General features: G+C 68.7%; 124 protein-coding genes, 4 tRNA genes and 2 pseudogenes (2 of these 130 only partly in view). 92 read left to right on the top strand and 38 right to left on the bottom strand.

Going from position 1 to position 110,234, the window contains the following annotated elements; all coding sequences use genetic code 11:
* The 6 genes from OHA73_RS25515 to OHA73_RS25540 form a co-directional block, all read left to right on the top strand.
* Positions 1-1,108, top strand: partial view of an NADH-quinone oxidoreductase subunit 5 family protein gene (locus tag OHA73_RS25515; RefSeq protein WP_327656218.1) — the 3' portion only. The gene continues 920 nt to the left of window position 1, outside the view; the window shows 1,108 of its 2,028 coding nt (coding positions 921-2,028); its start codon lies off the left edge, out of view; the stop codon is at positions 1,106-1,108.
* Between the two features lie 6 nt (positions 1,109-1,114).
* On the top strand, positions 1,115-2,707 hold the full coding sequence (locus OHA73_RS25520) for a complex I subunit 4 family protein (RefSeq protein ID WP_327656219.1): 1,593 nt from the start codon (positions 1,115-1,117) through the stop codon (positions 2,705-2,707).
* The gene (locus OHA73_RS25525; protein ID WP_327656220.1) at positions 2,704-4,239 is read left to right on the top strand and encodes an NADH-quinone oxidoreductase subunit N; all 1,536 of its coding nucleotides are present in this window, start codon (positions 2,704-2,706) and stop codon (positions 4,237-4,239) included. The genes OHA73_RS25520 and OHA73_RS25525 overlap by 4 nt, the downstream gene beginning before the upstream one ends.
* 84 nt (positions 4,240-4,323) lie before the next feature.
* Positions 4,324-4,779 carry a large conductance mechanosensitive channel protein MscL gene (gene mscL / locus OHA73_RS25530; protein ID WP_266712962.1) on the top strand — a complete coding sequence of 152 codons (456 nt, stop codon included), beginning with the start codon at positions 4,324-4,326 and terminating at the stop codon, positions 4,777-4,779.
* A gap of 186 nt (positions 4,780-4,965) precedes the next feature.
* Complete coding sequence (htpX, locus tag OHA73_RS25535; RefSeq protein ID WP_266712964.1) at positions 4,966-5,829, top strand: zinc metalloprotease HtpX; 864 nt, start codon at positions 4,966-4,968, stop codon at positions 5,827-5,829.
* Positions 5,826-6,218 carry a YccF domain-containing protein gene (locus tag OHA73_RS25540; protein WP_266712966.1) on the top strand — a complete coding sequence of 131 codons (393 nt, stop codon included), beginning with the start codon at positions 5,826-5,828 and terminating at the stop codon, positions 6,216-6,218. Before htpX ends, OHA73_RS25540 begins: the two co-directional genes overlap by 4 nt.
* Here the strand turns inward: OHA73_RS25540 and OHA73_RS25545 are convergent.
* Positions 6,215-7,482: pseudogene (locus tag OHA73_RS25545) on the bottom strand (APC family permease). The gene OHA73_RS25540 and the pseudogene OHA73_RS25545 overlap by 4 nt on opposite strands.
* A 175-nt stretch (positions 7,483-7,657) precedes the next feature.
* On the opposite strand from OHA73_RS25545, the gene OHA73_RS25550 reads away from it, so the two are divergent.
* Entirely contained in the window at positions 7,658-7,930 is a 273-nt protein-coding gene (locus OHA73_RS25550) for a GlsB/YeaQ/YmgE family stress response membrane protein (protein WP_266712970.1), read from the top strand.
* Between the two features lie 120 nt (positions 7,931-8,050).
* Here the strand turns inward: OHA73_RS25550 and OHA73_RS25555 are convergent, their stop codons facing one another.
* Complete coding sequence (locus tag OHA73_RS25555; RefSeq protein WP_266712972.1) at positions 8,051-8,539, bottom strand: YajQ family cyclic di-GMP-binding protein; 489 nt, start codon at positions 8,537-8,539, stop codon at positions 8,051-8,053.
* Positions 8,540-8,763: 224 nt separating this feature from the next.
* On the opposite strand from OHA73_RS25555, the gene OHA73_RS25560 reads away from it, so the two are divergent.
* Positions 8,764-8,845 (top strand) — tRNA-Tyr (locus OHA73_RS25560).
* A 174-nt stretch (positions 8,846-9,019) separates the two neighbouring features.
* Here the strand turns inward: OHA73_RS25560 and OHA73_RS25565 are convergent.
* The 16 genes and pseudogenes from OHA73_RS25565 to OHA73_RS25640 form a co-directional block, all read right to left on the bottom strand.
* Entirely contained in the window at positions 9,020-10,393 is a 1,374-nt protein-coding gene (locus OHA73_RS25565; protein WP_327656221.1) for a tyrosine-type recombinase/integrase, read from the bottom strand.
* Between the two features lie 62 nt (positions 10,394-10,455).
* The gene (locus OHA73_RS25570) at positions 10,456-10,635 is read right to left on the bottom strand and encodes a helix-turn-helix transcriptional regulator (protein ID WP_327656222.1); all 180 of its coding nucleotides are present in this window, start codon (positions 10,633-10,635) and stop codon (positions 10,456-10,458) included.
* 186 nt (positions 10,636-10,821) lie between these two features.
* Positions 10,822-12,008, bottom strand: a pseudogene (locus OHA73_RS25575) (DUF3631 domain-containing protein).
* Positions 12,005-12,370, bottom strand: coding sequence for a hypothetical protein (locus OHA73_RS25580; protein ID WP_327656224.1), 366 nt, complete (start codon positions 12,368-12,370; stop codon positions 12,005-12,007). The pseudogene OHA73_RS25575 and the gene OHA73_RS25580 overlap by 4 nt, the downstream one beginning before the upstream one ends.
* Positions 12,367-13,296, bottom strand: a complete 930-nt coding sequence (locus OHA73_RS25585) for a bifunctional DNA primase/polymerase (RefSeq protein WP_327656225.1) — start codon at positions 13,294-13,296, stop codon at positions 12,367-12,369. The genes OHA73_RS25580 and OHA73_RS25585 overlap by 4 nt, the downstream gene beginning before the upstream one ends.
* An 89-nt stretch (positions 13,297-13,385) precedes the next feature.
* Entirely contained in the window at positions 13,386-13,838 is a 453-nt protein-coding gene (ssb, locus tag OHA73_RS25590; RefSeq protein ID WP_327656226.1) for a single-stranded DNA-binding protein, read from the bottom strand.
* A gap of 3 nt (positions 13,839-13,841) precedes the next feature.
* On the bottom strand, positions 13,842-14,225 hold the full coding sequence (locus OHA73_RS25595; protein WP_327656227.1) for a hypothetical protein: 384 nt from the start codon (positions 14,223-14,225) through the stop codon (positions 13,842-13,844).
* A gap of 13 nt (positions 14,226-14,238) precedes the next feature.
* Complete coding sequence (locus OHA73_RS25600) at positions 14,239-14,688, bottom strand: hypothetical protein (protein WP_327656228.1); 450 nt, start codon at positions 14,686-14,688, stop codon at positions 14,239-14,241.
* Positions 14,689-14,866: 178 nt separating this feature from the next.
* Positions 14,867-16,954: a plasmid transfer protein TraB gene (gene traB / locus OHA73_RS25605; RefSeq protein WP_327656229.1), complete on the bottom strand. Its 2,088-nt coding sequence runs from the start codon at positions 16,952-16,954 to the stop codon at positions 14,867-14,869.
* A gap of 16 nt (positions 16,955-16,970) precedes the next feature.
* Positions 16,971-17,534 (bottom strand): plasmid transfer protein TraA, encoded by a 564-nt coding sequence (traA, locus tag OHA73_RS25610; RefSeq protein ID WP_327656230.1) that lies wholly within the window; start codon positions 17,532-17,534, stop codon positions 16,971-16,973.
* Between the two features lie 17 nt (positions 17,535-17,551).
* Positions 17,552-18,064 carry a hypothetical protein gene (locus OHA73_RS25615; protein ID WP_327656231.1) on the bottom strand — a complete coding sequence of 171 codons (513 nt, stop codon included), beginning with the start codon at positions 18,062-18,064 and terminating at the stop codon, positions 17,552-17,554.
* A gap of 29 nt (positions 18,065-18,093) precedes the next feature.
* Positions 18,094-18,483, bottom strand: coding sequence for an RRQRL motif-containing zinc-binding protein (locus tag OHA73_RS25620; protein ID WP_327656232.1), 390 nt, complete (start codon positions 18,481-18,483; stop codon positions 18,094-18,096).
* Positions 18,483-19,484 carry a DUF2637 domain-containing protein gene (locus OHA73_RS25625; RefSeq protein WP_327656233.1) on the bottom strand — a complete coding sequence of 334 codons (1,002 nt, stop codon included), beginning with the start codon at positions 19,482-19,484 and terminating at the stop codon, positions 18,483-18,485. Before OHA73_RS25625 ends, OHA73_RS25620 begins: the two co-directional genes overlap by 1 nt.
* Positions 19,481-20,014, bottom strand: a complete 534-nt coding sequence (locus tag OHA73_RS25630; protein WP_327656234.1) for a hypothetical protein — start codon at positions 20,012-20,014, stop codon at positions 19,481-19,483. Before OHA73_RS25630 ends, OHA73_RS25625 begins: the two co-directional genes overlap by 4 nt.
* Complete coding sequence (locus tag OHA73_RS25635) at positions 20,011-20,277, bottom strand: DUF6284 family protein (protein WP_327656235.1); 267 nt, start codon at positions 20,275-20,277, stop codon at positions 20,011-20,013. Before OHA73_RS25635 ends, OHA73_RS25630 begins: the two co-directional genes overlap by 4 nt.
* A 186-nt stretch (positions 20,278-20,463) precedes the next feature.
* The gene (locus tag OHA73_RS25640) at positions 20,464-20,658 is read right to left on the bottom strand and encodes a hypothetical protein (RefSeq protein ID WP_327656236.1); all 195 of its coding nucleotides are present in this window, start codon (positions 20,656-20,658) and stop codon (positions 20,464-20,466) included.
* 707 nt (positions 20,659-21,365) lie between these two features.
* On the opposite strand from OHA73_RS25640, the gene OHA73_RS25645 reads away from it, so the two are divergent.
* The 6 genes from OHA73_RS25645 to OHA73_RS25670 all read left to right on the top strand — a co-directional run bounded on the left by OHA73_RS25645 (position 21,366) and on the right by OHA73_RS25670 (position 26,950).
* Positions 21,366-21,737 (top strand): GntR family transcriptional regulator, encoded by a 372-nt coding sequence (locus OHA73_RS25645; RefSeq protein ID WP_327656237.1) that lies wholly within the window; start codon positions 21,366-21,368, stop codon positions 21,735-21,737.
* Positions 21,738-21,865: 128 nt separating this feature from the next.
* Positions 21,866-23,050 carry a helix-turn-helix transcriptional regulator gene (locus OHA73_RS25650; RefSeq protein ID WP_327656238.1) on the top strand — a complete coding sequence of 395 codons (1,185 nt, stop codon included), beginning with the start codon at positions 21,866-21,868 and terminating at the stop codon, positions 23,048-23,050.
* An 18-nt stretch (positions 23,051-23,068) separates the two neighbouring features.
* A complete protein-coding gene (locus OHA73_RS25655) occupies positions 23,069-23,776 on the top strand; it encodes a creatininase family protein (protein WP_327656239.1) in 708 nt (235 codons plus the stop codon).
* A 376-nt stretch (positions 23,777-24,152) separates the two neighbouring features.
* A complete protein-coding gene (locus tag OHA73_RS25660) occupies positions 24,153-26,024 on the top strand; it encodes a RiPP maturation radical SAM C-methyltransferase (protein WP_327656240.1) in 1,872 nt (623 codons plus the stop codon).
* On the top strand, positions 26,021-26,641 hold the full coding sequence (locus tag OHA73_RS25665; RefSeq protein ID WP_327656241.1) for a DUF5825 family protein: 621 nt from the start codon (positions 26,021-26,023) through the stop codon (positions 26,639-26,641). The genes OHA73_RS25660 and OHA73_RS25665 overlap by 4 nt, the downstream gene beginning before the upstream one ends.
* A 90-nt stretch (positions 26,642-26,731) precedes the next feature.
* Positions 26,732-26,950 (top strand): hypothetical protein, encoded by a 219-nt coding sequence (locus OHA73_RS25670; RefSeq protein WP_266713014.1) that lies wholly within the window; start codon positions 26,732-26,734, stop codon positions 26,948-26,950.
* Positions 26,951-27,118: 168 nt separating this feature from the next.
* Here the strand turns inward: OHA73_RS25670 and OHA73_RS25675 are convergent, their stop codons facing one another.
* Together OHA73_RS25675 and OHA73_RS25680 are read right to left on the bottom strand one after the other, a co-directional pair.
* Positions 27,119-27,775, bottom strand: coding sequence for an SDR family oxidoreductase (locus tag OHA73_RS25675; RefSeq protein WP_327656242.1), 657 nt, complete (start codon positions 27,773-27,775; stop codon positions 27,119-27,121).
* A gap of 70 nt (positions 27,776-27,845) precedes the next feature.
* Positions 27,846-29,096: an amidohydrolase family protein gene (locus OHA73_RS25680; protein WP_327656243.1), complete on the bottom strand. Its 1,251-nt coding sequence runs from the start codon at positions 29,094-29,096 to the stop codon at positions 27,846-27,848.
* A 231-nt stretch (positions 29,097-29,327) separates the two neighbouring features.
* On the opposite strand from OHA73_RS25680, the gene OHA73_RS25685 reads away from it, so the two are divergent.
* From OHA73_RS25685 to OHA73_RS25720, 8 genes are all read left to right on the top strand, one after another.
* Positions 29,328-29,400, top strand: a tRNA-Thr gene (locus OHA73_RS25685).
* Between the two features lie 34 nt (positions 29,401-29,434).
* Positions 29,435-29,507 (top strand) — tRNA-Met (locus OHA73_RS25690).
* 94 nt (positions 29,508-29,601) lie between these two features.
* The gene (rpmG, locus tag OHA73_RS25695; RefSeq protein WP_003948671.1) at positions 29,602-29,766 is read left to right on the top strand and encodes a 50S ribosomal protein L33; all 165 of its coding nucleotides are present in this window, start codon (positions 29,602-29,604) and stop codon (positions 29,764-29,766) included.
* A 98-nt stretch (positions 29,767-29,864) separates the two neighbouring features.
* Positions 29,865-30,317, top strand: coding sequence for a MaoC family dehydratase N-terminal domain-containing protein (locus tag OHA73_RS25700; protein WP_266713020.1), 453 nt, complete (start codon positions 29,865-29,867; stop codon positions 30,315-30,317).
* A gap of 5 nt (positions 30,318-30,322) precedes the next feature.
* Positions 30,323-30,751 (top strand): MaoC family dehydratase, encoded by a 429-nt coding sequence (locus tag OHA73_RS25705; RefSeq protein WP_327656244.1) that lies wholly within the window; start codon positions 30,323-30,325, stop codon positions 30,749-30,751.
* Between the two features lie 128 nt (positions 30,752-30,879).
* Positions 30,880-31,434: a TetR/AcrR family transcriptional regulator gene (locus tag OHA73_RS25710; RefSeq protein WP_327656245.1), complete on the top strand. Its 555-nt coding sequence runs from the start codon at positions 30,880-30,882 to the stop codon at positions 31,432-31,434.
* Between the two features lie 84 nt (positions 31,435-31,518).
* Positions 31,519-32,955 (top strand): DHA2 family efflux MFS transporter permease subunit, encoded by a 1,437-nt coding sequence (locus tag OHA73_RS25715; protein ID WP_327656246.1) that lies wholly within the window; start codon positions 31,519-31,521, stop codon positions 32,953-32,955.
* 82 nt (positions 32,956-33,037) lie between these two features.
* Positions 33,038-34,093: a UDP-N-acetylmuramate dehydrogenase gene (locus OHA73_RS25720; protein WP_443063129.1), complete on the top strand. Its 1,056-nt coding sequence runs from the start codon at positions 33,038-33,040 to the stop codon at positions 34,091-34,093.
* A gap of 22 nt (positions 34,094-34,115) precedes the next feature.
* Here OHA73_RS25720 and OHA73_RS25725 read toward each other — a convergent pair whose 3' ends face one another.
* Positions 34,116-34,748, bottom strand: a complete 633-nt coding sequence (locus OHA73_RS25725; RefSeq protein ID WP_267069524.1) for an NAD(P)-dependent oxidoreductase — start codon at positions 34,746-34,748, stop codon at positions 34,116-34,118.
* A gap of 108 nt (positions 34,749-34,856) precedes the next feature.
* Here OHA73_RS25725 and OHA73_RS25730 point away from each other — a divergent pair, with 108 nt between their 5' ends.
* Positions 34,857-35,462 (top strand): TetR/AcrR family transcriptional regulator, encoded by a 606-nt coding sequence (locus OHA73_RS25730; protein ID WP_327656248.1) that lies wholly within the window; start codon positions 34,857-34,859, stop codon positions 35,460-35,462.
* Positions 35,463-35,505: 43 nt separating this feature from the next.
* Here the strand turns inward: OHA73_RS25730 and OHA73_RS25735 are convergent, their stop codons facing one another.
* Positions 35,506-36,528, bottom strand: coding sequence for an adenosine deaminase (locus OHA73_RS25735; RefSeq protein ID WP_266713034.1), 1,023 nt, complete (start codon positions 36,526-36,528; stop codon positions 35,506-35,508).
* A gap of 126 nt (positions 36,529-36,654) precedes the next feature.
* Positions 36,655-37,902 carry a pyridoxal phosphate-dependent aminotransferase gene (locus OHA73_RS25740; RefSeq protein WP_266713036.1) on the bottom strand — a complete coding sequence of 416 codons (1,248 nt, stop codon included), beginning with the start codon at positions 37,900-37,902 and terminating at the stop codon, positions 36,655-36,657.
* Between the two features lie 202 nt (positions 37,903-38,104).
* Here OHA73_RS25740 and OHA73_RS25745 point away from each other — a divergent pair.
* The 16 genes from OHA73_RS25745 (at position 38,105) to tuf (ending at position 57,475) form a co-directional block, all read left to right on the top strand.
* Positions 38,105-38,177, top strand: a tRNA-Trp gene (locus tag OHA73_RS25745).
* A 107-nt stretch (positions 38,178-38,284) separates the two neighbouring features.
* Positions 38,285-38,563 carry a preprotein translocase subunit SecE gene (secE, locus tag OHA73_RS25750; RefSeq protein WP_266713038.1) on the top strand — a complete coding sequence of 93 codons (279 nt, stop codon included), beginning with the start codon at positions 38,285-38,287 and terminating at the stop codon, positions 38,561-38,563.
* 79 nt (positions 38,564-38,642) lie between these two features.
* Positions 38,643-39,521 carry a transcription termination/antitermination protein NusG gene (nusG, locus tag OHA73_RS25755; RefSeq protein WP_327656249.1) on the top strand — a complete coding sequence of 293 codons (879 nt, stop codon included), beginning with the start codon at positions 38,643-38,645 and terminating at the stop codon, positions 39,519-39,521.
* A gap of 203 nt (positions 39,522-39,724) precedes the next feature.
* Positions 39,725-40,159 (top strand): 50S ribosomal protein L11, encoded by a 435-nt coding sequence (gene rplK, locus OHA73_RS25760; protein ID WP_040252631.1) that lies wholly within the window; start codon positions 39,725-39,727, stop codon positions 40,157-40,159.
* A gap of 77 nt (positions 40,160-40,236) precedes the next feature.
* On the top strand, positions 40,237-40,968 hold the full coding sequence (gene rplA, locus OHA73_RS25765; protein WP_266713044.1) for a 50S ribosomal protein L1: 732 nt from the start codon (positions 40,237-40,239) through the stop codon (positions 40,966-40,968).
* Between the two features lie 148 nt (positions 40,969-41,116).
* The gene (locus tag OHA73_RS25770) at positions 41,117-41,794 is read left to right on the top strand and encodes a hypothetical protein (RefSeq protein ID WP_327656250.1); all 678 of its coding nucleotides are present in this window, start codon (positions 41,117-41,119) and stop codon (positions 41,792-41,794) included.
* 74 nt (positions 41,795-41,868) lie between these two features.
* Entirely contained in the window at positions 41,869-42,807 is a 939-nt protein-coding gene (locus tag OHA73_RS25775; RefSeq protein WP_266713048.1) for a hypothetical protein, read from the top strand.
* A gap of 288 nt (positions 42,808-43,095) precedes the next feature.
* Positions 43,096-43,626 (top strand): 50S ribosomal protein L10, encoded by a 531-nt coding sequence (rplJ, locus tag OHA73_RS25780; RefSeq protein WP_266713050.1) that lies wholly within the window; start codon positions 43,096-43,098, stop codon positions 43,624-43,626.
* Between the two features lie 121 nt (positions 43,627-43,747).
* Positions 43,748-44,134 (top strand): 50S ribosomal protein L7/L12, encoded by a 387-nt coding sequence (gene rplL / locus OHA73_RS25785; RefSeq protein ID WP_266713052.1) that lies wholly within the window; start codon positions 43,748-43,750, stop codon positions 44,132-44,134.
* 584 nt (positions 44,135-44,718) lie between these two features.
* Complete coding sequence (gene rpoB, locus OHA73_RS25790) at positions 44,719-48,204, top strand: DNA-directed RNA polymerase subunit beta (protein WP_266713054.1); 3,486 nt, start codon at positions 44,719-44,721, stop codon at positions 48,202-48,204.
* A gap of 96 nt (positions 48,205-48,300) precedes the next feature.
* A complete protein-coding gene (locus tag OHA73_RS25795) occupies positions 48,301-52,200 on the top strand; it encodes a DNA-directed RNA polymerase subunit beta' (RefSeq protein ID WP_266713056.1) in 3,900 nt (1,299 codons plus the stop codon).
* Positions 52,201-52,319: 119 nt separating this feature from the next.
* On the top strand, positions 52,320-52,847 hold the full coding sequence (locus OHA73_RS25800; RefSeq protein ID WP_266713058.1) for a DUF1707 and DUF4190 domain-containing protein: 528 nt from the start codon (positions 52,320-52,322) through the stop codon (positions 52,845-52,847).
* 271 nt (positions 52,848-53,118) lie between these two features.
* Complete coding sequence (gene rpsL / locus OHA73_RS25805; protein WP_003948652.1) at positions 53,119-53,490, top strand: 30S ribosomal protein S12; 372 nt, start codon at positions 53,119-53,121, stop codon at positions 53,488-53,490.
* A 2-nt stretch (positions 53,491-53,492) separates the two neighbouring features.
* On the top strand, positions 53,493-53,963 hold the full coding sequence (rpsG, locus tag OHA73_RS25810; protein ID WP_266713060.1) for a 30S ribosomal protein S7: 471 nt from the start codon (positions 53,493-53,495) through the stop codon (positions 53,961-53,963).
* Positions 53,964-54,002: 39 nt separating this feature from the next.
* The gene (fusA, locus tag OHA73_RS25815) at positions 54,003-56,129 is read left to right on the top strand and encodes an elongation factor G (protein ID WP_266713062.1); all 2,127 of its coding nucleotides are present in this window, start codon (positions 54,003-54,005) and stop codon (positions 56,127-56,129) included.
* A 152-nt stretch (positions 56,130-56,281) separates the two neighbouring features.
* Complete coding sequence (gene tuf, locus OHA73_RS25820; protein ID WP_266713064.1) at positions 56,282-57,475, top strand: elongation factor Tu; 1,194 nt, start codon at positions 56,282-56,284, stop codon at positions 57,473-57,475.
* Between the two features lie 121 nt (positions 57,476-57,596).
* Here the strand turns inward: tuf and OHA73_RS25825 are convergent, their stop codons facing one another.
* Positions 57,597-59,588, bottom strand: coding sequence for a PIG-L family deacetylase (locus tag OHA73_RS25825; RefSeq protein WP_327656251.1), 1,992 nt, complete (start codon positions 59,586-59,588; stop codon positions 57,597-57,599).
* Between the two features lie 608 nt (positions 59,589-60,196).
* Here OHA73_RS25825 and rpsJ point away from each other — a divergent pair.
* From rpsJ to truA, 31 genes are all read left to right on the top strand, one after another.
* On the top strand, positions 60,197-60,505 hold the full coding sequence (rpsJ, locus tag OHA73_RS25830; protein ID WP_003948644.1) for a 30S ribosomal protein S10: 309 nt from the start codon (positions 60,197-60,199) through the stop codon (positions 60,503-60,505).
* A gap of 17 nt (positions 60,506-60,522) precedes the next feature.
* The gene (gene rplC / locus OHA73_RS25835) at positions 60,523-61,167 is read left to right on the top strand and encodes a 50S ribosomal protein L3 (protein WP_266713068.1); all 645 of its coding nucleotides are present in this window, start codon (positions 60,523-60,525) and stop codon (positions 61,165-61,167) included.
* 7 nt (positions 61,168-61,174) lie between these two features.
* On the top strand, positions 61,175-61,828 hold the full coding sequence (gene rplD, locus OHA73_RS25840) for a 50S ribosomal protein L4 (RefSeq protein ID WP_266713070.1): 654 nt from the start codon (positions 61,175-61,177) through the stop codon (positions 61,826-61,828).
* Positions 61,828-62,247, top strand: coding sequence for a 50S ribosomal protein L23 (gene rplW, locus OHA73_RS25845; protein WP_266713072.1), 420 nt, complete (start codon positions 61,828-61,830; stop codon positions 62,245-62,247). The genes rplD and rplW overlap by 1 nt, the downstream gene beginning before the upstream one ends.
* 38 nt (positions 62,248-62,285) lie before the next feature.
* Positions 62,286-63,122 (top strand): 50S ribosomal protein L2, encoded by an 837-nt coding sequence (rplB, locus tag OHA73_RS25850; protein WP_266713074.1) that lies wholly within the window; start codon positions 62,286-62,288, stop codon positions 63,120-63,122.
* Between the two features lie 12 nt (positions 63,123-63,134).
* Positions 63,135-63,416 carry a 30S ribosomal protein S19 gene (rpsS, locus tag OHA73_RS25855; protein WP_266713077.1) on the top strand — a complete coding sequence of 94 codons (282 nt, stop codon included), beginning with the start codon at positions 63,135-63,137 and terminating at the stop codon, positions 63,414-63,416.
* A gap of 42 nt (positions 63,417-63,458) precedes the next feature.
* A complete protein-coding gene (gene rplV / locus OHA73_RS25860) occupies positions 63,459-63,806 on the top strand; it encodes a 50S ribosomal protein L22 (protein WP_266713079.1) in 348 nt (115 codons plus the stop codon).
* Positions 63,806-64,648, top strand: a complete 843-nt coding sequence (gene rpsC, locus OHA73_RS25865) for a 30S ribosomal protein S3 (protein ID WP_266713081.1) — start codon at positions 63,806-63,808, stop codon at positions 64,646-64,648. Before rplV ends, rpsC begins: the two co-directional genes overlap by 1 nt.
* A 5-nt stretch (positions 64,649-64,653) precedes the next feature.
* Complete coding sequence (gene rplP / locus OHA73_RS25870) at positions 64,654-65,073, top strand: 50S ribosomal protein L16 (RefSeq protein WP_018528356.1); 420 nt, start codon at positions 64,654-64,656, stop codon at positions 65,071-65,073.
* Entirely contained in the window at positions 65,073-65,297 is a 225-nt protein-coding gene (gene rpmC / locus OHA73_RS25875; RefSeq protein WP_010036720.1) for a 50S ribosomal protein L29, read from the top strand. Before rplP ends, rpmC begins: the two co-directional genes overlap by 1 nt.
* A complete protein-coding gene (gene rpsQ / locus OHA73_RS25880; RefSeq protein WP_266713085.1) occupies positions 65,297-65,581 on the top strand; it encodes a 30S ribosomal protein S17 in 285 nt (94 codons plus the stop codon). Before rpmC ends, rpsQ begins: the two co-directional genes overlap by 1 nt.
* Positions 65,582-65,686: 105 nt before the next feature.
* Positions 65,687-66,055 (top strand): 50S ribosomal protein L14, encoded by a 369-nt coding sequence (gene rplN / locus OHA73_RS25885; protein ID WP_003974257.1) that lies wholly within the window; start codon positions 65,687-65,689, stop codon positions 66,053-66,055.
* A 2-nt stretch (positions 66,056-66,057) separates the two neighbouring features.
* Positions 66,058-66,381, top strand: a complete 324-nt coding sequence (gene rplX, locus OHA73_RS25890) for a 50S ribosomal protein L24 (RefSeq protein ID WP_266713087.1) — start codon at positions 66,058-66,060, stop codon at positions 66,379-66,381.
* Positions 66,381-66,938, top strand: a complete 558-nt coding sequence (rplE, locus tag OHA73_RS25895; protein WP_266713089.1) for a 50S ribosomal protein L5 — start codon at positions 66,381-66,383, stop codon at positions 66,936-66,938. The genes rplX and rplE overlap by 1 nt, the downstream gene beginning before the upstream one ends.
* Positions 66,939-66,943: 5 nt before the next feature.
* Positions 66,944-67,129, top strand: coding sequence for a type Z 30S ribosomal protein S14 (locus OHA73_RS25900; protein ID WP_003948630.1), 186 nt, complete (start codon positions 66,944-66,946; stop codon positions 67,127-67,129).
* A gap of 209 nt (positions 67,130-67,338) precedes the next feature.
* Positions 67,339-67,737 carry a 30S ribosomal protein S8 gene (gene rpsH / locus OHA73_RS25905; RefSeq protein ID WP_266713091.1) on the top strand — a complete coding sequence of 133 codons (399 nt, stop codon included), beginning with the start codon at positions 67,339-67,341 and terminating at the stop codon, positions 67,735-67,737.
* 24 nt (positions 67,738-67,761) lie between these two features.
* Positions 67,762-68,301, top strand: a complete 540-nt coding sequence (gene rplF, locus OHA73_RS25910; protein WP_266713093.1) for a 50S ribosomal protein L6 — start codon at positions 67,762-67,764, stop codon at positions 68,299-68,301.
* Between the two features lie 3 nt (positions 68,302-68,304).
* A complete protein-coding gene (gene rplR / locus OHA73_RS25915) occupies positions 68,305-68,688 on the top strand; it encodes a 50S ribosomal protein L18 (RefSeq protein WP_266713095.1) in 384 nt (127 codons plus the stop codon).
* Between the two features lie 67 nt (positions 68,689-68,755).
* Positions 68,756-69,361 carry a 30S ribosomal protein S5 gene (gene rpsE, locus OHA73_RS25920; RefSeq protein ID WP_266713097.1) on the top strand — a complete coding sequence of 202 codons (606 nt, stop codon included), beginning with the start codon at positions 68,756-68,758 and terminating at the stop codon, positions 69,359-69,361.
* A complete protein-coding gene (gene rpmD / locus OHA73_RS25925; RefSeq protein ID WP_030567278.1) occupies positions 69,361-69,543 on the top strand; it encodes a 50S ribosomal protein L30 in 183 nt (60 codons plus the stop codon). Before rpsE ends, rpmD begins: the two co-directional genes overlap by 1 nt.
* A 2-nt stretch (positions 69,544-69,545) precedes the next feature.
* Positions 69,546-70,001 carry a 50S ribosomal protein L15 gene (rplO, locus tag OHA73_RS25930; RefSeq protein WP_266713101.1) on the top strand — a complete coding sequence of 152 codons (456 nt, stop codon included), beginning with the start codon at positions 69,546-69,548 and terminating at the stop codon, positions 69,999-70,001.
* 242 nt (positions 70,002-70,243) lie between these two features.
* On the top strand, positions 70,244-71,557 hold the full coding sequence (gene secY / locus OHA73_RS25935; RefSeq protein ID WP_266713103.1) for a preprotein translocase subunit SecY: 1,314 nt from the start codon (positions 70,244-70,246) through the stop codon (positions 71,555-71,557).
* On the top strand, positions 71,557-72,204 hold the full coding sequence (locus tag OHA73_RS25940; protein WP_266713105.1) for an adenylate kinase: 648 nt from the start codon (positions 71,557-71,559) through the stop codon (positions 72,202-72,204). The genes secY and OHA73_RS25940 overlap by 1 nt, the downstream gene beginning before the upstream one ends.
* Positions 72,205-72,323: 119 nt before the next feature.
* Entirely contained in the window at positions 72,324-73,160 is an 837-nt protein-coding gene (gene map / locus OHA73_RS25945; protein WP_327656252.1) for a type I methionyl aminopeptidase, read from the top strand.
* A 329-nt stretch (positions 73,161-73,489) separates the two neighbouring features.
* Positions 73,490-73,711: a translation initiation factor IF-1 gene (gene infA / locus OHA73_RS25950; RefSeq protein WP_003948620.1), complete on the top strand. Its 222-nt coding sequence runs from the start codon at positions 73,490-73,492 to the stop codon at positions 73,709-73,711.
* A gap of 58 nt (positions 73,712-73,769) precedes the next feature.
* Complete coding sequence (rpmJ, locus tag OHA73_RS25955; RefSeq protein ID WP_003974245.1) at positions 73,770-73,883, top strand: 50S ribosomal protein L36; 114 nt, start codon at positions 73,770-73,772, stop codon at positions 73,881-73,883.
* Positions 73,884-74,092: 209 nt separating this feature from the next.
* Positions 74,093-74,473: a 30S ribosomal protein S13 gene (gene rpsM, locus OHA73_RS25960; protein WP_266713109.1), complete on the top strand. Its 381-nt coding sequence runs from the start codon at positions 74,093-74,095 to the stop codon at positions 74,471-74,473.
* Positions 74,474-74,541: 68 nt separating this feature from the next.
* Positions 74,542-74,946 (top strand): 30S ribosomal protein S11, encoded by a 405-nt coding sequence (gene rpsK, locus OHA73_RS25965; RefSeq protein ID WP_003948617.1) that lies wholly within the window; start codon positions 74,542-74,544, stop codon positions 74,944-74,946.
* A gap of 160 nt (positions 74,947-75,106) precedes the next feature.
* Entirely contained in the window at positions 75,107-76,129 is a 1,023-nt protein-coding gene (locus OHA73_RS25970; protein ID WP_003966937.1) for a DNA-directed RNA polymerase subunit alpha, read from the top strand.
* 165 nt (positions 76,130-76,294) lie between these two features.
* Positions 76,295-76,780 carry a 50S ribosomal protein L17 gene (rplQ, locus tag OHA73_RS25975; protein WP_266713111.1) on the top strand — a complete coding sequence of 162 codons (486 nt, stop codon included), beginning with the start codon at positions 76,295-76,297 and terminating at the stop codon, positions 76,778-76,780.
* A 79-nt stretch (positions 76,781-76,859) separates the two neighbouring features.
* Complete coding sequence (gene truA, locus OHA73_RS25980) at positions 76,860-77,714, top strand: tRNA pseudouridine(38-40) synthase TruA (protein ID WP_327656253.1); 855 nt, start codon at positions 76,860-76,862, stop codon at positions 77,712-77,714.
* Between the two features lie 24 nt (positions 77,715-77,738).
* On the opposite strand, the gene OHA73_RS25985 is transcribed toward truA, so the two are convergent.
* Entirely contained in the window at positions 77,739-78,587 is an 849-nt protein-coding gene (locus OHA73_RS25985; RefSeq protein ID WP_323187245.1) for a hypothetical protein, read from the bottom strand.
* A 350-nt stretch (positions 78,588-78,937) separates the two neighbouring features.
* Here OHA73_RS25985 and rplM point away from each other — a divergent pair, with 350 nt between their 5' ends.
* The 3 genes from rplM to glmM all read left to right on the top strand — a co-directional run bounded on the left by rplM (position 78,938) and on the right by glmM (position 81,399).
* Positions 78,938-79,381 carry a 50S ribosomal protein L13 gene (rplM, locus tag OHA73_RS25990; protein WP_266713117.1) on the top strand — a complete coding sequence of 148 codons (444 nt, stop codon included), beginning with the start codon at positions 78,938-78,940 and terminating at the stop codon, positions 79,379-79,381.
* Between the two features lie 44 nt (positions 79,382-79,425).
* A complete protein-coding gene (gene rpsI, locus OHA73_RS25995) occupies positions 79,426-79,941 on the top strand; it encodes a 30S ribosomal protein S9 (RefSeq protein WP_266713119.1) in 516 nt (171 codons plus the stop codon).
* A 99-nt stretch (positions 79,942-80,040) separates the two neighbouring features.
* Complete coding sequence (glmM, locus tag OHA73_RS26000; protein ID WP_266713121.1) at positions 80,041-81,399, top strand: phosphoglucosamine mutase; 1,359 nt, start codon at positions 80,041-80,043, stop codon at positions 81,397-81,399.
* Positions 81,400-81,412: 13 nt separating this feature from the next.
* Here the strand turns inward: glmM and OHA73_RS26005 are convergent, their stop codons facing one another.
* On the bottom strand, positions 81,413-82,363 hold the full coding sequence (locus tag OHA73_RS26005) for a DUF389 domain-containing protein (protein WP_267069515.1): 951 nt from the start codon (positions 82,361-82,363) through the stop codon (positions 81,413-81,415).
* A 31-nt stretch (positions 82,364-82,394) separates the two neighbouring features.
* Complete coding sequence (coaA, locus tag OHA73_RS26010; RefSeq protein ID WP_443063130.1) at positions 82,395-83,408, bottom strand: type I pantothenate kinase; 1,014 nt, start codon at positions 83,406-83,408, stop codon at positions 82,395-82,397.
* A 173-nt stretch (positions 83,409-83,581) separates the two neighbouring features.
* On the opposite strand from coaA, the gene OHA73_RS26015 reads away from it, so the two are divergent.
* Entirely contained in the window at positions 83,582-83,845 is a 264-nt protein-coding gene (locus OHA73_RS26015) for a hypothetical protein (RefSeq protein ID WP_327656254.1), read from the top strand.
* A gap of 60 nt (positions 83,846-83,905) precedes the next feature.
* Positions 83,906-84,277, top strand: a complete 372-nt coding sequence (locus tag OHA73_RS26020) for a holo-ACP synthase (protein WP_327656255.1) — start codon at positions 83,906-83,908, stop codon at positions 84,275-84,277.
* A 35-nt stretch (positions 84,278-84,312) separates the two neighbouring features.
* Here the strand turns inward: OHA73_RS26020 and infA (OHA73_RS26025) are convergent, their stop codons facing one another.
* The 3 genes from infA (OHA73_RS26025) to OHA73_RS26035 form a co-directional block, all read right to left on the bottom strand.
* Positions 84,313-84,558, bottom strand: a complete 246-nt coding sequence (gene infA, locus OHA73_RS26025) for a translation initiation factor IF-1 (protein WP_266713131.1) — start codon at positions 84,556-84,558, stop codon at positions 84,313-84,315.
* Positions 84,555-85,349: a GNAT family N-acetyltransferase gene (locus OHA73_RS26030; protein ID WP_267069513.1), complete on the bottom strand. Its 795-nt coding sequence runs from the start codon at positions 85,347-85,349 to the stop codon at positions 84,555-84,557. The genes infA (OHA73_RS26025) and OHA73_RS26030 overlap by 4 nt, the downstream gene beginning before the upstream one ends.
* 167 nt (positions 85,350-85,516) lie before the next feature.
* Positions 85,517-86,962 carry an NAD(P)H-hydrate dehydratase gene (locus OHA73_RS26035; protein ID WP_327656256.1) on the bottom strand — a complete coding sequence of 482 codons (1,446 nt, stop codon included), beginning with the start codon at positions 86,960-86,962 and terminating at the stop codon, positions 85,517-85,519.
* A 101-nt stretch (positions 86,963-87,063) separates the two neighbouring features.
* Between OHA73_RS26035 and alr the strand changes: the two genes are divergently transcribed.
* The 3 genes from alr to tsaE all read left to right on the top strand — a co-directional run bounded on the left by alr (position 87,064) and on the right by tsaE (position 90,139).
* Entirely contained in the window at positions 87,064-88,272 is a 1,209-nt protein-coding gene (alr, locus tag OHA73_RS26040) for an alanine racemase (RefSeq protein ID WP_327656257.1), read from the top strand.
* Positions 88,273-88,392: 120 nt separating this feature from the next.
* On the top strand, positions 88,393-89,637 hold the full coding sequence (locus tag OHA73_RS26045; RefSeq protein ID WP_327656258.1) for an alpha/beta fold hydrolase: 1,245 nt from the start codon (positions 88,393-88,395) through the stop codon (positions 89,635-89,637).
* A complete protein-coding gene (tsaE, locus tag OHA73_RS26050) occupies positions 89,600-90,139 on the top strand; it encodes a tRNA (adenosine(37)-N6)-threonylcarbamoyltransferase complex ATPase subunit type 1 TsaE (RefSeq protein WP_266713141.1) in 540 nt (179 codons plus the stop codon). Before OHA73_RS26045 ends, tsaE begins: the two co-directional genes overlap by 38 nt.
* Before the next feature lie 349 nt (positions 90,140-90,488).
* Here the strand turns inward: tsaE and OHA73_RS26055 are convergent, their stop codons facing one another.
* Positions 90,489-91,043: a hypothetical protein gene (locus OHA73_RS26055; RefSeq protein WP_266713143.1), complete on the bottom strand. Its 555-nt coding sequence runs from the start codon at positions 91,041-91,043 to the stop codon at positions 90,489-90,491.
* 116 nt (positions 91,044-91,159) lie between these two features.
* On the opposite strand from OHA73_RS26055, the gene tsaB reads away from it, so the two are divergent.
* From tsaB to OHA73_RS26075, 4 genes are read left to right on the top strand one after another with little or no spacing between them, the layout of a single operon-like run.
* A complete protein-coding gene (tsaB, locus tag OHA73_RS26060) occupies positions 91,160-91,825 on the top strand; it encodes a tRNA (adenosine(37)-N6)-threonylcarbamoyltransferase complex dimerization subunit type 1 TsaB (RefSeq protein ID WP_266713145.1) in 666 nt (221 codons plus the stop codon).
* 26 nt (positions 91,826-91,851) lie between these two features.
* Entirely contained in the window at positions 91,852-92,343 is a 492-nt protein-coding gene (rimI, locus tag OHA73_RS26065; RefSeq protein WP_266718789.1) for a ribosomal protein S18-alanine N-acetyltransferase, read from the top strand.
* Positions 92,336-93,430 (top strand): tRNA (adenosine(37)-N6)-threonylcarbamoyltransferase complex transferase subunit TsaD, encoded by a 1,095-nt coding sequence (tsaD, locus tag OHA73_RS26070; RefSeq protein WP_266713147.1) that lies wholly within the window; start codon positions 92,336-92,338, stop codon positions 93,428-93,430. The genes rimI and tsaD overlap by 8 nt, the downstream gene beginning before the upstream one ends.
* Positions 93,427-93,675 carry a hypothetical protein gene (locus tag OHA73_RS26075; protein WP_327656259.1) on the top strand — a complete coding sequence of 83 codons (249 nt, stop codon included), beginning with the start codon at positions 93,427-93,429 and terminating at the stop codon, positions 93,673-93,675. The genes tsaD and OHA73_RS26075 overlap by 4 nt, the downstream gene beginning before the upstream one ends.
* A gap of 19 nt (positions 93,676-93,694) precedes the next feature.
* Here the strand turns inward: OHA73_RS26075 and OHA73_RS26080 are convergent, their stop codons facing one another.
* Positions 93,695-94,285, bottom strand: coding sequence for a class I SAM-dependent methyltransferase (locus OHA73_RS26080; protein ID WP_327656260.1), 591 nt, complete (start codon positions 94,283-94,285; stop codon positions 93,695-93,697).
* Positions 94,286-94,798: 513 nt separating this feature from the next.
* Positions 94,799-95,986: a THUMP-like domain-containing protein gene (locus tag OHA73_RS26085; protein WP_327658525.1), complete on the bottom strand. Its 1,188-nt coding sequence runs from the start codon at positions 95,984-95,986 to the stop codon at positions 94,799-94,801.
* Positions 95,987-96,068: 82 nt separating this feature from the next.
* On the opposite strand from OHA73_RS26085, the gene OHA73_RS26090 reads away from it, so the two are divergent.
* The 4 genes from OHA73_RS26090 to groL all read left to right on the top strand — a co-directional run bounded on the left by OHA73_RS26090 (position 96,069) and on the right by groL (position 99,919).
* Positions 96,069-97,037, top strand: coding sequence for a polysaccharide deacetylase family protein (locus tag OHA73_RS26090; RefSeq protein ID WP_267069508.1), 969 nt, complete (start codon positions 96,069-96,071; stop codon positions 97,035-97,037).
* Positions 97,034-97,663: a polysaccharide deacetylase family protein gene (locus tag OHA73_RS26095; protein WP_327656261.1), complete on the top strand. Its 630-nt coding sequence runs from the start codon at positions 97,034-97,036 to the stop codon at positions 97,661-97,663. Before OHA73_RS26090 ends, OHA73_RS26095 begins: the two co-directional genes overlap by 4 nt.
* Before the next feature lie 203 nt (positions 97,664-97,866).
* Positions 97,867-98,175, top strand: a complete 309-nt coding sequence (groES, locus tag OHA73_RS26100; protein ID WP_018528412.1) for a co-chaperone GroES — start codon at positions 97,867-97,869, stop codon at positions 98,173-98,175.
* A gap of 118 nt (positions 98,176-98,293) precedes the next feature.
* Positions 98,294-99,919 carry a chaperonin GroEL gene (gene groL, locus OHA73_RS26105; RefSeq protein ID WP_267069506.1) on the top strand — a complete coding sequence of 542 codons (1,626 nt, stop codon included), beginning with the start codon at positions 98,294-98,296 and terminating at the stop codon, positions 99,917-99,919.
* 84 nt (positions 99,920-100,003) lie between these two features.
* On the opposite strand, the gene OHA73_RS26110 is transcribed toward groL, so the two are convergent.
* Positions 100,004-100,777, bottom strand: a complete 774-nt coding sequence (locus OHA73_RS26110) for an SDR family NAD(P)-dependent oxidoreductase (RefSeq protein WP_267069505.1) — start codon at positions 100,775-100,777, stop codon at positions 100,004-100,006.
* A 76-nt stretch (positions 100,778-100,853) separates the two neighbouring features.
* On the bottom strand, positions 100,854-101,522 hold the full coding sequence (locus OHA73_RS26115; protein WP_267069504.1) for an MOSC domain-containing protein: 669 nt from the start codon (positions 101,520-101,522) through the stop codon (positions 100,854-100,856).
* A gap of 81 nt (positions 101,523-101,603) precedes the next feature.
* Here OHA73_RS26115 and OHA73_RS26120 point away from each other — a divergent pair, with 81 nt between their 5' ends.
* Positions 101,604-102,500, top strand: coding sequence for a LysR family transcriptional regulator (locus OHA73_RS26120; RefSeq protein WP_267069503.1), 897 nt, complete (start codon positions 101,604-101,606; stop codon positions 102,498-102,500).
* Between the two features lie 90 nt (positions 102,501-102,590).
* Here OHA73_RS26120 and OHA73_RS26125 read toward each other — a convergent pair whose 3' ends face one another.
* A complete protein-coding gene (locus OHA73_RS26125) occupies positions 102,591-102,932 on the bottom strand; it encodes a WhiB family transcriptional regulator (protein WP_266713167.1) in 342 nt (113 codons plus the stop codon).
* A gap of 392 nt (positions 102,933-103,324) precedes the next feature.
* On the opposite strand from OHA73_RS26125, the gene OHA73_RS26130 reads away from it, so the two are divergent.
* The 4 genes from OHA73_RS26130 (at position 103,325) to OHA73_RS26145 (ending at position 107,684) form a co-directional block, all read left to right on the top strand.
* Positions 103,325-103,936 (top strand): response regulator transcription factor, encoded by a 612-nt coding sequence (locus OHA73_RS26130; RefSeq protein WP_003948568.1) that lies wholly within the window; start codon positions 103,325-103,327, stop codon positions 103,934-103,936.
* Between the two features lie 275 nt (positions 103,937-104,211).
* Positions 104,212-104,799 (top strand): sigma-70 family RNA polymerase sigma factor, encoded by a 588-nt coding sequence (locus OHA73_RS26135; protein WP_266713169.1) that lies wholly within the window; start codon positions 104,212-104,214, stop codon positions 104,797-104,799.
* A gap of 128 nt (positions 104,800-104,927) precedes the next feature.
* Positions 104,928-106,439, top strand: a complete 1,512-nt coding sequence (gene guaB / locus OHA73_RS26140; RefSeq protein ID WP_266713171.1) for an IMP dehydrogenase — start codon at positions 104,928-104,930, stop codon at positions 106,437-106,439.
* A 120-nt stretch (positions 106,440-106,559) separates the two neighbouring features.
* Positions 106,560-107,684: a GuaB3 family IMP dehydrogenase-related protein gene (locus tag OHA73_RS26145; protein WP_266713173.1), complete on the top strand. Its 1,125-nt coding sequence runs from the start codon at positions 106,560-106,562 to the stop codon at positions 107,682-107,684.
* Positions 107,685-107,757: 73 nt separating this feature from the next.
* Here OHA73_RS26145 and OHA73_RS26150 read toward each other — a convergent pair whose 3' ends face one another.
* A complete protein-coding gene (locus tag OHA73_RS26150) occupies positions 107,758-108,360 on the bottom strand; it encodes a hypothetical protein (protein WP_266713175.1) in 603 nt (200 codons plus the stop codon).
* 61 nt (positions 108,361-108,421) lie between these two features.
* Positions 108,422-109,675: a nucleotide sugar dehydrogenase gene (locus OHA73_RS26155; protein WP_266713177.1), complete on the bottom strand. Its 1,254-nt coding sequence runs from the start codon at positions 109,673-109,675 to the stop codon at positions 108,422-108,424.
* 510 nt (positions 109,676-110,185) lie between these two features.
* Between OHA73_RS26155 and OHA73_RS26160 the strand changes: the two genes are divergently transcribed.
* On the top strand, positions 110,186-110,234 hold the 5' portion of the coding sequence (locus tag OHA73_RS26160) for a glycerol-3-phosphate dehydrogenase/oxidase (protein ID WP_266713179.1). It continues 1,658 nt past the right edge of the window; the window shows 49 of its 1,707 coding nt (coding positions 1-49); it begins with the start codon at positions 110,186-110,188; the stop codon falls past the right edge of the window.

Genomic DNA, 110,234 nt, shown 5'->3' on the forward strand with positions numbered 1-110,234 from the left:
GCGGGTCCTCGCGTACTCGACCGTCGGCCAACTCGGCTACATGACCGGCGCCCTCGCCGTCGGCAGCCGCGACGCCGCCGTCTTCCACCTCCTCGCGCACGGCGCCTTCAAGGCGCTGCTGTTCCTCGGGGCGGGCGTGATCATCCACGCCGCCGGCACCAACTCGCTGGCCGCGATGTCCCGCATGAAGGGCCTGCGCGACCGCGTGCCGGACGCCTTCTGGACGGTGACCGTGGGGCTGCTCGCGCTCGCCGCGATCCCGCCGTTCAGCGGCTTCTTCTCCAAGGAGGCCGTCCTCGGCGCCGCCGAGCACACCGCCACCGGCCATGAGAACGGAGCCCTGACCGCGCCGACCGCGTCCGGCTGGATCGTCCTCGTGGCAGGCCTGCTCACGGCCCTGCTCACCGCCGCCTACGCGACCCGGTTCTGGCTCCTCGCGTTCAAGGGCAGCGGAACCGAGGCCCCCGACCACGGCAAGCAGCCGGTCACGATGAACGTCGTCCTGTGGGTCCTGGCGATCCCCTCCCTCGGCTTCGGACTGCTCGCGGGCGTGCTGCCCGACTGGTTCGACGGCACCTCCCTCGCCCCGACGCTGACCACCTCCGTCCTCGGCACCGGCTTCGCGCTCGTCGGCGGACTGGTCACCTACGCGGCCTGGCGCCACACCACCGCGATGGCGGCCCGCCGCACCCCGATCGGCGCCGTCGCGGTCGACACCGAGTCCGGCGATGCGGGCCTGGTCGAGGCCGAGGCCATCGCGACACACACCCCCGCGTACGGGGACATCGCCGCCGCCCCAGACCCGGCCGACCCCGGCCGTCTGCTGCTCGGCCCGCTGCACCGCCACGCGGCCGTCGGCTTCCACCTCGACGCCGTCTACGCGGCGCTCTTCGTCCGCCCGGTGCAGGCCGGCGCCGCACTGGTCCGCTTCCTCGACCGCGCCGTCGTCGACACCTACGTACGTGGGGCGTCCGAAGCGCCGAAGGCGCTGGGCTGGGCCGTGCGCAGGGCCCAGACCGGAAACGTGCAGACCTACCTCAGCGCACTGCTCGCAGGCACCGTCGTTCTGGTGGTCGCCGTCGTCCTCGTCGCCACCGCCGGAGCGTGAGCAGCCGTGATCGATATCAGCGAATCCGTGATGCAGTTCCTTCTCGCATTGATCGTCGTCGGCCCGCTCATCGGTGCCGTCCTCGCCCTTCTCCCGGCCCCGCCCGGACTGAAGGGGAACTCCCCTGACCAGGCCGTGCTCCGCCACGGCGTGACCGTGAGCGGCGTGATCCTCATCGCCGCGATCGTCCTCGCGCTCGGCTTCGACCACGACCAGCCGTCGAAGATGCAGGCCACGACCGACATCAGCTGGATCCCCGCGCTCGACGTGCGTATCCACCTCGGCATCGACGGCATCTCGCTCCCCCTCCTCGTGCTCACGGCGCTGCTGACGTTCCTGTGCGCGCTGTACTCCTACTTCCACATGCCGGCCGGGCCGTCCCCCAAGGCGTTCGTCGCCCTGATCCTCGTCCTGGAATCGGGAACGCTCGCGACCTTCGCCGTCCTGGACCTCCTTCTCTTCTTCCTCGCGTTCGAGATGGTCCTCATCCCGATGTACTTCCTCATCGCCCGCTGGGGCGGTGCGCAACGGACGCAAGCCGCCTGGAAGTTCATCCTCTTCACACTGCTCGGCTCAGTCGTGATGCTGCTCGGACTCCTCCTTATCGGCGTTAAGTCGGGCACGTTCGACATGATGGCACTCGCCACTGACAACGGCCGGGGGCTGACCGCATCCGTGCAGGTCATCGCCGTTCTGGCGATCGGGATCGGGCTCGCGGTGAAGACCCCGATGTGGCCGCTGCACAGCTGGCTGCCCGACGCCCACACCGCCGCCCCGACCGTCGGATCGGTCCTCCTCGCCGGGGTCCTGCTGAAGATGGGTACGTACGGGTTCGTCCGGATCCTGCTCCCCATCGCGCCCGACGGGATGCGGACCTTCGCGCCGTACCTCGCCGCGCTCGCCGTCGTCGGGATCATCTACGGGTCCCTGGCCTGCCTGAACCTGGCCAAGCAGGGCGCGAAGGGCGACCTCAAGCGCCTCATCGCGTACTCCTCCGTCGGCCATATGGGCTTCGTGCTGCTCGGCATCTCGACGATGAGCGCGACCGGCGTGAACGGCGCGCTGTTCGCCAACATCGCCCACGGCCTCATCACCGGCCTGCTCTTCTTCCTCGTCGGCGCGCTCAAGGGCCGGACCGGCACCAGCGACCTCGACGCTCTCGCCGAGCAGGGCGGCATGGCCCTGTACGGCAAGGCGCCGCGCCTCGGCGGCCTCCTCGCGTTCGCTGCCGTCGCCTCGCTCGGGCTGCCGGGGCTCGCCGGTTTCTGGGGCGAAATGCTCGCGCTGTTCGGCGCGTTCAAGCCCGCCGACGACCTCAGTCGCCCGGCGTTCCTCGTCTTCATGGCGATCGCGGCCTTCGGCACGCTGCTCACCGCCGCGTACATGCTGATCGTGGTCCGCCGCGTCTGCATGGGCCCCCGCCCGAAGGAAACCCCGGCGGCTCCGGAGGCACCCGTGCTCGCCGATGTGCGCGGCTACGAGTTCGCCACCTGGACCCCGCTCGTCGCCCTCACCGTCCTCGCGGGCCTGTGGCCCGCCGCCCTGCTCGGCCTCACGAACCCGGCCGTGCAGAAGCTCCTCGCAGGAGGCCTCCAGTGATCGCCGTCGCCGCGCCCTCCGTGGCGTCCCTCGTCCAGTCCGTCGACTGGGTCGCCATCGCGCCGCCCACGATCGCGGCGGTCGTGGCCCTCGTCGTGCTGGTCGCCGACCTGTTCGTGGCGGAGCGCCGCAAGCCGGTCCTGGGCTGGATCTCCGTCGCGGGCCTTGTGGCCGCGGCGCTCGCGCTGCTGCCGCTGATCGGGGACGAGCGCTCCACGTTCTGCCTCAAGGGCGCCTCGTACGACGCCTGCAGCTATACGGCGGACCGCTTCACGCTCGTCATCCAGTTCCTGGTCCTGGCCGGCGCCCTGCTCACCGCGCTGCTCTCGATCAGCTCCCTGAAGGACGCGAAGAACGCGAAGAAGCCTCTCCCCGAAGGGGAGTTCTGGTTCCTCCTGCTGTCCTCCGCCGCGGGTGCGGCCCTGCTGCCCGCGTCCCGTGACCTGGCCACGCTCGTCGTCGCCCTGGAAGTCGCCTCGCTCCCCGCCTTCGCCCTCGTGGGCCTCAAGCAGGGCGACAAGCGCTCCTCTGACGCGGCCCTGAAGTTCTTCCTCTCCTCGGTCACCGCGACCGCCGTCACCCTGCTCGGCGTGAGCTTCGTGTACGCGTCCACGGGCACCCTGCACCTCACGCGGGTCGCCACCGAACTCACCCACGTGGACGGCCAGTTCCACACCCTCGCCCAGACCGGCGTCGCGCTCACCCTGGTGGGCTTCGCCTTCAAGACGGCCGCCGTGCCGTTCCACTTCTGGGTACCCGACACCTACGTAGGCGCGCCGCTGCCGATCGCCGCCTACTTGTCGGTCATCGGCAAGGCCGTCGGCTTCTCCGGCCTCATCCTCGTCACGGTCGTCGCGTTCCCCTCGTACGCCGACGTGTGGGGGCCGGCCCTCGCCGCGCTCGCCGCACTGACCATGACCGTCGGAAACGTGGCCGCCATCCGTCAGCAGGCCACGCGCGCGTACAGCGCCGTCCGCCTGCTCGCCTGGTCCTCCGTCGGCCAGGCCGGCTACCTCCTGGTGCCGATCGCCGCGGCCGCGTACTCCGACGACCCGCAGAAGTCGATCGGCTCCACCCTCGCGTACGCCCTCATGTACGCCGCGGTGAACCTGGGCGCCTTCGCGGTGGCCGCTCTGGTCGCCCGTACGAAGCCGCTGAACCGCATCAGCGACTACCGGGGCCTGTATGCCTCGAACCCGCTCGCCGCGCTCGTCCTGGGCTTCTTCCTGCTGTGTCTCGCGGGGCTACCGCCGGGCATCATCGGCCTCTTCGCGAAGGTCACGGTCTTCTCGGCGGCCGTCGACGCGGGGATGGGCTGGCTCGCCGTCGTCATGGCCGTGAACGTCGTGATCGCGCTCTTCTACTACCTCCAGTGGACCGCGACCCTCTTCCGCGCTCCTGAAGGCGAACCCGCCGTCCACCGCGCATCCAGGCCGCTCACTGCGGCGATCGCCGTCACAGCCGTCATCGGAGTGGCTCTCTCCGGCGCACCCCAATTGGTCCTGCGTTTTGCCTCGACGGGCCTCTTCTAGGCACCCTCGTACGGCATCACACGTACGGGCCGGTTACGGGCCCCACACCAATGACTACAGCCACACATCAAGGAGACAGGCGTCGTGCTGAGCGGGTTCAAGGACTTCATCCTTCGCGGAAACATCATCACGATGGCCATCGGCCTCGCGGTCGGAACCGCGTTCACGGCTGTGGTCACCGCACTCAGCACGGCGTTCATCGCGCCGCTCATCGGTGTCGCCACGAAGTCGACCGGCGACTTCAGTGAGGCGCACTTCACGGTCGAGGGCACGGACTTCCCGTACGGCAAGTTCGTCAGCGCGATCATCGCCTTCCTGATCACCGCCGCGGTGCTCTACTTCCTGATCGTCGTCCCGATGATGAAGCTCCAGGCGCGCCTGGACCGCGGCAAGCCCGTCGACATCAAGGCGGCCCTGCGCGACTGCCCGCGCTGCTACACCCAGATCCCCGGCGTCGCCACCCGCTGCGCGCACTGCACGAGCGAGATCGAGGCGGACCCGCAGGCCCTGGAACTGGCGGGGCTGCCGCAGCAGCGCTGACCCGGTCGGCCTACACGCCCGCACGGGCCCGTCCCGGGCGGACAAGGGAACTCGTCCTCCTCGTCTGGCGTTGACCAGTCAGGGAGGGTCCACTGGACGTGGAAACGCACACAGGCTCCAGACCCAGTGGAAGCAGCAGACAAGCAAGCAGTGGGTTCCCCTGCCGCACCATCAGGAGGACGTACCGTGCACCGCCGGCACAACGGGTTGAAGACCGCCGTACTCCTCGGAGGCCTGTCCGCCCTCATCCTCGTCATCGGCAGCTTCTTCGGCCGTACGGGGCTCATCGTCGGGCTCGTCATCGCCCTGGGGACGAACGCATACGCGTACTGGAACAGCGACAAGCTGGCCCTGCGCGCGATGCGGGCCCGCCCGGTGAGCGAATTCGAGGCGCCCGCGCTGTACCGGATGGTGCGCGAGCTCTCCACGCAGGCGCGTCAGCCCATGCCGCGCCTGTACATCTCTCCTACGGAGGCGCCGAACGCGTTCGCGACGGGCCGCAATCCGCGCAACGCCGCAGTGTGCTGCACCGAGGGAATCCTGCGCCTCCTGGACGAGCGGGAGCTGCGCGGTGTCATCGGGCACGAGCTGAGCCACGTCTACAACCGCGACATCCTGATCTCCTCGGTCGCCGGAGCCCTCGCCTCCGTGATCATGTTCCTGGTCAACTTCGCGTGGCTGATCCCGGTCGGCCGCTCGAACGACGACGACGGACCCGGCATCTTCGGAATGCTCCTGATCATGATCCTGGGGCCGCTCGCGGCGTCCCTGATCCAGCTCGCCATCAGCCGCTCCCGCGAGTACGAGGCCGATGCCTCGGGCGCCCAGCTGACCGGTGACCCGCTGGCCCTGGCGAGCGCCCTGCGCAAGCTCGAGGCGGGCACGAAGCAGCTGCCCCTGCCGCCCGAGCCGCGTATCGAGACGGCGAGCCACATGATGATCGCCAACCCCTTCCGCCCCGGGCAGGGAATGTCGAAGATGTTCTCCACGCACCCGCCGATGGCGGACCGTATTTCCCGGCTCGAGCAGATGGCAGGTCGCCAACAGTGAAGACAATCCTCAACGTCATATGGCTGATCCTGAGCGGCTTCTGGCTGTTCCTCGGCTACGTTCTGGCCGGCCTCCTGCTGTGCATCACGATCATCGGGATCCCGTTCGGGATCGCCTCCTTCAGGATCGGCGTCTACGCCCTGTGGCCCTTCGGGCGCACGACGGTCGAGCGCCGGGACGCGGGCGCGCCCTCCTGCGTCGGCAACGTGCTGTGGCTGATCCTCGCGGGCTGGTGGCTGGCCCTGGCGCACATCGTCACGGGCGTCGCCCTGTGCGTGACGATCATCGGCATCCCGTTCGGCATCGCCAACTTCAAGATGATTCCGCTCTCGCTGCTGCCGCTCGGCCGCGAAATCGTGCCCACGGACCAGCCGTTCGCGGCGCGCTAGGCCGAGCCGCTTGTGGTGCCGTGCGCACCACGCGCGCGTAGCCGGACCACGTAGGCGAGCACCCCCAGGGCGATGACACCCGCCCCCGCCGCAACGGACGACACGGGCAGCGAGCACGCCAGTGCCAGGCACCCCGCGGCCCCGAGCGCCGGCAGTGCCCGCGCGCGTACCGCGGAACTCAGCGTCCACGCCGAGGCATTGGCGATCGCGTAGTACACCAGCACACCGAACGACGAGAACCCGATCGCCCCGCGCACGTCGCCGAAGGCCGCCACGACGGCCACCACGGCCCCGACCGCGAGCTCGGCCCGCCGCGGCACCTGGAAGCGCGGGTGCACGGCCGCCAGGGCGCCCGGCAGGTGCCGGTCCCGCGCCATCGCGAGCGTCGTCCGGGACACCCCCAGGATCAGCGCCAGCAGCGACCCGAGCGCCGCCACCGCCGCCCCCGCCCGCACCACCGGCACGAGACCGTCGCCGCCGGCCGCCCGTACGGCGTCGGCCAGCGGGGCCGAGGCCCGCGCGAGCCCGTCCACGCCGAGCACGGCGACGGTGGCGGCGCCCACGGCGGCGTACACGACCAGGGTGATCCCGAGCGCCATGGGGATCGCCCGCGGAATGGTCCGCGCCGGATCCCGCACCTCCTCGCCGAGCGTCGCCACGCGCGCGTACCCGGCGAACGCGAAGAACAGCAGCCCGGCGCCGCTCAGCACGCCGCTCACGCCCTCGGAGAGCCCGGGAGCGAGCCGCCCGGCTTCGGCGCTCCCCGACCCCGCACACGCCACCACGACGGCCGCCAGGACGCCGAGCACGACCGCGACGACGATCCGCGTCAGCCAGGCCGACTTCTGCACCCCGAAGCAGTTCACGGCGGTCAGCGCCACGACCGCCGCGACCGCCACCGCGTGTGCCTGCCCCGGCCACACGTACGTCCCCACGGTCAGCGCCACGCCGCGCACGAGGCCGACTTGCCGACGACGAACGCCCAGCCCGCCAGATACCCCCAGAAGGGACCGAGCCGCTCCCGCCCGTACACATACGTGCCTCCGGACACGGGATACACAGCCGCGAGCCGCGCCGACGACATCGCATTGCAGTAGGCCACCACGGCCGCCACCGCGAGCGCGTACAGCACCCCTGTACCGGCCACCCGCGCCGCGGGCCCGAGCGCCGCGAAGACGCCCGCCCCGATCATCGACCCGAGGCCGACGAGCACGGCGTCCCGCACACCCAGCGCCCTGCGAAGGGGAGTTCCCGGCTGTGTCATGTGCCGCACACTAAAGGGCTCGTGCAACCACATCATGCCTACCTGTCGTCCTTCTGGGCAGCAGGGAGCCAGGGCGACGACGCACTCGGCGACCCGTCAAGAACGACGCAACAAGGCGCTGCAGCAAGGCAGAAGGCAGTACGCGCCACAGCACTACTGAAGGGCAGAACGCGGCATGGGCATCATCGGCTGGATCATCCTTGGACTGCTGGCCGGTGCCATCGCCAAGTTCCTGTTGCCCGGCCGGGACCCGGGCGGCTTGATCGGTACGACCCTCATCGGCGTCGCGGGTTCCTTCATCGGCGGCTGGATATCGTCCCGTTGGCTCGACCGCCCCGTATCCACGGACTTCTACGACGGCGCGACCTGGATCGCCGCGATCGGTGGCGCGCTCGTCCTCCTGATCGCCTACCGCATCTTCTTCGGCGACTCGCGCAGTCGCCGCTGAGCTGCAGCCGGCAGCAAGGAGGGGCGGCACCCGTCGGGTGCCGCCCCTTCGCTTACGTAGGCGCTTACGGGCGCTACGTAGGCCACTGCGAGCCGCGAAGCATCCCTGTAGGCAGTAGTCCTACCGGTAGTTCACGAACTGCAGCGCGAAGTCGAAGTCCTTGCCCTTGAGCAACTGCTGGACGGTCTGCAGGTCGTCACGGCTCTTCGAGCTGACGCGCAGCTCTTCGCCCTGCACCTGCGCCTTGACGCCCTTCGGGCCTTCGTCGCGGATCGTCTTCGCGACCTTCTTGGCGTTCTCCTGGGAGATGCCCTCCTCGATGGAGGCGAAGATCTTGTATTCCTTGCCGGAGAGCTGCGGCTCGCCCGCGTCCAGCGACTTCAGCGAGATCCCGCGCTTGACCAGCTTGGTCTGGAAGATGTCGAGGATGGCATTGACCCGCTCCTCGCCGTTCGCCTCCATCAGGATCTTCTCGCCGGACCAGGAGATGGAGGCGCCCACGTTCTTGAAGTCGTAGCGCTGCGAGATCTCCTTGGCGGCCTGGTTGAGGGCGTTGTCGACCTCCTGCCGCTCGACCTTCGAGACGATGTCGAAACTGGAGTCGGCCATGTCCTGTGGCTCCTTGTATCGGGGGTGGATCGGGTACTGGTCGGGTTACGACCGGGTTCTGCTCTGGTTGCGCGCCGGGGAAGTCGCGCCAAGAGCAGCCTAGCCACCGTGCCGCGCCCGGCCGCCGATCAATCGGGTGGCGAAGCACCCCCGTGCATCAGGTATTGTTTACGTCGTTGCCAGCGAGCACCGCCGCAAAGCGGGGCCCGGGGCAGCAAACCCAAGGCGGTGTGCCCGAGCGGCCAAAGGGAGCAGACTGTAAATCTGCCGGCTCAGCCTTCCCAGGTTCGAATCCTGGCGCCGCCACACTTGGGAAAGACCCCTCCGAACTGCGGAAACGTAGTCCGGAGGGGTCTTCTTTTTGCTCGAACAGTGACCTTCGGTGAGTGGTCGAAATGCGTGACTTGTCTCACCCTGTCTCGGGTGTATCCCAGGTCTGATCAGCGTGTGTCCCCCAGGTGTCCCCCGGGGGGATGGCGCCTATCCGTCCCACTCCCGCAGGCCCGCCTCGATCTGGAGGTTGGCCCGGTCCGCAGCGCGAGCGAGAACCTTCGCGTAGACCCTGAGCAGCACTGCCACCGAGTGGCCGGCGCGACGGGCCACCTCCATCGGGTCCACTCCGCTGTAGAGCCAGAAGGAGACTCCCGCGGCGCGCAGGTCGTACGGGCGCCGCGCGAGAGGTGACGTTGCCTCCTCCGAGGTCAGTACTTCCGTGCGAGTCGCTGCCCAGACCTCGCCATAGCCTGTGTCTTGAATCACACCGCCCCGGTTCGTGCGGAACAGGCGCCCGTCGGGCGCGGCGCCGTACCGCTCGATGTGCCACCGCAGCATCGCCACGAAGTGCGGCGGGATGGGCACCACACGGGTTTCCTTCACGGCTCTCGCCTTCAGGTGACGGACCTGGTGGGCGTCTCCGGTGTCCGTCCAGTCGCGCCCTGCGTGGACGATTCCGCCGCGCAGCGTCAGAGTGCCCCACCCGCGCTTCGGGAGGTGGCATTGATTGCGCTTCAGGGCCACGGCTTCGGCCGGCCGCATGGCGGCGTAGTAGAGACAGCCGAAGAACGCTTCCAAGTGGGCCCCGCGGTCTCCCTGCGCTCGAACCCCTGCGAGCAAGTTCCGTACCTGCTTCGGGTTCGCCACGCTCTCCGGGTCCACCTCCTCTACGGATTTCGGCGGGGTCCACTTCACCGTGGCGAGCGGATTCACGGGGATGCTGAAGTACCGACGCTCGACAGCGAGCCCGAGCACGTCGCTAAGGCAGGCTCGTTTGCGGCGGGCCGTACGAGCGGCGGCGGACTTGCCGTCCATCAGCGTGGAGAGGGCATCGAGCGCCAGACGGAGCGTGCCGGGGTCCTCCAGCGCGGAGACGGGCAGAGAGTTCTTCTCGATCCACCGCAGCGCCGCCGCGATGTCCTCGGGAGGTTCCTGGTCCCACCGGCCTTTGTTGTAAGCCCAGCCATAGAGAGCGGCGCGGAGGGTTTTCGGGTGCGGTTGGCCGGCCGTGTTCTTCACCAGGGCGGGCGTGATCGTGGCGAGCGAATCGGCGTCGTTACGCCGCGATTTGGCGGGGAGCCCCTTCCATCGGCGCTCTACGTAGGCCCGACTGTGCTCGTACCAAGTCACCGAACCGCTCTTCGCGCGCAGCTCAGAGGCGGGGAACCCTGACTCCTCGTCGAACTGTTCCCCCTTCCTGAGCGCGGTCATCAACTCGGAACGTCGCCCGTCGGCCTGAGCCTTCAACTGGTAGCTCTTGGAGTGCTTTTGCGCACCCACGAGCCACCGGACGCGAAAGGGCTTGGGGCGGTCGGGTCGGATTTCGATGGAGTAGATCCGTACGTCGAACGTGAGGGACATGATTCTCCGGGCAAGGAAGAGCCCGCCCCGTAAGAACGAGGCGGGCCGGGGGAGTAAGTGGGTCAGGCGGCGCACTTGTCCCACCACGCGTCCAGGTCGGCGCGGGTAACGCGGACTTGACCGTTGGGGAGTTTGCGGATGCGGGGCGCTTGGCCGCGAGCGCGCATGCGGTAGAAGGCGGCGCGGCTCATCTGGATCTCTGTAAGGACTTCAGCGAGCGTGAGCTTTTCGGCGCGGGCCACGATTGACTCCTTTAGCCGCGGTGGTCACAGCGGGGCTCTTGGCCCCGTCCTCAGAAGTCCGCTACATCCGCTACGCCGCTACATCGCAGGTCAGCGGGGGCGTTTGTGTAGCGGACCTGTGGGATGTAGCGGCTACGGCGCTACGCGAGGGTGTCGGAACGTAGCCGCTACATCGGATGGATGCCGCTACAGGAAATGTGTCTTTGACCTGGGGTGTAGCGGACGTAGCGGCAGTAGCGGACCTACGGGGTAGGCGGCGGGCAGTAACGGGCCCACGCGTCTTCGAGGTCTTCGCTGTAGTAGCCCTTGAGGACCCCGCCGGCCGTACGGATGTTCCGCGACGCGATGGGGGTTCCCTCGGCAGTGACGTACTGCGCGAGCATCTTGGACAGGCGCCGGTTGTCGAGGGGCTTGCCGTCGAGGTCGGCCCACGGGGCGTCGTCGAGGGCGTTGAGCCGGTCGAGTACGGCGATGGTGGGCAGGCGGTCGACGCCGACCATCACGTGGTCGCGCAGGTCGGTCAGCAGCCGGATTCCGGTGCTGGCCTTGTCGTTGGCCTGCGAGGCTTTGACCAGTTCGATGCAGGCTTCGCGGGCGCGCTTGGGCCACTCGCCCCCGGCTGCGTCGGCGACGGCGAGCAGCGGTTCCCATACGTCCGCGGGTCGGTCGGTGACGCCTTCGGGCATCTCCGGCCAGGCCTCCATGACGCGTTCGGAGACCTGTGCTGCCCATGCGGCGAGTTGGTCGCGGAGGGCGAAGCCTTCCTTCTCGTGGATGCGGGTGCGGTAGGGCTCGATCTTCTCGTTGCGGGCCCTGCGTCGCATGCGGATGTTGACGGATCGATCGCGGATGGTGGGGGGCAGGTAACCCAGTCCAGCCACGGCTACGGCGGTGTAGGAGTGGAAGGCCTGCACGGTCTGGTTCGCGCCGTCGCCCACGCAGCGGAACATCGGCCGGTTGCGTCGGTGACCTGCGTTGATGAACCCGCGGAGCTGCTCGTTCTCTCCGGCCTTGGGGCCGAAGATGGTGTCGATCTCGTCGAACAGGATCGTGGGCCGATGTCCTTCGACCCCCGACACCGCCCGGAACAGGGCGGCGGCGGACGCGTCGACCGCGGCCATCGGGTTCGGTACGAGGGTTTCCACGATCTCCAGTGCACGGGACTTCCCCGAGCCCGGTTCCGGGGAGAGGAAGGCGATGCGCGGGGTGGACTCGAAGCAGTCGACCAGGTGGGCGTGTGCGTCCCACAACGCCACGGCGACGTAGGCGGATTCGGTGGGGAAGACGTTGAAGCGCCGGTGGAAGGCCTCCACGTCGTTGAGTAGCGTCGCGCCGTCGATGGTGGGCTCTGCGGGGGTCTGGTCGGTCGTCATGCGGCGGCCCGTCCTTCCTGGGGGTTGCGCAACGGGCAGGCGGCGCGGTGGGCGGTGTGGTCGTCGATGAGCGCGAGCACGTCGGCGTGGCCGCGGGCGCTCAGATCGCGTCCACATGTGCACGTCGACCGGGCGGTCGGGGTGCGTCGGTAGGGCGTGCGGACGATCAGCCACGCGATCGGCCGCGGGCCGGGTACCTGGCTGGCTTCCTGCTCGGTGAGGGCGGTGAAGGGAAGAGCTGAAAGGACGCCTTCGGCGTCGTCCTTCGGCCGCAAAGCCGACCGGGTGACCTGCGAGGTGTCGGCGAGGTGGGGTTCGGTCGGTGTGGTCTGGGGGCTCTTAGTAGAGGCGGGATGGGTCATGCGCCCGTCCTCCGCTGCGGGTTGTGGGCGATCGACCAGTCCAGACCCCGTGCGATCACGTCGTCGTAGTAGCGCTGCGACTGTGTCGCGTTGCCGGCCACCGCCCTACTAAGAGCCTCCTCGACCTCCTCCCGTCCGAGGTCGCCTGATGCGACCAGCCGCCCCAACGCCCGGGCGGCCCGGAGTAGGACGGCGTTGCGCTGTCCGTCCCCCGCGGTGGCCACGTTGTGCACCTCGCCGCGCATCGCCGCCGCGGTATACCCGCTGCGGCTTTCCACGGAGTGCGCCATGGTCTGGTCGCTCTGTTGGCGTGGCCGTTCAGTGAGCGCGCTGCACAGCCATTCCGGCAGTACCGCCGGGGTGCGGTCGTCGGTGACGGTGTAGGCGCCCTGGGGGGTGGTGCTGCCGGGGGCGGCGACGTAGCCGCCCCAGCCGCGGGTGTCGATGTGGTGCCCCAGGCGGCCCGCACTCGAGTGCAGCCGGGCCCCGTCGGGCTGGGTGAAGTACAGGTGCCGGCCGCCGCTGGGGGTCCGCACCTGGTAGGTAGCCGGAAGAGTCTCGCCGGCGCGCTCGCAGAGCGCCAACAGGCTTTGGACGCCGTCAGGCGTTCCTTCTTGCTCTTCCGGTTTCAACACGTCGAGGTCGACGACCAGGAGCCCAGAGGGGCCGGTCGCGATCCCGATGTTGTACGGATGCCCGGTCCACGCGGCCACGATCAAGTCGCGGTCGAGGGTGGCGCGTTGTTCGGGCTTGAGGTGACCGTTCGAGCAGCGGCCGGTGCCGGGGCAGAGCCGTTCGGCGTGCCCGGCGGGCCGCTTCTCTCCGGGGCGAAGGGGGAACACGTGCCAGTCGTGGGCGACGGGTTCCAGGGCCGCGGAGAGTAAAGCGAGGTTGCAGCCTCGCGGTTCGGAGGCAGGTTGCGTCATGCTGGATGTCCTCCAGTTCTCTGATGGGTACTGGCTGACAAGGGCGGCCCCGCGGCTTTGGCGAGACGGTGGGGCCGCCCTTGGCGCAGCTAGAACGGGGGCTCGTCGCCGGTCGACTTACCGGCGGGGGCGTCGGTGTTCCACGCGCCGTTGTCGGCGGGCGCGGACTGTGCGGGCCGCTTGGCGTTGATAGTGACGGTGGTGAAGCGGACGCTCGCGCCGATCTCGTCGACCTCCATGACGAGCATCGAGCGGTTCTCTCCCTGGTCGGTCTTCCAGTCGTGCTGGCGGATCCGCCCGTGGGCGACGACACGGGCGCCCTTGGTCAGCGAGTCCGCGGCGTGCTCGGCGAGCTGGCGCCAAGCGGCGCAGCGGAAGAACGTCGCGTTGCCGTCCTTCCACTGGCCCGACTCGCGGTCGAAGGTGCGCGGGGTGGCGGCGACGGTGAACTTCGCGAGGGCGGCGCCGCTTTCGGTGAATTTCAGCTCGGGGTCGGCGGTCAGGTTGCCGATGACGGTGATCGGGGTCTCTCCGAACGACATGGGCTACTCGCTTTCGGCGTCGGTGAGCGGGCCGGTGTGGCTGAGCGGGTTGGTCGCGGACCAGGCGCGGCTAAGTGCGTCGGCGAGCGCGTACGCGTGGTCCTCGGCCTCCTGCAGCGCAGAGGCCGCGGCGGCGACGTGCTCGGCGGGCGTGCCGTAGTCGGCGGCGATGTGGCCGGCCTGGAGGTGCGTGTTCAGGGCGTGGGCGATCTGCTCGAAGGACTGCGGCAGCCGGTCGGCCAGCGCCTTGAACGCGCCCAGCACGCTGTAGGCGGTGGGCGCGGAGACGAGTCCGGGGTTCTGGCGGGTGGGGAAGGTGCGGTGGTTGAAGCTGCGGACCGATTCCGCAGCGTCCCGCGCGAGCTGCACAGGGTCGGTGGTGGTCATGTGGCCTCCTTGTTCAGCCGTGGAAGTGGTTGCGCTTGAACGTGGCTTTGCGGATGTTGACGACCGTGCCGCCGCCACCGCCGCGGGATGGGCCGAAGACCATGGCGGCGATGGAGCCGCCGAAGATGACCGCGGCCAGGATCATCAGTTGGTGGACGAGGGCGGCGAGCGCGGCGATGAAGGTGGCGGCGAGTGCGAGCCCGCCGCACACGCCGGCGAACCCGACGCCGGTGAGCGCGATGTTCACCGCGGTACGCGAGATCGGCCGCGCCGCCGGCGCCGCGGGTATGGGCGCCGGGGCGGGGGCGATGCTGTAGCCGGTGACGACGCGCCCGTCGGGCAGCACGACCGACTGCACCGCGGACGACTGCTGTACGGCCGGCGCGGGGGCCGGGTGCGTGGGCGCGAGGAGGATCGGGCGGTGGACTTCCAGGGCGGCGGTGGGCCGCTCGGGGTGGGTCATACGGGCTCCCGTGGACGGGCCGCGCACCCGCGCGTACGTGGGCGCGGGTGCGCGGCGTCAGGTGTTACGGGCAGGCGTTACGCAGCGTCAGGCCGCCACTGTTAGGGGGCGTAACGCTGCGCGTGCCTAGGGGTTTGGGTGTTAGGGGCCCGTAACGCGTTACGGGCCGTTAGGGGTGTTAGGCCGCGGCGAGGGTGGGCTCGGGGTGGGGGACGATGCGCCACCGGCCGGTGGTGTTCGTCATCTCCAACCGGCCCTCCATGGCGGCGTCCTTGAGGCGCAGGGACACCCACGAGCGGGAGAGGTGGTTGCGGTCGCACCAGTCGGTGAAGTCGACCGGACCCACGATCATCTGTCCCTGTGCCTCGAACTCCGCGAGCGCGGCGGCGAACAGGCGGCGGGCCTCCTCCGGGGACGGCTTGCGCCCGGTCTCGGCACCGAACATCGGCTCGTCGTCGCCCGGTTCGGCGTCGGGCAGCTCCTGCTCGGGGTCGATGTCGGCGTCCTCGGGGTCGACGAGCAGCTCGTAGAGGTTGTCGTCCATGTCGTCCTCCTCCACCTCGTACGGCGCCGCGTGACGGCCCTGCCCGCCCGCGCGGGCCCCGGTCTCGTCGTCGGCGCCGGGGCGGCCGGTGTAGTGCGCGCCGGCCACCGCGGTAGCGGCCTTGGCCGTGTGCGCATCGGCGTTCGCCCCGTTGGCCTGCGCCCACGCGGCGAGCTGCTCCATGACCGGCACGGCCCGCACGGTGAACTGCTGCGTGCGGCCCGGCGAGGGGTAACGGCCCTCGTCGATGCCGGGTGAGACGACGTAGCAGTAGCCGGGGCGGCGGTTGCCCCAGGCGCCGGGGTGGGCGCCCTGGTCGATGACCGCATCCGGCAGCGAGAATCCCTCGTCGCGCGGGTCACAGCCCAGCGCGACGACCGAGGGCAGCGAGGCCCGCGTGCTCGTCGACATCTGGTCGTAGGAGGGACGCTGCAGCGAGACGACGAGGGAGATGCCCGCGGAGCGGGCCTCCTGCGCGATCCCGGTGAACGCGTCATCCCCGAGCGCGCGCAGGGTGTTGGCGGCCTCCTCCATCCATGTGACGAGGAACGGCATGCCGGGGCAGCCGCACGCCCGACCATCGTCGCGGCAGGTGTGGGCGGGGTCGTTCTGGACGTCGGCGGCGGCCTGTGACCACTGTCGATAGCCGTGCTGGCCCAGCCACTTGGTGCGCATCGGGATCGCGGTTTCGACGGCCTTGACCATGATTTCGGTGCCGGTGCCGCCCTCGACAGACCAGTCGAGGGCGGGCCGCAGCGCGCCGAAGTCCTGGAACATCTTCGGGTCCGACATCCACACGACGACGTCCCGCCGCGAGACGATCTCGGTCAGCAGGTTCAGCGCAGCATCGCCCTTGCCGGAACCGGACTGCCCGGCCACGAGCACGTGCGTGCTGTTGCGGCCCGCCTCCGGGTCGCCCGGCAGCCACACCATGAGCGGGGCGCCGTCGTCGTAGCGGCCGATGACCAGTGGATCGGCGATCGAGCCGCCCAACGATGACGGCCCGACCCACTGGACGGTCTCGGCGAGCATGTCCTCGGGGACGATGACCAGTTCCCCGCGGCGCGCGGAGTCCGGGCTGGGGACGTAGCGGGTCGCGCTGGTGGGCAGGTCGAGCGCGGAGGCGAGGCGACCGAGCGCCTTGGTGACGTCCTCGTTGGTCTGCTCACCAGGGGACAGGGCGAGCGGGGCGGAGACCCGGTTGGCCTCCACCTTCGCCGCCCCGATCTTTGCCCTGGCGAGACCGATTTTCTCCAGCAGGCCGGCGTCCGAGCCCTCGCCGTTGTTGTCGGGGTTGTGCCGCATGAACTGGCGCACGTTCCATGACACGGCGACCGCCGGGCCGCCCATCAGATACAGGTCGTCCAGCGGCCCGGCGGACGGGCCGGCGAGGCAGGCGGCGGTCAGCCATCCGGCGCCGAGCGCGGTGGTGATGGCGGAGTGGATGCGGCGCTGTTTGCTGGTTGTCTTCCCGATCAGGTAGGCGCCGCCGGTGATGGCCACCGATGTGAGGGTGAGGCCGGTGGCGGCGGGCACGCTGTCGGCCCACTTGAGGTGACCGAGCAGGCCGGCCAGACCGATCCCGCCCATGCCGAGCCAGGGCGGAAGGTGGGGCTTGGCCCGGTGGAGTAGGTACTTGCCGACCCCGCCGGTGTCGGAGCCGCCTTGCAGGCGGGCGTCCAGCAGCTCGGCGAGCTGCTGCTGCGCATCGCGCTCAACCATGGTGTCTTGCCTCCCTTTACTGCTGGGCCCAGTCCATGCGCGGCCCCTGCGGGCGGCGGGCACGGTGGCGCACGCGGTTGATCTCTTCCTCGTACTGCTGCTGGAACAGGGCGTAGGTGGCGGCGGCGTTCTTCGCCGCGTCCCGGGCCGCGTCCGCGGACTTCCTGAGCTTGCGCGAGACCCGGGCGGCGCGAATGCGCGAGCCGCCCATCCGGCCCTCAGGGTCGGGCACGGTGGAGAGCACGCCCTTGAGGATTTCGGCGCCCATGGCGACCTCGATGGACAGCGACACGCACACCGCCCGCAGGTGGTTGCAGTAGTTGCGCACCTGCGCCGGGGAGGTGAACTCCGGAGAGGGCAGCAGCGCTTGCGAGTGCGGGCGGTTGCCGCCGGCGCGGCCTCCGGCGGTGCCGTTGTTGGTGGTCTTGCTGACGTTGATGTTGATGGGCGGGGCGAACGAGCCGCCCATCGCGCCGACGAAGCCGCCCGCGGCGGCCCCGGCGTTGGCGAACTTGTTGGACTTGGCGGACCCGTTGGCGGCGGCCGGACGACGCGGCGACGTGCGCGGAGGGGTGCTCATGACGATTGCTCCTCAGGTCAGCGGTTGTGGCGGACGATCAGCCACGTGGTCTGCGCGGCGGCCGTGATGAGCAGCCACAGCAGCGGCAGCGGACCTGCCAACGGCCCGAACGCGGCGGCGAGCGACGCCCACGCGACCGCGGTGGTGCCGAGCAGGGCGAGCCCGATCCGCCAGCCGAGCACTGCGCGGGCGGAGGCGGGGCGGCGGCGCTGCATGACGAGCAGCCACACCAGCGGGGCCGCCGCGGCGGGGGCGAGCAGCAGCCCGGACCACCAGGCCAGCGCGTGCAGGAGCGCGGTGAACGGGAACGCGGCCAGCGCGAGCACGGACGGGGCGAGCGCGCGGCGGTGGTCCCACAGCGCCAGGAAGAGCCACTCGGTCAACCGGCGGGTGAGCGAGGGGTGTTCGGGCACGACCACGACGAACGGCTGAGCGCGCCGGCCGGAACGGCGTTGGCGCGGCATCTTGATGACGGTGGCCCCGGCGGGCACCTTCGCGGCGCGCGCACGGGAGGAGGTACGGGAAGTCACAGCGAAACTCCCAGCTCAGGTAGGGGATTTCAGGCGACGCGCTGTTCTTGGGGAGAGTCGTGGCACAGCAGGCACATGCCGAGCGAGGTCGGCAGGCAGTAGCTGTAGGTCACGGAGCAGATGGGGCAGGTGCGGCGGGCGAGCATCGCCAGCGCGAGCGCGCCCCACTTCCGGGAGGTCATCGGCCGTACCGGTAGTGCCTGGTCCTCGCGGTAGAGGTAGGCGACCATCGCGCCGGACTTGCGGCCGCGGTGGCGCATCATCAACTGCGCGCAGACCTCCTGGCCGCCCGGCCGCAGCCCCTTGGCGCGGAGCTGTCGGCGGGTGGCCAGACCGGGCGGCGCGTACTTCCACGGGTAGGTCGGTATCCCGTACCGGGCGCCCGTGGGGTCGTAGCACTTGCTGTAGGCGGTGGGCATCAGCCGCTCGCAATCGCCAGCTGGCCGGCGTCGGGGCCGCGGTGTTCGCCGTAGCGGTGGGAAACCCACCCCACCGACCAGCCGCACAGCTCCGCGGCCTGCCGCACGGACAGCCCGCTTTCGCACGCGGCGGCCACGATCCGGCGCGCCTCGTCCTCGGGCAGCTTGCCCGCGGCCGGGCCGCGATCGAGCAGTGCGGAGCGTTCACGGGCCGCCTGCTCGTCGCGTTCACGGCGTTCACGCTCGGCCGCCGCACGGCGCTCGCGCTGCTCCGCTTCGGCCCGCTCGCGGGCCTGGCGTTCACGCGTCAGCCGCTCGTGTTCACGCTGTTCACGCTCGCGTTCACGGCGTTCACGAACCTCTCGCTCGGCAGCCTCGGCCCGCTCGCGGGCTTCGCGCTCCTCGCGCCGCTGACGCTCCTCCCGCTCGGCCTGTTCACGCACCAAGCTCGCTTCGTGCTCACGCTGTTCACGCGCCAGAGCGGCGGCGTGCTCGCGCTCCTCGCGGGCCTCGGCACGGGCTCGCTCGGCACGCTCGCGGGCCGCCTCCTCGCGCTCTTCCCGCTCGGCTTTCCGCTGAGCGTCCAGTGCGGCTACGGCTTTGGCGATGGCGCGACGGTAGGCCAGTCCGGTCTCCGCCGTGACGATGAGCAGCAGCGGGGAAACGGAGTGGACAGCCATGCCGACCAGGTCGTTCTTCAGCGCGGAGTCGGCGGTGTTGAGCGCCAGCGTCATCAGCCCGGTCATCCAGCGCAGCACGACGGGCCAGCGTCCGCCGTGCCCTCCGAGGCGGGCCAGCACGTCATCGAGCTTGACCACGATGACGACCGCGGCGTCGACGACGAGCGGCAGAATCGGCGCGGTCCACGCCCACTCGGGGGCGGTGTGCTTGGCCATCAGCGGCGTGACCGTGAGCACGGAGTAGAGCATCGCCCCGGACACGATCAGCCACGTTCCGACGGACAGTGCTTTCTCTGCTGAACGGAGATGAACAGCGTTCATGCCGCCTCCCCGAGTGACCGCGGAACGGGTACGAACTCACCGCGGAACGCGTTCGATCCGGCGTCGTACGTGAACGGCGACAGCCGCCACTCGGACTCGGAGGGAAGCTGTTCACCAGCACGCACCCACACCCGGTTCGCGGGCACGCCGTGGGTGGCGGTGTCGGCGAAGGCGTCCTGCTGCGAGCTGTAGATCATCCAGGGTTCGCCGTAGTGCCGCAGCAGGTACAGGTAGCGGCCCGGTTCGCGCGCCTCGGCAAGTTCCTCGCCAAGGCGGCGCAGCTCGATGCGCTGCAACAGCAGCTCTTCCTGCGCGGCGCTCAGTTCGGCCACGGCGCCGGCGAACATCTCGCCGACCGCTTCCTTACTCTCTTCGGCGCGCTCCGCGCGGCCGTTAGCGGCGGCCAGCACCTCCATGTGCCGGGTGGCCGCCGTGTTCGCGGCCTCCGTCGCCTGCCGGGCCCGCTCGAACGCGGCGTGAGTGTCGGCTTCGAGCCGGGCGAGCCGCTTGGCGGTGACGATGCGGATCATGCGGCATCGCCCTCTCGCACCGCGGCGCGGCGGTTGGCGACCTCGGCACGCGCGTTCAGCACCTTGCGGCGGGCCCTCCGCAGCCGGCGCTCGTCGAACGCGGTCACTGGCTGGTCAAGGAGGGCGATCTGTACGTCGAGCAGCTCAACCTCCGCGGAGATGAGCGGCGCCTCGTGCTCGATGGCGTCCAGCTCCGCATCCGACGGCTCAATGTCCGTCAGGGCGGCGGTAACGAGGCTGTGAGCAGGAACGATGAGCTTCATGGGTCGTGGTCTCCCTAGCAGGTAGCAACGGCCCGAACAGAGCCCCCGGAGCGGCTACTCCGGGGGCTCACGCCGTTGAAGGGGGGATTGGGCCGCGCACAGGCGGCGAGCCACCGAAAGGGCGGCGGTGCCCCGGGCCGGATTCGATCCGGCGCCCTCACGGCAGACAGCCGGGGCGATGTGCGGTCAACGCAGCGTCGGGTCCTGCTCCATCAAGGAGCGGGCGAGCACGAGCCCGGAATGGGTGAGCTTGCCGCCGCTGACCAGATCGGCCGCGTACAGGCTCATCAGGGCGTCGCCGTTCTTCGACGTCGCGGTGTGGCCCTCGTTCCGAGCGGCGCGAACGAGGATGCGCTGTTGCAGGTACGGCATCTGGCACATGCGAACTCCCTCGGGTTGAAACTCCGGCTCCCTTCCACCCCGTCCGTACGGCCGGCGCACAGCGTGCGGGCCGGACGGACGGGGCAGGCAACCGGCCGCGGCAGCAACGGCCGCGAGACCAGATGGGATGGACCGAGGTTCAGTCAGGCGCCGCCGATCGGTCCAAGGCGGCGGCGCCGGGGTATGTCGTCGGTTCACACCGACCCCCTCACGAACGAAGGGACACGGCTTTCACCGGCACGTCGTTGCCACGGCGTGCCGGCCCCGAGCCGGGAAGGTCGGGTGCGTCATCGTCACTGCTCTGACGCGAGCAGGGCGGCGCGTGCCAGGTGGCGCACAAGGCCTGACCTCCAGTGATGAAGGAAAGCCCTCGGGCGTTTCTCCAGAGCTGACACGCATGACAGGACAGGTTCGCCTGCCACGAAGTGGCCGCCGGGCGGCCATCACCCGGGCCGTTGCGGGGACAAGGCTCAAGGCCTCATTTTCATGTCCTCTGTTGAGTTCTCAAACTGCGATCGCTTCCTTCGAGGCAGTCCGCCTAATACGGACCTCTCAGGGCGTTTGTGCAGGTCAAACGAGTCGTGCACGCCAATCGAGAGCCTTCTCGGGCCCTGCTGACACGTAACAGCATGTACTAGTACGTGACATCGCGCAAGGGTCCTGCGCCATGAACGTGCTAGGTCGTGCTAGTGGGTACGCTCGATGTCGTGACGATCGCTGAGGACGACCCCAGACAGCCGTACGAGCAAGCAGCCGAGACCCTGCGGAACGAGATCCAGCAGGGCGTCATCAAGGTCGGCAAGAAGGTCGGCACCGTGCGCGGCTTGGCCGACCGCTTCAACATCTCGCCGACCACCGTTCAAAAGGCGCTCGATGTCCTGCGAGACGAAGGGCTCGTGATGACGACTGGGCGCGGTTCCTACGTTCGGGACCCCAACCAGGCGCCGGTCGACGCGGATGCCGCGATGACCGATGTCCTTCAGGAGCTCGAACATGTCACCTCCCAGCTCTCGGATCTTCGTGGCCGGGTAGAGAGGCTTGAAGCCGATCGTTCCGGTCGCGCTGACAGGAACCAGTAGGCCCGATTTCGCGCCTGTTGACAGTGGACAGGGGTTAACACCCGGTCGCTGTTATCTGTTAACTCCCCACGTCAGGTGCGTGATTGGGCAATCATGGTGCTAAGGCATCGCCTGACAGTGGGGAAGCGATGAAGACCAAGTTGCAGGCCGCTCGCAAGGCGCGTGGGTGGTCGCAGACCGAGTTAATGGACGCCCTGTATGAGGCCGCAGAGCGGCTTGGCACCGAGTTGCCGTCGCAGTCCAGCCTGAAGACACAGATCTCGATGTTCGAGAACGGTCGGCGCGATCCGGGGCCCGAGTATCAGGCGCTGTTCTCTGAGGTCTACCGGGAGACCCGGGCGGCGCTCGGGTTTGCCCTGGAGACTGCGCCGTCCCAACTCGATTCCTTGCCGGTATCCCCGATGCCCCATGCTCCCGCGCCCACTGCGTCTCCGGCGGTCCTGGACTACCTGAGATCGACATTCGTCCAGCACGCACAAGGGGAACCGCTCGTCGGCCCCCGATTCCTCATTGCGCCAGTACAAGCGCAGGTGCCGCTCATCGAGCAGCTTTGCTCGGACACCTTCGGGGCGCTGCGCAGCGATGTCCTGCGCGTGGGCGCCCGATACTCCGAGTTCCTGGGGTGGCTCTACCAGGACACAGGAGACTCGCGGTCGGCGATGCTGTGGACGAACCGCGCCCTCGACTACGCCCGCGAGCTGAACGACCCCACGCTGACTTCCTATATCTCCCAGAGGCGCAGCAATATCGCGAGCGAGGCGGGAAGCCCTGGGTACGCCGTGGGACTCGCCACGGCCGCACTCGCGGAGGCGACCAAGCTGCCGAACCAGGTTCGAGCGGTGGCGCTCCGGGCTCAGGCCAACTCGTTCGCCCTGCTCGGCAACTCAGACGAAAGCGCGCGCTCTCTTGATGCGGCGCGCGAACTGGCGGCTCAGCCGCCGGACGACAGCGACGGCTTGGCCGGATACGTCTCGCCCTCGTACATCGACATGGAGGCGGCCAACTGCGCGATTGCGCTCAACGAGCCAGAGGAGGCGGTCAAGACGCTCGAAGAGAGCTTGACGCGGTGGCCCACGCAGCAACAGCGAGACCGCGGTCTGTGCCTCGCTCGGTTGGCCACGGCGTACGCACAGCTTGGCGATCTCGAAGGGGCAGTGAACACGGGGGCCGAGGCGGCGGGCATCGCTGAGGCCACGGGTTCGGCTCGAATCCTCGACCAGCTCACTCGGCTACAGGCGCACCTCACGAAGTTCAGCAAGCTGGTAGAGGTTGCCGAACTCAACCGAACTTTGGGCACTATGAGGGGGAGCTGACAGGACCGAAGGAGAGTTGTGAACCTGCTTCCCACGATCACCACTACGGACGTCCAGGAACAGGCACCCCGAGTAGCGGTGCTCCCGATCGGCTCGTACGAGCAGCATGGGGCCTACCTCCCGCTCGTCACGGACACGGCCATCGCGTGCATCATCGTCCGCGAGCTGGCCGACGCGTACCCCGTACTCGCTCTCCCGCCCATCTCCATCGCGTGCAGCCACGAGCACGGCACGTGGGCCGGAACGGTGAGCATCAGCGCGCGTACGCTCCACTCGGTGGTTACGGACATCGCGGCGTCGCTCGAAGCGTCCGGCATCCGCAAACTCGTTCTCGTCAACGGCCACGGCGGGAACTACGTGCTCTCCAACATCGTCCAGGAAGCCAACCTGACTGAGGCGCGCATGACGCTCTTCCCGCAGGGGCGCGAGTGGAACAGGTCCCGCGATCGCGCCGGCCTCGTGTCCGACGCTCACGGCGACATGCACGCGGGGGAGATCGAGACGTCCATCCTGCTCCACTCGGAGCCGAGTCTCGTACGCGAGGGATACGAGACCGCGGACCATGACGGAGGCGAGCGCCCGTTCCTCCTCACTCACGGCATGAAGGCGTACACCGAAACCGGCGTCATCGGTTTCCCGTCGTACGCGACAGCTGAGAAGGGGAAGGCCGTTTTGACGAGCCTCGTGGAGGACTTTGCCGAGCATCTTCGAGCTCTGGGGGAGTAGCCCTCAGAGAGGCCGATTCCCCCAGGTGTCCCCCAAGGGAGCGCCAATAGGCTGTATCCCCAGGTCAGGTGAGTCGGAATCGGTCCGCTGTAAATCTGCCGGCTCAGCCTTCCCAGGTTCGAATCCTGGCGCCGCCACACTTTGGGGGAAGCCCCCTCTGAACTGCGTAAATGCAGTTCAGAGGGGGCTTCGTCGTGTTTGGGGGTGATCTTGCGGGTGGAATCGAAATGCGGTGATCTGCGTCACATTGCCCAGATCTGTGGGGATCTACGCAGCCCGCCCGAACGCCCTTGTGTGACGGATGGGACGCCCATAGGGTGAGCCGGCTTGTGGCGGCAAGAAGAGGCGGGGCGGTATGCGCGTTGGGCTGGTGACCATGCCCTGGCACGCGATCGACCTGCCCTCCCTCCAGGTGGGCCTGCTGCACCAGCTGCTGCGCGAGGTTCGCCCGGACGACGAGGTGTGCGAGTTCCACGGCTCGCTGCGCTGGGCGGAGCTGCTTCTCGAGTGTTCGGGTGGCCGTCTGGGCCCCAGCGACTACGAGGCGATCGGCAGCGACTCGATCTTCCACGGGATCGGCGACTGGGTGTTCTCCGGAGTCCTCTACGACGACGAGGACTGGGGCGCCGCACAGCTGCGGTCGTACGCGCGCGAGCGCGGTGTGCCCGCCGACATCCTGGACACGGCCTTCGAGATGCGCCGCCATGCCGCCGCGTACATCGAGCGCTGCGCGACCGAGGTGCTGGCGCACGAGCCCGATGTCGTCGGTTTCACGAGCACGTTCATGCAGAACGTGGCGTCCCTCGCCCTCGCCAAGGAGCTCAAGCGCTGTCACCCGAAGCTGACCGTCGTCTTCGGAGGCAGTAACTGCGAAGGCCCCATGGGCCACGCCCTGCACCGCAACCACCCCTACGTGGACCATGTCGTGCGCGGCGAAGGGGAGTACGCCTTCCCGGCCCTTCTCGCCCACCTGGACGCGGGCACGCCCCCCGACGACGTTCCGGGCCTCTGCTGGTGGGACGGCGGCGTCTCACGGACCAACACGGAACCCCAACGCACCGTGGCTCCGGCCCACATACTGTCGCCCGATTACGACCAGTGGCAGGCGGAGATCGAGGCATCGCCGGTCCTCGAACACGTGTATCCCAAGCTGGTCGTCGAGGGCGCCCGCGGCTGCTGGTGGGGCGAGAAGCATCACTGCACCTTCTGCGGCCTCAACGGCAGCACCATGGCGTTTCGCGCCAAGCCCGGCGAGCGGCTGTGGAGCGAGATCGAACGCCTCGTGCGCCGCCACCGCATCCTCGACATCGTCACCGTCGACAACATCATCGACATGGCGTACTTCAAGGACTTCCTGCCGCTCGCCGCCGACAGCGGCTGGGACCTGCGGATCCACTACGAAGTGAAGTCCAACCTCAACCGGGAGCAGATCGCCCAACTCGGCGCCGCCGGCGTGGTGCTGATCCAGCCCGGCATCGAAAGCCTCAGCAACCGCGTCCTCGACCTGATGGACAAGGGCGTCGCCGGCGCCCGCAACATCCGCACGCTGCGCGAGTTCGACAACCACGAGATCACCTGCACCTGGAACTACCTCTACGGGTTCCCCGGCGAGACCGTGCGGGACTACGCGCGCGTGCTCGACCAGATGCCCGCCCTTGTGCACCTCCAGCCGCCGAGCGGCGCCTTCCGTATCCAACTGGAACGCTTCAGCCCGCACTTCACCGACCCCACCCTGGGCTTCGGCAAGCGGCGCCCCGCCGACATGTACCAGCACGTGTACGAGCTCCCGGAGTCCGAACTCGCCGACCTGGTCTACCTGTTCGACACCGAGGACGCAGGCATCGGTGGCGACACGGAGGGCCGACTGCTGCGGGCCGTGGCGCAATGGCGCGCGCAGCACGCCACGTCGACCCTCGTCATGGAGCAGGCGGGCGAGGACGAGAACACGCTCCTCGTACGGGACCGCCGCGAGGGCTGGCCGCGCCGCACCTACTGGTTCAACGGCTGGGAGGCGGCCGCTCTGCGCATCCTGGAGGAGGGCGCCGGCGAACCCGCCCTGCAGCGCAGACTCGCCGCCGCAGGCCACGACGTACCGGCCGAAGAGCTGGGGGAGTGGGTCGCACAGGCCGTTACGTTCGGCCTCCTCTTCCGCGACACCGGAACCTACGTCTCCCTGCCCACCCGCGCCGCGCCGATCCGCATCGGGAACGAACCCTCCGGCCCCACCGTCCGGGCGGCCTCCGGATGACCGTGCTCCCCGCCCTCGCCCCGCACCGCGTCATCGGCAACCGCGTCCGCGTGACCGAGCCGCTGCTCCTGCACGGTGACGGCCGCGCCGCCACACGGGCGGTTCAGTTCCTGCGCGAGTGCCAGGCCGCGGGGCTGAGTACCCACTGGGAGACGGCCGCCGTCCCGCGTCATACGTATGACGGAAACGAGGCTCCTGAGGGCGCGGCAGGTGTTACGTATGACGGACCTGCCGCCGTAAACCGTGTTACGTACAACCTCCGCACCCTGCACCACCTCCCACCCCCGGCCCAACAGCCCGACGAACCAAGCGAGTTGACGGCTTGGCGCGCCGAGCACACCTACGGGATGCTCTACCACCGTCGCGGCCCGGGATTCGTCACGGTCATGGACCGCCGGGAGCGCCCCGCCCCGGCGCGGTTCACGCTCGACCACCCCGACCTGCTCGCCGCCTTCGACGCGCTGAGCGACGCCACACGGCTCGACACGCTCGCCCCCGCACACCATGAGGCGGCCCTCCACCTGGCGGAGGAGGAGCTGGCGCTGATCGTGGACGGGTGGGCGGTGGCGCTGCCGCCCCGCATGCGCCGCTGGCCCGTGCCGTGCATGGGGATCTGACGCCGCGTCGCCGTACAAGAAACCCCCTCAGGACCCTTCCTGAGGGGGTTTCAGCGTGTGCCCGCGACGATCACAAAGCAGACTGAACCCATGCCGACCACATCCCGCCGCCGACACTGCCCCGAATGCCGCCGCGAGATCGCGGTCGTGGCAGGCCGCTTCGCCCGCCACGACCCTCCCGGCACCCGCGCCGCGGGAGAGCTGGTCTCCTGCCCCGGTTCACGCCGCCCCGCCCAGCTCGGCGCCGTCCAGGACGCGCTCGACGGGTACGTGGTCCCGCACGTGCCGGGCCAGATGCCGCTGTTCTGAAGTCCGTTGCTCTGAGGCATACGACACCGCTGCTCTGAGGTATACGGCGCCGCCGTCCGAGGCATACGGTGCCGCTGTCCCGAGACGTACGGCGCCGCTTCCCCGAGGCGCACACGCACACGCCACGCACCCGAGCCGCCCTCCCGCGTACGCCACGGCTCAGACGACTCAGTTGCCCGCGACCGACTTCACCGCCACCGTGACCGGCGTGGAACCGGAGATCAGCTCCAGCGTGAGCCCCGCCGTGGCGGGCGTGTCCACAAGATCCGCGAGGACGGCCGCCACATCGTCGCGCGGCACCGGCCCGCGCCCGGTCGAGGCCTCCAGACGGACGAGCCCCGTTCCCGCGTCGTTCGTCAGCTGCCCCGGCCGCAGGATCGTCCAGTCGAGCCCGGTTCGGCGCCGTACGTCGTCGTCGGCCGCTCCCTTGGCCCGCAGGTAGACGTCGAAGACGTCGTCGCCCTGGTGCGCGGCGTCCGCCGCCATCGCCGACACCACGATGTAGCGGCGCACCTTGGCCCGCTCCGCGGCATCCGCGAACAGCACGGCGGCGTCCCGGTCCACGGTGTCCTTCCGGCCGGCGTCGCTGCCCGGACCCGCGCCCGCCGCGAAGACGGCCGCGTCCGCACCCTGCAGATGCGCCGCGACCTCCTCCACGGACACCGACTCCAGGTCGCACAGAACGGGTTCCGCACCGGCGGACCGCAGGGCGTCACCCTGCTCCGACCTGCGGATGATTCCGGCTACTTCGTCTCCGCGCGCGGAGAGCAGCCGCTCGAGCCGCAGTGCGATCTGACCATGACCCCCAGCGATGACAATGCGCATGTCTCCGACGGTACGCCCGAGGCGGAAGGTTCACCGTGCAACCATGCGCGCCCCGGCCCCGTACGGGTGTTCAAGCGGGGCCCCCGCCGCCGTACTTGGCCGCCCGGCCCTGCCGCGGCAGATCGAGGGCGACCGCGGCGGCCGAGTCGCAGTACTCCCGCACCGCGCTGGTCCGCGCCACGACGCGTCCCCGGTGCACGACGATCCGGCTGTACGCGAGGGAGAGCACGCCCGCGAGCCGGTCGCCCCGCACCGCGAGCAGCTCCGCGGGAAACCCCGCCTCCACGCGCACCTCCGGCAGGCCGAGCGCCGCCCTGGCCGTCGAACTCACCGCTTCGTAGGCGTCCTCCGGGCGCATCCCGTAGCGCGATGCCAACAAGTAGGCGGCCTCCAGAGGGTCGCCGCGACCCACAGGGTTCGACACGTCGCGCAGCGCCCCGCTCCCCGCCGCGATCGGAACCCCGGCCGCCCGCAGCAGCCGCACCGGCGCGACGGCCCGCTCGTCCACCCCCGCGCACCCTCCCTGCGGCAGGCACGTCACCGTCACCCCGGCCGCCGCGAGCCGGTCCACGGCGGGCCGTGCCGCTTCCTCCGGCAGCCGGGAGAGCCCGCCCAGCGGTCCGACGGTGACGCCGGCACGAAGCCCGCCGACCGCCGCCGCGAGCCGCCCTAGCCGCGCCGGATCGGCCCCGTCCGTGTGCAGGTCGACCGGGCACCCGTGTTCGGCGGCGACTTCAAGAACCGCCTCTACGTAGCCCGTTGGATCGGGGTCCAGGTCGGGGCAACCGCCTACTACGGAGGCGCCCATTTTGACGGCGTCCCGCAACATGGCGAGCCCGTCGGCCCCGGCGAGCCCGGTCAGCAGCCGGGGCATCGCCACCGTTCGCAGATCCGCGAGCCCCACCAGCGAACGCCGCGCCTGGAGCACCGCCTCCATCGAACCGAGCCCCTCCATGTCGCCGATCCGCACATGGGAGCGCAGGGCGGTGGCCCCGTGGCCGAGCTGCAGCAGGGCGCTCTCGGTGGCCCGGCGCTGGACGTCCTCGGGGTCGTACGGGACAGGGCCCTCACAGTCGGCCGAGAGGGCCGTGTCCGCGTGCGCGTGCGGCTCGACGGGGGCAGGGAGCAGCAGGCAGCCGGTGAGGTCCAGGCGCGAGCCGTGCGCGGTGAGGCTGCCGGCCGTGCCGACCGCCTCGATGCGCCCGTTGCCGAGCCGCACGTCCACGGTCCTGCCGTCGGGGAGCCGGGCGCCGCTCAGGAGCAGTCCGGAGCCCTCGGGCACGTCGGGTGACGGTGGCTGCTGTGAGGAACTGTGGGGCATCGCGCTCCCGAGGGCTCGGCGAGGACGCGTATCGCGCCTCACAAGATCACGAAGGGTGGGTCGACCCTAGGACCGTGACAGGGGCGTTTCGAGGACCGCCGAAATAGTCGTACTGGTGGGGTCCGAGGGGCTCAAGTGCCCCTCGTGAGAAGGCGGCATCGTTCCCGGCGGGCGGGGGCGCGAAACGGATTTGGGCGATCGGCGCGCAACCGTGTAATGTCTTCATCGCTCGCCCCAATAGCTCAGTCGGTAGAGCGTCTCCATGGTAAGGAGAAGGTCTGCGGTTCGATTCCGCATTGGGGCTCTGGTGCAGACGTCGTTCGCGTCGCTTGCATCACAGCGGTGTAGCTCAGTCGGTAGAGCAAGCGGCTCATAATCGCTGTGTCACCGGTTCAAGTCCGGTCACCGCTACTGACAGTAGCCGATTCTGGGGTCGGTCCTTCGATCGGCTACTCTTTTATGCGTTAAACCTTTGTCCCATCCGTTCGTCAAGGAGTGCACTCACGTGGCTGCCACCGACGTCCGCCCGAAGATCACGCTGGCCTGCGTGGAGTGCAAGGAGCGGAACTACATCACCAAGAAGAACCGGCGTAACAACCCGGACCGTCTTGAGATGAAGAAGCACTGCCCGCGTTGCAACGCGCACACCGCGCACCGCGAAACGCGATAAATCAGGCTCGTACACGAGGCCGTCCCCACTTCGGGGGCGGCCTCGTGTCGTTTCGTAGATCAGGCAGATCAAGAACACATCCAGGAGGTACCGAGCCCATGGCGCTCGACCAGTCCTTCGTGGGGCGGACCTATCCGCCCACCACCTCGTACGAGGTCGGCCGGGAGAAGATCCGTGAGTTCGCGGAGGCGGTGGGGGACACGAACCCCGCGTACGTCGACCGTGCCGCCGCCGAGGAGCTCGGTCACCCCGATGTGATCGCGCCGCCGACCTTTGTGTTCGCGATCACTTTCAAGGCCGCGGGCGAGGTCATCCACGACCCGGAGCTGGGGCTCGACTACAGCCGCGTCGTGCACGGTGACCAGAAGTTCGCCTACACGCGCCCGGTGCGGGCCGGCGACACGCTGACCGTGACCTCCACCATCGAGGGCATCAAGTCCCTTGCGGGCAACGACATCATCGACGTCCGCGGTGAGGTGCACGACGAGGCCGGTGAGCACGTCGTGACCGCCTGGACCAAGCTCGTCTCGCGCGCCGCTGAGGAGGCCTGATCGCCATGGCGACGAACATCAAGTACGCCGATGTCGAGGTCGGCACCGAGCTGCCCGCGCAGTCCTTCCCCGTGACGCGCGCCACGCTCGTGCAGTACGCGGGCGCCTCCGGTGACTTCAACCCGATCCACTGGAACGAGAAGTTCGCGGTCGAGGTCGGCCTGCCGGACGTGATCGCGCACGGCATGTTCACCATGGCCGCGGCGGTCCGTGTCGTCACCGACTGGGCCGGCGACCCGGCCGCCGTCGTCGAGTACGGCGTCCGCTTCACCAAGCCGGTCGTCGTGCCGAACGACGACAAGGGCGCCGAGATAGAGGTCAGCGCCAAGGTCGCGGCCAAGCTCGACGACAACCGCGTACGGGTCGACCTGACCGCCATGAGCGCGGGGCAGAAGGTGCTCGGGATGTCGCGGGCGGTCGTTCAGCTGGTCTGACCGCTCGGACTGATCGCCATCTACGTAGCTGTGCGTAAGGGGCACCCTCTTTGAGGGTGCCCCTTACGTGTGTCCCTGCTCACATGCGGGGGTTGACTTAGATAGTGATTGGCCACTAACTTTCTCGCATGGTCAGGATGAGTGCGGAGGAGCGGCGCGAGAGCGTCATCCGTGCGGCGATGGTCGAATTCGCCCGCGGCGGCTACAAGGGCACGTCCACCGAGGCGATCGCCAAGCGTGTGGGTGTGTCGCAGCCGTATCTCTTCCGGCTCTTCCCGGGCAAGGAAGCCATCTTCCTTGCCGCGTCCCGGCGTTGCTGTGAAGGCGTCACCGGGGTGTTCCGGAGGGCGGTCGAGGGGGTGGAGGCGGCCGAGGTCGAGGAGGCCTTGGGCGCGGCCTATCTGTCGCTCATCGCGGACGACCCGGACATGCTGCTCATGCAGATGCAGATGTACGTCGCCGTGGCCGCGGCGGAAGCGTCCGGTGACCCGGAGTTCGGTGAAGAGCTGCGCGGTCTGTGGATGGAGATGTACGACACTGTTCTGCTGGCGATGGGGGCGGATGTCGAAGAGGCGAGCCAGTTCCTCGCGGTGGGGATGCTGATCAACGTCCTGGTGTCGATGGGGTTCCCGCCCGAGCACCGGGTCTGGACCGGCTGTTTCGCGTCACCGAAGTCCAAGTAGCACGGCATGTGTCACAGGGGTGCGCACTTTTGTACCCACGAAAGTTAGTCATCAATAACTAACCAAAGGTCACTGGGGGAAGCAATGTCAGGCACCACAGCACCAGCGCAGCGCGGGGGAGCCGTCTGGGCCCTCGTCATCACCAGCATCGCCGGATTCATGGCGGCCCTCGACAACCTCGTCGTCACCACGGCCCTGCCGTCCATCCGGCAGGATCTCGGCGGCGCGCTCGACGACCTGGAGTGGACGGTCAGCGCGTACACGCTCACCTTCGCCGTCCTGCTGATGTTCGGCGCGGCGCTCGGCGACCGGTTCGGGCGCAGGCGGCTCTTCCTGGTCGGGATCACGATCTTCACCGGCGCTTCCGCGGCCGCGGCCATGTCCACCGGCATCGACGCGCTGATCGTCGCCCGCGCCGTGCAGGGTGTTGGTGCCGCGATCATGATGCCGCTCACCCTGACCCTGCTCACCGCGGCGGTCCCGGCGGCCAAGCGCGGCCTCGCATACGGGATTTGGGGCGCGGTCAACGGGCTCGCGGTCGCCTCGGGGCCGCTCATCGGCGGCAGCCTCACCGAGCACATCTCCTGGCACTGGATCTTCTGGCTGAACGTTCCGCTGGGCCTCGCCCTGCTGCCGCTCGCCCGGCTGCGCCTGAAGGAGTCGTACGGCCCCGGCGCACGGCTCGACATCGTGGGCACCCTGCTCGCCAGCGGCGGTCTGTTCGGCATCGTGTACGGCCTGGTGCGCTCGCCCGTCGTCGGGTGGACCGATCCCCTCGTGCTGACCGGCCTGTTCGCGGGGACGGCGCTGCTCGCCGGGTTTGTGCGCCACGGAATCCGCAACGAGAACTCCATGCTGCCCATGCGGCTCTTCCGCTCCCGGGCCTTCTCCGGGATAAACGCCGCGAGCCTGCTGATGTTCCTCGGGATGTTCGGCTCGATCTTCCTGCTCAGCCAGTTCCTCCAGGGTGTGCTCGGCTACTCGCCGACCGAGGCGGGCCTCAGGATGCTGCCCTGGACCGGCATGCCGATGCTCGTCGCACCGATCGCCGGCATCCTCTCGGACCGCATCGGCGGCCGGCCCGTCGTCGCGGCGGGGCTGTTCCTCCAGGCCGTCGGACTCGGCTGGTTCGCCGCCGTGGTCTCCGCCGACGTCTCGTACGCCGCCCAGCTGCCGGCCCTGATCGTCAGCGGCGTCGGCATGGCCCTCTACTTCGCTCCGGCCGCCAACCTGGTCATGTCCAGCGTCCTTCCGCAGGAGCAGGGCATCGCATCCGGCGCCAACAACGCGCTGCGCGAGGTCGGCGGTGCGCTTGGCATCGCGGTCATGGCGTCGGTCTTCTCGGCTCAGGGCGGCTACGACTCCGCACAGCACTTCGTGAACGGGATCGAGCCCGCGCTGTGGGTGGGCGCAGCGCTCGTGGCCCTGGCCGGTGTCGCCGCCCTGTTCATCCCGCGTGAGGGGCGCGCCAAGCCCGGCGCACCGGATTCCGAGCCTGCTCCGGCCCTGGAGAACGCCTGATCGTTCCGGGCTTCCAGTGAGCCCGGCCACGGCAATGGCGGCCCCGTCCGAGCGGCGGGGCCGTTCTCGTACCCTTGAGCGCGTGCAGGAACTCCAGGACGCCCCTCTCGCCCCCCTGACCACCTTCCGGCTCGGCGGGCCCGCCACCCGGCTGCTCACCGCGACCACCGACACCGAGGTGGTCGACGCGGTGCGCGAGGCCGACGCCGCCGGTACGCCGCTGCTGATCATCGGCGGCGGCAGCAACCTCGTCATCGGCGACAAGGGCTTCGCGGGCACGGCCCTGCGCATCGCCACCAAGGGCTTCGAACTCGACGGTACGAAGCTGGAACTGGCGGCCGGTGAGACCTGGACCGACGCCGTCGAGCGCACCGTCGAGGCCGGGCTCGCGGGCGTCGAGTGCCTCGCAGGGATCCCCGGCTCCGCGGGCGCGACGCCGATCCAGAACGTGGGTGCGTACGGCCAGGAGGTCTCCTCCACGATCACCGAGGTGATCGCCTACGACCGCACGACCGGCGAGACCGTCACGATCCCGAACGCCGAGTGCGCCTTCTCGTACCGGCACAGCCGCTTCAAGGCCGAACCCGACCGCTACGTAGTGCTGCGTGTGCGGTTCGAGCTGGAGGATGCGGGCGGCCTCAGCGCGCCCCTGAAGTACCCGGAGACCGCGCGCTCCCTCGGCGTCGAGGCGGGCGAGCGCGTGTCCGCCGCCCTCGCGCGCGAGACGGTCCTGAAGCTGCGCGGCGGCAAGGGCATGGTGCTCGACCCGGAGGACCACGACACATGGTCGGCGGGCTCGTTCTTTACCAACCCGATCCTTACGGATGCGGAGTTCGCGGCCTTCCACGCGCGCGTGGTCGAGCGTCTGGGGACGGACGCGAAGGCCCCCGCGTTCCCCGCGGGGGAGGGCCTCACCAAGACCTCCGCGGCCTGGCTCATCGACAAGGCGGGCTTCACCAAGGGCTACGGGACCGGCCCCGCCCGCATTTCCACCAAGCACACGCTCGCCCTGACGAACCGCGGCGAGGCCACCACGGAGGACCTGCTCGCGCTCGCCCGTGAGGTCGTCGCCGGGGTCAGGGACGTCTTCGGCGTGACGCTGGTCAACGAGCCGGTGACGGTCGGCGTCAGCCTCTGAGCCGCCCCCGGCCCCGGGCCGCCTAGTAGGCGACCCCGACGCCCTGCTTCACCGTCGCCGGGTCGTCCACCATCGCCAGCATCGCGTGCGCCACGTCCGCGCGGCCGGCGAAGCGACCCGCGCGCGGGAAGCCGCCGACGACCGTGCGGTACGAACCGGTGAGCGGCTTGTCCTGGAGGCGGGGCGGCCGCACCGAGGTCCAGTCCGTGGCGCTGCGCGCCAACTCGGCCTCCATGGCGGTCAGATCGACATAGACGCCCTTGAGGATCGCGCCGACCATTTTCAGCATCACGCGGTCGATCAGCGGCGAGCCCGCCGGCTCGGGACCCACCGGACCCGCGCTGACCACCAGCAGCCTGCGCACGCCCTCCGCCTCCATCGCCTTCAGGACCGACCGCGTGAGCTCGGTGGCGATGCCCGCGTCCGCGCGCCTGCGGGCGCCCAGGCCGGACAGCACGGCGTCCCGGCCCGCGACCGCCGGGCGCAGCGACTCGGGGTCCTTCAGGTCGCCGCGGACCACCTCCAGGCGCTCGCCGGTCACGGTGAGCCTCGCGGGGTCGCGGACCACCGCCGTGACCTCGTGCCCGGCCGCCAGGGCCTGCCTGACGATCTCCTGTCCGATCCCGCCCGTCGCACCGAAAACCGTGAGCTTCATGGCGTACCTCCAGGTGTGCGTCGCTTGGTGGGTGAGTATTCACTCACCTCGATTCACCTTTAGAGTGAGTGAGTACTCACCCCCGCGTCAAGGTTGGTTGGAGCCCACATGGACCAGAAGCCGGCCCGTGTCCGCATCGTCGAGGCGGCCCACGAGCTCATGCTGAGCATCGGGCTCGCCCGCACGACCACCAAGGAGATCGCCAAGGCGGCGGACTGCTCCGAAGCGGCGCTCTACAAGTACTTCGCGAACAAGGAGGAGCTCTTCGTGACGGTGCTCAACGAGCGCCTCCCGAAGCTGGGTTCTCTTCTCGGTCGACTCCTCACGGAAGGCGCGGGAGACCCCGACCGCACGGTCGAGCAGAACCTCACCGAGATCGCCCGTGAAGCGGCGCTCTTCTACGAGCAGACGTTCCCGATGGCCGCGTCCCTGTATGCGGAGCCCAAGCTCAAGCGCCGCCACGAAGAGGTGATGCGGGAACTGGGCACCGGGCCGCACAAGCCGATCCAGGGTCTTGACGCCTACTTGCGGGCCGAACAGAAGTCCGGACGCATCGGCGCCGAAGCCGACACGTATGCGGCCGCCTCACTCCTCCTGGGTGCGTGCTCCCAGCGCGCCTTCGCCTACGAGATGTCCCCGGACGGCAGACCGCCCCAGCCGGTGGACGAGTTCGCGGCCCACATCGCGCGCACCCTACTGAACGGGATCGCCTGAGCGGGATCGCTTGAGCCGGCGGTCGGCCGGTCGGACGGTCCGCTCAGGCCGCGAGCCACTCGTCCACGCCGCTCAGAAGCTTCTCCCTGATGTCCTCGGGGGCCGCCGAGCCGCGCACCGACTGCCGGGCGAGTTCGGCCAGTTCGGCGTCGGAGAAGCCGTGGTGGCGACGCGCGATGTCGTACTGGGCGGCGAGCCGCGAGCCGAACAGGAGCGGGTCGTCGGCGCCCAGCGCCATCGGCACCCCGGCGTCGTACAGCGTGCGCAGCGGCACGTCCTCGGGCTTCTCGTAGACGCCGAGGGCGACGTTCGAGGCCGGGCACACCTCGCAGGTCACGCCCCCGTCCGCGAGGCGCTTCAGCAGTCGCGGATCCTCGGCTGCCCGCACGCCGTGGCCGACCCGCGTGGCATCCAGGTCGTCGAGGCAGTCGCGCACGGACGAGGGGCCGGTCAGCTCGCCCCCGTGCGGCGCCGAAAGCAGCCCGCCCTCGCGCGCGATGGCGAAGGCCCGGTCGAAGTCCCGCGCCATGCCCCGCCGTTCGTCGTTGGAGAGCCCGAAACCGACGATGCCCCGGTCCGCGTACCGCACCGCGAGCCGCGCCAGCGTACGGGCGTCCAGCGGGTGCTTCATACGGTTCGCGGCGACGAGGACGCGCATCCCGAGCCCGGTCTCCCGCGCGGCGCTGTCCACGGCGTCGAGGATGATCTCCAGAGCCGGGATCAGGCCGCCGAGACGCGGCGCGTACGAGGTCGGATCGACCTGGATCTCCAGCCACCCGGACCCGTCCGCGATGTCCTCCTCCGCGGCCTCCCGCACCAGACGCTGAATGTCCTCGGGAGCCCGCAGACAGGAACGCGCCGCATCGTAGAGCCGCTGAAAGCGGAACCAGCCCCGCTCGTCCGTCGCCCGCAGCTTCGGTGGCTCGGCCCCGGTCAGCGCGTCCGGGAGCCGCACTCCGTATTTGTCGGCGAGTTCCAACAGGGTCGTGGGCCGCATCGACCCGGTGAAGTGCAGATGCAGGTGGGCCTTCGGCAACTGACGTACATCACGTCCTACACGCTCCATCCCAAGATCCTGCCGTACGCACCTGTCGTACCGGTAGCGCCTTTCCACCTTCGGGGACCCGTCCGAACGAACAAGCGGGCCGCCTCCGGAGGGAGACGGCCCGCTTGCACACACTTACGTAGAAGCTCAGTCGCGCGCCTCGGCGAGCAGCTTCTGGATGCGCGAGACGCCCTCGACGAGGTCCTCGTCACCGAGCGCGTACGACAGCCGCAGGTAACCCGGCGTGCCGAAGGCCTCGCCCGGAACCACCGCGACCTCGGCCTCCTCCAGGATGAGCGCGGCCAGCTCGACGCTGTCCTGCGGGCGCTTGCCGCGGATCTCCTTGCCGAGCAGACCCTTCACCGACGGGTACGCGTAGAAGGCACCCTCGGGCTCCGGGCAGACGATGCCGTCGATCTCGTTGAGCATCCGCACGATCGTCTTACGACGCCGGTCGAAGGCCTCGCGCATCTTCTCCACGGCCGTCAGGTCGCCGGACACGGCGGCGAGCGCGGCCGCCTGCGCCACGTTGGAGACGTTCGAAGTGGCGTGCGACTGCAGGTTCGTCGCGGCCTTCACCACGTCCTTCGGGCCGATGATCCACCCGACGCGCCAGCCGGTCATCGCGTACGTCTTCGCGACACCGTTGACCACGATGCACTTGTCGCGCAGCTCCGGAAGGAGCGCCGGCAGCGACGTGAACTTCGCGTCTCCGTAGACGAGGTGCTCGTAGATCTCGTCCGTCATCACCCACAGGCCGTGCTCCACGGCCCAGCGGCCGATGGCCTCCGCGTCGGCCTCGCTGTACACGGCGCCCGTCGGGTTCGACGGCGACACGAACAGCACGACCTTCGTGCGCTCGGTGCGCGCGGCCTCCAGCTGCTCCACGGAGACGCGGTAGCCGGTCGTCTCGTCGGCGACGACCTCCACCGGCACACCGCCCGCGAGGCGGATCGACTCCGGGTACGTGGTCCAGTACGGGGCCGGGACGATGACCTCGTCGCCCGGGTCGAGGATCGCGGCGAACGCCTCGTAGATGGCCTGCTTGCCGCCGTTCGTCACCAGGATCTGCGAGGCGTCGACCTCGTAGCCGGAGTCGCGCAGCGTCTTCGCGGCGATCGCGGCCTTCAGCTCGGGCAGACCGCCGGCCGGGGTGTAGCGGTGGAACTTCGGGTTCTTGCAGGCCTCGATGGCCGCCTCGACCACGTAGTCCGGCGTCGGGAAGTCGGGTTCACCGGCGCCGAAGCCGATCACCGGGCGCCCGGCGGCCTTGAGGGCCTTGGCCTTGGCGTCGACGGCGAGGGTCGCGGACTCGGAGATCGAACCGACCCGGGCCGACACCCGACGCTCGGTGGGAGAGGAACCTGCGGACGGAGAAGGAGTTGCAGCGCTCATGACCCCATCGTTCCAGACCGGAAACCCGCCCGGCACACGGGTTTCGAAGAGCATGGGATCCACTCTTGATCCACTTGCGGATGTTGCTCGTTCGACGGGGGGCTCCGGAACACGTACACTCACTGCTCGTTGGCCTTCAACGGCCGCGCCTTCCGACTGCACTCCGTGCGTCAGGGCGGATGCGGTACGTTGGGGGAGACAAAGGGTCGTAGCTCAATTGGTAGAGCACTGGTCTCCAAAACCAGCGGTTGGGGGTTCAAGTCCCTCCGGCCCTGCTACACACTCCTTCGCCAGGATGTGTGCGCATGTACGTACTGCATTGCACCGCCGTGCGGCTCCACCGGGCGCGGCACGGCCACGACCCGGAATCAGGTGAGGACGAGTGACGGACGCCGTGGGCTCCATCGACAAGCCTGATGCTGAGGCACTGGAGTCCAAGAAGGCCCGTAAGGGCGGCAAGCGCGGAAAGAAGGGCCCCTTCGGCCGTCTCGCGCTCTTCTACCGCCAGATCGTCGCGGAACTCCGCAAGGTCGTCTGGCCGACTCGCAATCAGCTCTCGACGTACACCACAGTGGTGATTGTGTTCGTCGTCATCATGATCGGTCTTGTCACCGTGATTGACTATGGCTTCAACCACCTTGTCAAGTACGTATTCGGCTGAGCCGAAAAGCGGAGGGCGCCGAAGTCCGGCGCCCCTTTCGCGCGTTCCACCCCTATGTATCCAGGAAGAAGCAGCCACAGTGTCTGACCCGAACCTGAACGAGGCGATCGAGCCGGTCGAGTCCGCTGAGGACGAGCTCGACATCGTCGAGGCGGCGGACGCCGAGGACCCGGACCAGGCAGAGGCTGCCGACATCGCTGCCGGCGAGCCCGCCGAGGAAGCCGCGGTCGAGACCGTGGTGGACGCCGACGCCGAGGCCGCCGAGGAAGCCCAGGCGGAGGACGTCCCGGCCGAGGCCGAGGAAGCCGTCGAGGCCGAGGAAGCCGTCGAGGAGGAGCCGGTCGACCCGATCACCGCGCTCCGCGAGGAACTGCGGTTCCTGCCCGGCGACTGGTACGTGATCCACACCTACGCGGGCTACGAGAAGCGCGTGAAGGCGAACCTGGAGCAGCGCGCCGTCTCGCTCAACGTCGAGGAGTTCATCTACCAGGCCGAGGTCCCCGAGGAAGAGATCGTCCAGATCAAGAACGGCGAGCGCAAGAACGTCCGGCAGAACAAGCTGCCCGGTTACGTTCTCGTCCGCATGGATCTGACGAACGAGTCCTGGGGCGTCGTCCGTAACACGCCCGGCGTCACCGGCTTCGTGGGCAACGCCTACGACCCGTACCCGCTGACCCTGGACGAGATCGTCAAGATGCTGGCCCCGGAGGCCGAGGAGAAGGCCGCCCGCGAGGCCGCCGAGTCCGAGGGCAAGCCGGCGCCGCAGCGCAAGGTCGAGGTCCAGGTCCTGGACTTCGAGGTCGGCGACTCGGTCACCGTCACCGACGGCCCGTTCGCGACGCTGCAGGCGACGATCAACGAGATCAACGCCGACTCGAAGAAGGTCAAGGGCCTCGTCGAGATCTTCGGTCGCGAGACCCCGGTCGAGCTGAGCTTCGACCAGATCCAGAAGAACTAGCCCTTCCGGCGCCTTCTGGGCACACGCTTCCGAACAGGTCAGACGGGCTGAAAAGCCTGTCTGACCTGCTCGGTTTTTAGCCGCGCATGGATACCCGTTATCGTTGTGCGGTATGCCTCCATCCGGATGATCTGGACGATCATCGATCAGCCTTGATCAGGATGGTGGCTGAACACTCTCACTAAGACCCGGAGAGAGAGCACATGCCTCCCAAGAAGAAGAAGGTCACGGGGCTTATCAAGCTCCAGATCCAGGCCGGCGCCGCCAACCCGGCCCCGCCTGTCGGCCCCGCGCTGGGCCAGCACGGCGTGAACATCATGGAGTTCTGCAAGGCCTACAACGCCGCGACCGAGTCGCAGCGCGGTTGGGTCATCCCGGTGGAGATCACGGTCTACGAAGACCGTTCCTTCACCTTCATCACCAAGACCCCGCCGGCCGCGAAGATGATCCTCAAGGCCGCTGGTGTCGAGAAGGGCTCTGGCGAGCCGCACAAGACCAAGGTCGCCAAGATCACCGAGGCGCAGGTCCGCGAGATCGCCACCACCAAGATGCCCGACCTCAACGCCAATGACCTGGACGCCGCGTCCAAGATCATCGCCGGCACCGCCCGCTCCATGGGCGTCACGGTCGAGGGCTGACCTCCACCTCGTAGATCCATCCGTGGCAGGGCCTGCTCGGCCCGCACCACGACTCCTCTAGAACTCAGGAGAAGCAAGTGAGCAAGCGCAGCAAGTCTCTCCGCGCTGCGGACGCCAAGATCGACGGGGCCAAGCTCTACGCCCCGCTCGAGGCCGTCCGTCTCGCCAAGGAGACCTCCACGTCGAAGTTCGACGGCACCGTCGAGATCGCCTTCCGCCTGGGCGTTGACCCGCGCAAGGCCGACCAGATGGTCCGTGGCACCGTGAACCTCCCGCACGGCACCGGTAAGACCGCCCGGGTCCTGGTCTTCGCGACCGGTGACCGTGCTGCGGCCGCGGAAGCCGCTGGCGCCGACATCGTCGGCTCCGACGAGCTCATCGCCGAGATCGCCAAGGGCGACCGCCTGAACGAGTTCGACGCCGTTGTCGCCACCCCGGACCTCATGGGCAAGGTCGGCCGCCTCGGCCGCGTGCTCGGTCCGCGTGGCCTCATGCCGAACCCGAAGACCGGCACCGTGACGCCGGACGTGGTCAAGGCCGTGAACGAGATCAAGGGCGGCAAGATCGAGTTCCGCGTCGACAAGCACGCGAACCTGCACTTCATCATCGGCAAGGTGTCCTTCGACGACGCCAAGCTGGTGGAGAACTACGGCGCGGCCCTGGAGGAGATCCTCCGCCTGAAGCCGTCCGCCGCCAAGGGTCGCTACATCAAGCGGGCCGCCATCAGCACCACGGTGGGCCCCGGCATTCAGCTCGACTCCAACCGCACCCGCAACCTCCTCGTCGAGGAGGACCCGGCCGCGGTCTGAGCCCCTTAAGGCTCACTGAAGTCGGCTACGGGCCCCGCACCTTTCGAGGTGCGGGGCCCGTTCCGCTTTTCCGGTCCGTACGGTGCCGTGGCTGCGCTAGCTTCGCGGTGACCGACTGGGGGAGTGGATGCTGCGGTACGCGCGCGTGGTGACTCTGGCAGCCGTGGGCATCCTGCTCACCGCCTGCGGCGGGACACAGGAGCACGGGGCCGGCGAGGCGCGCGAAGCACGCGAGGCGCTGCGCACGGCCCGGCAGCAGGTCGTCGCGGTGGGCTCGGCGCGCGTCGACGCGACGATGACCACCGGCAAGCGGCTGACCTCGCGCAGCACGGGCGCGCTCGGCTGGTCGGACGGCGTCGAGGGCACCGTGACCGTACGGGGCACGGGCGGCGAACTGGCGACCTCCACGCGCGCGTTGGGTGGCGACCCGTCCCAGACGCGCTTCCTTCCGGACGCCCAGTACACGCGCATGAGCGACCGGTTCGCCGAGCTCCAGGGCGGCCGGCACTGGATCCGCCGCCCCTACGACACCCGCAGCGACCTCACCCCGGCCGACCCCCTCAAGGACCTCATCGGGGCCGAGGACGTCCACAGGGTGGGCCGGGAGGCCGTGCGCGGCACACGGACCACCCACTACCGGGGGACCTCCGGCCGCCGGCACATCGACGTATGGCTCGATGCCCGGCATCTCCTGGTGCGGCGCACCCAGCACGTGGGCGACTTCACGGTGACCGTCCACTACCGCGAATACGGCGCCCCGGCAGCGGCCGAACGCCCGGCAGCACGGGACACCGTCGACTTCGCGGACGTCACCGGCGCCGGATGAAGCTGTGGGCGGGCTGTCCGAGGCGTCCGCTATCGTGCGGACAGATCGAGACGCACCAAGGGGTGGGATTCAAGATGACTGTTTCCGTACGACGTGTGGTCGGCGCTGCCGCTGCCACCGCGCTGCTGTGTTCGGCCGTCGCCGCTTGTAGTGGCGGGGACGACAAGGGCGGCGACAAGGCCTCCGGGACGGGGTCCCAGTCGGTCGCGCAGGCCGTCAAGGCCGCGTACACGAAGACCTCCGCGGCCAAGTCCGCCAAGGTCGAGATGACCATGAAGATGCCGACGGCTGCCCAGGGCGGCGGCGACATGAAGATGTCCGGCACCATGGGCTGGGACCCGACCGTCATGGATATGACGATGTCCGGCGCCGCGCTCTCGGGGGGCGGCGCGGACGCGCCCAAGAACATCCGCATGCTCATGCAGGACAACGTGATGTACATGGACATGGGCGCCAATGCCGCCAAGTCCATGGACGGCAAGCGCTGGATGAAGATGGACCTCGCCGCCATGGCGAAGAAGTCCGGCGACGAGAAGCTGGCGAGCCAGATGACCGGCAGCCTGGACAACATGAACCAGGACCCGGCCCAGCAGATCGCCGTCCTGCTGGACTCGCCCAACCTGAAGCACCTCGGTTCGGCCACGGTGGACGGCGCCGAGACGCAGCACTACAAGGGCAAGCTGACGGTCGACGAGATGATGGCGAAGAACGACTCGCTGAAGGTCCTCGGCAAGTCGGAGCGCGACCAGCTGCTCAAGAACGTCAAGAAGGCCGGTATCAAGACCTACGACACCGAGCTGTGGATCAACAAGGACGACCTGCCGGTCCGGCTCGACGTCACGATGGACAGCTCGCAGGGCGCCATCCAGGTGTCGGAGAAGTTCTCCGACTACGGCGCCGCGGTGAAGGCCGACGTGCCGCCCGCGAGCCAGACCTTCGACATGATGAAGATGCTCAAGGAGCTCGGCGGGGCCTCCGGCGGCGCCGGCAGCAGCGCCGGTTCTGCCTCTTAGGGGGTCGACCGCGGCGTCTGAGCGGATTTGCTCGACACGCTCTCTTTCACGTAACCTTCCACAGAAGCCAAAGACCGCTGGTCGTTGCCGTGCGCTCGCAAGAGGGTTCGGTGGCCGAAGGATCCGCTGAAACTGCGGACGACCCGCGCAGGTGACCGTGGAAGTGCTCCTGGAACCCCTTCGGGGAATCCGGTCGAGCTCACGCCCCGTGCGCCTGCGCCGGGGCGTTTCGTTTTCCCCAGCCTCCTTGCGAGCGGTCCTCATCACCCGGAAGGAGGCCGACGCTCTATGCCGACGCCCGACAAGGCTGCCGCGGTAGCCGAGCTCACGGACAAGTTCCGCAGCTCGAACGCCGCTGTGCTGACCGAGTACCGGGGTCTCACCGTGGCCCAGCTCAAGCAGCTGCGCCGTTCGCTCGGTGAGAACTCCGAGTACGCCGTGGTGAAGAACACGCTGACCAAGATCGCGGCCAACGAGGCCGGGATCAACACGCTGGACGACCTGTTCAACGGTCCGACGGCGGTTGCCTTCGTCACCGGTGACCCGGTGGAGTCGGCCAAGGGTCTTCGTGACTTCGCCAAGGAGAACCCGAATCTCGTCATCAAGGGCGGTGTCCTTGACGGCAAGGCGCTGTCCGCCGACGAGATCAAGAAGCTTGCGGACCTCGAGTCCCGCGAGGTTCTGCTGTCCAAGCTGGCCGGTGCCTTCAAGGCGAAGCAGTCGCAGGCTGCCTCCGTCTTCAACGCGCTGCCGACGAAGCTCGTCCGCACCGTGGACGCGCTCCGTGCCAAGCAGGACGAGCAGGGCGGTGCCGAGTAACTCGGCTCGCTTTTTGATCCTCGCCGCCTGACCGGGCGGCAGGGATCGCAGCGGGCCCGAACGTACGCCCGCCTCACCCAGTACATCCGGCACCTGCCGATTTAGTGGAAGGACCGCCATCATGGCGAAGCTCACCCAGGACGAGCTGCTTGCGCAGTTCGAGGAGATGACCCTCATCGAGCTCTCCGAGTTCGTGAAGGCCTTCGAGGACAAGTTCGACGTCGAGGCTGCCGCTGCCGCCCCCGTCGTCGTCGCCGGTGCCGCTGGTGGCGCCGCCGCCGAGGCCGTCGAGGAGCAGGACGAGTTCGACGTCATCCTCACCGGCGCCGGTGACAAGAAGATCCAGGTCATCAAGGTCGTGCGCGAGCTGACCTCCCTGGGCCTCAAGGAGGCCAAGGACCTCGTCGACGGCACCCCGAAGCCGGTCCTCGAGAAGGTCGCCAAGGACGCTGCCGCGAAGGCCAAGGAGCAGCTCGAGGCTGCCGGCGCGGCCGTCGAGGTCAAGTAAGACCTCTTCGAGTCTGTCGACTCTTCTCCGGTGAAATTGCTCCCTCGGGAGCTGTAACGCCGAGGTACCGAAGGGCGATCACCCAACTGGGTGGTCGCCCTTCGGCGTTGTCCGGATCGCAGGCCGAGGGTGCCTTGCGCTGTCGGACGTGCAGAGTATGGTGATCTTCGTTGTGCCTGGCGCCACCCCTGTTCGGCCAAGAGGGGGCCTTGACGAACAGCACGCAGCGCGCAATTCTCAGGACGCGTCGTCACAACGATCCGGATCCGAGGCATGGATCGACGGCGAAGAGGGCAGTAAGGATGTGCGCTCAGCGCACAGGGAACGCCGCAGACGGTGAACGGATGAGAACAACGAGGGTCTCAAAAAACCCGCACTGGACATCAGTGGGCCTTCTGGCTACACTGTCCCTTTGCGCTGCCTGTTAGCTGCTCCCTGCCCGTCACCAGGGGCATGCCCTCGCCTCAGCACTGTGGATTGAATCGGCTCTGACCTGGCCATATGCCAGATCAGGGGCTCTGTCCCGTGTATGGCTTGGGACCGGTACGCGCGTAGTGAGTCCGAGCCCTCGGAAGGACCCCCTCTTGGCCGCCTCGCGCAACGCCTCGATCGCGAATACGAACAACGGCGCCAGCACCGCCCCGCTGCGCATCTCCTTTGCAAAGATCAGGGAGCCCCTCGAGGTCCCGAACCTGCTCGCGCTGCAAACCGAGAGCTTTGACTGGCTGCTCGGAAACACCGCTTGGCAGAGTCGGGTCGAGGCGGCTCTCGAGTCGGGTCAGGACGTCCCCAGGAAGTCCGGTCTGGAGGAGATCTTCGAGGAGATCTCCCCGATCGAGGACTTCTCCGGGTCGATGTCCCTGACGTTCCGCGACCACCGCTTCGAACCGCCGAAGAACTCGATCGACGAGTGCAAGGAGCGCGACTTCACGTACGCGGCTCCGCTCTTCGTCACCGCCGAGTTCACCAACAACGAGACCGGCGAGATCAAGTCCCAGACGGTCTTCATGGGCGACTTCCCGCTCATGACCAACAAGGGCACCTTCGTCATCAACGGCACCGAGCGTGTCGTTGTCTCCCAGCTGGTCCGCTCGCCGGGTGTCTACTTCGACTCCTCCATCGACAAGACGTCCGACAAGGACATCTTCTCCGCCAAGATCATCCCGTCCCGGGGTGCCTGGCTGGAGATGGAGATCGACAAGCGCGACATGGTCGGTGTGCGCATCGACCGCAAGCGCAAGCAGTCCGTCACCGTTCTCCTGAAGGCTCTCGGTTGGACGACCGAGCAGATCCTCGAGGAGTTCGGCCAGTACGAGTCCATGCGCGCCACCCTGGAGAAGGACCACACCCAGGGCCAGGACGACGCGCTGCTCGACATCTACCGCAAGCTGCGTCCGGGCGAGCCGCCCACGCGTGAAGCCGCGCAGACGCTGCTCGAGAACCTCTACTTCAACTCGAAGCGCTACGACCTCGCGAAGGTCGGCCGCTACAAGGTGAACAAGAAGCTCGGTGCCGAGGAGCCGCTGGACGCCGGCGTGCTCACGACCGACGACATCATCGCCTCCATCAAGTACCTCGTGAAGCTTCACGCGGGCGAGACGGAGACGGTGGGCGAGTCGGGCCGGGAGATCGTCGTCGAGACCGACGACATCGACCACTTCGGCAACCGTCGTATCCGTAACGTCGGCGAGCTCATCCAGAACCAGGTCCGTACGGGTCTCGCCCGTATGGAGCGCGTCGTGCGTGAGCGCATGACGACCCAGGACGTCGAGGCGATCACGCCGCAGACCCTGATCAACATTCGCCCGGTCGTGGCGTCGATCAAGGAGTTCTTCGGTACCTCGCAGCTGTCCCAGTTCATGGACCAGAACAACCCGCTGTCGGGGCTGACGCACAAGCGTCGTCTGAACGCCCTCGGCCCGGGTGGTCTGTCCCGTGAGCGGGCGGGCTTCGAGGTCCGAGACGTGCACCCCTCGCACTACGGCCGCATGTGCCCGATTGAGACCCCTGAAGGTCCCAACATCGGTCTCATCGGCTCGCTCGCCTCGTACGGCCGGATCAACCCGTTCGGCTTCATCGAGACGCCGTACCGCAAGGTCATCGAGGGCGTCGTCACCGACGACGTCGACTACCTGACGGCCGACGAGGAGGACCGCTTCGTCATCGCGCAGGCCAACGCGCCGCTGACGGAGGAGCTGACCTTCGCCGAGGCCCGCGTCCTGGTCCGCCGTCGTGGCGGAGAGGTCGACTACGTGCCCGGCACGGACGTCGACTACATGGACGTCTCGCCGCGCCAGATGGTGTCGGTCGCGACCGCGATGATCCCGTTCCTCGAGCACGACGACGCCAACCGTGCCCTCATGGGCGCGAACATGATGCGTCAGGCCGTGCCGCTGATTAAGTCCGAGGCGCCGCTCGTCGGCACCGGCATGGAGTACCGCTGCGCCACCGACGCCGGCGACGTGCTCAAGGCCGACAAGGACGGTGTGGTCCAGGAGGTCTCCGCGGACTACATCACCACCGCCAACGACGACGGCACGTACAGCACGTACCGCCTGCACAAGTTCTCCCGCTCGAACCAGGGCACTTCTGTCAACCAGAAGGTCGTCGTGGACGAGGGCGCGCGGATCATCACCGGCCAGGTCCTGGCCGACGGTCCCGCGACCGAAGAGGGCGAGATGGCCCTCGGTAAGAACCTGCTCGTGGCGTTCATGCCGTGGGAGGGTCACAACTACGAGGACGCGATCATCCTGTCGCAGCGCCTCGTGCAGGACGACGTCCTCTCCTCGATCCACATCGAGGAGCACGAGGTCGACGCCCGTGACACCAAGCTCGGCCCGGAGGAGATCACCCGGGACATCCCGAACGTCTCCGAGGAGGTCCTCGCCGACCTCGACGAGCGCGGCATCATCCGTATCGGTGCCGAGGTCGTCGCCGGCGACATCCTCGTCGGCAAGGTCACGCCCAAGGGTGAGACCGAGCTGACGCCGGAGGAGCGCCTGCTCCGCGCGATCTTCGGTGAGAAGGCGCGCGAGGTGCGCGACACCTCGCTGAAGGTGCCGCACGGTGAGATCGGCAAGGTCATCGGCGTCCGCGTCTTCGACCGCGAAGAGGGCGACGAGCTGCCGCCGGGCGTGAACCAGCTGGTTCGTGTCTACGTGGCCCAGAAGCGCAAGATCACCGATGGTGACAAGCTCGCCGGCCGTCACGGCAACAAGGGCGTCATCTCGAAGATCAACCCGATCGAGGACATGCCGTTCCTGGAGGACGGCACCCCGGTCGACATCATCCTCAACCCGCTGGGTGTGCCGTCCCGAATGAACCCGGGACAGGTCCTGGAGATCCACCTCGGCTGGCTCGCCAGCCAGGGCTGGGACGTCTCCGGCCTGAGCGACCAGTGGGCCCAGAGCCTGCAGTCGATCGGCGCCGACCAGGTCGAGCCGCGTACGAACGTCGCGACCCCGGTCTTCGACGGTGCGCGTGAGGACGAGCTCGCGGGCCTGCTCGAGAACGCCCGGCCGAACCGCGACGGCGACCGCATGGTCCTCCCGTCCGGTAAGGCGCACCTGTTCGACGGCCGCTCCGGCGAGCCGTTCCCGGAGCCGATCTCGGTCGGCTACATGTACATCCTCAAGCTGCACCACCTGGTCGACGACAAGCTGCACGCCCGTTCGACCGGTCCGTACTCGATGATCACCCAGCAGCCGCTGGGTGGTAAGGCTCAGTTCGGTGGCCAGCGCTTCGGTGAGATGGAGGTGTGGGCGCTTGAGGCTTATGGCGCCGCTTACGCCCTCCAGGAGCTGCTGACGATCAAGTCCGACGACGTCACCGGCCGCGTGAAGGTCTACGAGGCCATCGTCAAGGGCGAGAACATCCCCGAGCCCGGCATTCCCGAGTCCTTCAAGGTGCTCATCAAGGAAATGCAGTCCCTGTGCCTCAACGTGGAGGTGCTGTCCTCGGACGGCATGTCCATCGAGATGCGCGACACCGACGAGGACGTCTTCCGCGCAGCGGAGGAGCTCGGCATCGACCTGTCCCGGCGCGAGCCGAGCAGCGTCGAAGAGGTCTGACGGGAGTCCGGTAGGGGCCCGGAAACGGGCCCCCGCCGACCCCTCGACCCCCGTTTCAGACCACAGACTTACAACCCTGAGAGGGATTGACGCATAGTGCTCGACGTCAACTTCTTCGATGAGCTCCGGATCGGTCTGGCCACCGCTGACGACATTCGTCAGTGGAGCCATGGCGAGGTCAAGAAGCCCGAGACCATCAACTACCGCACGCTCAAGCCGGAAAAGGACGGGCTCTTCTGCGAGAAGATCTTCGGTCCGACCCGGGACTGGGAGTGCTACTGCGGCAAGTACAAGCGCGTCCGCTTCAAGGGCATCATCTGCGAGCGCTGCGGCGTGGAGGTCACGCGCGCCAAGGTGCGTCGTGAGCGGATGGGCCACATCGAGTTGGCCGCCCCGGTCACTCACATCTGGTACTTCAAGGGCGTCCCGTCGCGCCTCGGCTACCTGCTCGACCTCGCCCCGAAGGACCTCGAGAAGGTCATCTACTTCGCGGCGTACATGATCACGTTCGTCGACGAGGAGCGTCGTACCCGCGACCTGCCCTCCCTCGAGGCGCACGTCCAGGTCGAGCGTCAGCAGGTCGAGAACCGTCGCGACTCCGACCTGGAGGCCCGCGCCAAGAAGCTCGAGACCGACCTGGCCGAGCTCGAGGCCGAGGGTGCCAAGGCCGATGTGCGCCGCAAGGTGCGCGAGGGTGCCGAGCGCGAGATGAAGCAGCTGCGCGACCGTGCGCAGCGCGAGATCGACCGTCTGGACGAGGTCTGGTCGCGCTTCAAGAACCTCAAGGTCCAGGACCTCGAGGGCGACGAGCTCCTCTACCGCGAGCTGCGTGACCGCTTCGGCACGTACTTCGACGGCTCGATGGGTGCCGCGGCGCTGCAGAAGCGCCTCGAGACCTTCGACCTCGAGGAGGAGGCCGAGCGTCTCCGCGAGATCATCCGTACCGGCAAGGGCCAGAAGAAGACCCGTGCGCTCAAGCGCCTCAAGGTCGTCTCCGCGTTCCTGCAGACCAGCAACAGCCCCAAGGGCATGGTGCTCGACTGCGTGCCGGTCATCCCGCCGGACCTGCGTCCGATGGTGCAGCTGGACGGTGGCCGCTTCGCGACCTCCGACCTGAACGACCTGTACCGCCGCGTCATCAACCGCAACAACCGCCTGAAGCGCCTTCTCGACCTCGGTGCGCCCGAGATCATCGTGAACAACGAGAAGCGCATGCTCCAGGAGGCCGTGGACGCCCTCTTCGACAACGGTCGTCGTGGTCGCCCGGTGACCGGTCCCGGTAACCGCCCGCTGAAGTCCCTGAGCGACATGCTCAAGGGCAAGCAGGGTCGTTTCCGTCAGAACCTTCTCGGTAAGCGTGTGGACTACTCCGCGCGTTCCGTGATCGTCGTCGGTCCGCAGCTGAAGCTGCACCAGTGTGGTCTCCCGAAGGCCATGGCGCTGGAGCTCTTCAAGCCGTTCGTGATGAAGCGTCTGGTCGACCTGAACCACGCGCAGAACATCAAGAGCGCCAAGCGCATGGTGGAGCGCGGCCGCACGGTCGTGTACGACGTCCTCGAAGAGGTCATCGCCGAGCACCCGGTTCTGCTGAACCGTGCTCCCACCCTGCACCGCCTCGGCATCCAGGCCTTCGAGCCGCAGCTGGTCGAGGGCAAGGCCATTCAGATCCACCCGCTCGTCTGCACCGCGTTCAACGCGGACTTCGACGGTGACCAGATGGCCGTGCACCTGCCGCTCTCCGCGGAGGCGCAGGCCGAGGCCCGCATCCTGATGCTGTCCTCGAACAACATCCTCAAGCCCGCCGACGGCCGTCCGGTGACGATGCCGACCCAGGACATGGTCCTCGGTCTGTTCTTCCTCACCACCGACGGTGAGCTCCGTGACGTCAAGGGCGAGGGCCGCGCGTTCGGCTCCACGGCCGAGGCGACCATGGCGTTCGACGCCGGCGAGCTGGCGCTCCAGTCGGCCGTCGACATCCGCTTCCCGGTGGGCACCATGCCGCCGCGCGGCTGGACCCCGCCGCCCGTCGAGGAGGGTGAGCCCGAGTACCAGCCGGGTGACAGCTTCCGGCTGCGGACGACCCTGGGCCGCGCGCTCTTCAACGAGCTGCTGCCCGAGGACTACCCGTTCGTCGACTACTCGGTGGGCAAGAAGCAGCTCGGCGAGATCGTCAACGACCTCGCGGAGCGCTACCCCAAGGTCATCGTGGCGGCGACGCTCGACAACCTGAAGGCGGCCGGCTTCTACTGGGGCACCCGCTCCGGCGTCACCGTGGCCATCTCCGACGTCGTCGTTCCCGAGGCGAAGAAGGAAATCGTCGCGGGCTACGAGGCGCAGGACGAGAAGGTCCAGAAGCAGTACGAGCGCGGTCTCATCACGAAGGAAGAGCGCACTCAGGAGCTCATCGCGATCTGGACCAAGGCGACCAATGAGGTCTCCGAGGCGATGAACGCGAACTTCCCGAAGACCAACCCCATCTTCATGATGGTTGACTCGGGTGCCCGAGGAAACATGATGCAGATGCGTCAGATCGCGGGTATGCGTGGTCTGGTGTCGAACGCCAAGAACGAGACGATCCCGCGTCCGATCAAGGCCTCCTTCCGTGAGGGCCTGTCGGTGCTGGAGTACTTCATCTCGACTCACGGTGCTCGTAAGGGTCTTGCGGACACGGCTCTGCGTACCGCCGACTCCGGTTACCTCACCCGTCGTCTGGTCGACGTCTCGCAGGACGTCATCATTCGCGAGGAGGACTGCGGCACCGACCGTGGCCTCAAGCTCCAGATCGCGGAGCGTGGCGCCGACGGCGTGCTGCGCAAGACCGAAGACGTCGAGACCAGCGTGTATGCCCGCATGCTCGCCGAGGACATCGTCGTCGACGGCAAGGTCATCGCGCCGGCCAACGTCGACCTGGGTGACGTGCTCATCGACGCCCTCGTCGCCCACGGCGTCGAGATCGTCAAGACCCGCTCGGTGCTCACCTGTGAGTCCGCGGTCGGCACCTGTGCCTTCTGCTACGGCCGCTCGCTGGCCACCGGCAAGCTGGTCGACATCGGTGAGGCGGTCGGCATCATCGCCGCCCAGTCCATCGGTGAGCCCGGTACCCAGCTGACGATGCGTACCTTCCACACCGGTGGTGTGGCGGGTGACGACATCACCCAGGGTCTGCCCCGTGTCGTCGAGCTCTTCGAGGCTCGTACGCCGAAGGGTGTCGCCCCGATCTCCGAGTCCGCGGGCCGTGTCCGCATTGAGGAGACCGAGAAGACCAAGAAGCTCGTCGTCACCCCCGACGACGGCAGCGACGAGATCCCGTTCCCGATCTCGAAGCGTGCCCGTCTGCTGGTGGGCGAGGGCGACCACGTCGAGGTCGGCCAGAAGCTGACCGTGGGTGCCACCAACCCGCACGACGTGCTGCGCATTCTGGGTCAGCGTGCGGTCCAGGTGCACCTGGTCGGCGAGGTCCAGAAGGTCTACAACTCGCAGGGTGTGTCGATCCACGACAAGCACATCGAGATCATCATCCGGCAGATGCTGCGCCGCGTGACGATCATCGAGTCCGGCGACGCCGAGCTGCTGCCCGGCGAGCTGGTCGAGCGCTCGAAGTTCGAGGGCGAGAACCGTCGTGTGGTCACCGAGGGCGGTCACCCCGCCTCCGGCCGTCCGCAGCTGATGGGTATCACCAAGGCCTCGCTGGCGACGGAATCCTGGCTGTCGGCCGCCTCCTTCCAGGAGACGACCCGAGTCCTGACGGATGCGGCGATCAACGCCAAGTCCGACAGCCTCATCGGCCTCAAGGAGAACGTCATCATCGGTAAGCTCATCCCGGCCGGTACGGGTCTGTCCCGCTACCGCAACATCCGGGTGGAGCCCACCGAGGAGGCCAAGGCCGCGATGTACTCGGCCGTCGGCTACGACGACATCGACTACTCGCCGTTCGGCACCGGCTCCGGCCAGGCCGTTCCGCTGGAGGACTACGACTACGGTCCGTACAACCAGTAGGCGAGCAGCTGCTTGAAACCGCAGGGCGGTCACCCCGGGTAGAACCGGGGTGGCCGCCCTGCGGCGTATTGACGCATGATGGACACCACAACATGTCCGGGTCCCGGGGGAGTGGTCTCGTGTCGAATCCGTCGTGGCAGCCGGTCCCGTGGCCGGGCCATCAGGGTCATCAGCCGTCGATGCTGGCCGCGCATGCGGACCGGGAGCGCGCCGTCGATGTGCTTCGCGCGGGGTTCGCGGAAGGACGGCTGCAGCAGAGCGAGTACGAGCGGCGGATCGAGCGGGCCTATCAGGCGCGCACCGTGGGGGAGCTGACCATGCTCGTCGCCGATCTGCCGCAGGGTCCTGCGCCCCAGCAGCAGATGCAGATGCAGCAGCCGATGATGGGCGTGCCCAGGACGTTCCTGCCGGCGCCCCCGCCGACCAACGGGAAGGCGATCGGGGCGCTGGTGTGCGGTGTGGGCACGTTCTTCAGTGCCGGGGCCTCGGCGATCCCCGCGGTGATCCTGGGCCACATGGCGCGCAAGGAGATCCGGGAGCGGGGCGAATCCGGCGACGGGATGGCGGTCGGCGGGCTGGTGCTCGGGTGGCTTTCCGTGGCGTTCTGGGCCCTGATCATCGTCGCGATCGTCGTCTCCGCGGCCTAGTCGCCACGAGCGGGGCGCCCGGCGTGTCCTGGCTCCGGGGTATTTGTTTTGACCACAGCGTATGAGATAGGTACGCTCAGACCTTGTGCCTGGGGTGTGCCTGGGCTCGTGTGCGTGTCATCTGCCGCACGGCGAGTCCGATCATGGCCACCGCAATCTGCCGCCTTCCCGCCTTCGGTGGGGGTCTGCAGTATTCGACACACCCGACCGCGTGGGTCGGGAAACGTTCCAGGTTAGCTTTACTACTCGGCACACAGAAACCGGAGAAGTAGTGCCTACGATCCAGCAGCTGGTCCGGAAGGGCCGGCAGGACAAGGTCGAGAAGAACAAGACGCCCGCGCTCGAGGGTTCGCCCCAGCGTCGTGGCGTCTGCACGCGTGTGTTCACGACCACCCCGAAGAAGCCGAACTCGGCCCTCCGTAAGGTCGCGCGTGTGCGTCTGACCAGCGGCATCGAGGTCACGGCCTACATTCCGGGTGAGGGACACAACCTGCAGGAGCACTCCATCGTGCTCGTGCGCGGCGGCCGTGTGAAGGACCTGCCCGGTGTTCGTTACAAGATCATCCGCGGTTCGCTTGACACCCAGGGTGTCAAGAACCGCAAGCAGGCCCGCAGCCGCTACGGCGCCAAGAAGGAGAAGTAAGAATGCCTCGTAAGGGCCCCGCCCCGAAGCGCCCGGTCATCATCGACCCGGTCTACGGTTCTCCTCTGGTGACCTCCCTCATCAACAAGGTGCTGCTGAACGGCAAGCGCTCCACCGCCGAGCGCATTGTGTACGGCGCCATGGAGGGCCTGCGTGAGAAGACCAGCAACGACCCGGTCATCACGCTGAAGCGCGCGCTTGAGAACATCAAGCCGACCCTCGAGGTCAAGTCCCGCCGTGTCGGTGGCGCGACCTACCAGGTGCCGATTGAGGTCAAGCCCGGCCGCGCCAACACCCTCGCGCTCCGCTGGCTCGTCGGCTACTCGCGCGCCCGTCGCGAGAAGACGATGACCGAGCGTCTGACGAACGAGCTGCTCGACGCCTCCAACGGCCTCGGTGCTGCCGTCAAGAAGCGCGAGGACACGCACAAGATGGCCGAGTCCAACAAGGCCTTCGCGCACTACCGCTGGTAGTCGCAACCCACATCGAGACCGAGAGAAGACTGAAGCCTTATGGCTACCACTTCACTTGACCTGGCCAAGGTCCGAAACATCGGCATCATGGCCCACATCGACGCGGGCAAGACGACCACCACTGAGCGGATCCTGTTCTACACCGGCGTCTCGTACAAGATCGGTGAGGTCCACGACGGCGCCGCCACGATGGACTGGATGGAGCAGGAGCAGGAGCGTGGCATCACGATCACGTCTGCTGCCACCACTTGCCACTGGCCGCTCGAGGACAACGACTACACGATCAACATCATCGACACCCCCGGGCACGTCGACTTCACCGTTGAGGTGGAGCGCTCCCTGCGTGTGCTCGATGGTGCCGTGACGGTGTTCGACGGTGTCGCCGGCGTTGAGCCGCAGTCCGAGACGGTGTGGCGTCAGGCCGACCGTTACGGCGTGCCGCGCATCTGCTTCGTCAACAAGCTGGACCGTACCGGCGCCGAGTTCCACCGCTGCGTGGACATGATCTCGGACCGCCTGGGCGCCCAGCCGCTCGTCATGCAGCTCCCCATCGGGGCCGAGGCCGACTTCCAGGGTGTCGTCGACCTCGTCACGATGAAGGCGTACGTCTGGTCGGCCGAGGCCGCCAAGGGCGAGGCCTACGACACCGTCGAGATCCCCGACACGCACAAGGAGGCTGCGGACGAGTACCGCGGCAAGCTCCTTGAGGCCGTCGCGGAGAACGACGAAGAGATCATGGAGCTGTACCTGGAGGGCCAGGAGCCCTCTGTGGAGCAGATGTACGCCGCGATCCGTCGTATCACCATCGCGTCCGGCAAGTCCGACGGCACCACGGTCACCCCGGTGTTCTGCGGTACCGCGTTCAAGAACAAGGGCGTTCAGCCCCTGCTCGACGCGGTCGTGCGCTACCTGCCGACTCCCCTTGACGTCGACTCCATCGAGGGTCACGACGTGAAGGACCCGGAGAAGGTCATCGCGCGCAAGCCGTCCGAGGACGAGCCGCTGTCGGCGCTCGCGTTCAAGATCGCGAGCGACCCGCACCTGGGCAAGCTCACCTTCATCCGGGTTTACTCGGGTCGCCTGGAGGCCGGCACTGCGGTGCTGAACTCCGTCAAGGGCAAGAAGGAGCGCATCGGCAAGATCTACCGCATGCACGCGAACAAGCGTGAGGAGATCGCGTCGGTGGGCGCCGGTGACATCGTCGCCGTCATGGGCCTGAAGCAGACCACCACCGGTGAGACGCTGTCCGACGACAAGAACCCGGTCATCCTGGAGTCCATGGACTTCCCGGCGCCGGTCATTCAGGTCGCCATCGAGCCCAAGTCCAAGGGTGACCAGGAGAAGCTGGGTGTTGCCATCCAGCGTCTCGCGGAGGAGGACCCCTCCTTCCAGGTGCACTCGGACGAGGAGACCGGCCAGACCATCATCGGTGGTATGGGCGAGCTCCACCTCGACGTGCTGGTCGACCGCATGCGTCGCGAGTTCCGCGTCGAGGCGAACGTCGGCAAGCCGCAGGTCGCGTACCGCGAGACCATCCGCAAGACGGTGGACAAGGTCGACTTCACGCACAAGAAGCAGACTGGTGGTACCGGCCAGTTCGCGAAGGTGCAGATCTCGATCGAGCCGATCGAGGGTGGCGACGCGAGCTACGAGTTCGTGAACAAGGTCACCGGTGGTCGTATCCCGAAGGAGTACATCCCTTCGGTCGACGCCGGCTGCCAGGAGGCCATGCAGTTCGGCATCCTCGCCGGTTACGAGATGACCGGTGTTCGCATCACGCTGCTCGACGGTGCCTTCCACGAGGTCGACTCCTCCGAGCTCGCCTTCAAGATCGCCGGTTCGCAGGCGTTCAAGGAGGCCGCGCGCAAGGCCGGTCCCGTGCTTCTCGAGCCGATGATGGCCGTCGAGGTCATCACGCCCGAGGACTACATGGGCGAGGTCATCGGCGACGTCAACTCCCGCCGTGGCCAGATCCAGGCCATGGAGGAGCGGATGGGCGCCCGGGTCGTCAAGGGCCTGGTCCCGCTCTCGGAGATGTTCGGCTACGTCGGAGACCTCCGCAGCAAGACGTCGGGTCGCGCGAGCTACTCGATGCAGTTCGACTCCTACGCCGAGGTTCCGCGGAACGTCGCCGAGGAGATCATCGCGAAGGCCAAGGGCGAGTAACTCACCCGAGTTCACGCTTTAGGCTTGACTCCGGAGCTCTTGGGGCATTTCCCGGCAACAGCCGCGAAATGCCCCGGGAACCCGGCTTTCCAGCAAAGATCACCTGGCGCCGATGAAGCAAGGCGTACAGAACCACTCCGCAGGAGGATTCAGTGGCGAAGGCAAAGTTCGAGCGGACTAAGCCGCACGTCAACATCGGCACCATCGGTCACATTGACCACGGTAAGACGACCCTCACGGCCGCCATTACCAAGGTGCTGCACGACGCGTACCCGGACCTGAACGAGGCCTCGGCCTTCGACCAGATCGACAAGGCTCCTGAGGAGCGCCAGCGCGGTATCACGATCTCGATCGCGCACGTCGAGTACCAGACCGAGGCGCGTCACTACGCCCACGTCGACTGCCCCGGTCACGCGGACTACATCAAGAACATGATCACGGGTGCCGCGCAGATGGACGGCGCCATCCTCGTGGTCGCCGCCACCGACGGCCCGATGCCGCAGACCAAGGAGCACGTGCTCCTGGCCCGCCAGGTCGGCGTTCCGTACATCGTTGTCGCCCTGAACAAGGCCGACATGGTGGACGACGAGGAGATCCTGGAGCTCGTCGAGCTCGAGGTCCGTGAGCTGCTCTCCGAGTACGAGTTCCCGGGCGACGACCTTCCGGTCATCAAGGTCTCGGCGCTCAAGGCGCTCGAGGGTGACAAGGAGTGGGGCGAGTCCGTCCTCAACCTGATGAAGGCCGTCGACGAGGCCATCCCGGCCCCCGAGCGTGACGTCGACAAGCCGTTCCTGATGCCGATCGAGGACGTCTTCACGATCACCGGTCGTGGCACGGTCGTCACCGGTCGTATCGAGCGTGGTGTCCTCAAGGTCAACGAGACCGTCGACATCATCGGCATCAAGACCGAGAAGACCACCACCACGGTCACCGGCATCGAGATGTTCCGCAAGCTGCTCGACGAGGGCCAGGCCGGTGAGAACGTCGGTCTCCTCCTCCGTGGCATCAAGCGCGAGGACGTCGAGCGCGGCCAGGTCATCATCAAGCCCGGTTCGGTCACGCCGCACACCGAGTTCGAGGCCCAGGCCTACATCCTGTCCAAGGACGAGGGTGGCCGCCACACGCCGTTCTTCAACAACTACCGTCCGCAGTTCTACTTCCGTACGACGGACGTGACGGGCGTTGTGACCCTCCCCGAGGGCACCGAGATGGTCATGCCGGGCGACAACACCGAGATGTCCGTCTCGCTGATCCAGCCCGTGGCCATGGAAGAGGGCCTGAAGTTCGCCATCCGTGAGGGTGGCCGGACCGTGGGCGCCGGCCAGGTCACCAAGATCAACAAGTAAGTCTCACTTACCTGTTGGGCTTGATGCCTGGTAGCTCCTAGAGCACCTGAGAGGGCCCGTACGACTTCGGTCGTACGGGCCCTTTCTGCTGTCCTCCTGCGTTGCTGTGTTCCTACGTGGGTCAGGCCCGCGCCTGCGTCGGCCGCCACAGCCACGGCCGGGCGTCGGGGGAGAGGCCCGCGGCGGCCGGGCCGCGGGCGGTCAGGGCCAGGGCCGGTCCTTCCAGGGTGGCCGGCGCCGTGCTCGGGCGGATGGTGCGGCCTGCGTGGTGCAGTCGGACGTTCCCGTCGGTGTCACGGCCGAGGAGATACGCGCCCGCTGCCGCCACCGGCCCGTAGCCGGGGAAGTCGACGTGCGGGCCGCCGCTGGACAGCAACTCGGCGGACGCCGGAGGCCGGTAGTAGAGGCGGTCGCCGGACGCGGCGACGGCGTCGGCGGGCGCGGGCAGGCCGGACAGCGGCGCGGGGCCCCGCGGCGTCCAGTGGTGGACGGTGTCACGGCCCGCGGCGTAGACGTGCACCTCGCCGTCGTCGCCGACGACCGCCGTGAGCCCGTCCTGGACCGGCCCACCGCCGAGCTCGCGCCACGGGGACCAGCCCCCGGACCTGTCGCGCACCCGCGTGCTGATGCCCTGCCCCGCATTGCGTACGAAGACGTGGACGCGGCCGTCCGGAGCGGTGGCCGCCACCGGGACGCCGATGCGGCGGGCGCGGTCGGGCTCGCTCTCCGGGTTGCCTAGGCCCATCCACGCCTGTCGTTCCAGGGCCACGATCTCGCGCACGTCGGCGCCGTCCTGGACGGACGCGAGGCGCAGGCCGACGACGAGGTGGCGCCCGTCGGGGAGCGCGACGGCCGTGAGGGACGGGGTGAGCGGGCCACCGCCGAGGTCGGCAGGGGCGCCGAACTCACCGTCCTTCTCGGTGTAGCGGACGGCGCGCAGCCCCAGCACGCCGTACGCGGTGAGCCGTCCGTCGGCGTTCGGGACGAGGGCGAGCCGGGGCCCCGGATAGCGGTAGTGGGTGGCGCGGACCCAGCCCTTGCGGTTGGTGAGGGGGCGGTCGCCGCCGACGTTGTAGTCGCCGCAGCCGGAGGGGTTGCCGCAGCTCCAGTCGGGGGCGGCGCCGTACGGGACGAGCTGGGCGGCCTTCTCCTCAAGCACCTGCGGCGGCAGATTCTTCGGCCAGTGGTTGTTGTAGTAGCCGCGGAAGGCGGTCGCGGCGAACGCGGGCGGCCCGCCCTTGGCGCGCTGTGTCCAGCGGATCAGTGCGGCCCAGCTGAAACAGGCGACGGCCGTGTGGTCGGCGTGGTCGGAGTAGCCCGGCTGCTCGCTGTCGCGTATTCGTGTGAGCCGGTCGCTGTGCTGGATGTCGGGGTCCGGGTCGAGGGTGTGCACGAGGGTCGGGCGGTACCGCTCGAAGAGCGCGACGAGCACGTCGACCAGGGATGCGCGGTCGTACGTCTGGACGGCGCCCAGCGGGGACCCGACGGGGACGAGGGTGCGCAGCAGGAGGCCCGGTTCGCGCCAGAGCGCGGGGACGCCCATATGGCCCTCCGGGGTGTGCATGCCGAGGTTCAGATGTACCAACTCGACGCTGTGGCCCCGGTGTTGGAGCGAGTCGACCTCGACCTGGAAGCCGCCGGGCAGCTGGACGGCGCTCGTGGTCCAGCGGGTGAAGGCGGGCAGGCCGAGCTGGGTCGCGTACGTCTGGCGCAGGCCTTGGTGGCGGGCGGAGGAGTACGCCGCCTTGTCGGGGGCCGGGTCGCGGTCGGCCGGTGTCTTGTTGCGGCCGTCGGCCTCGCCCGCGGTGACGTACACGCAGACGACAGGGGTGCCCGCATCCAGGGCGTGCCGGGTGTCCGGGTTCATGAAGTACAGGTCGTCGTCGGGGTGGGCGAGGACCTGGAGCAGCAGGGCGCGCTCGGCCTGTGCGGCGGCGCGGCCGGTGGCGGGGGAGGGGATCGTGGCGCGGGGCGGTGGCACGGTGGAGGTGCGGGAGCAGGCGGTGAGGGTGCCCGCGGCAGCGAGCGCGGCGACGCCCAGGAGGGTGCTCCGGCGGGCGGGGCCGCGCCCAACGGGTATGCAGGGGTGGGGTGTTGCAGGTCTTTCCCGCACGGTGGCGCTCACTCCGTTCGCTGCCGAGGCAGCGTTCGGGGGTGGTGCGCTCGCCTCTGTTCAGGTGGTTCACCTCAACAGAGGGGGAATGGGATGCTCGGGTTCCGCTGAAGATCCGCCACAGACAAACACGCGAATCTCTGTCGACACCGGCCAAGCGGGTTCCGGTGCGCGCGGGACACGGCCACCCCTGGTTTGACCTTCGTCACTGAAGGGGTACTCTCTTCGGCTCGATTGGCCCCGGACGTGCCCTGTATGGCAGACTGTCGGGGTTGCTCGGTTGAGTGCCGATGCTGCGCGCCTCCCGCCGGGAGGACCGGAAGCGAGTCCCACAGTACTCGTCGGCTGTATCTATCCCTCGGGGTAGCAATCGGCCGGACGTACGGGAATCTTTCGGGAAGCGTCAGCGAGGTTCCTCGGCCAGGCGCTCGGTGGGTTTCTTCCCCCGTGTACATGCGGTTCAGGCCGCAGACCCCTTAGCAGGGACATCCATGCGGATATTTCTGTGAGCGGGACTGCGACACGCCCGACCGCGTGGGGCGGAGGAAGTGTGAAACAGGGCCCCTCGAGTTCCAGAGCGTTATGAGAGACAGGACTACTAAGTAGCCATGGCGGGACAGAAGATCCGCATCCGGCTCAAGGCCTACGACCACGAGGTCATCGACTCCTCGGCGAAGAAGATCGTCGAGACGGTGACCCGCACTGGTGCGTCGGTCGCAGGCCCGGTGCCGCTGCCTACCGAGAAGAACGTGTACTGCGTCATCAAGTCGCCGCACAAGTACAAGGATTCTCGCGAGCACTTCGAGATGCGCACGCACAAGCGCCTCATCGACATCCTCGACCCGACTCCGAAGACCGTTGACTCCCTGATGCGACTCGACCTTCCGGCCGGCGTCGACATCGAGATCAAGCTCTGAGGGCCGGTGATCTGAAGATGACTAAGCAGATCAAGGGCATCCTGGGCGAGAAGCTCGGCATGACGCAGGTGTGGGACGAGAACAACCGTGTTGTTCCGGTCACCGTCGTCAAGGCCGGTCCGAACGTGATCACCCAGGTTCGCACCAACGACGTAGACGGTTACGACTCCGTCCAGCTCGCCTTCGGCGAGATCGACCCGCGCAAGGTGAACAAGCCCCTCAAGGGCCACTTCGCCAAGGCCGATGTCACCCCCCGTCGCCACCTCGTCGAGATTCGTACGCCGGACGCGTCCGAGTACGCCCTCGGCCAGGAGATCACCGCTGAGGTGTTCGACGGCGGCGTGAAGGTCGACGTGACCGGCCAGAGCAAGGGCAAGGGCTTCGCCGGTGGCATGAAGCGGCACAACTTCAAGGGCGGCAAGGCCTCCCACGGTGCCCACCGCATCCACCGCAAGCCGGGCTCCATTGGCGGTTGCGCCACCCCCGGCCGTGTGTTCAAGGGCACCCGCATGGCGGGCCGCATGGGCAACGAGCGGGTCACCACCCAGAACCTGACCGTCCACGCCGTTGACGCGGAGAAGGGTCTGCTGCTCATCAAGGGCGCGGTTCCTGGTCCGAACGGCGGCCTCGTCCTGGTCCGTACTGCGACCAAGGGGGCCTGAGGTAACGATGAGCACTGTTGACATCCTTTCGCCGGCAGGCGACAAGACCGGGACGGTGGAGCTCCCCGCGGAGATCTTCGACGTCGAGAAGATCAGCGTTCCGCTGCTTCACCAGGTTGTCGTCGCCCAGCTGGCCGCTGCCCGCCAGGGCACGCACAAGACCAAGCGCCGCGGCGAAGTCCGTGGTGGTGGCAAGAAGCCGTACCGCCAGAAGGGCACCGGCCGCGCCCGTCAGGGTTCGACCCGTGCGCCGCAGTTCGCCGGCGGTGGCGTCGTCCACGGCCCGCAGCCGCGTGACTACTCGCAGCGGACCCCGAAGAAGATGAAGGCCGCGGCCCTGCGCCACGCCCTCACCGACCGGGCCCGCAACGCTCGCATCCACGTCGTCACCGGCGTGGTCGAGGGTGCGGTTTCCACCAAGGCCGCGAAGTCGCTGCTCGGGAAGGTCAGCGAGCGCAAGAACGTGCTCCTGGTCATCGACCGCGCCGACGAGGCCTCGCTGCTCTCCGCTCGCAACCTGCCCCAGGTCCACATCCTGGAGCCGGGCCAGCTGAACACGTACGACGTTCTCGTCTCGGACGACGTGGTCTTCACCCAGGCCGCTTTCGAGTCCTTCGTGTCTGGCCCCAAGGCCGCTGACACCGAAGGGAGCGAAGCCTGATGGCTACGCGTCACCCGAGCATTGCCTCGAAGGCCGCCAAGGCCGCCAAGGCAGCGCGCGTCGCGAAGGCGAAGCGCATTGCCACCGAGGGCAAGATCGCCGTTGAGCCCACTCCGCTGAGCAAGTCCTTCTCGGACCCGCGCGACGTCCTCGTCAAGCCGGTCGTCTCCGAGAAGTCGTACGCGCTTCTCGACGAGGGCAAGTACACGTTCGTCGTGGCCCCGGGCGCCAACAAGACCCAGATCAAGCAGGCCGTCGAGGCGGTCTTCTCGGTCAAGGTCACCGGCGTCAACACGATCAACCGTCAGGGCAAGCGGAAGCGTACGCGCACCGGGTTCGGCAAGCGTGCCGACACCAAGCGCGCCATCGTGACCCTCGCTGAGGGCGACCGTATCGACATCTTCGGCCAGGCCTCCTAACGGAGACCCTGGTCCGAATATCGGACGAGGACTGAGAAATGGGAATCCGCAAGTACAAGCCGACGACGCCGGGCCGCCGTGGCTCCTCCGTCGCCGACTTCGTCGAGGTAACGCGGTCCACGCCGGAGAAGTCGCTGGTCCGCCCGCTGCACAGCAAGGGCGGCCGTAACAACGCCGGTCGGATCACCGTTCGCCACCAGGGTGGTGGACACAAGCGCGCCTTCCGAGTGATCGACTTCCGTCGTCACGACAAGGACGGCGTGCCGGCGAAGGTCGCTCACATCGAGTACGACCCGAACCGCACTGCGCGCATCGCGCTTCTGCACTACGCGGACGGCGAGAAGCGCTACATCCTGGCCCCGCGCGGTCTCGCGCAGGGCGCCAAGGTGGAGAACGGCCCCGCTGCCGACATCAAGCCCGGTAACAACCTGGCGCTCCGCAACATCCCGGTCGGTACCACGATCCACGCGATCGAGCTCCGTCCCGGTGGTGGCGCCAAGTTCGCCCGCTCCGCGGGTGCCTCCGTGCAGCTGCTCGCGAAGGAGGGCTCGATGGCCCACCTTCGTATGCCCTCCGGCGAGATCCGCCTGGTCGACGTGCGCTGCCGCGCCACCGTCGGCGAGGTCGGCAACGCCGAGCAGAGCAACATCAACTGGGGCAAGGCCGGCCGCATGCGCTGGAAGGGCGTCCGCCCGACCGTGCGTGGTGTCGTCATGAACCCGGTTGACCACCCGCACGGTGGTGGTGAAGGCAAGACCTCCGGTGGTCGCCACCCGGTCTCGCCGTGGGGCCAGAAGGAGGGTCGTACTCGTGATCGCAACAAGGCGAGCAACAAGTACATCGTCCGCCGCCGCAAGTCGAACAAGAAGCGCTAGGAGCGGGTTTAGATGCCGCGCAGTCTCAAGAAGGGACCCTTCGTCGACGGCCACCTCGTGAAGAAGGTGGACGTACAGAACGAAGCCGGTTCCAAGAACGTCATCAAGACCTGGTCCCGCCGCTCGATGATCATTCCCAGCATGCTGGGTCACACGATCGCGGTGCACAACGGCAAGACCCACATCCCGGTGTTCGTCACCGAGTCGATGGTCGGCCACAAGCTCGGCGAGTTCTCGCCGACGCGCACCTTCCGGGGTCACGTCAAGGACGACCGGAAGTCGAAGCGCCGCTAAGGCGGGGTGGAATCGACTATGACTAACACCGAAGGGACAACCATGGAAGCCAGGGCCCAGGCGCGGTACATCCGCGTCACGCCCATGAAGGCCCGCCGCGTGGTGGACCTCATCCGTGGCATGGACGCCACGGAGGCTCAGGCGGTCCTGCGATTCGCCCCGCAGGCCGCGAGCCAGCCGGTGGGCAAGGTGCTCGACAGCGCCATCGCCAACGCCGCGCACAACTACGACCACCCTGACGCCTCTTCGCTGGTCATCAGCGAGGCGTATGTGGACGAGGGCCCGACCCTGAAGCGGTTCCGTCCGCGTGCTCAGGGCCGTGCCTACCGGATCCGTAAGCGGACCAGCCACATCACCGTGGTCGTCAGCAGCAAGGAAGGAACCCGGTAATGGGCCAGAAGGTAAACCCGCACGGGTTCCGGCTCGGTGTCACGACCGACTTCAAGTCGCGTTGGTACGCCGACAAGCTGTACAAGGACTACGTCAAGGAAGACGTCGCCATCCGTCGGATGATGACGTCCGGCATGGAGCGCGCCGGCATCTCGAAGGTTGAGATCGAGCGCACCCGTGACCGCGTGCGGGTGGACATCCACACCGCTCGTCCCGGCATCGTCATCGGCCGCCGTGGCGCCGAGGCCGACCGCATCCGCGGTGACCTCGAGAAGCTCACGGGCAAGCAGGTCCAGCTGAACATCCTCGAGGTCAAGAGCCCCGAGACCGATGCTCAGCTGGTTGCCCAGGCCGTTGCCGAGCAGCTGTCCTCCCGCGTCTCCTTCCGTCGCGCCATGCGTAAGAGCATGCAGGGCACGATGAAGGCCGGCGCCAAGGGCATCAAGATCCAGTGTGGCGGTCGTCTCGGCGGTGCCGAGATGTCCCGTTCGGAGTTCTACCGCGAGGGCCGCGTGCCCCTGCACACGCTCCGCGCCAACGTGGACTACGGCTTCTTCGAGGCCAAGACGACCTTCGGCCGCATCGGCGTGAAGGTCTGGATCTACAAGGGCGACGTCAAGAACATCGCCGAGGTTCGCGCCGAGAACGCCGCGGCCCGCGCCGGTAACCGTCCGGCCCGTGGCGGTAACGACCGCCCGGCCCGTGGTGGTGGCCGTGGTGGCGAGCGTGGCGGTCGCGGTCGTAAGCCGCAGCAGCAGTCCGCGCCGGCAGCCGAGGCCCCCAAGGCCGACGCTCCCGCCGCTGCCGCTCCGGCTGCTGAGAGCACCGGAACGGAGGCCTGACCGAAATGCTGATCCCCCGTAGGGTCAAGCACCGCAAGCAGCACCACCCGAAGCGCAGCGGTATGTCCAAGGGTGGCACGCAGGTTGCGTTCGGTGAGTACGGCATTCAGGCCCTCACCCCGGCGTACGTGACGAACCGTCAGATCGAGGCCGCTCGTATCGCCATGACGCGTCACATCAAGCGTGGCGGCAAGGTCTGGATCAACATTTACCCGGACCGCCCCCTCACCAAGAAGCCTGCCGAGACCCGCATGGGTTCCGGTAAGGGTTCCCCGGAGTGGTGGGTCGCCAACGTCAAGCCCGGACGCGTGATGTTCGAGCTGTCGTACCCCAACGAGAAGACCGCGCGCGAGGCGCTGACTCGTGCGGCTCACAAGCTGCCGATGAAGTGCAAGATCGTCAAGCGCGAGGCAGGTGAAGCGTGATGTCGGCCGGAACCAAGGCGTCTGAGCTGCGCGAGCTGGGCAACGAGGAGCTCCTCAACAAGCTCCGCGAAGCCAAGGAAGAGCTGTTCAACCTCCGCTTCCAGGCGGCGACGGGTCAGCTCGAGAACCACGGCCGGCTCAAGGCCGTCCGTAAGGACATCGCGCGGATCTACACCCTCATGCGCGAGCGCGAGCTGGGCATCGAGACGGTGGAGAGCGCCTGATGAGCGAGAAGACTGTGACTGAAGAGACCGCCGCCCGCGGCTTCCGCAAGACCCGTGAGGGCCTTGTTGTCAGCGACAAGATGGACAAGACCGTCGTCGTCGCTGTCGAGGACCGCGTCAAGCACGCCCTGTACGGCAAGGTCATCCGCCGTACGAACAAGCTCAAGGCGCACGACGAGCAGAACGCTGCCGGCGTCGGCGACCGCGTCCTCCTGATGGAGACGCGTCCGCTGTCGGCGAGCAAGCGCTGGCGCATCGTCGAGATCCTCGAGAAGGCCAAGTAATTCTCTGAGGGGTATCCCTCAGGGTTCGTTCCGCCAGGCTCGGTGCAGAAGCGCTAGTCACTAGCGCTTCTGCACCGGGAACCGGCAGACAAACAGGAGATAGACGTGATCCAGCAGGAGTCGCGACTGCGCGTCGCCGACAACACGGGTGCGAAGGAAATTCTCACCATCCGTGTTCTCGGTGGCTCGGGTCGCCGCTACGCGGGCATCGGTGACGTCATCGTCGCCACCGTCAAGGACGCGATCCCCGGTGGCAACGTGAAGAAGGGTGACGTCGTCAAGGCGGTCATCGTTCGCACCGTCAAGGAGCGTCGCCGTCCGGATGGCTCGTACATCCGTTTCGACGAGAACGCCGCCGTCATTCTGAAGAACGACGGCGACCCCCGCGGCACCCGTATCTTCGGCCCGGTCGGCCGTGAGCTGCGCGAGAAGAAGTTCATGAAGATCATCTCGCTCGCGCCGGAGGTGCTGTAAGCATGAAGATCAAGAAGGGCGACCTGGTCCAGGTCATCACCGGTAAGGACCGCGGCAAGCAGGGCAAGGTCATTGCGGCCTTCCCCCGCGAGGACCGTGTCCTGGTCGAGGGTGTCAACCGGGTCAAGAAGCACACGAAGGCCGGCCCGACCGCCAGCGGTTCGCAGGCCGGCGGCATCGTCACGACCGAGGCGCCCGTCCACGTCTCCAACGTCCAGCTGGTCGTTGAGAAGGACGGCAACAAGGTTGTCACGCGTGTCGGTTTCCGCTTCGACGAAGACGGCAACAAGATCCGCGTTGCCAAGCGGACGGGTGAGGACATCTGATGACGACCACCACCAGCCCGCGTCTGAAGACGAAGTACCGCGAGGAGATCACGGCGAAGCTGCAGGAGGAGTTCTCGTACGAGAACGTCATGCAGATTCCCGGTCTCGTGAAGGTCGTCGTGAACATGGGTGTCGGCGACGCCGCCCGTGACTCGAAGCTCATGGACGGTGCCGTCCGTGACCTGACGACGATCACCGGCCAGAAGCCGGCCATCACCAAGGCTCGCAAGTCCATCGCGCAGTTCAAGCTGCGCGAGGGTCAGCCGATCGGTGCCCACGTCACGCTCCGTGGCGACCGCATGTGGGAGTTCCTGGACCGCACCCTGTCGCTCGCGCTGCCGCGCATCCGCGACTTCCGTGGTCTGTCCCCCAAGCAGTTCGACGGCCGTGGCAACTACACCTTCGGTCTCACGGAGCAGGTCATGTTCCACGAGATCGACCAGGACAAGATCGACCGCGTCCGGGGTATGGACATCACCGTGGTCACCACGGCGACCAACGACGACGAGGGCCGTGCCCTTCTGCGTCACCTCGGCTTCCCGTTCAAGGAGGCGTAAGCGAGATGGCGAAGAAGGCTCTTATTGCCAAGGCTGCTCGTAAGCCGAAGTTCGGTGTTCGTGGCTACACCCGCTGCCAGCGCTGCGGCCGCCCGCACTCCGTGTACCGCAAGTTCGGCCTCTGCCGCGTGTGCCTTCGTGAGATGGCTCACCGTGGCGAGCTGCCGGGCGTGACCAAGAGCTCCTGGTAGTCCCCTAGTTGGGACTGCCCGGATCTCTCGGTAAGTAGAGGGTCGGCAGAGGCCCCAGCTCTCATGGCTTAGGCTAGGAGAGTTGGGCGTCTGCCGCCCTGACCGACTTACTACGCCGTAGGTCCCCGCGCCGCACCCGTCCCGCCCCTGTGTGGGGAGAGGGATGGCGCATACAGGAAACCCCGGCGAGAGAGGCCGAAGGCCAATTCATGACCATGACTGATCCGATCGCAGACATGCTTACGCGTCTGCGGAACGCGAACTCGGCATACCACGACTCCGTGGCCATGCCGCACAGCAAGATCAAGTCGCACATCGCGGAGATTCTCCAGCAGGAGGGTTTCATCACCGGCTGGAAGGTCGAGGACGCCGAGGTCGGCAAGTCCCTCGTCCTGGAGCTGAAGTTCGGCCCGAACCGTGAGCGTTCGATCGCCGGCATCAAGCGCATCTCCAAGCCGGGTCTGCGTGTTTACGCGAAGTCCACCAACCTGCCGAAGGTTCTCGGTGGCCTGGGCGTGGCGATCATCTCCACGTCCCACGGTCTCCTGACCGGCCAGCAGGCAGGCAAGAAGGGCGTGGGTGGGGAAGTCCTCGCCTACGTCTGGTAGCGGAAGGAATCGGAGGAAACAGCTATGTCGCGTATTGGCAAGCTCCCCATCACGGTTCCCGCCGGCGTGGACGTCACCATCGACGGCCAGACGGTTGCGGTCAAGGGCCCCAAGGGTTCCCTGAGCCACACCGTTGCTGCGCCGATCGAGATCGCCAAGGGTGAGGACGGCGTTCTGGCCGTCACCCGCCCGAACGACGAGCGTCAGAACAAGGCCCTGCACGGCCTGTCCCGCACGCTGGTGGCGAACATGATCACCGGCGTGACCACGGGTTACGTGAAGAAGCTCGAAATCAGCGGTGTCGGTTACCGCGTCCTGGCGAAGGGCTCCAACCTGGAGTTCTCGCTCGGCTACAGCCACCCGATCCTGATCGAGGCGCCCGAGGGCATCTCCTTCAAGGTCGAATCGGCGACCAAGTTCTCGGTCGAGGGCATCGACAAGCAGAAGGTCGGCGAGGTTGCGGCCAACATCCGCAAGCTGCGCAAGCCCGACCCGTACAAGGCCAAGGGCGTCAAGTACGAAGGCGAAGTCATCCGCCGCAAGGTCGGAAAGGCGGGTAAGTAAGCCATGGCATACGGTCAGAAGATCGCTAAGGGCGACGCTTACAAGCGTGCGGCCATCAAGCGCCGCCACATTCGTATCCGTAAGAACATGTCGGGTACGGCCGAGCGTCCGCGCCTGGTCGTGACGCGCTCGAACCGGAACATCGTGGCGCAGGTCATCGACGACGTTAAGGGTCACACCCTCGCGTCGGCGTCGACCCTTGACACGTCGATCCGCGGCGGCGAGGGCGACAAGTCCACGCAGGCCAAGTCGGTCGGCGCCCTGGTCGCCGAGCGCGCCAAGGCTGCCGGTGTCGAGGCTGTCGTGTTCGACCGTGGTGGTAACCAGTACGCCGGGCGCATCGCTGCCCTGGCGGACGCCGCCCGCGAAGCCGGACTCAAGTTCTGAGTCTTGCCCGTTCGCGCAGCGCCTTTTGATGCTGCGTAGCTAGCGGAAACAGAGAGAGGTAATTCCAATGGCTGGACCCCAGCGCCGCGGTGGCGGTGCCGGTGGCGGCGAGCGGCGGGACCGGAAGGGTCGCGACGGTGGCAACGCCGCCGAGAAGACCGCGTACGTTGAGCGCGTTGTCGCGATCAACCGCGTCGCCAAGGTTGTGAAGGGTGGTCGTCGCTTCAGCTTCACTGCGCTCGTCGTAGTGGGCGACGGTGACGGCACCGTGGGTGTCGGTTACGGCAAGGCCAAGGAGGTGCCGGCCGCCATCGCCAAGGGTGTTGAGGAGGCCAAGAAGCACTTCTTCAAGGTCCCCCGTATCCAGGGCACCATCCCGCACCCGATCACGGGTGAGAAGGCTGCGGGCGTCGTCCTGCTCAAGCCGGCTTCCCCCGGTACCGGTGTTATCGCCGGTGGCCCGGTGCGTGCCGTGCTCGAGTGCGCGGGCGTGCACGACATCCTGTCGAAGTCGCTCGGTTCGTCGAACGCGATCAACATCGTGCACGCCACGGTGGAGGCCCTGCGTGGTCTGCAGCGTCCCGAGGAGATCGCGGCCCGCCGTGGTCTGCCCCTCGAGGACGTCGCTCCCGCGGCCCTGCTGCGTGCGCGTGCCGGGGCCGGTGCTGCGTAATGGCACAGCTCAAGATCACGCAGACGAAGTCGTACATCGGCAGCAAGCAGAACCACCGTGACACCCTGCGTTCCCTTGGTCTCAAGGGGATCAACACGCAGGTCGTCAAGGAGGATCGTCCCGAGTTCCGCGGCATGGTGCAGACCGTCCGCCACCTCGTGACGGTCGAGGAGGTCGACTGATCATGGGTGAGCAGAACCCGCTCAAGATCCACAACCTCCGTCCGGCCCCCGGCGCCAAGACCGCCAAGACCCGTGTCGGTCGTGGTGAGGCGTCGAAGGGTAAGACGGCCGGTCGTGGTACCAAGGGAACCAAGGCCCGTTACCAGGTTCCGGAGCGCTTCGAGGGTGGCCAGATGCCCCTCCACATGCGTCTCCCGAAGCTCAAGGGCTTCAAGAACCCCTTCAAGGTCGAGTTCCAGGTCGTGAACCTGGACAAGCTCGCCTCGCTGTACCCCGAGGGTGGCGAAGTCACCGTCGAGGGTCTGGTGGAGAAGGGTGCTGTCCGTAAGAACAGCCTCGTCAAGGTCCTTGGCCAGGGCGAGATCACCGTGGCGCTGCAGGTGACGGTCGACTCCGTCTCCGGCTCCGCCAAGGAGAAGATCACCGCCGCAGGCGGTACGGTCACCGAGCTCGTCTGAACAAATCAGGCGTCTTGATGACGTGAACGTCCCTACCGGGGATGCCCCACATTTGGGGCATCCCCGGTTGGTCGTTCCAAGGGGGGCAGTTACGCCGGTAAGGTGGCGTCCGTTGTTAAGTTCCGGGCTTAGTGTGCCCCCGGCACCTATCCCGGTCCTTGGCCGTTAGACCGTTTACGTATTTGTCGAATCCTCAAGACCGTCACCTCTGACGCACGCGCGCGGGGGTCGCAGGAGGCACCGTGCTCACCGCGTTCGCCCGGGCGTTCAAGACGCCCGACCTGCGCAAGAAACTGCTCTTCACGCTGGGCATCGTCGTGATCTACCGGCTCGGCGCACACGTGCCGATTCCAGGCGTGGATTACCAGAACGTCCAGACGTGTATGGACGTCGCCAACTCCAGCTCCGGCCTGTTCGGTCTGGTCAACATGTTCAGCGGTGGCGCGCTGTTGCAGATCACGGTCTTCGCGCTCGGCATCATGCCGTACATCACCGCGAGCATCATTCTGCAGCTGCTCACCGTGGTGATCCCGCGTCTGGAAGCCCTCAAGAAGGAGGGCCAGGCCGGCACGGCGAAGATCACTCAGTACACGCGCTACCTGACCGTGGCGCTCGCCATCCTTCAGGGCACGGGTCTCGTCGCCACCGCCCGCACCGGCGCGCTCTTCCAGGGCTGCCCCGTCGCCAGCGAGATCGTCCCCGACCAGTCCATCTTCATCACCATCACGATGGTCATCACGATGACCGCCGGTACCTGCGTGATGATGTGGCTCGGCGAGATGATCACGGACAAGGGCATCGGCAACGGAATGTCGATCCTGATGTTCATCTCGATCGCCGCCACCTTCCCGTCCGCCCTGTGGGCCATCAAGAAGCAGGGTTCGCTGGCCGACGGCTGGATCGAGTTCGGCACGGTCATCCTCGTCGGCCTGGTCATGGTCGCCCTGGTGGTCTTCGTCGAGCAGGCTCAGCGACGTATCCCGGTGCAGTACGCGAAGCGCATGATCGGCCGCCGTTCCTACGGCGGTACGTCCACGTACATCCCGCTCAAGGTGAATCAGGCGGGTGTGATCCCTGTCATCTTCGCCTCCTCGCTGCTCTACATTCCGGCGCTGGTCGCCCAGTTCGCCGGTGGAGATTCGCAGTGGAAGGTGTGGATCGATGACCACCTGACCAAGGGAAATCACCCGATTTACATCGTCACGTACTTCCTCCTGATCGTTTTCTTCGCGTTCTTCTACGTGGCGATCTCGTTCAACCCCGAGGAAGTCGCCGACAACATGAAGAAGTATGGTGGCTTCATCCCGGGCATCCGGGCTGGCCGACCGACCGCTGAGTACCTTTCGTACGTGCTCAACCGGATCACCTGGCCGGGTTCGCTGTACTTGGGCCTGATCGCTCTCGTGCCGACGATGGCGTTGGTTGGTTTCGGGGCAAACCAGAACTTCCCGTTCGGTGGCACGAGCATCCTGATCATCGTGGGTGTCGGCCTGGAGACGGTGAAGCAGATCGAGAGCCAGCTCCAGCAGCGCAATTACGAAGGGTTCCTCCGCTGATGCGTATCGTCCTCGTCGGGCCGCCCGGTGCTGGCAAGGGAACGCAGGCCGCGTTCCTGGCCAAGAACCTGTCGATTCCGCACATCTCCACGGGCGACCTCTTCCGTGCCAACATCAGCCAGGGCACGGAGCTGGGCAAGAAGGCCAAGTCCTACATGGACGCCGGCCAGCTGGTCCCGGACGAGGTCACCATCGGGATGGCGAAGGACCGCATGGAGCAGGCGGACGCCGTGAACGGCTTCCTGCTCGATGGTTTCCCGCGCAACGTCTCGCAGGCCGAGGCGCTCGACGTCGCCCTCAAGGCCGACGACGTCACGCTGGACGCGGTTCTCGACCTGGAGGTCCCCGAGGACGAGGTGGTCAAGCGCATCGCCGGCCGCCGCATCTGCCGTAACGACTCGGCACACGTCTTCCACGTCACGTACAAGCAGCCCGAGGCCGAGGGTGTCTGTGACACCTGCGGCGGTGAGCTGTACCAGCGTGACGACGACAAGGAAGAGACCGTGCGCAAGCGGCTCGAGGTCTACCACACGCAGACCGAGCCGATCATCGACTACTACCGGGAGCAGGGGCTCGTCGTGACGATCTCCGCTCTGGGCAAGGTCGAGGAAGTCACGGCGCGGGCCATGGAGGCCCTGAAGCGCTGAGCGCTTCCGTAGAACGTGCCTGAGGCCGCGGTTCCCCGTCGGGGGGATCGCGGCCTTAGTGTTGGTGGGGACTGGACGTACGTAACCCTCGTACCGGATGACGGAGAGCGCAGGCCCCCATGGTGCAGATCAAGACCCCCGACCAGATTCGCAAGATGCGGGAGGCGGGGCTTGTCGTCGCGGCGATCCACGCGGCGACCAAGGAGGCGGCCGTCCCGGGCGCGACCACCAAGGATCTGGACGAGGTCGCCCGCAAGGTGCTCGCCGAGCACGGGGCGAAGCCGAACTTCCTCGGGTACGGGGGGTTCCCCGCGACCATCTGCACCTCGAAGAACGAGGTCGTGGTGCACGGCATCCCGAGCGACGAGGTCGTCCTGGAGGACGGCGACATCATCTCGATCGACGCGGGCGCCATCGTGGACGGCTGGCACGGCGACGCGGCGTACACGGCCTTCGTGGGGTCCGGTCACGCTCCGGAGCTGATCGAGCTGTCCCGGGTCACCGAGGAGTCGATGTGGGCCGGGCTCGCGGCGATGAAGGCCGGTAACCGACTCGTCGACATCTCCCGTGCCATCGAGACGTACATCCGTCGGCAGCCGAAGCCGGGTGGCGGGAAGTACGGGATCGTCGAGGACTACGGCGGGCACGGGATCGGGACCGAGATGCACATGGACCCGCACCTGTTGAACTACGTCGAGCGGCGGCGGGGGAAGGGGCCGAAGCTGGTGCCCGGGTTCTGCCTCGCCATTGAGCCGATGGTTTCGCTCGGGACGCCGAAGACGGAGACGTTGTCGGACGACTGGACCGTCATTACGACGGACGGCACGTGGTCGTCGCACTGGGAGCACTCGGTCGCGCTTACGGAGGACGGGCCGTTGGTGCTTACGTCGCCTGACGGGGGCAAGGCGAAGCTCGCCGAGCTGGGTGTTACTGCGGCGCCTGACCCGCTGGGCTGATACCGCGGGGCGGCGACGGGGCTGGGCTGGACGTGCGCTCGCCCCGCGCCGGGGTGCCGCCTTGCCCACCCTGCCGCCCTTGGCGGCAGATTGCCCAAGGCGGCCGGGGTCGGCGGCGGATTGCGCGAGGCGGCCGGGGGCGGCGGCTGATTGCCCGAGGCGGTCAAGGTGGGCGTGGTGGGGGCTTAATGATCTCCTTGGTAGGGCAGAATCACGAGATTCGTCTTTCCGGGGGTACTGACGTAGACTGACTCGTCGGCTCTCGTGTATGCGCATGTCTCCATGCGGACACGGAAGTCGATCAAGGTAGTCGATTCGAAGGGCGAAGCGTGGCCAAGAAGCAAGGTGCCATCGAGATCGAGGGCACTGTCGTCGAGTCTCTGCCGAACGCCATGTTCAAGGTCGAGCTCCAGAACGGCCACCAGGTCCTGGCACACATCAGCGGCAAGATGCGCATGCACTACATCCGTATCCTCCCTGACGACCGGGTCGTGGTGGAGCTGTCTCCGTACGACCTCACGCGTGGCCGGATCGTCTACCGGTACAAGTAGATCTTGCCCTAGTCCCGCCTCGGCGGGCCGCCGGCAACTGACCCGGAGAACCTCACCCATGAAGGTCAAGCCGAGCGTCAAGAAGATCTGCGACAAGTGCAGGGTGATCCGCCGTCACGGTCGGGTCATGGTGATCTGCGACAACCCGCGCCACAAGCAGCGCCAGGGCTGACGCAGACCCGTTCAACTGCAGTTCGTTCGCAGAGTTCGCGCGACGCAGCACATTGAGTACATATGCAGAGCCCGCCGACGACGGTTCCGTCGTGGCGACACCTTCGGTCGGAGGCCGGGGACCCAGTTCGTACCGACTCTTGGAACAAAGAGGACGGCGGCTGGGAGTGGTTCTGCTGCAGACCTCCGAAGAATCAACAGGAGCCATGAATGGCACGCGTTGAAGGTGTTGACCTCCCGCGCGAGAAGCGCATTGAGGTCGCCCTCACCTACGTGTTCGGCATCGGCCGCACGCGCGCCCAGCAGACGCTGGACGCGATCGGTGTCGACCGCAACGTTCGCGTTCGCGACATCAGCGAGGAAGACCTCGTCAAGATCCGCGAGTACGTGGACCAGAACTTCCAGACCGAGGGTGACCTCCGTCGCGAGATTCAGGCCGACATCCGTCGCAAGGTCGAGATCGGCTGCTACCAGGGTCTGCGCCACCGTCGCGGCCTGCCGGTCCACGGCCAGCGCACCAGCACGAACGCTCGTACCCGCAAGGGCCCGCGTCGCGCCATCGCCGGCAAGAAGAAGCCGGGCAAGAAGTAGTCCTCAGCGGACAACGCTTCATCAGCGGTCTTCGCTGTAGGACCGACCACCTCCCGTAGGAGAACGACATGCCCCCCAAGGGACGTCAGGGCGCTGCCAAGAAGGTGCGCCGCAAGGAAAAGAAGAACGTCGCTCACGGCCACGCGCACATCAAGAGCACGTTCAACAACACGATCGTGTCCATCACGGACCCGACCGGCAACGTGATCTCGTGGGCCTCCGCCGGCCACGTCGGCTTCAAGGGCTCTCGCAAGTCCACGCCGTTCGCCGCGCAGATGGCCGCCGAGTCGGCTGCCCGCCGCGCGCAGGAGCACGGCATGCGCAAGGTCGACGTCTTCGTCAAGGGCCCGGGTTCCGGTCGTGAGACCGCCATCCGCTCCCTGCAGGCGACCGGCCTCGAGGTCGGCTCGATCCAGGACGTCACGCCGACGCCGCACAACGGCTGCCGTCCCCCCAAGCGTCGCCGCGTCTGATTCCGGTCAGTAGCGCAGGCCGTTTGGTCTGAGTTTTTCGGGCGGTACGGCCTTTGTACTGGGCCGTACCGCCCGTACTCTTGACAGGTACGACATCAGGCTCCGCCTGGTGGTCTCAGGGCATCAAATAGTGGGTGCCCCTGACTGAAGGATTCACTTCATGCTGATTGCTCAGCGTCCCTCGTTGACCGAAGAGGTCGTCGACGAATTCCGCTCCCGGTTCGTGATCGAGCCGCTGGAGCCGGGCTTCGGCTACACCCTCGGCAACTCTCTCCGCCGCACGCTCCTCTCGTCGATCCCCGGCGCTGCTGTCACCAGCATCCGTATCGACGGTGTCCTGCACGAGTTCACCACCGTGCCGGGCGTCAAGGAGGACGTCACCGACCTCATCCTGAACATCAAGCAGCTGGTCGTCTCCTCGGAGCACGACGAGCCGGTCGTGATGTACCTGCGCAAGCAGGGCCCGGGTCTGGTCACCGCCGCCGACATCGCGCCCCCGGCCGGTGTCGAGGTGCACAACCCCGACCTCGTCCTCGCCACGCTCAACGGCAAGGGCAAGCTGGAGATGGAGCTGACCGTCGAGCGCGGTCGCGGCTACGTCTCCGCCGTGCAGAACAAGCAGGTCGGTCAGGAGATCGGGCGCATCCCGGTCGACTCGATCTACTCGCCGGTTCTCAAGGTCACGTACAAGGTCGAGGCCACGCGTGTCGAGCAGCGGACCGACTTCGACAAGCTGATCGTCGACGTCGAGACGAAGCAGGCCATGCGTCCGCGTGACGCCATGGCGTCGGCCGGTAAGACCCTGGTCGAGCTGTTCGGTCTCGCCCGCGAGCTGAACATCGACGCCGAGGGCATCGACATGGGCCCGTCCCCCACGGACGCTGCTCTTGCCGCTGATCTCGCCCTGCCGATCGAGGAGCTCGAGCTCACCGTTCGGTCGTACAACTGCCTCAAGCGCGAGGGCATCCACTCCGTGGGTGAGCTCGTCGCCCGCTCCGAGGCCGACCTGCTCGACATTCGCAACTTCGGTGCGAAGTCGATCGACGAGGTCAAGGCGAAGCTGGCCGGCATGGGCCTGGCCCTCAAGGACAGCCCGCCCGGATTCGACCCGACCGCTGCCGCCGACGCCTTTGGCGCCGACGACGACGCGGACGCGGGTTTCGTGGAGACCGAGCAGTACTGAGCCGCTCCGCTTGGAGGTCGGTTCAATCGCTGCGGAGCCGTGGTTGCGGTTGCGCAGTTCCCCGCGCCCCTTTACAGGGGCTCGGGGTCTCCGACGGGCAACCCCGCCCGCTCGGACACTGACTCCGGTACCTGATACGGCCGGGGCAGACACCTAGGAGAAATCATGCCGAAGCCCGCCAAGGGTGCCCGTCTGGGCGGCAGCGCCGCGCACGAGAAGCTGCTCCTCGCGAACCTCGCGAAGAGCCTCTTCGAGCACGGCAAGATCACGACGACCGACGCCAAGGCGCGTCGTCTGCGTCCGTACGCGGAGCGTCTGGTCACCAAGGCGAAGAAGGGCGACCTTCACAACCGCCGTCAGGTGCTCCAGGTCATCTCGGACAAGGGCGTCGTCCACACGCTCTTCACCGAGATCGCCCCGCGCTACGAGAACCGTCCGGGTGGTTACACCCGTATCACCAAGATCGGTAACCGCCGTGGCGACAACGCGCCCATGGCTGTCATCGAGCTGGTCGAGGCCCTGACGGTCCAGCAGCAGGCCACCGGTGAGGCCGAGGCCGCCACCAAGCGTGCCGCGAAGGACGCCGAGGCCACCGAGGCGCAGACCGAGGCTCCGGCCGAGGCCGCCGCCGAGGAGTCCAAGGACGCCTGAGGCTGACGCCTTGTGTGTGAGCGGGTCCGCCCTTCCGGGGGCGGGCCCGCTTTCCGTTTCTCCTTAAGGATTGTTTGTTGTGAGTGATGAGGTGGCCGACGGCTTCGTGCGGCTGCGGCTCGATGTGAGCTACGACGGCAAGGACTTCTCCGGGTGGGCCAAGCAGGCCTCCGGGCGGCGGACCGTGCAGGGGGAGATCGAGGACGCGCTCCGTACGGTGACGCGGTCCGCGGAGTCGTACGACCTGACGGTCGCCGGGCGGACCGACGCGGGGGTGCACGCGCGGGGTCAGGTCGCGCACGTGGACCTGCCGGCGCAGGTGTGGGACGAGCACCGGGAGAAGCTGCTGAAGCGGCTCGCGGGGCGGCTGCCGAAGGATGTGCGGGTGTGGTCGGTGGCGGAGGCGCCGAGCGGCTTCAACGCGCGTTTCTCGGCGATCTGGCGGCGGTACGCGTACCGGGTGACGGATCATCCGGGCGGCGTCGATCCGCTGCTGCGGGGCCATGTGCTGTGGCACGACTGGCCGTTGGACGTCGACGCGATGAACGAGGCCGCCGAGCGGCTGCTCGGCGAGCACGACTTCGCCGCCTACTGCAAGCGGCGTGAGGGCGCGACCACCATTCGTACGCTGCAGGGGCTCAGTCTCGTGCGCGGGGACGACGGGATCGTCACCGCGACCGTGCGGGCCGACGCCTTCTGCCACAACATGGTGCGGTCCCTGATCGGGGCGCTGCTGTTCGTGGGCGACGGGCACCGGCCGGCCGACTGGCCCGGCAAGGTGCTCGCCGCGGGCGTGCGGGACTCCGCCGTGCACGTGGTGCGGCCGCACGGGCTGACGCTGGAGGAAGTCGGTTACCCCGCCGACGAGTTGCTCGCCGCGCGCAACAAGGAGGCGCGCAACAAGCGGACGCTCCCGGGCGCCGGATGTTGCTGAGGACGGCGCCCGGGGCGGTGGCGGTCAGCCCGACGTCGCCGCCGCGGAGGCCTGGATCTCGCCGCGCCGCTTGATCTGCTGGAAGGTGAATTCCTGGAGGTCGTCGCCGAGGGAGAACACCACGGTGTCCTTCTTGGTGGCGTCCTGGCCGTTGGTGAGGCCGCCGTTGGTGAAGTACGTGTAGCGGCCCACCGAGTTGGCGGTCTGGCGGCACACCGTGGTGCGGCAGAACGAGGGCACCCCGGAGCCCGGCAGCGAGGTCACCGCGCCGTCGAAGTCGTACTGCTCCTTGGCCTTCGTCGCCTCCGCCTTCGTCTTGAAGACGGCGACACCGATGGTGACCGCGGAGTTGCCCTTGTAGTACGTGGCGCGGATCAGCTGGTTGCAGTTGTTGCTCTTCAGGACCCCGGACAGGCCCTTCTGCGCGACGGACGAGCAGTCGGTGGTGCGGGCCGTGGCGCCCTTCGTGTAGACGCGGTCACCGAAGGTGAGCTTCTTGCCGGGGAAGAGCGTGTCCGCGCTGATCGGGGCCCTGTCCTTCGCGGCGCTGTTGATGAAGTCGTTCGGGTCGAGCGGGGGCGGCGGCGTCGTCGCGTCGAAGGACGGCCCTCCCGATTTGCCCTCGCTGGGGATGTCCGCCGTGCTCGGCAGCTGGTCGGCCGGTTTGTTGGCGTTCTCGTTGCTCTTGTTGGTCGAGACGATGCCCCACGCGACCGCTGAACCGACGGCGAGCGTGGCCACGATCGCACCGCCGATCACCATCCAGCGCTTCTTGCGTGCGCGTGCCTCTGATGCCTCCGCGAGGGACGCCCAGTCCGGGGTCGACCCGCCGTCATTGGGCCCCCACGGGGATCCCCCTTGCCCGAAACTCATGGGGCGCATCTTAGAGGTACGGCCCGGTGTGGCACGGGCCTCGTCCCGTGGTGGAGGTGTGAGGGCTTCCGGCGCGTTAGCGTCGAGGGGACACGACAGAGCGGAATCCCCGGCCTCCGGGGCTCCCGATGCCCGCGTTTTGACCCATCCGGGGCAGCGCAGGTAGTCTCGGTCGTTGTTATACGTATCGGCCTGGTCGTTATCAGGCGAGAGGCCCTTACGTAGGTTCCCTGGAGCAGTTACCAGTGGTCGGCATACGGGCGCTGAACCCGGCACTGTCGTCCCCAGCTGCACGATCGCTTCAGTGATGCCATGTTCAGCACCCATCTACTGAAGAAGAAGGCTGCGAAGTGCGTACGTACAGCCCCAAGCCCGGCGATGTGACTCGCCAGTGGCACGTCATTGACGCGCAGGACATCGTCCTGGGCCGTCTGGCCACCACTGCCGCGACCCTCCTCCGTGGCAAGCACAAGCCGACCTACGCCCCCCACATGGACATGGGCGACTTCGTCGTCATCGTCAATGCGGACAAGGTGCACCTGTCCGGCAACAAGAAGACCCAGAAGATGGCGTACCGCCACTCCGGTTACCCGGGTGGTCTGCGTTCCGTGCGCTACGACGAGCTTCTCGCGAAGAACCCCGAGAAGGCCGTCGAGAAGGCCATCAAGGGCATGATCCCGAAGAACACGCTCGGCCGTCAGATGCTCTCGAAGCTGAAGATCTACTCGGGCGACCAGCACCCCCACGCTGCCCAGCAGCCGGTGCCGTTCGAGATCACTCAGGTCGCGCAGTAGTTCCGGCCACACCCCCTAAGACAGAAAAGAATCTGAGGAGAATCGTGGCCGAGACCACTGCCGAGACGCCGGTCGAAGAGATCGCCGACGTCGAGAGCTACACCACCGAGTCCGACGCGCCCGTCGAGGGCGAGTACACCTCGGAGTCCAACCCCGCCCGCTTCGGTGACCCGCAGCCGGCCGCCGGCCTGGGCCGCCGCAAGAACGCCATCGCGCGCGTTCGCATCGTGCCCGGCACCGGCAAGTGGAAGGTCAACGGGCGCACGCTCGAGGACTACTTCCCGAACAAGGTCCACCAGCAGGAAGTCAACGAGCCCTTCAAGGTGCTCGAGCTCGACGGCCGCTACGACGTCATCGCCCGCATCTCGGGTGGCGGCGTCTCCGGTCAGGCCGGTGCCCTGCGCCTCGGCGTGGCCCGCGCGCTGAACGAGGCCGACGCGGACAACAACCGCGGCGCCCTCAAGAAGGCCGGCTACCTCCGCCGCGACGACCGTGCGGTCGAGCGCAAGAAGGCCGGTCTCAAGAAGGCCCGCAAGGCCCCGCAGTACAGCAAGCGCTAAATTCCGCTGCCTGCTTGTTTTTCCGTTCGCCCCGGCGGCACGTATCGTGCCGCCGGGGCGTTCGGCTTATGACGATGTGAAGGTTCGGAGGACATCAAGGTGGGACGACTCTTCGGCACGGACGGCGTGCGCGGTGTCGCCAATGCGGATCTGACGGCGGAGCTCGCGCTCGGTCTGTCGGTCGCGGCGGCACATGTTCTGGGCGAGGTCGGCAGCTTCGAAGGCCATCGTCCGGTGGCCGTGGTCGGCCGTGATCCGCGCGCCTCGGGCGAGTTCCTGGAGGCCGCGGTCGTCGCGGGCCTGGCCAGCGCCGGAGTCGACGTGCTGCGCGTGGGCGTGCTGCCCACGCCCGCGGTCGCATACCTCACGGGCGCGCTCGGCGCCGACCTCGGCGTGATGCTCTCCGCGAGCCACAACGCCATGCCGGACAACGGCATCAAGTTCCTCGCCCGCGGCGGCCACAAGCTGGACGACGCCCTTGAGGACCGCATCGAGACGATCTACGAGGAGCACCGCACCGGCGCCCCGTGGGGCCGTCCGACGGGCTCCGGCGTCGGCCGCGTGAAGTCGTACGGCGAGGGGCTCGACCAGTACATCGCGCACCTCGCGGGCGTGCTGCCGAACCGCCTCGAAGGGCTCAAGATCGTCCTCGACGAGGCGCACGGCGCGGCCTCGCGGGTCTCCCCGGAGGCCTTCATCCGCGTCGGTGCCGAGGTCGTCACGATCGGCGCCGAGCCCGACGGGCTCAACATCAACGACGGGTGCGGTTCGACCCACCTGGACCTGCTGAAGGCCGCCGTCGTCGAGCACGGGGCCGACTTCGGTATCGCGCACGACGGGGACGCCGACCGCTGCCTGGCCGTGGACCACACCGGGTCCGAGGTCGACGGCGACCAGATCATGGCGGTGCTCGCGCTCGACATGAAGGAGCGCGGCGTACTGCGCGACGACACGCTGGTCGCGACCGTCATGTCGAACCTGGGCCTGAAGCTGGCGATGGAGCGCGAGGGCATCGACCTCGTGCAGACCGCCGTCGGCGACCGGTACGTCCTGGAGAACATGAAGGAGAACGGGTTCGCGCTCGGCGGCGAGCAGTCCGGGCACGTCATCGTTCTCGACCACGCGACGACCGGTGACGGCACGCTGACGGGCCTGCTGCTCGCGGCGCGCGTCGCGCAGACCGGACGGACGCTGAAGGACCTGGCGAGCGTCATGGAGCGGCTGCCGCAGGTGCTCATCAACGTGCCGGACGTGGACAAGTCCCGCGTCACCACGTCCGCGGAGCTGCAGACGGCCGTCGCGGACGCGGAGCGTGAACTCGGCGCGACCGGGCGGGTGTTGCTGCGCTCTTCGGGTACGGAGCCGCTGGTGCGGGTGATGGTCGAGGCCGCGGACATCGCGCAGGCCCGGTCCGTCGCGGAGCGCCTGGCCGACGTCGTGAAGTCGGCGCTCGGCTAGGGCCCCTGGCTCTTCAGCTCTTCGCGAGCTTCTTGGCGGTACGTTCGCGCTGCTTGGCCCAGAAGTACTTCTGGGCGAGGAGCGTGAGCGTACCGGCCAGGACGATCCCCAGCAGGTTCAGCAGAAGTTGCTGGGTCGAGCCCCACATCTGGCCCATGTCGTCGTAGCTCAGCGCCACCGCGGCGTTCGCCGCCGCCGGGACCGTGGTCACCGAGATGGCGACGCCCACGAGGGCGCCGGACTTCGCCGAGGTGAGCGACAGGGTGCCGGCCGCGCCCGCGAGCACGGCCACGACGAACGAGAACGCGTCGGGGTCCCAGATGAACCTGGTGTTGGGGCGGTCGCCCTCCAGCTTGCCCTCGCTGAACAGGTGCATCGCGTCCATGAAGTAGCTGAAGCCCACCGTCACCGCCATCGCCACCGCGAAGCCGACGAGCAGGGCGACCAGGGAACGCCACGCGAGGCGCGGCGACTTCCGCACCAGGGCCGTGCAGAATCCGGCGAGCGGACCGAACTCCGGGCCGACCGCCATGGCGCCCACGATCAGGATCGCGTTGTCGAGCACGACACCGCACGCCGCGATCATCGTCGCGATGACCAGGAACGCCACGTACGTGACCGTGAGCGTGGACTCCTCGTGCGTGGCGTCGGACAGCTGCTCCCACAGGACCGCGTCCGCGCCCTCGCCCGGAGCGTCCTTCTCGGCCCTGTCGGCGCGCAGGGACAGCGACAGGTCGATGTTCTCGACGGAGATCGAGCCCGACCTGTCGATGCCCAACTTCCGCAGCCCGCCGATGAGTTCGTCACCGGCCTCGCGCGCGACGTCGCACATGACGACATCGCCCGACGGATTGCGGGCGGCGTCCGGGAGGACCACGACGTGCGTGGTCCCGGTCGTCTTCTCGATCAGACGCACCACGTCGTCCGTGGTGTCGGACGGCGTGATGAGGCGCAGATGCAGCATGGGGTCTTTTTAGCAGTTGCCGTTCCGCGCGCTACAGCTTGCGCAGACGCAGCCGTTGGACCTTGTGGTCGGGGCCCTTGCGGATGACGAGTCCGGCGCGGCCGCGGGTGGGGGCCACGTTCTCCAGAAGGTTGACCTTGTTGACGGTGCGCCAGGTGTTGCGCGCGTAGTCCAGGGCCTCCTCCTCGGAGACCTGGGTGTACTTCCTGAAGTACGAGGACGGGTCCTGGAAGGCCGTCGCGCGCAGCTTGCGGAAGCGGTTGAGGTACCAGGCCTCGATGTCCTCGGCGCGCGCGTCGACGTACACGCTGAAGTCGAAGTAGTCGGCGAGACCGACGCGGGTGCGGCCGTCCTTGCCGGGCAGGGCGGGCTGCAGCACGTTGATGCCCTCGACGATGAGGATGTCGGGGCGGCGCACGACGAGCTTTTCGCCGGGCACGATGTCGTAGATCAGGTGCGAGTAGACCGGGGCGGTCACCTCGTCCTTGCCGGCCTTGATGTCGGCGACGAAGCGGGTCAGGGCGCGCCGGTCGTACGACTCGGGGAAGCCCTTGCGCGACATCAGGCCGCGGGCCTCCAGCTCCTTGGTGGGGAGCAGGAAGCCGTCGGTGGTGACGCGCTCGACGCGCGGGTGCTCGGGCCAGCGGGAGAGCAGGGCCTGGAGGAGGCGGGCGACGGTCGACTTGCCGACCGCGACGGATCCTGCGACTCCTATGACGAAGGGCGTGCCGGACTGGGCGGCCTTCTTGTTCGTCTCGCCGAGGAACGTGTTGAGCGCCCCGCGCAGGCCGTCGGTCGCGCCCACGTACAGATTCAGCAGACGGGAGAGCGGCAGATAGATGTCGCGGACCTCGTCCAGGTCGATCACGTCACCAAGGCCGCGCAGCCGTTCCAGCTCTTCCGCTGTCAGCGGCAGTGGCGTCTTGTCGCGCAGTGCGCTCCATTCGGTGCGGGTGAGGTCGACGTAGGGAGTCACCTCCGGCTTCTGCCGGTGGGCGCTCCGGGAGGTCGCTTGTCGCTTGGACTCGGAGACCGGAGAGATCACAGTCCATTGTTACGGCAGTGTGGCGCGCGGCGGCAGGTGGGGTGTGTCACGCCGGGGGATCGGGGAACCCCGTTCGTCACAGGTTCGCCACAGGTATGGACCGTACGTGGGGGTGGCGATACATTCCGTGCACCCGTGGGACGCAAGGCTGCCCGCGGGTCGGGAGGGGAACCATGATGGCAGCGCTTCGTGTGCCGAATTTCGTCCGCCGCAGGACGGTGGATGCCTCCGCGATGGATGCCTCCGCGACGGACGACTGGGCGAGTCACGTCTGCAGCGAACTCGCGCTGGAACTGCCCGACGAGGACATCGCCGAGGACCTGGACGACTGCCTCGACTTCTACCGCTTCGGCAGCAAGCCGCGCTGCGAGGAGATCGAGTATCTGGCGCTCGTGCGGGACGCGCAGGACCGGATCGACAGGGGATGGACGGCCTGAGGCCGGATCCACGGGGGAGTGCGGCCCGGCCTCGGGCCCGGCGACCGTAAGGTCTGCTGCATGAGCATCATCGGGGTCGGTATCGACGTGGCCGAGATCGAGCGGTTCGCGGCGTCGCTGGAGCGCACGCCGAGCATGGCCGAACGCCTCTTCCTGGACGACGAGCTGCTGCTGCCCAACGGGGAGCGGCGCGGGATCGCCTCGCTCGCCGCCCGGTTCGCCGCGAAGGAGGCCGTCGCCAAGGCGCTCGGCGCGCCGGCCGGGCTGCGCTGGACCGACGCGGAGGTGTGGGTCGAGGAGAGCGGGCAGCCCCGGCTCCGGGTGACCGGGACGGTGGCCGCGCGGGCGGCGGAGCTGGGTGTGCGGGGGTTTCATGTGTCGCTGAGCCATGACGCGGGGGTCGCGTCGGCGGTGGTGGTGGCCGAGGGGTAGGGACGGCGCCGCCCCTACCCCTCGGCCCACAGGCTCTACGCCCGGTGGCGGAAGACGATGCGGCCGCGTGTCAGGTCGTACGGAGTGATCTCCACCTGGACCCGGTCCGCCAGCAGGATCTTGATGTAGTTCTTGCGGATCTTGCCGCTGACGTGCGCGAGCACCCGGTGCCCGTTGTCGAGCTCCACGGTGAACATCGCGCTGCGCAGGCACTCCACGACGGTGCCCTCGGCGTGCACGCCGCCTCCGGTGTTCTTCGCGGTTCCCCTTGTCCCGGTCATCGGACCAGCTCCAGTGCGCGGTTCACGCGCCGCGCGCCGATGTCGTCGAAGAGGGCCGCCGCCGCTTCGTTCGACTCGTCGACCTCGGCGGACGCCGTCTGCACGCCGGAGCGGTGCAGGGTGTTCAGTACGTCGGCCAGGAGGGCCCGCGCGATGCCGCGGCGCCGCGCGTCGGTGCGGACCGCGAGCAGCCCGATGCGGGGGCGCCGGGTGGCCGTCGCCAGGCGCAGGAGGCCCAGGTAGGCGCCGTCCGGGGCCTCGGTCACGGTGTACTGCGTCGGGTCGACGACGGTGACGCCCGGTGGCAGCGGCCGCACCTCGGCCGGCATGGTGCGCCAGCCGACCGTGGCCTCGATCTCGTCCCGGATCGTGCGGTCGAGGGCGCGCAGCCGCGTCCCGTCCGCCGCGCCGGCCGGGACGACGGTGACGTCCGCGGGCGGGCGCACCGCGCCGAGGCCCGTGACGGCGGGGTCGGTGGGTACCGCGTACTCCCACTCGCGGCGTCCGACCGTGAAGCCGAACTCCCGCCATTTCGACGCCAGTTCGGTGTCGTTCTCGTCGACGACGGTGTGCAGCGGGCCCGGCAGGCCCGCCAGCAGGGTCTCGGTCAGGGCCGCGAACGCGGTGTCGTGCCAGGCGTCGACGCTGATGAAGAGGCGGCCGTCGGGCCGGTGCGCGGCGTGGCCGCGGCCGATCACCTCGTCGTTCTCCAGGGCATGCCACTGGTGGTCCGCGACGCGGATGACGGTGAGCTGGGGTGGGGCTGTGGGGCGGGTGCTTTTTGTGTTCATCGGTGTCTCCTCGGGAAGCCCTCGATCTCGGGGCGCTCCCGGCGACACCTGCTGTCAGCCGCCGGACCGTGACGAGCTGAGGGAGCACCCATGGGTGACTGCGTTCACGGGTCTCACCTCCCAGCTATGACTGCACGGTCGTCGGCGACAGTAGCAAGGGGCGGGCGTCAGGCGAAGCGGTTTTCCACCACGTCCTGCCAGGCGCTCCGCAGCGCCCCCGCCACGTCCTGCGCCGAGATCGGCGCCCCGTCCGCCGCGTGCCGGGCCGCGAGCCCGTGCAGATGGGCGCCGACCGACGCCGCGTCCAAGGGGGCGAGGCCCGCCGCGAGCAGGGAGCCGGTCAGGCCGGAGAGGACGTCGCCGCTGCCGGCCGTGGCGAGCCACGGGGTGCCGGTGGGGTTCACACGGGTCGGGCGGGTCTCGTCCGGCGGCGACACCAGAGTCGTCGAGCCCTTCAGGAGGACCGTGGCGTCGTACCGGGCCGCCAACTCCCGTACGGATTCCAGGCGTTCGGCCTCCACCGCGTCGCGCGTCACGCCGAGGAGCGCGGCCGCCTCCCCGGCGTGCGGGGTCAGCACGGTGGGCGCCGTGCGGGCGCGGACCGTCGCCGGGTCCGCGAGGCGCAGCCCGTCCGCGTCGATCAGGACCGGGACGTCCGAGGCCAGGACGTCGTGCAGGCCCGACGCGTCGTCGCCGAGGCCGGGGCCGAGCACCCAGGCCTGGACCCGGCCCGCCTTCGCCGGCGGTCCGGCCGAGACGAGCGTCTCCGGGAAGCGGGCGAGCACCGCGTCCGCGGCCGGACCCACGTAACGGACGGCGCCTGCCCCGCCGTGCAGCGCGCCCGCCACCGCGAGGACCGCCGCGCCGGGGTAGCGGGCCGAGCCCGCGACGATGCCGACGACGCCGCGCCGGTACTTGTCGCTCTCGCCGGTCGGCCGGGGGAGCAGCGCCGCCACGTCCGCGTACTGGAGCGCCTCCAACCCCGTTTCGGCAGGGGCGAGTTCGAGGCCGATGTCGACGAGGCGGAGCGCGCCCGCGTACCCGCGGGCCGGGTCGATGAGGAGACCGGGCTTGTACGTTCCGAAGGTGACGGTCGCGTCCGCCCGCACCGCTTCGCCGCGCACCTCGCCGGTGTCGGCGTCCACGCCGCTCGGCAGGTCGACGGCCACGACGGTTCCCCGTGCCGCGTCGGCCAGTTCGGCCGCGCGGGGGCGCAGGCCGCCCTTGCCGCCGATGCCCACGATGCCGTCGACGACGAGGTCGGCGCGGCCCACGCGTTCCGTGGCGTTCTCGTCCTGCGCGTCGAGGACCGTGCCGCCCGCCGCACGCAGCGCCGCGAGGCCTCCGGCGTGGGCCCGGTCGGGGTTCAGCAGCAGCGCCGTGACGCCCGCGCCCCGGCGGGCGAGGCGGGCGCCCGCGTACAGGGCGTCGCCGCCGTTGTCCCCCGAGCCGACGAGGAGGGTGACGCGGGAGCCGTACACCTTGCCGAGCAGATCGGCGCAGGCGGTCGCGAGACCGGCCGCCGCGCGCTGCATCAGCGCGCCCTCGGGCAGCCGCGCCATGAGGGCGCGCTCGGCGGACCTGACCGTCTCTACGTCGTGAGCGAGTCGCATGCCATCGAGTGTCTCGCAGGGTTGTTGCCCCGGCCGAAGTGTTTTGTGCCGGATTGGCCAACGGATCTCGTGTCACACCCCTCTGAGACACTGACCTCACCATGAACGAGAACGTGACTGCCCCGCTCCGCGCCCGCGCCGAGATCGACCTGGCCGCGCTCAAGGCCAATGTGCGAGCCCTGCGGGCCCATGCGCCCGGGGCCGCGTTCATGGCGGTTGTGAAGGCGGACGGGTACGGGCACGGCATGATCCCGGTCGCGCGGGCCGCCAAGGACGCGGGGGCCGAGTGGCTGGGGGCCGCCACCGCCGAGGAGGCGCTGGAGCTGCGCGCGGCGGGTCTCACCGGGCGCATCATGTGCTGGCTGTGGGTGCCCGGCGGGCCCTGGCAGGCGGGCATCGAGGCCGATCTCGACATGTCGGTGAGCGGCATGTGGGCGCTGCGGGAGGTCGTCGACGCCGCGCGTGCGACGGGCCGGGTCGCCCGTATCCAGCTCAAGGCCGACACGGGCCTCGGGCGGAACGGATGCCTGCCCGCCGACTGGCCCGAGCTCGTACGGGAGGCGGTGAAGGCGCAGCGGGACGGGTTCGTGAACGTCACCGGGCTCTGGTCGCACTTCGCGTGCGCCGACGAGCCCGGGCATCCGTCCATCGCCGCCCAGCTGACCGCCTTCCGGGAGATGGTCGCCCACGCGGAGGGCGAGGGCGTCACCCCGGAGGTCCGGCACATCGCCAACTCGCCGGGGACGCTGACCCTTCCCGAGACGCACTTCGACCTCGTGCGCCCCGGCATCGCGATGTACGGGATCTCGCCGAGCCCCGAGGTCGGCACGCCCGGCGACTTCGGTCTGCGCCCCGTGATGACGCTGAAGGCGAATCTCGCGCTCGTGAAGCACGCGCCGGGTGGACTCGGCGTCAGTTACGGGCATCACTACGTCACACCGGGCGAGACGACGCTCGGCCTCGTCCCGTTGGGCTACGCGGACGGCATCCCGCGACACGCGTCCGGCACGGCCCCGGTCCTGATCGACGGCAAGCGGCGCACGATCGCGGGCCGGGTGGCCATGGACCAGTTCGTCGTCGACCTGGGCGGCGACGAGCCGGCCGCGGGGGACGAAGCGGTGCTCTTCGGACCCGGTGACGGCGGCGAGCCGACCGCGGAGGACTGGGCGGTCGCGTCGGGCACGATCGCGTACGAGATCGTCACGCGCATCGGATCCCGCGTACCGCGCGTCTACGTAGACGGAGAGGGCGGCACCGTGCACGAAGCGGGCGGCACCGTAGACGAAGAGAGCGGCGCCACGCGCGCGTGACCGGCGTCACGGCTTGAAGGTCCACCGACACAGCCGTCCGAGCCGCCACCATGTGAAGCAACAACGGAACGGGTAACCCGACACCGGACGACAGGCAGGACGCGGAGCAGGGAGCGGCACGTGAGCGAGAGCAGCGCACCGGCCACGGCGGCCGTCGTCGAAGCGGCGGAAAGGGCCGCATCGGGGAACTGGCGGCGGGCCGGCCTCGCGGGCGCCGCCATAGGCGTGGTCGCGGCCGGGGCGGCCGCGGGCGTCGCCGTCGAGCGGCTGACCGTGGGGCGCGGGATGCGCAGGAAGGCGCGGCTCGCCCTCGACGCGTCGGGGCCCTACGGAGCACTGCGCGGCGTGCCGGGGAAGGCGTACGCGGAGGACGGCACGGAGCTGTACTACGAGGTCGACGAGGCGGACCCGGAGGCCGGTGGCACGACGCCGCGCAGACGCCGCCTGTTCGGCCGCAAGACCCCGGCGCCCGTCACCGTCGTCTTCAGCCACGGCTACTGCCTGGGCCAGGACTCCTGGCACTTCCAGCGCGCGGCGCTGCGCGGCGTCGTCCGCTGCGTGTACTGGGACCAGCGCAGTCATGGGCGTTCGGGGCGGGGCGCCGAGCAGGTCGAGGACGGGGTGCCCGTCTCCATCGACCGGCTCGGCAGCGATCTGCAGGCCGTCATCGACGCGGCCGCGCCCGAGGGGCCGCTCGTCCTCGTCGGCCACTCCATGGGCGGCATGACCGTGATGGCGCTCGCCGACCGGTGTCCCGAGCTGATCCGCAACCGGGTCGTGGGCGTCGCCCTCGTCGGTACGTCGTCGGGGAAGCTCGGCGAGGTGAACTACGGGCTTCCGGTGGCCGGGGTGAACGCGGTGCGGCGGGTGCTGCCCGGCGTACTGAAGGTGCTCGGGCAGCGGGCCGACCTCGTGGAGAAGGGGCGTCGGGCGACGGCCGACCTGTTCGCCGGGATCATCAAGCGGTACTCGTTCGCCTCGCGGGACGTCGACCCGGCGGTCGCCCGGTTCGCCGAGCGGATGATCGAGGGGACGCCGATCGACGTGGTCGCCGAGTTCTACCCGGCGTTCGAGGAGCACGACAAGGCGGACGCCCTGGCGCACTTCGCGGACCTGCCCGTGCTCGTCCTCGCGGGGGAGCGCGACCTGGTCACGCCGAGCGACCACAGCGAGGCGATCGCGGCGCTGCTGCCGGAAGCCGAGTACGTGCTCGTGCCGGACGCCGGGCACCTCGTGATGCTGGAACACCCCGAGGTCGTGACGGACCGGCTCGCGGACCTTTTGGTGCGTGCGGGAGCAGTGCCGACAGCCGCTACCGTGGGGATTTATGGAGACACCGGCAACACCGCACAGCCCGGCGGCTGAGCCCGCCACCACCCCCGTCAGCACGGTCACCGTGACCGTCAACTCCCCGGACGAGATGCGGGAGTTGGGGCTCGCCCTGGCCAAACAGCTGCGCCCCGGCGACCTCGTGATGCTCACCGGCGAGCTCGGCGCGGGCAAGACGACGCTGACCCGCGGGCTCGGCGCGGGCATGGGCGTACGCGGCGCGGTGACCTCGCCGACCTTCGTGATCGCCCGGGTGCACCCGCCGCTCGGCGAGGGCCCGGCCCTGGTGCACGTGGACGCGTACCGGCTCGGGGGCGGCCTCGACGAGATGGAGGACCTCGACCTCGACGTGTCCCTGCCGGACTCCGTGGTGGTCGTGGAGTGGGGCGACGGCAAGGTCGAGGAGCTGTCCGACGACCGGCTGCACGTGATCATCGACCGGGCCACCGGTGACACCACGGACGAGGTCCGGGTCGTGACGTTCAACGGGATCGGGGAGCGGTGGACCGAGGCGGACCTGGGGTCGCTCGCGGGCTGAGCCCGTATCCGCACCTGTCCCGTATCTGTCCCGCACTCGTCCCGTACGTATCCCGACAACGCGTCGGCAAATTCTTGCGCGGCGCGGCTTCGGCGTGTTCACATGGAGACCGGTGTTGGTTAGGTCTACCTAACTACGTCCCCTCGACCGTCGCCGGGAGGCATCCATGTCGACTTCGGAACGTGAAGGCGTGCGCGCAGTGTCGATGCGGGATCTTTTGGCGTCGTGTGCGGCGGCGCGGGCCGTGTCGGTTCCGCCGGCTCCGCACGGACGCCCGGTCCAGCCACGCAGCGAGCCGCAGCGCAGCGAGTGGCGCCCGTCAGCGCACCCGTGAGGGACGCGGCAACCGTTACTTGACGACGACGACCTTGGCGCCGATCGTCGCGAACTGCCACATGGCGTCGGCGTCCTCGCGGGACTCGCGGATGCCGCCGGTCTGCTTGCCGGGGTCGGGGGCGGCCGTCGAACCGTTGACGGCGGCGCTGAAGCCGATCGCCACGCCGTTCGTGGTGGCGAAGCGGACCACGTGCTCGATCGGGACGCCGTCGGTGCCGGTGACGGAGCCGGAGCGGGAGGTCACCGAGTACGAGCCGGGCGCCGGGTCCACCGTGCCGGGCGTCACCCGGAACGTCGACTTCGTCTTGTTGCCCGCGCCGACCAGCCACACCCGGTCCCCGCCGAGCGCGTACACGACACGCTCGCCCGAGCCGGAGCCCGCGGGCAGCGCCTTCGGGTCCGTCTTCTTCTTGGGTGTCTTCGACGCCGAGGCGGAGGGCGAGGAGCCCTCCTTCTTCTCGGCGAGGTCGGTGGGCGCGCTCGCCGACGCCTGGTAGGCGAGGAAGCCGACCACGACGAGTGACCCCGCCGTGAGCGCGGTCACGAATCCGGTGCTGCTCCGTGCCACCAGGTGCCTGCCTCTCAAGTACGAACCTCAGGGTGACGGTAGCAGTCGAGGCCCGGAGGCCCGGTCTTGCGGGAAGTCCGGACGTGTCCGCCTTCCGGTGGTCGTAGGCTGTTCGCGTGCTGTTGCTCGCTCTGGATACCGCCACCCCCGCCGTCACCGTCGCTCTGCACGACGGGACCTCCGTCGTAGCCGAGTCGAGTCAGGTGGATGCTCGCAGACACGGGGAACTGCTGCTGCCCGCCGTCGACCGGATGTTCACCGAGGCCGGCCTGCGGCTCGACGCCGTCACCGGCATCGTCGTGGGCGTGGGCCCCGGCCCGTACACCGGCCTGCGTGTCGGCCTGATGACCGCCGACACGTTCGGGCTCGCGCTCGGCGTGCCCGTGCACGGCGTCTGCACGCTGGACGGGCTCGCTTACGAGGCCGGGGATGCCCTGGACGGGGCGGGCCCCTTCGTCGTCGCCACCGACGCGCGGCGCAAGGAGGTGTACTGGGCGCGCTACGACGATGCGCGGACCCGCGTCACCGAGGCCGCCGTCGACCGGCCCGCCGACATCGCCTCCCTCGTGGAGGGCCTGCCCGCCGTCGGCGCCGGCGCGCGGCTGTACCCGGACACCTTCCCGGACGCGCGCGGGCCCGAGAACGTGTCGGCCGCCGCGCTCGCCGCCCTCGCCGCCGAGAGGCTGGCCGCGGGCGAGGAGCTCCTCGAACCGCGCCCCCTCTACCTGCGCCGCCCCGACGCGCAGGTCCCCAAGAACTACAAGGTGGTCACCCCCAAGTGACAGCCGTGGACGTATCGCTGCGCGAGATGCGCTGGTGGGACATCGATCCCGTGCTCGCCCTGGAGAAGGACCTCTTCCCGGACGACGCCTGGTCGCGCGGCATGTTCTGGTCCGAGCTCGCGCACGCCCGCGGCGTCGGTTCCACGCGGCGCTACGTGGTCGCGTACGAGGGCGAGAAGCTGGTCGGGTACGGGGGCGTCGCCGCCTCCGGGGACCTTGCCGACATCCAGACCATCGCCGCCGCCCGCGACCACTGGGGCACCGGGCTCGGCGCCCGGCTGCTCACCGAACTGCTGCGGCACGCCACCGCCTTCGAGGTCGACCAGGTGATGCTCGAGGTGCGCGTCGACAACACGCGGGCGCAGAAGCTGTACGAGCGCTTCGGCTTCGAGCCGATCGGCTTCCGGCGCGGCTACTACCAGCCCGGCAACATCGACGCCCTCGTGATGCGCCTGACCACGACCACCGCGAACGACACCGCGAACGACACTGTGAACGAAGAGAAGACCCATGGCTGACGAACCGCTCGTCCTCGGCATCGAGACCTCCTGCGACGAGACCGGCGTCGGCATCGTCCGCGGCACCACCCTGCTCGCCGACGCCGTCGCCTCCAGCGTCGACGAACACGCCCGCTTCGGCGGCGTCGTCCCCGAGGTCGCCTCTCGTGCGCACCTGGAGGCGATGGTCCCCACGATCCAGCGCGCCCTGAAGGACGCGGGCGTCACGGCGAAGGACCTCGACGGCATCTCCGTCACCGCGGGTCCTGGCCTCGCGGGCGCCCTGCTGGTCGGGGTGTCGGCCGCCAAGGCGTACGCGTACGCGCTCGACAAGCCGCTCTACGGCGTCAACCACCTCGCCTCGCACATCTGCGTCGACCAGCTGGAGCACGGCACGCTGCCCGAGCCGACGATGGCGCTCCTTGTGTCGGGCGGGCACTCGTCGCTGCTCCTGTCCACCGACATCACGTCCGATGTGCGGCCGCTCGGTGCGACCATCGACGACGCCGCCGGTGAGGCCTTCGACAAGATCGCGCGGGTGCTGAACCTCGGCTTCCCGGGCGGGCCCGTCATCGACCGGTACGCGAAGGAGGGCGACCCGAACGCGATCGCCTTCCCGCGCGGGCTCACCGGGCCGCGCGACCCCGCGTACGACTTCTCCTTCTCCGGCCTGAAGACCGCGGTGGCCCGCTGGATCGAGGCCAAGCGGGCGGCGGGGGAGGACGTGCCGGTGCGCGACGTGTCGGCGTCCTTCCAGGAGGCCGTCGTGGACGTGCTGACGCGGAAGGCCGTGAAGGCCTGCAAGGACCAGGGCGTCGACCACCTCATGATCGGCGGTGGCGTCGCCGCCAACTCGCGGCTCCGTGTCCTCGCCGAGGAGCGCTGCGAGCGGGCCGGGATCCGGCTGCGTGTGCCGCGGCCCAAGCTGTGCACGGACAACGGCGCGATGGTCGCGGCGCTCGGCGCGGAAATGGTGGCCCGCAACCGGATGCCGTCCTCGTGGGACCTGTCCGCGGACTCCTCGCTCCCGGTGACGGAGCCGCACGTCCCCGGCCACCACCATCACGACCACGTGCACGAGGTCAGCAAGGAGAACCTCTACTCATGACCGTCGCGTTGATGTGGGAGGCCCGCGCCGTCGAGGGGCGTGGCGAGAAGCTGCTGAGCTGGGCGAAGGAGCAGGTCCTCGAACCGGCCCCGGAGCGCCGCGAGACGTTCCGGGGGCCGCGGGACCGGGTGCTCGTCATTACGTGGTGGGATGCGGCGTACGACGCGGACCTTCCGGAACTTCCGGAACCGGACGGTGAGTTGGTGACCCGCACGGTCCACCGCTGGCGTTTCGAGGCCGCGTAGGGCCGTAAACCCCAGGGCTCTAGTGGTCCGCTGTGTACGTCAACAGGTAGCGCCAGAAGAGCAGTTGGCGCACCTCGCTGCCGGGGAGCAGGCGTGCCGCCTCCTGGCGGATCTCCGGAAGCTGCATCTCCGGCTGCTGCACAGGGGGTTGCGGCGGGGGAGTGCGGACGCCCCGGGCGCGTTCGCCCGCGTACACGGCGAGGCGTGCCACCGCGTTCGTCGGGGACGCGACCACGTCCCACGGCGTCATGCCGTCGTAGCAGCCCAGTACGAGCAGCCGGCCGCCGGGCGCGAGGGCCTTGCGGAAGCGGGTCAGCGTCTCGAACGGCATGTGGTGCAGGCTCGCCAGGCAGCTGATCACGTCGTAGTGGGCGGGCGGGAGTTCGGCCTGCGCGGCGTCGGCGACGCGGTAGCGCGGCCCGCCACCGGTCGCCTCCGCCACGGCCAGCGTCGCCGGATCCGGGTCGAGCGCGTCGACCCGGTACCCGTGCGCCACGAGCCGCCGCGCGAAGCGGCCGGTGCCGCAGCCGACGTCGAGTGCGGTTCGCCCCTGCGGGGGCAACTGGCGCAGCAGCAGCGGGTGGTAGTGGTCATTGTGATCGAACGGCACGTCGGGCCTCCGGCGGTTCGGGACGACGGGGTCGGGCCCCGCGCCATGATGACGCGGCACCGGTGTTCTGGGGCGGTGCCGTGGCCGGCGCCTTCCGCATGTGCAGCCTGCACCGGGGTGCCGCCTTGCCCACCCTGCCGCCCAAGGCGGCAGATTGCCCAAGGCGGTTGGCGTCGACCGCCAAGGGTGGGGAGCCGCGGCTGGGGGTGGATCGCCAAAGCGGGGGCGGTACCCCGTCGGGCCGAGCCCCCGGAGGGGGCGGGTGAGTGGGAGATGGGCGGGAGCCGGGCGATTGCCTGCGGGTGGGCGGGTCTACTCAAGCCCCTGCGGCGGGTGGGCAATTCAAGCCCCTGCGGCGATTGAGCAGCGGGGTCCGGGGCGGAGCCCCGTGGCCGTAACGCCGGTTCGGCACAATCAGCCCCGCCGGCGATTGAGGCGCGGGGTCCGGGGCGGAGCCCCGAGGCCGTAACGCCGGGTCGGCGAAAACAGCCCCGCGGGCGGAGCCCCGACGCCTCAACCCACCGGCGCGCCGACAAGCATCGTGGGCGCACCCGCAACCCGGGTCAAAAACACCGTCACCGCCCGCCTCCCGAAGGGCTTCGGCATTGCCTTCCGCCGCAACTCCTCCGGCTCGACCGCCGACCCCCGCTTCTTCACCGTCAGCACGCCGACCTCCCGCTCCCGCAGCAACGCCTTCAACTTCTTCACGTTGAAAGGGAGTTGGTCGGTGATCTCGTACGCGGCGGCGTAGGGCGTGGCGTGCAGCTCGTCCGCCGTCACGTACGCGATCGTCTCGTCGACGAGCCCGCCGCCGACCTCCTCGGCCACCTCGGCGACCAGGTGCGCCCGGATGACGGCGCCATCGGGCTCGTACAAGTACCGCCCGACGGGCCGTACTTCGGGGTCGGGAAGCCCCCTGCCCACCAGCGCCCGCGGCCCCGGAAGCAGCGTCGCCCGCATCCGCCCGGGAGCGGTCCCGAACCACAGCACCGCCTCCTTCACGTCACCCCCGTCCGAGATCCACTCGGCGTCGGCCTCCGCGGGGATCGCCTCGTGCGGGATGCCGGGGGCGATCTTCAGCGCGGCGTGCGGCGCCTTGAGCGCGGCGGACACGGCCCAGGACAGCGGCGGGGAGTAGGCCTCGGGGTCGAAGATCCGGCCCCGACCACCCCGGCGCGCGGGGTCCACGAACACGGCGTCGTACGCGGCCGTGTCCACCTCGGTGACGTCCGCCTCGCGCACCTCGATGAGCCCCGCGAGGCCGAGCGCCTCGGCGTTCGCCCGCGCCACCTCGCACGTCAGCGGGTCCCGGTCGACGGCAAGCACCCGGATCCCCGCGCGGGCGAGCGCGATCGCGTCGCCGCCGATGCCGCAGCACAGGTCGGCCACGGAGCGCACGCCGAGCGCCTCGAAGGCGCCGGCCCGGTACGCCGCCACGCTCGTCCGCGTCGCCTGCTCGACCCCGTTCGGCGTGAAGAACATCCGGGCCGCGTCCTCGGCCCCGAACTTCGCCACCGCCCGCTGCCGCAGCCGCGCCTGGGCGAGCGCGGCCGAGACGAGTTCGGCGGGGTGCTCGCGGCGCAGTTTCGTGGCGAGGGCGAGCTCCTGGGCCGGATCGTGATCGCGGAGTTCGTCGAGCAGGGCCAGGCCCTCGGGGGCCAGGAGGGCGGAGAAGGCGGCGGGGTCGTTCACCCGGCCCATTGTGGGCCAGGCGGGCGACGGTGCGCGCCAGGCGGAGGTGTCGGCTCCGGAACGGGCCCGTGAGCTGTAAGGATCCGGCGCCATGCAACTAGTACGACAAAATGAGAAACACGCCTCAAAGGGGACTCGGAAGAGACCCGGTAAGAGACCCGGCGCGACGACCGGCGTCCGCCTCCTCGCCGGCCTGCTCGCCGCGTCCGCCCTCGCCACCGGGTGCGCGGCCGGCACCCCGGAGCGGACCCCCGTGAAACCGGCCCCCGGCCAACAGGGCCTCCAGGCCGCTCCCGCCCGGGCCCTCGACTCGTACGCGACGAAGCTGCGCGCCCAGCGGGCCGCGCTCGTCGCGGCGACCAAGCGCTGGGGCCTCGCCGACGTGCCGCTCACCGCCCCGCGCCCACCGGCGAAGAAGCCGGTCATCGAGGCGCGGACGGGCTTCGAGGTCGACGGCCAGAAGAAGCTCGGCCTGCCGCCGGTGTTCACGACGATCCCGACCAAGGACAAGGTCGTCTTCCTCACCATCGACGACGGCGCCGAGAAGGACCCGCGGTTCCTGAAGATGATGAGCGAGCTGCGGATCCCGTACACGGCGTTCCTGACCGACGCCGAAGTCAGGCCGAAGTACGGCTACTTCAAGAAGATGCAGGCCCGCGGCGTCACCCTCAACAACCACACGCTCCACCACCCGTTCCTGCCCGCCCTCTCGTACGCGCGTCAGAAGCACGAGATCTGCGGCATGCAGGACGTCATCGAAAAGAAGTACGGCAAGCGGCCCACGCTCTTCCGACCGCCGTTCGGCGACTACAACCAGAACACCCTGCGCGCCGCCAAGGCCTGCGGCATCGAGTACGCCCCGATCTGGAACGCAGAGGCGTTCGTGGACCGCATGGACTACCGAGAGTGGGACCGCAGCATCCATCCGGGCGACATCCTGCTCACGCACTTCAGGGGCCGCAAGGACTGGAAGGGCACGATGCCCGACATGATCCGGAACCTCATGAAGTACCTCACCGACCGGGGCTACGCGGTGGCGCGCCTGGAGGACTACCTGTGACACCGCGTGGGCCGCGGGCGCGGCTGCTCGGCTGCGCCCTGGCCGCCGTTCTGCTCACCGGGTGCGCGCGGGAGGCCGCCCCGCCGCCGCGCCCTGCGGCGGGCGCAGAGGCGGCGGTCCCGCCGGTCGTCTCCCGCGTCCCCACCCGCGACAAGGTGGTCTTCCTCGCGTACGAGGACGGGGCCGGGCGGGACCCCCGCTTCGTCGGCCTGGTCCGCGACCGACGCCTCCCGGTCTCGCTGTTCCTCGCGGGCCCGGGCGTGGGCCGCCTCGGCGAACTGACCGCCCTGGGCGCCCGGGTGCAGAACCGCACCCTCACCCACGCCCTCCTGCCGGGCCTCGGATACGTGGAGCAGCACGCCGAGATCTGCGGCCAGCGCGACCGCGTCGAGGCCCGCTTCGGGGCGGCGCCCCGCCTGTTCCATCCGCCCCGGGGCGCGTACGACGCGAACACGCTCCAGGCGGCGGCCGAGTGCGGCGTCGACGCGATCGTCCTGTGGCGCGAGCCGGCGGAGCGGTTGCGCCCCGGCGACATCCTCGGGGCGCGGGCGGAGACCACGCCGGCTCTCGTGCGCCGTATCGAGGCCGAGGGGTACGAGGTGGCGGCCCTGGAGGACTACCTGTGAGCCGCCGGTCCACCGATCAGCGACGGAGTCGATTAGCAGTCCGCTTGACCGAGTGCTAATCGCAGTCATAGTCTCGGCCCTGGCACTCACCACTGGAGAGTGCCAACAGCGACGGGCAGGTCCGGCACCCGCGACGACGGATCCACCTGGTCGCCACCCCAGACTGTTAACCCCGTGAGATCTCCGAAGGGGGAGACCGGATCGTGACGACCACCAGCTCCAAGGTTGCCATCAAGCCGCTCGAGGACCGCATTGTGGTCCAGCCGCTCGACGCCGAGCAGACCACGGCCTCTGGCCTGGTCATTCCGGACACCGCGAAGGAGAAGCCCCAGGAGGGCGCTGTCCTCGCCGTGGGCCCGGGCCGCTTCGAGAACGGCGAGCGCCTTCCGCTCGACGTCAAGGTCGGCGATGTCGTGCTGTACAGCAAGTACGGCGGCACCGAGGTGAAGTACAACGGCGACGAGTACCTCGTCCTCTCGGCTCGCGACGTGCTCGCGATCGTCGAGAAGTAATTCACCGAGGCTTTTGAAGCTTCACCGAAGCAGAACGCTTTGAACTGCGCCCCTGGCCCCCGCTGAGAATGCCGGGTGCGAGGGGCGCGGTTCGTTTCGAGAGGACTGATTCAGCTCCATGGCGAAGATCCTGAAGTTCGACGAGGACGCCCGTCGCGCCCTCGAGCGCGGCGTCAACAAGCTTGCCGACACGGTCAAGGTGACGATCGGCCCCAAGGGCCGCAACGTCGTCATCGACAAGAAGTTCGGCGCCCCGACCATCACCAACGACGGCGTCACCATCGCCCGTGAGGTAGAGGTCGAGGACCCGTACGAGAACCTCGGCGCGCAGCTGGTGAAGGAGGTGGCGACCAAGACCAACGACATCGCGGGTGACGGTACGACCACCGCCACCGTGCTCGCCCAGGCCCTGGTCAAGGAAGGCCTGCGCAACGTTGCCGCCGGTGCCTCCCCGGCCGCCCTGAAGAAGGGCATCGACGCCGCGGTCAAGGCCGTGTCCGAGGACCTCCTCGCGACCGCCCGTCCGATCGACGAGAAGTCCGACATCGCCGCCGTCGCCGGTCTGTCCGCCCAGGACAACCAGGTCGGCGAGCTCATCGCCGAGGCGATGGACAAGGTCGGCAAGGACGGTGTCATCACCGTCGAGGAGTCCAACACCTTCGGTCTGGAGCTCGACTTCACCGAGGGCATGGCCTTCGACAAGGGCTACCTGTCCCCGTACTTCGTCACCGACCAGGAGCGTATGGAGGCCGTCCTCGACGACCCGTACATCCTGATCCACCAGGGCAAGATCGGCTCGATCCAGGACATGCTCCCGCTCCTGGAGAAGGTCATCCAGAACGGTGGCTCCAAGCCGCTCCTGATCATCGCCGAGGACGTCGAGGGCGAGGCTCTGTCGACCCTGGTCGTGAACAAGATCCGCGGCACGTTCAACGCCGTCGCCGTGAAGGCCCCCGGCTTCGGTGACCGCCGCAAGGCGATGCTGCAGGACATGGCCACCCTCACCGGTGCCACCGTCATCGCCGAGGAGGTCGGCCTCAAGCTCGACCAGGCCGGTCTCGAGGTGCTCGGTTCCGCGCGCCGCGTGACGATCACCAAGGACGACACCACCATCGTCGACGGTGGCGGCAAGTCCGAGGACGTGCAGGGCCGCGTCGCGCAGATCAAGGCCGAGATCGAGAACACGGACTCGGACTGGGACCGCGAGAAGCTGCAGGAGCGCCTGGCCAAGCTGGCCGGCGGCGTCTGCGTCATCCGCGTCGGTGCCGCGACCGAGGTCGAGCTCAAGGAGAAGAAGCACCGTCTGGAGGACGCCATCTCCGCGACCCGCGCCGCGGTCGAGGAGGGCATCGTCTCCGGTGGTGGCTCCGCTCTGGTGCACGCCTCCAAGGTCCTGGACGACTCCCTCGGCAAGGAGGGCGACGAGGCCACCGGTGTCGCCGTCGTCCGCCGCGCCGTCGTCGAGCCGCTCCGCTGGATCGGCGAGAACGCCGGCCAGGAGGGCTACGTGATCGTCTCCAAGGTCAAGGAGCTCGAGAAGGGCCACGGCTACAACGCCGCGACCGGCGAGTACGTGGACCTGGTCAAGGCCGGCGTCATCGACCCGGTCAAGGTCACGCGCTCCGCCCTGGAGAACGCCGCCTCCATCGCCTCCCTGCTCCTCACGACCGAGACCCTGGTCGTCGAGAAGCCGGCGGACGAGGAGCCGGAGGCCGGCGGCCACGGCCACGGTCACTCGCACTGACCTGCTCCGCTGAAGTAACCCGAGGCCCGGCTCCCCGTCGCGGGGGGCCGGGCCTCGGCTTTTGCTCTTCGTGGAGCAACTCCCTTACTGGGGACCGTACTTGCGGCCCGTGCGGGAGGTGATCCCGCCCAGCAGGACCCGCGGCGTCACCTTCACCACGCCCATCAGGGCCTTGTACCGGGGGTCCGGGATCGACAGCGACTTGCCACGCGCGAGGTCCGCGAGCGCCGCCGACACCAGCTTGTCCGCGTCGAGCCACATCCACTTCGGGATGTTGCCCGTGCCCATTCCGGCCCGCTCGTGGAACTCCGTACGGACGAACCCGGGGCACAGTGCCATCAGTCGGACCCCACTGCCCGCGAGGTCCTTCGCCGCGCCCTGCGTGAACTGCACGACCCACGCCTTCGAGGCGCCGTACGTACCGCGCGGCACGAACGCCGCCACCGACGCCACGTTGACCACGCCACCGCGCCCACGCTCGCGCATCGCCCCCGCGGCCGCCGACGTCAGCCGCAGCACCGCCTCGCAGTGCACCTTCAGCATCGTCAGCTCGTCGGCCATCGGGACCTCGAGGTAGTGCCCCTTGTTGCCGAACCCGGCGTTGTTGACCAGCAGATCGACCGCGGCCTTACGGTCCGTCAGGCGCGCCTCGACCGCCGCGATCCCGTCCTCCGTGGCCAGGTCGGCGGTGAGCACCTCGGCCTCGATGCCGTGCCGGTCGTGCAGCTCTGTCGCCTGCTCGTGCAGCCGCTTGGTGTCGCGCGCGACGAGCACCAGGTTGTGCCCGTCGGTGGCGAGTTGCCGTGCGAACGCGGCGCCGATGCCCGCGGTGGATCCGGTGATCAGGGCGGTAGTCATGCGCCAAGGTTAATGAGCGCGGAGTGGTGCTCGTGATCACGGCCCCGGGGCGTGGGAACGGCCGGCCGCAACGAGCCTACGAGCCGTACTTCTCGACGTACTCCCGCGCGGAGCGAACCGCCTCCGGATGCAGCGCGTCCCCCGCGGCGAGCAACCGCGGCAGCAGCTCCCGCTCGGTCGTCACCGCACGGAACTGAAGGGCCACGGTGACCTCGTGGTCCGGCCGGTGCACGACCTCGATGGAGTCGCCCGCCCGGATCTCGCCCGGCTCGATCACCCGCAGATACGCCCCCGGCGCCCCTTCCCGGGTGAACCGCTTGACCCAGCCCCGCTCGCCCAGGTGCCCCTGGAAGGTCCGGCACGGAATCCGGCTCGACGTGACCTCCAGGAGAAGCTCGGCCCCGACCCGCCAGCGCTCGCCGATCCGCGCGCCCGACACGTCGACCCCTTCGGTCGTGAGGTTCTCGCCGAACGTGCCGCTGGGCAGCGAACGGTCCAGCTCCTTGCCCCACGCGTCCAGGTCCTCACGCGCGTACGCGTACACGGCCTGGTGGTCCCCGCCGTGGTGCCGCAGGTCGCACACCGCGTCCCCGGCGAGCCCGCTCGCGCCGGTCCCCTTGGGGCCCGGCGCCGACACCCGCACGGGACCGGTGACCGGCCGCTTGTCGATGCCCGTGACTCCCTCGGGCTGGTCCGTGTACTCGGCGGACTCGGGCCGCCCCAGATTCAGCGACAGAAGCTTCATGTGCGGAACGCTACGGGACCGACACCCAAAGCCGCCACGCATTATCCGGCGCGATCCCCAAGAGTCGCTTATGCTTGAGGGGTGATCGAGGCCCGTCATCTCCGTGTCCTGCGCGCCGTCGCCGCCACCGGCTCCTTCTCCGCGGCGGCCCGCGAGCTGGGTTGCACCCAGCCCGCCGTGAGCCAGCAGATGAAGGCCCTGGAGTCCTCGGCCGGCACCCCGCTGCTGATCCGCACCGGCCGCGAGATGCGCCTGACGCAGGCCGGCGAGGCCCTCGTGCGGCACGCGTCGGGCATCCTCGCCGGGCTCACGGCCGCAGAGGAGGAGATCGCCGCGATCGCGGGCCTGCGGGCCGGCCGGGTCCGCCTCGTCTCGTTCCCCAGCGGCAGCTCGACGCTCGTCCCGACGGCCCTCGCTGCCCTGCGCTCCGAACACCCCGGCACGCGCGTGTCGCTGGTCGAGGCCGAACCGCCCCGCTCCGTGGAGATGCTCCGCGAGGGCGACTGCGACGTCGCGCTGGCCTTCCGGTACGAGGGCGCGCACGCCGGAGAGGACTGGGAAGACCTCGTCGTACGGACGCTGTTCGCGGACCGGCTCGTGGGCCTCGTGCCCGAGGGGCACGCGCTGGCCGGAGCCGGCTCGGTCACCATCGACGCGTTCGCGGACGAGCCGTGGATCGCGGGCTGCCCGCGCTGCCGCCGCCAGCTGGTCGAGGTGTGCAGGGGCGCGGGATTCGCCCCCCGCATCGACTTCGCGACGGACGACTACCCGGCGGTGGTCGGGCTCGTCAGCGCCGGGCTCGGCGTGGCGGTACTCCCCGAACTGGCCATCGAGTCTGTTCGCCCCAAGGGTGCACGCACAGTGACCGTCGAGCCCGCGGTGCGCCGCGAGATCGTCGCGCTCACCCTGCCCGATCTGGCCCAGGTGCCCGCGGTCCGCGCGACCCTCGACCACCTCGCGAAGGCCGCGACACGCTGAACGCGGAGGCGGGCGCGCCTCGGCACGCCTACCTCCGCAGGCCGTTCAGGTACCTCCGCAGGTCGTTCAGCTTCGTGCAGAAACGTTCCTTCAGTTGTGCGCGCCGCTTGTGGCGGCCTGTCCTCCACTTGGGGCCGACGCCGTGACGAGCCGATTGCGGGCCCGTCCCATGAGCTCTTCGCGCTCGTCCTCCGTGAGGCCGCCCCACACGCCGTACGGCTCACGCACCTGTAGGGCGTGAGCAGCGCACTCCGCGCGCACCGGGCACCTCATGCAGACCTCCTTGGCCGAGTTCTCACGGGCGCTGCGTGCCGCCCCACGTTCGCCCTCCGGGTGGAAGAAGAGAGAGCTGTCCACCCCGCGGCAGGCCGCGAGGAGCTGCCAGTCCCACAGATCGGCGTTCGGTCCGGGAAGGCGGGAGAAATCTGCCATTGCTGTGTCCCCTTGTAGCCGTTCAGACGCGGATACGGTGCCCATGACCGTACATCTACTGTCTAAGGAGATGAAAATATGACTCATTGCGAATCTAGCTACAGACACCAGTAAAAGGAAGGAAAACCTTCCAAATGGGGCATAGCTTGTGATGAAACCTTGTGGGTCCGCCGCGCTGTCCGCACCGTGTTCGCGCCCTCACGTAGAGTGCCGAAGGAGGCCGTCCGACCCGTAACTCTTTCGAGTGACCGTCGTTGAGAGTGCGGAGGCGGTTGAAAGAACAAGCGCTCGGGCAGGTGTCCGATTGCCTTGTTGAATGTCGACCGCACAGGTGACGATTCGTACACAGCCTGGAGGCTCAAGGTGACGCGCATCAGCTGCGGAGGACGGTCATGACATCCGTCCTCGTCTGCGACGACTCCCCGCTTGCCCGAGAGGCGCTGCGCCGCGCGGTCGCGACCGTGCCCGGCGTCGAGCGCGTGACGACCGCGGCCAACGGCGAGGAAGTCCTCCGCCGCTGGGGCGCCGACCGCTCGGACCTGATTTTGATGGACGTACGCATGCCCGGTCTGGGCGGCGTCGAGACAGTGCGGCGGCTGCTCTCCGCCGATCCCGGTGCGCGCATCATCATGCTCACCGTGGCCGAGGATCTGGACGGTGTGGCCCTCGCGGTCGCCGCCGGCGCCCGCGGGTATCTGCACAAGGACGCCTCGCGCGCCGAGCTGCGGGCCACGGTGACGCAGGCGCTCGCCGACCCGACCTGGCGGCTCGCCCCGCGCAGACTGCGCTCGGCCGAGATGGGGGCCGCCCCCACGCTCACCGCGCGGGAGATCCAGGTGCTCGAGGGCATGAGCCACGGGCGGTCCAACGCCGAGATCGGGCGTGAGCTGTTCCTCTCCGAGGACACGGTCAAGACGCACGCGCGTCGCCTCTTCAAGAAGCTCGGCGCCTCGGACCGTGCGCACGCGGTGGCGCTCGGGTTCCGCTGGGGCCTGGTTCGCTGACGAGCCGCTGATCGGCACACCCCCGCGCCCTCCGGGGCGCGGTGGACCCGCCGTGAGGGGGGCCGCTCCGGCCCGTCGCGCCGCGCTTTTCGACGCTTCGCGCGCGATGCCGCATCCTTGGGGGTGTGGAGTTCCTCGGGGACGAGTCGGGCGAGCAGGGTCAGCGAGAGGGGAGGGCGCAGGAGATGAGTTCCGGCGCACCTGCTCATAACGCTTCGGTGCACAACTACGGGCACGGTGTCACGGACCGGAAGGTGTCGGGGCACCATGGACCGATGCGTGACGACGAGGCAGCGACGCCCCAGGGGGTCATCGGTACGCTCGTCGGCCGCGCCGTCGACGGAGACGAGCAGGCCACGCACGATCTGCTCGCGCATGTCCACCCCCTCGCGATCCGCTACTGCCGCACGCGTCTTTCCCGACTGCCGGGTGACGCGCGGCACTTCGTGGAGGACCTCGCCCAGGAGGTCTGCGTCGCCGTGCTGCTCGCGCTGCCGCGCTACAAGGACACCGGGCGGCCCTTCGAGGCGTTCGTCTTCGCCATCGCCGCGCACAAGGTCGCCGATCTCCAGCGGGCGGCCATGCGCGGGCCCGGATCCACGGCCGTGCCCTCCGACGAGATGCCCGAGCGGCCCGACGACTCCCTCGGCCCTGAGGAGCGGGCGCTGTTGAACAGCGACGCCGCGTGGGCCAAGAAGCTGCTCGCCAACCTTCCGCAGAACCAGCGGGAGCTGCTCCTGCTGCGCATCGCCGTCGGGCTCACCGCGGAGGAGACCGGGCAGATGTTGGGCATGTCACCCGGCGCCGTGCGCGTCGCGCAACACCGTGCGCTGAGTCGGCTGCGGGCGCTCGCCGAGCAGTAGCACGAGGCCTCGGTCACGCACGTGTGAACGTCCAAAGAACGCCGATGATCTTGATCGTGGAATGAGACACCCCCGCGGGCCGTTAGCATGGACATCCGCACCGATCAAGGCCATTTGGGGAAGGTGTCATGACTGCAAACGTCGACGGAGTGCCCGAGAAATTCGCGACACTCGGGCTGACCTACGACGACGTGCTGCTGCTGCCGGGCTCGTCGGACATGGCGCCCGACCAGATCGACACCGCCTCGCACGTCTCGAAGAACGTGCGGGTGAACATCCCGCTGCTGTCCGCCGCGATGGACAAGGTCACCGAGTCCCGCATGGCGATCGCCATGGCGCGGCAGGGTGGCGTCGGCGTGCTGCACCGCAACCTGTCGATCGCCGACCAGGCGAACCAGGTGGACCTCGTGAAGCGCTCCGAGTCCGGCATGGTCACCGACCCGATCACGGTGCACCCGGACGCGACGCTCGCCGAGGCCGATGCGATCTGCGCGAAGTTCCGCATCTCCGGTGTGCCGGTGACCGACGGCGGCGGCAAGCTGCTCGGCATCGTCACCAACCGCGACATCGCCTTCGAGAACGACCGCAGCCGTCAGGTCCGCGAGGTCATGACGCCGATGCCGCTCGTCACGGGCAAGGTCGGCATCTCCGGCGTCGACGCCATGGAGCTGCTGCGCCGCCACAAGATCGAGAAGCTTCCGCTGGTCGACGACTCGGGCATCCTCAAGGGCCTCATCACGGTCAAGGACTTCAAGAAGGCCGAGCAGTACCCGAACGCGGCGAAGGACTCCGAGGGCCGGCTGCTCGTCGGTGCCGCGGTCGGCGTCGCCGGTGACTCCTACGAGCGGGCGCAGGCGCTGATCGAGGCGGGCGCCGACTTCATCGTCGTCGACACCGCGCACGGGCACTCGCGGCTCGTCGGTGACATGGTCGCCAAGATCAAGTCCAACTCCGGCGGCGTCGACGTCATCGGCGGCAACATCGCCACCCGTGACGGCGCCAAGGCGCTCATCGACTCCGGCGTGGACGGCATCAAGGTCGGTGTCGGCCCGGGCTCCATCTGCACCACGCGCGTGGTCGCCGGTATCGGTGTCCCGCAGGTCACGGCCATCTACGAGGCATCGCTCGCCGCCAAGGAGGCCGGAGTCCCGGTCATCGGTGACGGTGGCCTCCAGTACTCCGGTGACATCGCCAAGGCGCTCGTCGCCGGCGCCGACACCGTGATGCTCGGCTCGCTGCTCGCGGGCTGCGAGGAGTCGCCGGGCGAGCTGCTCTTCATCAACGGCAAGCAGTTCAAGTCGTACCGCGGCATGGGTTCGCTGGGCGCCATGCAGACGCGCGGCGACCAGAAGTCCTTCTCCAAGGACCGGTACTTCCAGGAGGGCGTCGCCTCCGACGAGAAGCTCGTGCCCGAGGGCATCGAGGGCCAGGTGCCCTACCGCGGCCCGCTGTCGGCGGTCGTGCACCAGCTCACCGGCGGACTGCGCCAGTCGATGTTCTACGTCGGCGGGCGCACGGTTCCGGAGCTGCAGACCAACGGCAAGTTCGTCCGGATCACCTCGGCGGGCCTCAAGGAGAGCCACCCGCACGACATCCAGATGACGGTCGAGGCGCCGAACTACAGCCGCAACAGCAAGTAACAGCAGGTCAGACCGTGTGGGGCGGATCCGGGATCACCGGGACCGCCCCACACGCGTGTGTCAGGGATACTGGACAGGCAAGGCCCAAGTGGGACCCAGATGTGAAAGGCGCCCCCCAACGTGACTGAGATCGAGATCGGGCGCGGCAAGCGCGGCCGCCGCGCGTACGCCTTCGACGACATCGCCGTCGTTCCGAGCCGGCGCACCCGCGACCCGAAGGAGGTCTCGATCGCTTGGCAGATCGATGCCTACCGCTTCGAGCTGCCGTTCCTGGCCGCGCCCATGGACTCCGTCGTCTCTCCGGCGACCGCGATCCGCATCGGTGAGCTGGGCGGACTCGGGGTGCTGAACCTCGAGGGCCTGTGGACCCGTTACGAGGACCCGCAGCCGCTGCTCGACGAGATCGCCGAGCTGTCGCCCGAGGCCGCGACCCGCCGCCTCCAGGAGATCTACTCCGCGCCCATCCAGGCCGACCTGATCGGGCAGCGCATCAAGGAGGTGCGCGACTCCGGTGTCGTCACCGCCGCCGCGCTCTCCCCGCAGCGCACCGCCGAGTTCTCCAAGGCGGTCGTGGACGCGGGCGTCGACATCTTCGTGATCCGCGGGACCACGGTCTCCGCCGAGCACGTCTCCGGTGCCGCCGAGCCGCTGAACCTGAAGCAGTTCATCTACGAGCTGGATGTTCCGGTCATCGTGGGTGGCTGCGCCACGTACACCGCCGCGCTGCACCTCATGCGGACCGGTGCCGCGGGTGTGCTCGTCGGCTTCGGTGGCGGCGCCGCGCACACCACGCGGAACGTGCTGGGCATTCAGGTGCCGATGGCCACCGCTGTGGCCGATGTCGCCGCCGCGCGCCGTGACTACATGGACGAGTCCGGTGGCCGCTACGTGCACGTCATCGCCGACGGTGGCGTGGGCTGGTCCGGCGACCTGCCCAAGGCCATTGCCTGCGGTGCCGACTCCGTGATGATGGGGTCCCCGCTGGCCCGCGCCACGGACGCGCCCGGCCGCGGTCACCACTGGGGCATGGAGGCCGTCCACGAGGACGTGCCGCGCGGCAAGAAGGTCGACCTCGGCACGGTCGGGACGACCCAGGAGGTCCTGACCGGGCCCTCGCACACGCCCGACGGGTCGATGAACTTCTTCGGCGCGCTGAAGCGGGCCATGGCGACGACCGGCTACAGCGAGCTCAAGGAGTTCCAGCGGGTCGAGGTCACGGTGGCGGACGCCACGCACAAGCGGTAGCGCTGACGCTGAGTCGTAGCGGGAAGCGGGTGGGCCCCCATCGGAAAGGTGGGGCCCACCCGCTTTTGCGTCCCTACGAAGATGCTCGCTTCGCGGCGCCGAAGGAGGCCACCGCGGCGAGGGCGAAGAAGAGGAAGGTCATGGGGTCCGAGTCCGTCTTCCAGGCCTCGTGGACCCAGTTGAAGTGCTGGAAGAGCAGTTCGGGCACGGAGAACGGCAGCACCTTCGAGCCGATGATCGACTCGCCGAGCAGCTGACCCAGGTAGACGCCCACCAGCGACAGGATCGGGCTGACGATCAGGACCACCGGGTTGTTGCCGCCGACCTTGCCCGCAGCGAATCCGACCACGACGCCGACGGCCACGGCCGCGTAACCGATCTCGTGCTCGGTCGCGCCGACGATGCCGCCGTAGACGCCGGCGATGACCAGCATCGCCACGAAGCCGGCGAGGATGCCGAGCCCCAGGTTGCCGCGGGCGGGGGCGGGCGGCGGCACCGGCTGGAAACCGCCCTTCATACCCGGCATGCCCTGCTGCTGGGGGAACGGGGCGTACGGCTGCTGCTGCGGCGGAGGCCCGGCAGGGGGCTGCTGCGGGTAGCCGTACTGGGGCTGCTGCGGCGGCTGCGGCTGCTGGGCGTACGGGTTGCCGTCGGGTATGTGAGGCGGCTGGGTCATGCGGTCCCCCTGGGGTGTGAGCCCTGGCGCTGATGTGCGCAGAGTGGCCGCAATGTAGCAGTCAGAGGCGGTGTGCGGCCCCTGCCGGAGTGGCTCCCCTTGTGTCCAGGAGGAGTTGGGCCTTTACGGACAGGCCTTGCAGGTCGTACGTGCGGTGCTGTTGCAGAAGGATCGTCAGGTCGGCGTCGGCCGCGGCCTCGTAGAGGGAGTCGGCGCGCGGGACCGGGCGGTCCAGGACGTTCCAGGACGGGACGTACGGGTCGTGGTAGCTGACGGCGGCGCCGAGTTGCATGAGGCGGGTGGCGATCTCCTCGGCGGGGGCGGCCTGTTGGTCGGCGAGGTCGGGCTTGTAGGTGACGCCGAGGAGGAGGACGCGGGCGCCGCGGGCCGACTTGCCGTGTTCGTTGAGGAGGGTGGCCGCGCGCTGGACCACGTACGACGGCATGTGGTGGTTGACCTGGCGGGCCAGTTCGACCATGCGCAGGGGGCGGGTGGGGAGGTGCGGGCCCGAGAGGTCCTGGGCGAGGGCGTGGCCGCCGACGCCGGGGCCGGGGCGGAAGGCCTGGAAACCGAAGGGCTTCGTCTCCGCGCAGCGGATGACGTCCCACAGGTCCACGCCCAACTCGTGGCAGAGCACCGCCATTTCGTTGACCAGGGCGATGTTGACGTGCCGGTAGTTGGTCTCCAGGAGGTGCACGGTCTCCGCTTCCCGTGGACCACGCGCGCGTACGACCTTGTCGGTCAGGCGGCTGTAGAAGGTGGCCGCCGACTCGGTGCAGGCGGGGGTGTGGCCGCCGATCACCTTGGGGGTCGACGTGTAGGGGTGCAGGCGGTTGCCGGGGTCGACGCGGCCGGGGGCGTGGGCGAGGTGGAAGTCGCGTCCCGCGCGCAGGCCCGAGCCCTCTTCGAGGACGGGGAGGAGGAGCGTCTGCGTGGTGCCGGGCGGCACGGGCGACTCGATGATCACCGTGGTGTGCGGCCGGAGCCGGGCGGCGAGGGTGCGGGTCGCCTCGACGACCGGGGTGAGCATCGGTGCCCCGTCGGGGCCCTGCGGGGTCGGGGCGCAGATCACGGCGGTGCGGACGCGGGCGAGTTCGGCGGGGTTGGCCGTGGGGCGGAAGCCCGCGGCGAGCATGCGGCGGAGGTCGGCGGCGGTCAGGGCCGCCGCGTCGCCGCCGCCGGGCAGCCGGCCCGCAGCGAGATCCCTGGCACGGGCCGGATCGTGGCCGATCGTCGCGATCCCGGCCGCCACGGCGGCCTGTGCGAGGGGCAGGCCGAGGTGGCCGAGGCCGATGACGGCGAGGTCTGCGGGCATGGCGGTTGCCGTCCTTTCCCGAGGAGCGGACCGGTCATTAACCGGAGCGGGACGAGGGCGCAAGCCCTGTGGACAAGACGAGCGAGCGCACTGTCAGACTAGGAGTAAATATGACCGATATGTGGCATTGCGCGGAGATGGATTTGCGAGTGTTGCGCCGCGAGTCTCCGCAGGTTGTCCACAGGTGCGTGCCTGCTGGGGTCCTGCTGACGGGTCAGGCTGGATTCGGGCGGCCGTGACTGTCCGGTGCCGACAAGCGGGGCCTGGTGCGTGCAGCTGCAAGGCGGAGGAGGGCGTCAACGCGGAGCGTTGGCAACCGACGACAACGCCGCAGATGTGCGTGCCAGGGCCTGCGACTCCAGCAGGATCCGTCAGCAGGGCCCTACTGGCCCGAACCGGTCAGCGGGTGAAGAATCGGGGCATGTAGGAAGAGCGCGGCGTGTGCTTCGAGGGGCATGAGGCCGGGCACACCACACGCGTGAGCCACGCCGACGACAGCGGGAGGCAGCAGTGAAGGCAGCGACACTGGGACCCGAGCAGCGTGCACAGGCTCTGGCGG

Origin of the sequence: Streptomyces sp. NBC_00483 (genome assembly GCF_036013745.1) — a bacterium.
Lineage (GTDB): Bacteria > Actinomycetota > Actinomycetes > Streptomycetales > Streptomycetaceae > Streptomyces.

Excerpts from the sequence above, each read along its gene's own strand:
- OHA73_RS25550 (WP_266712970.1), top strand. The coding sequence starts at position 7,658 with ATGGGCATCATCGGCTGGATCATCCTTGGACTGCTGGCCGGTGCCATC.
- OHA73_RS25555 (WP_266712972.1), bottom strand. The coding sequence starts at position 8,539 with ATGGCCGACTCCAGTTTCGACATCGTCTCGAAGGTCGAGCGGCAGGAG.
- OHA73_RS25565 (WP_327656221.1), bottom strand. The coding sequence starts at position 10,393 with ATGTCCCTCACGTTCGACGTACGGATCTACTCCATCGAAATCCGACCC.
- OHA73_RS25580 (WP_327656224.1), bottom strand. The coding sequence starts at position 12,370 with ATGACCCATCCCGCCTCTACTAAGAGCCCCCAGACCACACCGACCGAA.
- OHA73_RS25585 (WP_327656225.1), bottom strand. The coding sequence starts at position 13,296 with ATGACGCAACCTGCCTCCGAACCGCGAGGCTGCAACCTCGCTTTACTC.
- ssb (WP_327656226.1), bottom strand. The coding sequence starts at position 13,838 with ATGTCGTTCGGAGAGACCCCGATCACCGTCATCGGCAACCTGACCGCC.
- OHA73_RS25595 (WP_327656227.1), bottom strand. The coding sequence starts at position 14,225 with ATGACCACCACCGACCCTGTGCAGCTCGCGCGGGACGCTGCGGAATCG.
- OHA73_RS25600 (WP_327656228.1), bottom strand. The coding sequence starts at position 14,688 with ATGACCCACCCCGAGCGGCCCACCGCCGCCCTGGAAGTCCACCGCCCG.
- traB (WP_327656229.1), bottom strand. The coding sequence starts at position 16,954 with ATGGTTGAGCGCGATGCGCAGCAGCAGCTCGCCGAGCTGCTGGACGCC.
- traA (WP_327656230.1), bottom strand. The coding sequence starts at position 17,534 with ATGAGCACCCCTCCGCGCACGTCGCCGCGTCGTCCGGCCGCCGCCAAC.
- OHA73_RS25620 (WP_327656232.1), bottom strand. The coding sequence starts at position 18,483 with ATGCCCACCGCCTACAGCAAGTGCTACGACCCCACGGGCGCCCGGTAC.
- OHA73_RS25625 (WP_327656233.1), bottom strand. The coding sequence starts at position 19,484 with ATGAACGCTGTTCATCTCCGTTCAGCAGAGAAAGCACTGTCCGTCGGA.
- OHA73_RS25630 (WP_327656234.1), bottom strand. The coding sequence starts at position 20,014 with ATGATCCGCATCGTCACCGCCAAGCGGCTCGCCCGGCTCGAAGCCGAC.
- OHA73_RS25635 (WP_327656235.1), bottom strand. The coding sequence starts at position 20,277 with ATGAAGCTCATCGTTCCTGCTCACAGCCTCGTTACCGCCGCCCTGACG.
- OHA73_RS25640 (WP_327656236.1), bottom strand. The coding sequence starts at position 20,658 with ATGTGCCAGATGCCGTACCTGCAACAGCGCATCCTCGTTCGCGCCGCT.
- OHA73_RS25650 (WP_327656238.1), top strand. The coding sequence starts at position 21,866 with ATGAAGACCAAGTTGCAGGCCGCTCGCAAGGCGCGTGGGTGGTCGCAG.
- OHA73_RS25660 (WP_327656240.1), top strand. The coding sequence starts at position 24,153 with ATGCCCTGGCACGCGATCGACCTGCCCTCCCTCCAGGTGGGCCTGCTG.
- OHA73_RS25665 (WP_327656241.1), top strand. The coding sequence starts at position 26,021 with ATGACCGTGCTCCCCGCCCTCGCCCCGCACCGCGTCATCGGCAACCGC.
- OHA73_RS25670 (WP_266713014.1), top strand. The coding sequence starts at position 26,732 with ATGCCGACCACATCCCGCCGCCGACACTGCCCCGAATGCCGCCGCGAG.
- OHA73_RS25675 (WP_327656242.1), bottom strand. The coding sequence starts at position 27,775 with ATGCGCATTGTCATCGCTGGGGGTCATGGTCAGATCGCACTGCGGCTC.
- OHA73_RS25680 (WP_327656243.1), bottom strand. The coding sequence starts at position 29,096 with ATGCCCCACAGTTCCTCACAGCAGCCACCGTCACCCGACGTGCCCGAG.
- OHA73_RS25700 (WP_266713020.1), top strand. The coding sequence starts at position 29,865 with ATGGCGCTCGACCAGTCCTTCGTGGGGCGGACCTATCCGCCCACCACC.
- OHA73_RS25705 (WP_327656244.1), top strand. The coding sequence starts at position 30,323 with ATGGCGACGAACATCAAGTACGCCGATGTCGAGGTCGGCACCGAGCTG.
- OHA73_RS25710 (WP_327656245.1), top strand. The coding sequence starts at position 30,880 with ATGGTCAGGATGAGTGCGGAGGAGCGGCGCGAGAGCGTCATCCGTGCG.
- OHA73_RS25715 (WP_327656246.1), top strand. The coding sequence starts at position 31,519 with ATGTCAGGCACCACAGCACCAGCGCAGCGCGGGGGAGCCGTCTGGGCC.
- OHA73_RS25725 (WP_267069524.1), bottom strand. The coding sequence starts at position 34,748 with ATGAAGCTCACGGTTTTCGGTGCGACGGGCGGGATCGGACAGGAGATC.
- OHA73_RS25730 (WP_327656248.1), top strand. The coding sequence starts at position 34,857 with ATGGACCAGAAGCCGGCCCGTGTCCGCATCGTCGAGGCGGCCCACGAG.
- OHA73_RS25735 (WP_266713034.1), bottom strand. The coding sequence starts at position 36,528 with ATGGAGCGTGTAGGACGTGATGTACGTCAGTTGCCGAAGGCCCACCTG.
- OHA73_RS25740 (WP_266713036.1), bottom strand. The coding sequence starts at position 37,902 with ATGAGCGCTGCAACTCCTTCTCCGTCCGCAGGTTCCTCTCCCACCGAG.
- rplK (WP_040252631.1), top strand. The coding sequence starts at position 39,725 with ATGCCTCCCAAGAAGAAGAAGGTCACGGGGCTTATCAAGCTCCAGATC.
- OHA73_RS25775 (WP_266713048.1), top strand. The coding sequence starts at position 41,869 with ATGACTGTTTCCGTACGACGTGTGGTCGGCGCTGCCGCTGCCACCGCG.
- rplJ (WP_266713050.1), top strand. The coding sequence starts at position 43,096 with ATGCCGACGCCCGACAAGGCTGCCGCGGTAGCCGAGCTCACGGACAAG.
- rplL (WP_266713052.1), top strand. The coding sequence starts at position 43,748 with ATGGCGAAGCTCACCCAGGACGAGCTGCTTGCGCAGTTCGAGGAGATG.
- rpsG (WP_266713060.1), top strand. The coding sequence starts at position 53,493 with ATGCCTCGTAAGGGCCCCGCCCCGAAGCGCCCGGTCATCATCGACCCG.
- fusA (WP_266713062.1), top strand. The coding sequence starts at position 54,003 with ATGGCTACCACTTCACTTGACCTGGCCAAGGTCCGAAACATCGGCATC.
- rpsJ (WP_003948644.1), top strand. The coding sequence starts at position 60,197 with ATGGCGGGACAGAAGATCCGCATCCGGCTCAAGGCCTACGACCACGAG.
- rplC (WP_266713068.1), top strand. The coding sequence starts at position 60,523 with ATGACTAAGCAGATCAAGGGCATCCTGGGCGAGAAGCTCGGCATGACG.
- rplD (WP_266713070.1), top strand. The coding sequence starts at position 61,175 with ATGAGCACTGTTGACATCCTTTCGCCGGCAGGCGACAAGACCGGGACG.
- rplW (WP_266713072.1), top strand. The coding sequence starts at position 61,828 with ATGGCTACGCGTCACCCGAGCATTGCCTCGAAGGCCGCCAAGGCCGCC.
- rplB (WP_266713074.1), top strand. The coding sequence starts at position 62,286 with ATGGGAATCCGCAAGTACAAGCCGACGACGCCGGGCCGCCGTGGCTCC.
- rpsS (WP_266713077.1), top strand. The coding sequence starts at position 63,135 with ATGCCGCGCAGTCTCAAGAAGGGACCCTTCGTCGACGGCCACCTCGTG.
- rplV (WP_266713079.1), top strand. The coding sequence starts at position 63,459 with ATGGAAGCCAGGGCCCAGGCGCGGTACATCCGCGTCACGCCCATGAAG.
- rpsC (WP_266713081.1), top strand. The coding sequence starts at position 63,806 with ATGGGCCAGAAGGTAAACCCGCACGGGTTCCGGCTCGGTGTCACGACC.
- rplP (WP_018528356.1), top strand. The coding sequence starts at position 64,654 with ATGCTGATCCCCCGTAGGGTCAAGCACCGCAAGCAGCACCACCCGAAG.
- rpmC (WP_010036720.1), top strand. The coding sequence starts at position 65,073 with ATGTCGGCCGGAACCAAGGCGTCTGAGCTGCGCGAGCTGGGCAACGAG.
- rpsQ (WP_266713085.1), top strand. The coding sequence starts at position 65,297 with ATGAGCGAGAAGACTGTGACTGAAGAGACCGCCGCCCGCGGCTTCCGC.
- rplX (WP_266713087.1), top strand. The coding sequence starts at position 66,058 with ATGAAGATCAAGAAGGGCGACCTGGTCCAGGTCATCACCGGTAAGGAC.
- rplE (WP_266713089.1), top strand. The coding sequence starts at position 66,381 with ATGACGACCACCACCAGCCCGCGTCTGAAGACGAAGTACCGCGAGGAG.
- OHA73_RS25900 (WP_003948630.1), top strand. The coding sequence starts at position 66,944 with ATGGCGAAGAAGGCTCTTATTGCCAAGGCTGCTCGTAAGCCGAAGTTC.
- rpsH (WP_266713091.1), top strand. The coding sequence starts at position 67,339 with ATGACCATGACTGATCCGATCGCAGACATGCTTACGCGTCTGCGGAAC.
- rplF (WP_266713093.1), top strand. The coding sequence starts at position 67,762 with ATGTCGCGTATTGGCAAGCTCCCCATCACGGTTCCCGCCGGCGTGGAC.
- rplR (WP_266713095.1), top strand. The coding sequence starts at position 68,305 with ATGGCATACGGTCAGAAGATCGCTAAGGGCGACGCTTACAAGCGTGCG.
- rpsE (WP_266713097.1), top strand. The coding sequence starts at position 68,756 with ATGGCTGGACCCCAGCGCCGCGGTGGCGGTGCCGGTGGCGGCGAGCGG.
- rpmD (WP_030567278.1), top strand. The coding sequence starts at position 69,361 with ATGGCACAGCTCAAGATCACGCAGACGAAGTCGTACATCGGCAGCAAG.
- rplO (WP_266713101.1), top strand. The coding sequence starts at position 69,546 with ATGGGTGAGCAGAACCCGCTCAAGATCCACAACCTCCGTCCGGCCCCC.
- OHA73_RS25940 (WP_266713105.1), top strand. The coding sequence starts at position 71,557 with ATGCGTATCGTCCTCGTCGGGCCGCCCGGTGCTGGCAAGGGAACGCAG.
- map (WP_327656252.1), top strand. The coding sequence starts at position 72,324 with ATGGTGCAGATCAAGACCCCCGACCAGATTCGCAAGATGCGGGAGGCG.
- rpmJ (WP_003974245.1), top strand. The coding sequence starts at position 73,770 with ATGAAGGTCAAGCCGAGCGTCAAGAAGATCTGCGACAAGTGCAGGGTG.
- rpsM (WP_266713109.1), top strand. The coding sequence starts at position 74,093 with ATGGCACGCGTTGAAGGTGTTGACCTCCCGCGCGAGAAGCGCATTGAG.
- rpsK (WP_003948617.1), top strand. The coding sequence starts at position 74,542 with ATGCCCCCCAAGGGACGTCAGGGCGCTGCCAAGAAGGTGCGCCGCAAG.
- OHA73_RS25970 (WP_003966937.1), top strand. The coding sequence starts at position 75,107 with ATGCTGATTGCTCAGCGTCCCTCGTTGACCGAAGAGGTCGTCGACGAA.
- rplQ (WP_266713111.1), top strand. The coding sequence starts at position 76,295 with ATGCCGAAGCCCGCCAAGGGTGCCCGTCTGGGCGGCAGCGCCGCGCAC.
- OHA73_RS25985 (WP_323187245.1), bottom strand. The coding sequence starts at position 78,587 with ATGAGTTTCGGGCAAGGGGGATCCCCGTGGGGGCCCAATGACGGCGGG.
- OHA73_RS26005 (WP_267069515.1), bottom strand. The coding sequence starts at position 82,363 with ATGCTGCATCTGCGCCTCATCACGCCGTCCGACACCACGGACGACGTG.
- OHA73_RS26015 (WP_327656254.1), top strand. The coding sequence starts at position 83,582 with ATGATGGCAGCGCTTCGTGTGCCGAATTTCGTCCGCCGCAGGACGGTG.
- OHA73_RS26020 (WP_327656255.1), top strand. The coding sequence starts at position 83,906 with ATGAGCATCATCGGGGTCGGTATCGACGTGGCCGAGATCGAGCGGTTC.
- infA (WP_266713131.1), bottom strand. The coding sequence starts at position 84,558 with ATGACCGGGACAAGGGGAACCGCGAAGAACACCGGAGGCGGCGTGCAC.
- OHA73_RS26030 (WP_267069513.1), bottom strand. The coding sequence starts at position 85,349 with ATGAACACAAAAAGCACCCGCCCCACAGCCCCACCCCAGCTCACCGTC.
- OHA73_RS26035 (WP_327656256.1), bottom strand. The coding sequence starts at position 86,962 with ATGCGACTCGCTCACGACGTAGAGACGGTCAGGTCCGCCGAGCGCGCC.
- alr (WP_327656257.1), top strand. The coding sequence starts at position 87,064 with ATGAACGAGAACGTGACTGCCCCGCTCCGCGCCCGCGCCGAGATCGAC.
- tsaE (WP_266713141.1), top strand. The coding sequence starts at position 89,600 with ATGGAGACACCGGCAACACCGCACAGCCCGGCGGCTGAGCCCGCCACC.
- rimI (WP_266718789.1), top strand. The coding sequence starts at position 91,852 with ATGCGCTGGTGGGACATCGATCCCGTGCTCGCCCTGGAGAAGGACCTC.
- tsaD (WP_266713147.1), top strand. The coding sequence starts at position 92,336 with ATGGCTGACGAACCGCTCGTCCTCGGCATCGAGACCTCCTGCGACGAG.
- OHA73_RS26075 (WP_327656259.1), top strand. The coding sequence starts at position 93,427 with ATGACCGTCGCGTTGATGTGGGAGGCCCGCGCCGTCGAGGGGCGTGGC.
- OHA73_RS26085 (WP_327658525.1), bottom strand. The coding sequence starts at position 95,986 with ATGGGCCGGGTGAACGACCCCGCCGCCTTCTCCGCCCTCCTGGCCCCC.
- OHA73_RS26090 (WP_267069508.1), top strand. The coding sequence starts at position 96,069 with ATGCAACTAGTACGACAAAATGAGAAACACGCCTCAAAGGGGACTCGG.
- groL (WP_267069506.1), top strand. The coding sequence starts at position 98,294 with ATGGCGAAGATCCTGAAGTTCGACGAGGACGCCCGTCGCGCCCTCGAG.
- OHA73_RS26110 (WP_267069505.1), bottom strand. The coding sequence starts at position 100,777 with ATGACTACCGCCCTGATCACCGGATCCACCGCGGGCATCGGCGCCGCG.
- OHA73_RS26115 (WP_267069504.1), bottom strand. The coding sequence starts at position 101,522 with ATGAAGCTTCTGTCGCTGAATCTGGGGCGGCCCGAGTCCGCCGAGTAC.
- OHA73_RS26125 (WP_266713167.1), bottom strand. The coding sequence starts at position 102,932 with ATGGCAGATTTCTCCCGCCTTCCCGGACCGAACGCCGATCTGTGGGAC.
- OHA73_RS26130 (WP_003948568.1), top strand. The coding sequence starts at position 103,325 with ATGACATCCGTCCTCGTCTGCGACGACTCCCCGCTTGCCCGAGAGGCG.
- OHA73_RS26135 (WP_266713169.1), top strand. The coding sequence starts at position 104,212 with ATGCGTGACGACGAGGCAGCGACGCCCCAGGGGGTCATCGGTACGCTC.
- guaB (WP_266713171.1), top strand. The coding sequence starts at position 104,928 with ATGACTGCAAACGTCGACGGAGTGCCCGAGAAATTCGCGACACTCGGG.
- OHA73_RS26150 (WP_266713175.1), bottom strand. The coding sequence starts at position 108,360 with ATGACCCAGCCGCCTCACATACCCGACGGCAACCCGTACGCCCAGCAG.
- OHA73_RS26155 (WP_266713177.1), bottom strand. The coding sequence starts at position 109,675 with ATGCCCGCAGACCTCGCCGTCATCGGCCTCGGCCACCTCGGCCTGCCC.